The sequence below is a fragment of the Ursidibacter maritimus genome, from assembly GCF_009761395.1.
Lineage (GTDB): Bacteria > Pseudomonadota > Gammaproteobacteria > Enterobacterales > Pasteurellaceae > Ursidibacter > Ursidibacter maritimus.
Genome location: NZ_LEKN01000013.1, coordinates 1 through 115,343, shown reverse-complemented (window position 1 = coordinate 115,343; position 115,343 = coordinate 1). Strand labels below are relative to the sequence as shown.

108 protein-coding genes, 1 tRNA gene and 1 pseudogene (1 of these 110 running past the window's edge) are annotated in these 115,343 nt (G+C 36.6%); 74 read left to right on the top strand and 36 right to left on the bottom strand.

The features are described from left to right. Positions 1 to 1,062 carry the 3' portion of a 2',3'-cyclic-nucleotide 2'-phosphodiesterase gene (gene cpdB / locus A1D26_RS03615; RefSeq protein ID WP_157402724.1) on the top strand. The gene continues 915 nt to the left of window position 1, outside the view, so 1,062 of the gene's 1,977 nt are visible here — the last part of the coding sequence; its start codon lies beyond the left edge, outside the window; it ends in the stop codon at positions 1,060 to 1,062. 45 nt (positions 1,063 to 1,107) lie between these two features. On the opposite strand, the gene A1D26_RS03610 is transcribed toward cpdB, so the two are convergent. Beyond that, positions 1,108 to 1,617, bottom strand: a complete 510-nt coding sequence (locus A1D26_RS03610) for a peptidylprolyl isomerase (protein ID WP_157402723.1) — start codon at positions 1,615 to 1,617, stop codon at positions 1,108 to 1,110. Positions 1,618 to 1,769: 152 nt separating this feature from the next. Between A1D26_RS03610 and cysS the strand changes: the two genes are divergently transcribed. From cysS to wbaP, 16 genes are all read left to right on the top strand, one after another. Beyond that, entirely contained in the window at positions 1,770 to 3,149 is a 1,380-nt protein-coding gene (gene cysS, locus A1D26_RS03605; protein WP_157402722.1) for a cysteine--tRNA ligase, read from the top strand. A 133-nt stretch (positions 3,150 to 3,282) separates the two neighbouring features. Then, on the top strand, positions 3,283 to 4,836 hold the full coding sequence (gene sbcB / locus A1D26_RS03600; protein WP_157402721.1) for an exodeoxyribonuclease I: 1,554 nt from the start codon (positions 3,283 to 3,285) through the stop codon (positions 4,834 to 4,836). 69 nt (positions 4,837 to 4,905) lie between these two features. Next, positions 4,906 to 5,871: an SAM hydrolase/SAM-dependent halogenase family protein gene (locus tag A1D26_RS03595; RefSeq protein WP_157402720.1), complete on the top strand. Its 966-nt coding sequence runs from the start codon at positions 4,906 to 4,908 to the stop codon at positions 5,869 to 5,871. A 46-nt stretch (positions 5,872 to 5,917) separates the two neighbouring features. Beyond that, complete coding sequence (rnm, locus tag A1D26_RS03590; protein WP_157402719.1) at positions 5,918 to 6,736, top strand: RNase RNM; 819 nt, start codon at positions 5,918 to 5,920, stop codon at positions 6,734 to 6,736. A gap of 65 nt (positions 6,737 to 6,801) precedes the next feature. Next, on the top strand, positions 6,802 to 8,256 hold the full coding sequence (locus A1D26_RS03585; protein WP_157402718.1) for a replicative DNA helicase: 1,455 nt from the start codon (positions 6,802 to 6,804) through the stop codon (positions 8,254 to 8,256). 2 nt (positions 8,257 to 8,258) lie between these two features. Continuing rightward, on the top strand, positions 8,259 to 8,534 hold the full coding sequence (locus tag A1D26_RS03580; RefSeq protein WP_157402717.1) for a YcgL domain-containing protein: 276 nt from the start codon (positions 8,259 to 8,261) through the stop codon (positions 8,532 to 8,534). Beyond that, entirely contained in the window at positions 8,534 to 8,989 is a 456-nt protein-coding gene (gene nrdR / locus A1D26_RS03575; RefSeq protein WP_157402716.1) for a transcriptional regulator NrdR, read from the top strand. Before A1D26_RS03580 ends, nrdR begins: the two co-directional genes overlap by 1 nt. A 108-nt stretch (positions 8,990 to 9,097) precedes the next feature. Next, entirely contained in the window at positions 9,098 to 10,210 is a 1,113-nt protein-coding gene (locus tag A1D26_RS03570) for an LPS O-antigen chain length determinant protein WzzB (RefSeq protein ID WP_157402715.1), read from the top strand. Position 10,211: 1 nt separating this feature from the next. Further along, positions 10,212 to 10,886 carry an acylneuraminate cytidylyltransferase family protein gene (locus tag A1D26_RS03565; protein ID WP_157402714.1) on the top strand — a complete coding sequence of 225 codons (675 nt, stop codon included), beginning with the start codon at positions 10,212 to 10,214 and terminating at the stop codon, positions 10,884 to 10,886. A gap of 3 nt (positions 10,887 to 10,889) precedes the next feature. Further along, positions 10,890 to 12,083 carry an oligosaccharide flippase family protein gene (locus tag A1D26_RS03560; RefSeq protein ID WP_157402713.1) on the top strand — a complete coding sequence of 398 codons (1,194 nt, stop codon included), beginning with the start codon at positions 10,890 to 10,892 and terminating at the stop codon, positions 12,081 to 12,083. Between the two features lie 3 nt (positions 12,084 to 12,086). Beyond that, positions 12,087 to 13,037: a glycosyltransferase family 52 gene (locus A1D26_RS03555; RefSeq protein ID WP_157402712.1), complete on the top strand. Its 951-nt coding sequence runs from the start codon at positions 12,087 to 12,089 to the stop codon at positions 13,035 to 13,037. A gap of 38 nt (positions 13,038 to 13,075) precedes the next feature. Then, on the top strand, positions 13,076 to 14,206 hold the full coding sequence (locus A1D26_RS03550; RefSeq protein WP_198303077.1) for a hypothetical protein: 1,131 nt from the start codon (positions 13,076 to 13,078) through the stop codon (positions 14,204 to 14,206). Next, positions 14,199 to 15,146, top strand: coding sequence for a glycosyltransferase family 2 protein (locus A1D26_RS03545; RefSeq protein ID WP_157402710.1), 948 nt, complete (start codon positions 14,199 to 14,201; stop codon positions 15,144 to 15,146). Before A1D26_RS03550 ends, A1D26_RS03545 begins: the two co-directional genes overlap by 8 nt. 14 nt (positions 15,147 to 15,160) lie before the next feature. Next, positions 15,161 to 16,195, top strand: a complete 1,035-nt coding sequence (locus A1D26_RS03540) for a glycosyltransferase family 4 protein (RefSeq protein ID WP_157402709.1) — start codon at positions 15,161 to 15,163, stop codon at positions 16,193 to 16,195. A gap of 182 nt (positions 16,196 to 16,377) precedes the next feature. Further along, positions 16,378 to 17,139, top strand: a complete 762-nt coding sequence (locus A1D26_RS03535; protein ID WP_157402708.1) for a glycosyltransferase family 2 protein — start codon at positions 16,378 to 16,380, stop codon at positions 17,137 to 17,139. Between the two features lie 17 nt (positions 17,140 to 17,156). After that, positions 17,157 to 18,563 (top strand): undecaprenyl-phosphate galactose phosphotransferase WbaP, encoded by a 1,407-nt coding sequence (gene wbaP / locus A1D26_RS03530; protein WP_157402707.1) that lies wholly within the window; start codon positions 17,157 to 17,159, stop codon positions 18,561 to 18,563. 49 nt (positions 18,564 to 18,612) lie between these two features. Here the strand turns inward: wbaP and A1D26_RS03525 are convergent, their stop codons facing one another. Further along, positions 18,613 to 19,866, bottom strand: a complete 1,254-nt coding sequence (locus A1D26_RS03525; protein ID WP_157402706.1) for an O-antigen ligase family protein — start codon at positions 19,864 to 19,866, stop codon at positions 18,613 to 18,615. A 78-nt stretch (positions 19,867 to 19,944) separates the two neighbouring features. Beyond that, positions 19,945 to 20,421, bottom strand: coding sequence for a transcription elongation factor GreA (gene greA / locus A1D26_RS03520; RefSeq protein WP_157402705.1), 477 nt, complete (start codon positions 20,419 to 20,421; stop codon positions 19,945 to 19,947). Between the two features lie 192 nt (positions 20,422 to 20,613). Here greA and dacB point away from each other — a divergent pair, with 192 nt between their 5' ends. Beyond that, positions 20,614 to 22,059, top strand: a complete 1,446-nt coding sequence (gene dacB / locus A1D26_RS03515) for a serine-type D-Ala-D-Ala carboxypeptidase (protein ID WP_157402704.1) — start codon at positions 20,614 to 20,616, stop codon at positions 22,057 to 22,059. Here the strand turns inward: dacB and A1D26_RS03510 are convergent. The 3 genes from A1D26_RS03510 to zipA all read right to left on the bottom strand — a co-directional run bounded on the left by A1D26_RS03510 (position 22,056) and on the right by zipA (position 25,473). Beyond that, positions 22,056 to 22,562: a DUF2301 domain-containing membrane protein gene (locus tag A1D26_RS03510; RefSeq protein ID WP_157402703.1), complete on the bottom strand. Its 507-nt coding sequence runs from the start codon at positions 22,560 to 22,562 to the stop codon at positions 22,056 to 22,058. The two genes, dacB and A1D26_RS03510, sit on opposite strands and share 4 nt — an antisense overlap. A 1-nt stretch (position 22,563) precedes the next feature. After that, positions 22,564 to 24,582, bottom strand: coding sequence for an NAD-dependent DNA ligase LigA (ligA, locus tag A1D26_RS03505; protein ID WP_157402702.1), 2,019 nt, complete (start codon positions 24,580 to 24,582; stop codon positions 22,564 to 22,566). Between the two features lie 63 nt (positions 24,583 to 24,645). Then, positions 24,646 to 25,473: a cell division protein ZipA gene (gene zipA / locus A1D26_RS03500; RefSeq protein ID WP_157402701.1), complete on the bottom strand. Its 828-nt coding sequence runs from the start codon at positions 25,471 to 25,473 to the stop codon at positions 24,646 to 24,648. Positions 25,474 to 25,585: 112 nt separating this feature from the next. Between zipA and cysZ the strand changes: the two genes are divergently transcribed. Then, positions 25,586 to 26,437, top strand: a complete 852-nt coding sequence (gene cysZ, locus A1D26_RS03495) for a sulfate transporter CysZ (protein WP_157402700.1) — start codon at positions 25,586 to 25,588, stop codon at positions 26,435 to 26,437. A gap of 43 nt (positions 26,438 to 26,480) precedes the next feature. Then, entirely contained in the window at positions 26,481 to 26,969 is a 489-nt protein-coding gene (locus tag A1D26_RS03490; RefSeq protein WP_157402699.1) for a CreA family protein, read from the top strand. Positions 26,970 to 26,989: 20 nt separating this feature from the next. Here A1D26_RS03490 and A1D26_RS03485 read toward each other — a convergent pair whose 3' ends face one another. From A1D26_RS03485 to msrB, 7 genes are all read right to left on the bottom strand, one after another. Further along, positions 26,990 to 28,723 carry a DUF3413 domain-containing protein gene (locus tag A1D26_RS03485; protein WP_157402698.1) on the bottom strand — a complete coding sequence of 578 codons (1,734 nt, stop codon included), beginning with the start codon at positions 28,721 to 28,723 and terminating at the stop codon, positions 26,990 to 26,992. 12 nt (positions 28,724 to 28,735) lie between these two features. Next, positions 28,736 to 28,957, bottom strand: coding sequence for a YejL family protein (locus A1D26_RS03480; protein WP_157395025.1), 222 nt, complete (start codon positions 28,955 to 28,957; stop codon positions 28,736 to 28,738). A 205-nt stretch (positions 28,958 to 29,162) separates the two neighbouring features. Beyond that, positions 29,163 to 29,999, bottom strand: coding sequence for a cysteine ABC transporter substrate-binding protein (locus tag A1D26_RS03475; protein WP_157402697.1), 837 nt, complete (start codon positions 29,997 to 29,999; stop codon positions 29,163 to 29,165). Between the two features lie 84 nt (positions 30,000 to 30,083). After that, a complete protein-coding gene (locus A1D26_RS03470) occupies positions 30,084 to 30,815 on the bottom strand; it encodes an amino acid ABC transporter ATP-binding protein (protein ID WP_157402696.1) in 732 nt (243 codons plus the stop codon). A gap of 132 nt (positions 30,816 to 30,947) precedes the next feature. Further along, positions 30,948 to 31,622 carry an amino acid ABC transporter permease gene (locus tag A1D26_RS03465; protein ID WP_157403031.1) on the bottom strand — a complete coding sequence of 225 codons (675 nt, stop codon included), beginning with the start codon at positions 31,620 to 31,622 and terminating at the stop codon, positions 30,948 to 30,950. Next, positions 31,612 to 32,271 carry an amino acid ABC transporter permease gene (locus tag A1D26_RS03460; RefSeq protein WP_157402695.1) on the bottom strand — a complete coding sequence of 220 codons (660 nt, stop codon included), beginning with the start codon at positions 32,269 to 32,271 and terminating at the stop codon, positions 31,612 to 31,614. The genes A1D26_RS03465 and A1D26_RS03460 overlap by 11 nt, the downstream gene beginning before the upstream one ends. 169 nt (positions 32,272 to 32,440) lie before the next feature. Further along, positions 32,441 to 32,836, bottom strand: a complete 396-nt coding sequence (gene msrB / locus A1D26_RS03455; protein ID WP_157402694.1) for a peptide-methionine (R)-S-oxide reductase MsrB — start codon at positions 32,834 to 32,836, stop codon at positions 32,441 to 32,443. 192 nt (positions 32,837 to 33,028) lie between these two features. Here msrB and gyrA point away from each other — a divergent pair, with 192 nt between their 5' ends. After that, complete coding sequence (gene gyrA, locus A1D26_RS03450; protein WP_157402693.1) at positions 33,029 to 35,698, top strand: DNA topoisomerase (ATP-hydrolyzing) subunit A; 2,670 nt, start codon at positions 33,029 to 33,031, stop codon at positions 35,696 to 35,698. 76 nt (positions 35,699 to 35,774) lie between these two features. Here gyrA and A1D26_RS03445 read toward each other — a convergent pair whose 3' ends face one another. Both A1D26_RS03445 and rdgC read right to left on the bottom strand, forming a co-directional pair. Beyond that, complete coding sequence (locus tag A1D26_RS03445) at positions 35,775 to 37,013, bottom strand: multifunctional CCA addition/repair protein (protein ID WP_157402692.1); 1,239 nt, start codon at positions 37,011 to 37,013, stop codon at positions 35,775 to 35,777. 93 nt (positions 37,014 to 37,106) lie between these two features. Further along, on the bottom strand, positions 37,107 to 38,015 hold the full coding sequence (rdgC, locus tag A1D26_RS03440; protein WP_157402691.1) for a recombination-associated protein RdgC: 909 nt from the start codon (positions 38,013 to 38,015) through the stop codon (positions 37,107 to 37,109). A 75-nt stretch (positions 38,016 to 38,090) separates the two neighbouring features. Here rdgC and proC point away from each other — a divergent pair, with 75 nt between their 5' ends. The 6 genes from proC (at position 38,091) to A1D26_RS03410 (ending at position 44,530) form a co-directional block, all read left to right on the top strand. Continuing rightward, positions 38,091 to 38,909 (top strand): pyrroline-5-carboxylate reductase, encoded by an 819-nt coding sequence (gene proC / locus A1D26_RS03435; protein ID WP_157402690.1) that lies wholly within the window; start codon positions 38,091 to 38,093, stop codon positions 38,907 to 38,909. Continuing rightward, positions 38,906 to 40,057 (top strand): 3-phenylpropionate MFS transporter, encoded by a 1,152-nt coding sequence (locus tag A1D26_RS03430; protein WP_157402689.1) that lies wholly within the window; start codon positions 38,906 to 38,908, stop codon positions 40,055 to 40,057. Before proC ends, A1D26_RS03430 begins: the two co-directional genes overlap by 4 nt. A 150-nt stretch (positions 40,058 to 40,207) precedes the next feature. Next, a complete protein-coding gene (apt, locus tag A1D26_RS03425) occupies positions 40,208 to 40,750 on the top strand; it encodes an adenine phosphoribosyltransferase (RefSeq protein WP_157402688.1) in 543 nt (180 codons plus the stop codon). 24 nt (positions 40,751 to 40,774) lie between these two features. Then, on the top strand, positions 40,775 to 42,868 hold the full coding sequence (gene dnaX / locus A1D26_RS03420; RefSeq protein ID WP_157402687.1) for a DNA polymerase III subunit gamma/tau: 2,094 nt from the start codon (positions 40,775 to 40,777) through the stop codon (positions 42,866 to 42,868). Further along, positions 42,868 to 43,764: an ABC transporter ATP-binding protein gene (locus tag A1D26_RS03415; protein ID WP_157402686.1), complete on the top strand. Its 897-nt coding sequence runs from the start codon at positions 42,868 to 42,870 to the stop codon at positions 43,762 to 43,764. Before dnaX ends, A1D26_RS03415 begins: the two co-directional genes overlap by 1 nt. A 10-nt stretch (positions 43,765 to 43,774) precedes the next feature. Then, positions 43,775 to 44,530 carry an ABC transporter permease gene (locus A1D26_RS03410; protein ID WP_157402685.1) on the top strand — a complete coding sequence of 252 codons (756 nt, stop codon included), beginning with the start codon at positions 43,775 to 43,777 and terminating at the stop codon, positions 44,528 to 44,530. Positions 44,531 to 44,567: 37 nt separating this feature from the next. On the opposite strand, the gene hrpA is transcribed toward A1D26_RS03410, so the two are convergent. From hrpA to grpE, 3 genes are all read right to left on the bottom strand, one after another. Continuing rightward, positions 44,568 to 48,491 carry an ATP-dependent RNA helicase HrpA gene (hrpA, locus tag A1D26_RS03405; RefSeq protein WP_157402684.1) on the bottom strand — a complete coding sequence of 1,308 codons (3,924 nt, stop codon included), beginning with the start codon at positions 48,489 to 48,491 and terminating at the stop codon, positions 44,568 to 44,570. 21 nt (positions 48,492 to 48,512) lie between these two features. After that, on the bottom strand, positions 48,513 to 48,965 hold the full coding sequence (locus tag A1D26_RS03400) for a DUF441 domain-containing protein (RefSeq protein ID WP_157402683.1): 453 nt from the start codon (positions 48,963 to 48,965) through the stop codon (positions 48,513 to 48,515). 99 nt (positions 48,966 to 49,064) lie between these two features. Next, complete coding sequence (grpE, locus tag A1D26_RS03395) at positions 49,065 to 49,643, bottom strand: nucleotide exchange factor GrpE (RefSeq protein ID WP_157395460.1); 579 nt, start codon at positions 49,641 to 49,643, stop codon at positions 49,065 to 49,067. Positions 49,644 to 49,865: 222 nt separating this feature from the next. Here grpE and A1D26_RS03390 point away from each other — a divergent pair, with 222 nt between their 5' ends. From A1D26_RS03390 to ruvC, 7 genes are all read left to right on the top strand, one after another. Then, the gene (locus A1D26_RS03390; protein ID WP_157402682.1) at positions 49,866 to 50,204 is read left to right on the top strand and encodes a hypothetical protein; all 339 of its coding nucleotides are present in this window, start codon (positions 49,866 to 49,868) and stop codon (positions 50,202 to 50,204) included. A 357-nt stretch (positions 50,205 to 50,561) separates the two neighbouring features. Continuing rightward, a complete protein-coding gene (gene aspS / locus A1D26_RS03385; protein ID WP_157402681.1) occupies positions 50,562 to 52,328 on the top strand; it encodes an aspartate--tRNA ligase in 1,767 nt (588 codons plus the stop codon). Between the two features lie 67 nt (positions 52,329 to 52,395). Next, positions 52,396 to 52,815: a hypothetical protein gene (locus A1D26_RS03380; RefSeq protein WP_157402680.1), complete on the top strand. Its 420-nt coding sequence runs from the start codon at positions 52,396 to 52,398 to the stop codon at positions 52,813 to 52,815. A gap of 15 nt (positions 52,816 to 52,830) precedes the next feature. Then, complete coding sequence (nudB, locus tag A1D26_RS03375; RefSeq protein WP_157402679.1) at positions 52,831 to 53,283, top strand: dihydroneopterin triphosphate diphosphatase; 453 nt, start codon at positions 52,831 to 52,833, stop codon at positions 53,281 to 53,283. A gap of 67 nt (positions 53,284 to 53,350) precedes the next feature. Beyond that, the gene (locus A1D26_RS03370; RefSeq protein ID WP_157395466.1) at positions 53,351 to 54,094 is read left to right on the top strand and encodes a YebC/PmpR family DNA-binding transcriptional regulator; all 744 of its coding nucleotides are present in this window, start codon (positions 53,351 to 53,353) and stop codon (positions 54,092 to 54,094) included. Between the two features lie 34 nt (positions 54,095 to 54,128). Continuing rightward, the gene (locus tag A1D26_RS03365) at positions 54,129 to 54,623 is read left to right on the top strand and encodes a hypothetical protein (RefSeq protein WP_157402678.1); all 495 of its coding nucleotides are present in this window, start codon (positions 54,129 to 54,131) and stop codon (positions 54,621 to 54,623) included. A gap of 83 nt (positions 54,624 to 54,706) precedes the next feature. Continuing rightward, positions 54,707 to 55,282, top strand: coding sequence for a crossover junction endodeoxyribonuclease RuvC (ruvC, locus tag A1D26_RS03360; protein ID WP_157402677.1), 576 nt, complete (start codon positions 54,707 to 54,709; stop codon positions 55,280 to 55,282). Positions 55,283 to 55,311: 29 nt separating this feature from the next. Here ruvC and A1D26_RS03355 read toward each other — a convergent pair whose 3' ends face one another. Both A1D26_RS03355 and A1D26_RS03350 read right to left on the bottom strand, forming a co-directional pair. Further along, complete coding sequence (locus A1D26_RS03355) at positions 55,312 to 55,656, bottom strand: RidA family protein (protein ID WP_157402676.1); 345 nt, start codon at positions 55,654 to 55,656, stop codon at positions 55,312 to 55,314. Positions 55,657 to 55,737: 81 nt separating this feature from the next. After that, entirely contained in the window at positions 55,738 to 56,757 is a 1,020-nt protein-coding gene (locus A1D26_RS03350) for a branched-chain amino acid aminotransferase (RefSeq protein WP_157402675.1), read from the bottom strand. Between the two features lie 472 nt (positions 56,758 to 57,229). On the opposite strand from A1D26_RS03350, the gene A1D26_RS03345 reads away from it, so the two are divergent. After that, positions 57,230 to 58,117, top strand: a complete 888-nt coding sequence (locus A1D26_RS03345; RefSeq protein ID WP_157402674.1) for a transcriptional regulator GcvA — start codon at positions 57,230 to 57,232, stop codon at positions 58,115 to 58,117. A gap of 61 nt (positions 58,118 to 58,178) precedes the next feature. On the opposite strand, the gene A1D26_RS03340 is transcribed toward A1D26_RS03345, so the two are convergent. Next, the gene (locus A1D26_RS03340) at positions 58,179 to 59,633 is read right to left on the bottom strand and encodes an aminoacyl-histidine dipeptidase (protein WP_157402673.1); all 1,455 of its coding nucleotides are present in this window, start codon (positions 59,631 to 59,633) and stop codon (positions 58,179 to 58,181) included. A 180-nt stretch (positions 59,634 to 59,813) separates the two neighbouring features. Here A1D26_RS03340 and gpt point away from each other — a divergent pair, with 180 nt between their 5' ends. From gpt to thiI, 4 genes are all read left to right on the top strand, one after another. Next, positions 59,814 to 60,293 carry a xanthine phosphoribosyltransferase gene (gpt, locus tag A1D26_RS03335; RefSeq protein WP_157402672.1) on the top strand — a complete coding sequence of 160 codons (480 nt, stop codon included), beginning with the start codon at positions 59,814 to 59,816 and terminating at the stop codon, positions 60,291 to 60,293. A gap of 65 nt (positions 60,294 to 60,358) precedes the next feature. After that, positions 60,359 to 60,982 (top strand): guanylate kinase, encoded by a 624-nt coding sequence (gmk, locus tag A1D26_RS03330; RefSeq protein WP_157402671.1) that lies wholly within the window; start codon positions 60,359 to 60,361, stop codon positions 60,980 to 60,982. 116 nt (positions 60,983 to 61,098) lie between these two features. Then, on the top strand, positions 61,099 to 62,490 hold the full coding sequence (gene tdeA / locus A1D26_RS03325) for a toxin/drug exporter TdeA (protein WP_157402670.1): 1,392 nt from the start codon (positions 61,099 to 61,101) through the stop codon (positions 62,488 to 62,490). An 89-nt stretch (positions 62,491 to 62,579) separates the two neighbouring features. Next, positions 62,580 to 64,028, top strand: a complete 1,449-nt coding sequence (gene thiI, locus A1D26_RS03320; protein ID WP_157402669.1) for a tRNA uracil 4-sulfurtransferase ThiI — start codon at positions 62,580 to 62,582, stop codon at positions 64,026 to 64,028. Positions 64,029 to 64,077: 49 nt separating this feature from the next. Here thiI and A1D26_RS03315 read toward each other — a convergent pair whose 3' ends face one another. Next, positions 64,078 to 64,779 carry a 3-deoxy-D-manno-octulosonic acid kinase gene (locus A1D26_RS03315; RefSeq protein ID WP_157402668.1) on the bottom strand — a complete coding sequence of 234 codons (702 nt, stop codon included), beginning with the start codon at positions 64,777 to 64,779 and terminating at the stop codon, positions 64,078 to 64,080. 116 nt (positions 64,780 to 64,895) lie between these two features. Here A1D26_RS03315 and folE point away from each other — a divergent pair, with 116 nt between their 5' ends. The 3 genes from folE (at position 64,896) to alr (ending at position 67,621) form a co-directional block, all read left to right on the top strand. Next, positions 64,896 to 65,552, top strand: coding sequence for a GTP cyclohydrolase I FolE (folE, locus tag A1D26_RS03310; protein WP_157402667.1), 657 nt, complete (start codon positions 64,896 to 64,898; stop codon positions 65,550 to 65,552). Positions 65,553 to 65,604: 52 nt separating this feature from the next. Further along, entirely contained in the window at positions 65,605 to 66,399 is a 795-nt protein-coding gene (gene truA, locus A1D26_RS03305; RefSeq protein ID WP_157402666.1) for a tRNA pseudouridine(38-40) synthase TruA, read from the top strand. A 94-nt stretch (positions 66,400 to 66,493) separates the two neighbouring features. Beyond that, positions 66,494 to 67,621 carry an alanine racemase gene (gene alr / locus A1D26_RS03300; RefSeq protein WP_157402665.1) on the top strand — a complete coding sequence of 376 codons (1,128 nt, stop codon included), beginning with the start codon at positions 66,494 to 66,496 and terminating at the stop codon, positions 67,619 to 67,621. A 96-nt stretch (positions 67,622 to 67,717) separates the two neighbouring features. Here the strand turns inward: alr and A1D26_RS03295 are convergent, their stop codons facing one another. Next, positions 67,718 to 68,260 (bottom strand): single-stranded DNA-binding protein, encoded by a 543-nt coding sequence (locus tag A1D26_RS03295; protein WP_157402664.1) that lies wholly within the window; start codon positions 68,258 to 68,260, stop codon positions 67,718 to 67,720. 156 nt (positions 68,261 to 68,416) lie between these two features. Here A1D26_RS03295 and uvrA point away from each other — a divergent pair, with 156 nt between their 5' ends. From uvrA to A1D26_RS03270, 5 genes are all read left to right on the top strand, one after another. Next, positions 68,417 to 71,245 (top strand): excinuclease ABC subunit UvrA, encoded by a 2,829-nt coding sequence (gene uvrA, locus A1D26_RS03290; RefSeq protein ID WP_157402663.1) that lies wholly within the window; start codon positions 68,417 to 68,419, stop codon positions 71,243 to 71,245. Between the two features lie 114 nt (positions 71,246 to 71,359). Then, a complete protein-coding gene (locus A1D26_RS03285; RefSeq protein WP_157402662.1) occupies positions 71,360 to 71,734 on the top strand; it encodes a YacL family protein in 375 nt (124 codons plus the stop codon). Positions 71,735 to 71,880: 146 nt separating this feature from the next. Next, the gene (gene galT / locus A1D26_RS03280; RefSeq protein ID WP_157402661.1) at positions 71,881 to 72,933 is read left to right on the top strand and encodes a galactose-1-phosphate uridylyltransferase; all 1,053 of its coding nucleotides are present in this window, start codon (positions 71,881 to 71,883) and stop codon (positions 72,931 to 72,933) included. A 12-nt stretch (positions 72,934 to 72,945) separates the two neighbouring features. Then, a complete protein-coding gene (gene galK, locus A1D26_RS03275; protein WP_157402660.1) occupies positions 72,946 to 74,103 on the top strand; it encodes a galactokinase in 1,158 nt (385 codons plus the stop codon). Positions 74,104 to 74,223: 120 nt separating this feature from the next. Further along, entirely contained in the window at positions 74,224 to 75,210 is a 987-nt protein-coding gene (locus tag A1D26_RS03270; protein ID WP_157402659.1) for a galactose-1-epimerase, read from the top strand. A gap of 59 nt (positions 75,211 to 75,269) precedes the next feature. Here the strand turns inward: A1D26_RS03270 and aspA are convergent, their stop codons facing one another. From aspA to purM, 5 genes are all read right to left on the bottom strand, one after another. Next, positions 75,270 to 76,694 carry an aspartate ammonia-lyase gene (gene aspA / locus A1D26_RS03265; protein ID WP_157402658.1) on the bottom strand — a complete coding sequence of 475 codons (1,425 nt, stop codon included), beginning with the start codon at positions 76,692 to 76,694 and terminating at the stop codon, positions 75,270 to 75,272. 191 nt (positions 76,695 to 76,885) lie between these two features. After that, positions 76,886 to 77,251 (bottom strand): YgiW/YdeI family stress tolerance OB fold protein, encoded by a 366-nt coding sequence (locus tag A1D26_RS03260; RefSeq protein ID WP_157402657.1) that lies wholly within the window; start codon positions 77,249 to 77,251, stop codon positions 76,886 to 76,888. A gap of 14 nt (positions 77,252 to 77,265) precedes the next feature. Further along, complete coding sequence (locus tag A1D26_RS03255) at positions 77,266 to 77,634, bottom strand: NirD/YgiW/YdeI family stress tolerance protein (protein WP_157402656.1); 369 nt, start codon at positions 77,632 to 77,634, stop codon at positions 77,266 to 77,268. A 118-nt stretch (positions 77,635 to 77,752) separates the two neighbouring features. Beyond that, positions 77,753 to 78,391 carry a phosphoribosylglycinamide formyltransferase gene (purN, locus tag A1D26_RS03250; RefSeq protein ID WP_157402655.1) on the bottom strand — a complete coding sequence of 213 codons (639 nt, stop codon included), beginning with the start codon at positions 78,389 to 78,391 and terminating at the stop codon, positions 77,753 to 77,755. Positions 78,392 to 78,458: 67 nt separating this feature from the next. Beyond that, on the bottom strand, positions 78,459 to 79,490 hold the full coding sequence (purM, locus tag A1D26_RS03245) for a phosphoribosylformylglycinamidine cyclo-ligase (protein WP_157402654.1): 1,032 nt from the start codon (positions 79,488 to 79,490) through the stop codon (positions 78,459 to 78,461). Positions 79,491 to 79,719: 229 nt separating this feature from the next. Between purM and dksA the strand changes: the two genes are divergently transcribed. The 16 genes from dksA (at position 79,720) to lpxA (ending at position 95,474) form a co-directional block, all read left to right on the top strand. Next, positions 79,720 to 80,169, top strand: coding sequence for an RNA polymerase-binding protein DksA (gene dksA / locus A1D26_RS03240; protein ID WP_157402653.1), 450 nt, complete (start codon positions 79,720 to 79,722; stop codon positions 80,167 to 80,169). Between the two features lie 73 nt (positions 80,170 to 80,242). Then, positions 80,243 to 81,796, top strand: coding sequence for a polynucleotide adenylyltransferase PcnB (pcnB, locus tag A1D26_RS03235; RefSeq protein ID WP_232516800.1), 1,554 nt, complete (start codon positions 80,243 to 80,245; stop codon positions 81,794 to 81,796). Positions 81,797 to 81,802: 6 nt separating this feature from the next. Further along, positions 81,803 to 82,291: a 2-amino-4-hydroxy-6-hydroxymethyldihydropteridine diphosphokinase gene (gene folK / locus A1D26_RS03230; protein ID WP_232516794.1), complete on the top strand. Its 489-nt coding sequence runs from the start codon at positions 81,803 to 81,805 to the stop codon at positions 82,289 to 82,291. 90 nt (positions 82,292 to 82,381) lie between these two features. Further along, positions 82,382 to 82,696: a ribosome assembly RNA-binding protein YhbY gene (yhbY, locus tag A1D26_RS03225; protein WP_157395438.1), complete on the top strand. Its 315-nt coding sequence runs from the start codon at positions 82,382 to 82,384 to the stop codon at positions 82,694 to 82,696. A gap of 114 nt (positions 82,697 to 82,810) precedes the next feature. Continuing rightward, positions 82,811 to 83,500 carry a phosphatase PAP2 family protein gene (locus tag A1D26_RS03220; protein ID WP_198303088.1) on the top strand — a complete coding sequence of 230 codons (690 nt, stop codon included), beginning with the start codon at positions 82,811 to 82,813 and terminating at the stop codon, positions 83,498 to 83,500. A gap of 2 nt (positions 83,501 to 83,502) precedes the next feature. Further along, positions 83,503 to 84,420 (top strand): N-acetylglucosamine kinase, encoded by a 918-nt coding sequence (nagK, locus tag A1D26_RS03215; RefSeq protein WP_157402651.1) that lies wholly within the window; start codon positions 83,503 to 83,505, stop codon positions 84,418 to 84,420. Positions 84,421 to 84,437: 17 nt separating this feature from the next. Then, the gene (locus tag A1D26_RS03210) at positions 84,438 to 85,997 is read left to right on the top strand and encodes a glycosyltransferase family 2 protein (protein ID WP_157402650.1); all 1,560 of its coding nucleotides are present in this window, start codon (positions 84,438 to 84,440) and stop codon (positions 85,995 to 85,997) included. A gap of 60 nt (positions 85,998 to 86,057) precedes the next feature. Beyond that, positions 86,058 to 86,765 carry a hydroxyacylglutathione hydrolase gene (gene gloB / locus A1D26_RS03205; protein ID WP_157402649.1) on the top strand — a complete coding sequence of 236 codons (708 nt, stop codon included), beginning with the start codon at positions 86,058 to 86,060 and terminating at the stop codon, positions 86,763 to 86,765. A 125-nt stretch (positions 86,766 to 86,890) separates the two neighbouring features. Then, positions 86,891 to 87,583, top strand: a complete 693-nt coding sequence (gene uppS / locus A1D26_RS03200; RefSeq protein WP_157403028.1) for a polyprenyl diphosphate synthase — start codon at positions 86,891 to 86,893, stop codon at positions 87,581 to 87,583. A gap of 26 nt (positions 87,584 to 87,609) precedes the next feature. Further along, on the top strand, positions 87,610 to 88,479 hold the full coding sequence (locus A1D26_RS03195) for a phosphatidate cytidylyltransferase (RefSeq protein WP_157402648.1): 870 nt from the start codon (positions 87,610 to 87,612) through the stop codon (positions 88,477 to 88,479). 11 nt (positions 88,480 to 88,490) lie between these two features. Continuing rightward, positions 88,491 to 89,810: an RIP metalloprotease RseP gene (gene rseP / locus A1D26_RS03190; RefSeq protein ID WP_157402647.1), complete on the top strand. Its 1,320-nt coding sequence runs from the start codon at positions 88,491 to 88,493 to the stop codon at positions 89,808 to 89,810. 53 nt (positions 89,811 to 89,863) lie between these two features. Next, on the top strand, positions 89,864 to 92,284 hold the full coding sequence (bamA, locus tag A1D26_RS03185) for an outer membrane protein assembly factor BamA (protein ID WP_157402646.1): 2,421 nt from the start codon (positions 89,864 to 89,866) through the stop codon (positions 92,282 to 92,284). A gap of 91 nt (positions 92,285 to 92,375) precedes the next feature. After that, on the top strand, positions 92,376 to 93,149 hold the full coding sequence (locus A1D26_RS03180; protein WP_157402645.1) for an OmpH family outer membrane protein: 774 nt from the start codon (positions 92,376 to 92,378) through the stop codon (positions 93,147 to 93,149). Positions 93,150 to 93,151: 2 nt separating this feature from the next. Next, positions 93,152 to 94,177 carry a UDP-3-O-(3-hydroxymyristoyl)glucosamine N-acyltransferase gene (lpxD, locus tag A1D26_RS03175; RefSeq protein ID WP_157403027.1) on the top strand — a complete coding sequence of 342 codons (1,026 nt, stop codon included), beginning with the start codon at positions 93,152 to 93,154 and terminating at the stop codon, positions 94,175 to 94,177. 30 nt (positions 94,178 to 94,207) lie between these two features. Further along, the gene (gene fabZ / locus A1D26_RS03170; RefSeq protein ID WP_269777906.1) at positions 94,208 to 94,657 is read left to right on the top strand and encodes a 3-hydroxyacyl-ACP dehydratase FabZ; all 450 of its coding nucleotides are present in this window, start codon (positions 94,208 to 94,210) and stop codon (positions 94,655 to 94,657) included. A gap of 22 nt (positions 94,658 to 94,679) precedes the next feature. Beyond that, positions 94,680 to 95,474, top strand: coding sequence for an acyl-ACP--UDP-N-acetylglucosamine O-acyltransferase (gene lpxA, locus A1D26_RS03165; protein ID WP_157402644.1), 795 nt, complete (start codon positions 94,680 to 94,682; stop codon positions 95,472 to 95,474). A 624-nt stretch (positions 95,475 to 96,098) separates the two neighbouring features. Here lpxA and A1D26_RS03160 read toward each other — a convergent pair. From A1D26_RS03160 to A1D26_RS03150, 3 genes are read right to left on the bottom strand one after another with little or no spacing between them, the layout of a single operon-like run. Further along, positions 96,099 to 97,337: an HlyD family type I secretion periplasmic adaptor subunit gene (locus A1D26_RS03160; protein ID WP_157402643.1), complete on the bottom strand. Its 1,239-nt coding sequence runs from the start codon at positions 97,335 to 97,337 to the stop codon at positions 96,099 to 96,101. A 17-nt stretch (positions 97,338 to 97,354) separates the two neighbouring features. Beyond that, complete coding sequence (locus A1D26_RS03155) at positions 97,355 to 99,544, bottom strand: type I secretion system permease/ATPase (protein WP_157402642.1); 2,190 nt, start codon at positions 99,542 to 99,544, stop codon at positions 97,355 to 97,357. A 15-nt stretch (positions 99,545 to 99,559) separates the two neighbouring features. Next, on the bottom strand, positions 99,560 to 100,810 hold the full coding sequence (locus A1D26_RS03150) for a TolC family protein (protein WP_157402641.1): 1,251 nt from the start codon (positions 100,808 to 100,810) through the stop codon (positions 99,560 to 99,562). A gap of 210 nt (positions 100,811 to 101,020) precedes the next feature. Between A1D26_RS03150 and modA the strand changes: the two genes are divergently transcribed. From modA to A1D26_RS03125, 5 genes are all read left to right on the top strand, one after another. After that, complete coding sequence (gene modA, locus A1D26_RS03145; protein ID WP_157402640.1) at positions 101,021 to 101,779, top strand: molybdate ABC transporter substrate-binding protein; 759 nt, start codon at positions 101,021 to 101,023, stop codon at positions 101,777 to 101,779. Between the two features lie 88 nt (positions 101,780 to 101,867). Beyond that, positions 101,868 to 102,554 carry a molybdate ABC transporter permease subunit gene (gene modB / locus A1D26_RS03140; RefSeq protein WP_157402639.1) on the top strand — a complete coding sequence of 229 codons (687 nt, stop codon included), beginning with the start codon at positions 101,868 to 101,870 and terminating at the stop codon, positions 102,552 to 102,554. An 8-nt stretch (positions 102,555 to 102,562) separates the two neighbouring features. Then, positions 102,563 to 103,618, top strand: a complete 1,056-nt coding sequence (modC, locus tag A1D26_RS03135; RefSeq protein WP_157402638.1) for a molybdenum ABC transporter ATP-binding protein ModC — start codon at positions 102,563 to 102,565, stop codon at positions 103,616 to 103,618. Between the two features lie 130 nt (positions 103,619 to 103,748). Beyond that, a tRNA-Ile gene (locus A1D26_RS03130) sits at positions 103,749 to 103,825 on the top strand. Positions 103,826 to 104,155: 330 nt separating this feature from the next. Beyond that, a complete protein-coding gene (locus A1D26_RS03125; RefSeq protein ID WP_157402637.1) occupies positions 104,156 to 105,376 on the top strand; it encodes an integrase arm-type DNA-binding domain-containing protein in 1,221 nt (406 codons plus the stop codon). A gap of 348 nt (positions 105,377 to 105,724) precedes the next feature. Here the strand turns inward: A1D26_RS03125 and A1D26_RS03120 are convergent, their stop codons facing one another. Both A1D26_RS03120 and A1D26_RS03115 read right to left on the bottom strand, forming a co-directional pair. Then, positions 105,725 to 106,288: an ArsR family transcriptional regulator gene (locus A1D26_RS03120; protein ID WP_232516793.1), complete on the bottom strand. Its 564-nt coding sequence runs from the start codon at positions 106,286 to 106,288 to the stop codon at positions 105,725 to 105,727. A gap of 11 nt (positions 106,289 to 106,299) precedes the next feature. After that, positions 106,300 to 106,467, bottom strand: coding sequence for a helix-turn-helix transcriptional regulator (locus A1D26_RS03115; RefSeq protein ID WP_157402636.1), 168 nt, complete (start codon positions 106,465 to 106,467; stop codon positions 106,300 to 106,302). Positions 106,468 to 106,732: 265 nt separating this feature from the next. Here A1D26_RS03115 and A1D26_RS03110 point away from each other — a divergent pair, with 265 nt between their 5' ends. Together A1D26_RS03110 and A1D26_RS03105 are read left to right on the top strand one after the other, a co-directional pair. Then, on the top strand, positions 106,733 to 106,993 hold the full coding sequence (locus A1D26_RS03110; protein ID WP_157402635.1) for a hypothetical protein: 261 nt from the start codon (positions 106,733 to 106,735) through the stop codon (positions 106,991 to 106,993). Positions 106,994 to 107,180: 187 nt separating this feature from the next. Continuing rightward, positions 107,181 to 107,592, top strand: a pseudogene (locus A1D26_RS03105) (transposase). Between the two features lie 25 nt (positions 107,593 to 107,617). Here A1D26_RS03105 and A1D26_RS03100 read toward each other — a convergent pair. Then, positions 107,618 to 108,556 carry a hypothetical protein gene (locus A1D26_RS03100; protein ID WP_157402634.1) on the bottom strand — a complete coding sequence of 313 codons (939 nt, stop codon included), beginning with the start codon at positions 108,554 to 108,556 and terminating at the stop codon, positions 107,618 to 107,620. Positions 108,557 to 108,676: 120 nt separating this feature from the next. Here A1D26_RS03100 and A1D26_RS03095 point away from each other — a divergent pair, with 120 nt between their 5' ends. The 4 genes from A1D26_RS03095 to A1D26_RS03080 all read left to right on the top strand — a co-directional run bounded on the left by A1D26_RS03095 (position 108,677) and on the right by A1D26_RS03080 (position 112,719). Continuing rightward, the gene (locus tag A1D26_RS03095) at positions 108,677 to 109,252 is read left to right on the top strand and encodes a hypothetical protein (protein ID WP_157402633.1); all 576 of its coding nucleotides are present in this window, start codon (positions 108,677 to 108,679) and stop codon (positions 109,250 to 109,252) included. Between the two features lie 62 nt (positions 109,253 to 109,314). Continuing rightward, positions 109,315 to 109,641 carry a hypothetical protein gene (locus A1D26_RS03090; RefSeq protein WP_157402632.1) on the top strand — a complete coding sequence of 109 codons (327 nt, stop codon included), beginning with the start codon at positions 109,315 to 109,317 and terminating at the stop codon, positions 109,639 to 109,641. Positions 109,642 to 109,712: 71 nt separating this feature from the next. Next, complete coding sequence (locus A1D26_RS03085) at positions 109,713 to 110,570, top strand: metallophosphoesterase (RefSeq protein WP_157402631.1); 858 nt, start codon at positions 109,713 to 109,715, stop codon at positions 110,568 to 110,570. 226 nt (positions 110,571 to 110,796) lie between these two features. After that, positions 110,797 to 112,719, top strand: coding sequence for a hypothetical protein (locus tag A1D26_RS03080; RefSeq protein ID WP_157402630.1), 1,923 nt, complete (start codon positions 110,797 to 110,799; stop codon positions 112,717 to 112,719). A 311-nt stretch (positions 112,720 to 113,030) separates the two neighbouring features. Here the strand turns inward: A1D26_RS03080 and A1D26_RS03075 are convergent, their stop codons facing one another. Both A1D26_RS03075 and tenpIN read right to left on the bottom strand, forming a co-directional pair. Continuing rightward, positions 113,031 to 113,894: a hypothetical protein gene (locus A1D26_RS03075; protein ID WP_157402629.1), complete on the bottom strand. Its 864-nt coding sequence runs from the start codon at positions 113,892 to 113,894 to the stop codon at positions 113,031 to 113,033. A gap of 270 nt (positions 113,895 to 114,164) precedes the next feature. Continuing rightward, on the bottom strand, positions 114,165 to 114,641 hold the full coding sequence (gene tenpIN / locus A1D26_RS03070) for a type III toxin-antitoxin system TenpIN family toxin (RefSeq protein ID WP_157402628.1): 477 nt from the start codon (positions 114,639 to 114,641) through the stop codon (positions 114,165 to 114,167). Positions 114,642 to 115,343 lie beyond the last annotated feature (702 nt).

Genomic DNA, 115,343 nt, shown 5'->3' with positions numbered 1-115,343 from the left:
ATTAGCGTGGTTGATTTAACGTTAGCAAATGCAAACGATAAATGGGTTGTGATTGACGGCTCTGCCGTACTTCGTCCTATTTACGACAATGAGAAAAAAGCATCAACGGTAGAAAATCATCCAGAACTTACCGCTTTATTGAAGCCAGTACACGAGGCAACTCGTGAGTTTGTTTCACAACCGATTGGTAAAGCAAGCGATAATATGTATAGCTACTTGGCATTAGTGCAAGATGATCCAACTGTTCAAATTGTCAATCAAGCACAAAGAGCCTATGTTGAAAATGTTGTGAAAGGGCTGCCAGAATTGGCAGGTTTGCCAATTTTAAGTGCAGGTGCGCCATTTAAAGCGGGTGGGCGTAAGAATGATCCGTCTGGTTATACTGAAGTTGATAAAGGTGAATTAACTTTCCGTAATGCAGCGGATTTGTACCTATATCCAAATACACTTGTTGTCGTAAAAGTAACAGGTGCGGAACTCAAAGAGTGGCTAGAATGTAGTGCAGGAATGTTCAAGCAGATCGACCCAAGTAATAATCAACCGCAAAGCTTATTAGATTGGACAGGCTTCCGCACTTATAACTTTGACGTTATTGATGGTGTGCAATATCAATTCGATATTACTCAGCCTGCTCGTTATGACGGTGAATGTAAGTTAATCAATGACAAAGCAAATCGAGTAGTGAATTTGACTTACAACGGAAAAGCGGTTGATCCAAAAGCTGAATTCTTAATTGCAACAAATAACTATCGTGCTTATGGCAATAAATTCCCAGGCACTGGCGAGAGCCATATTGTTTTTGCAGCACCAGATGAAAATCGTCAGATTTTGGCAAATTACATCACTGCAGAGAGCAAAGCTAACGGTCAAGTTAGCCCAAGTGCCGATAAAAACTGGAGAATTGCTCCAATTACAAGCAAGACTAAATTAGATATTCGTTTTGAAACATCACCAAGTGATAAAGCGAAAGCCTTTATTGCGGAAAAAGCACAATATCCGATGATATTCTTAAATACCGATGAAACTGGTTTTGCAGTGTATCAGGTGGATTTGAGTAAGTAAGGTAAGATTGAAAGGTGGGCGTAATGCCCACCTTATGTAAGGTTTTTATTCAACTGTTACAGAAGTAATGATTACATCTTCTTTTGGCACATCTTGGTGGAAACCTTTATTGCCTGTGGCAACGGCTTTAATTTTATCGACCACATCCATTCCTTCCACCACTTCACCGAATACAGCATAGCCCCATTCTTGTACAACTTCACGTCCGTGCATCTCTTTTGAACGATAGTCTAAGAACGTATTATCCGCAACATTGATAAAAAATTGTGCTGAGGCAGAGTGTGGATCTGATGTACGAGCCATTGCGATAGTGCCACGTTTATTGCTTAAACGGTTATTGGCTTCATTTTGGATTGGTGCTTTGGTGTTTTTTTCACGCATACCAGCTTCCATTCCACCGCCTTGGATCATAAATCCATCAATCACGCGATGGAAAATCGTGTTATCGTAAAAACCTTCTTTACAGTAGTCTTCAAAGTTTTTTGCAGTGATTGGAGCTTTTTCAAAGTTTAATGCGATTTTAATATCGCCAAAATTGGTATGTAATGTAACCATTTTAAATTCCTTATAAGATTAGGGGAAAAGTTCGGGCGGTATTATTAAAAAGTTTCGCAAAAATTGCAAAAAATTCTCAAAAAAAGACCGCTTATTCGTTATACTCAACGCATTTTTATCATCAATGTGATTGTGAATTAAATGAGGACACTATGCTCAAAATATATAACACTTTAAAACGTGAAAAAGAAGAATTTAAACCGATTAAGCCAAACCAAGTGGGAATGTATGTTTGTGGGGTTACGGTTTATGATCTCTGTCACTTTGGGCACGGTCGTACTTTCGTTTCCTTCGATGTTATTGTACGTTATTTACGTTATCTAGGTTATAACGTGCGTTATGTGCGTAACATCACTGATGTGGACGATAAAATTATCAAACGTGCGTTAGAAAATAACGAAACCTGCGATCAGTTAGTGGATAAAATGGTGGCGGAAATGTATCGTGATTTTGATGCTTTAAATATTCTCCGTCCTGATGTTGAACCGCGTGCAACACAGCATATTCCTGAAATTATTCAAATGGTTCAAACTTTAATTGAGAAGGGCTACGCTTATGTCGCACAAGATGGCGATGTAATGTTCCAAGTTGATCAATTCAAAAATTATGGGGTACTTTCACGTCAAAATTTAGAACAGCTCCAAGCTGGAGCAAGGGTTGAGATTAAATCGGTCAAACGTAACCCGATGGATTTTGTGTTGTGGAAAATGTCGAAAGAAAATGAGCCAAGTTGGGATTCGCCTTGGGGTAAAGGTCGCCCTGGTTGGCATATTGAATGCTCGGCGATGAACAGTAAAGAGCTAGGTAATCATTTTGATATTCATGGTGGTGGCTCGGATTTGATGTTCCCTCATCACGAAAATGAAATTGCACAATCTTGCTGTGCAAATGGAGATGATTACGTTAATTATTGGTTACATACAGGAATGTTGATGATCAATAAAGAGAAAATGTCGAAATCACTCAATAACTTTTTTACTATTCGAGATATTTTAAACAAGTATGATAGTGAAAGCGTGCGTTATTTCTTCTTAACCGCACAATATCGCAGCTTATTAGATTATAGCGAAGAGAATATTAACTTAGCTCGTTCAGCACTTGAACGCCTATATACCGCATTGCGTGGTTGTGATACATCAATTTTACTTAGCGATGAAGATCAATATGTGAAAGCCTTTAAAGACGCAATGAATGATGATTTCAACACGCCGGGGGCATTAGCTGTATTGTTTGAGTTAGCGAGAGAAATCAATAAAGCTAAAGCCGAGGGCTCTTCCGATGCGGATTATTTGGCTTCTCGTTTGAAACAATTAGCAGGCGTATTGGGGCTATTGCAACAAGAACCAGAAACCTTTTTACAAGGTGATGCGAATAATGATGAAGTTGCTGAAATTGAATCTCTTATTCAACAGCGTAATCAAGCGAAAGCAACTAAAAATTGGACGTTAGCCGATGAAGTGCGTGATAAACTAAAAGCAATGAATATTGTGCTTGAAGATACCCCAAATGGCACAACTTGGCGTAAGGCATAAGCTATAAATTAAATCCACAAGCGGTCTGATTTTGCAGATTTTTTGCATCAGACCGTTTTAAAATCTCATCACCAGATCATCTCTTCCAAGCAATATGCTACAATCGTCAAAATTTTTTCAAGTAGCCTAAACAATGAACCAACAAACATTTTTTATTTACGATTATGAAAGTTTTGGGGTAAATCCAGCAAGCGATCGCCCAGCACAATTTGCAGGTATTCGTACAGACAGTGATTTTAATATCATTGGTGAGCCAGTGATGTTTTATTGTAAACAGACATCGGACTATTTACCTGCACCAGAAGCGGTAATGGTAACGGGGATCACGCCACAACTTTGTAATCAGCAAGGCTTGCCAGAACCTGAGTTTTCAGCCCGTATTCACGCGGCATTTTCAGAGCCGAATACTTGTATTATGGGCTATAACAATATTCGTTATGATGATGAAATGACCCGTTATACCTTTTTTCGCAACTTTTTCGACCCTTATGAATATAGTTGGAAAAATGGCAATTCTCGTTGGGATCTATTAGATGTTGTTCGAGCTTGCTATGCGTTACGCCCTGAAGGTATTCAGTGGGCGTATGATGACGATGGAATGCCAAGTTTTAAATTAGAAAATTTAACCAAAGTGAATGGTATTGCTCACGAAAACGCACACGATGCAATGTCTGATGTGTATGCAACTATAGCTATGGCGAAATTGATTAAACAAAAACAACCTAAGCTCTTTCAATTTTTCTTTGAACATCGTGGTAAAAAAGCGTTAGAAGAGATGATTGATACTGGGGAAATGACCCCGCTCGTTCACGTTTCGGGAATGTTGGGTAACTATCGTGGTAATACTGCTTGGGTTGTGCCGTTAGCGTGGCACCCCACCAATCAAAATGCGGTAATTGTTTGTGATCTCTCGGCAGATCTTTCAGGTTTATTAACCGAAACGAGCGAGCAACTACGCACCAATCTCTACACGAAGAAAAGTGAGTTAGCGGAACAAGGTATCGCACCAGTACCATTAAAATTAGTGCATATCAATAAATGTCCTATTCTTGCCCCTGCGAAAACCTTGTTACCTGAGAATGCGGAACGTTTAGGCATTGATCGAGCATATTGTTTAGAAAATCTTAAACAATTAAAAGCACATAAAGGGTTAGTGCGTGAAAAAGTGATTGAGATTTTTAGCGAAGAGCGAGTATTTGAGAAGTCTGCAAATGTTGAAACAACTTTATATGATGGCTTTTTCTCCCCAGCAGATAAAAACAATATGGCGATCTTACGCAGTTTATCCCCTAATGAATTGGCAAATCACAGTCTAAAATTTGCAGATCCACGCATTGAAAAGTTGCTATTTCACTACCGAGCAAGACACTATCCTGACAGCCTAAATCGAGCAGAGCAGATCCGCTGGCAAAAATATTGTGAACAGCAGATTGAGCAGCAAGCCGAGCAGTTTAGTCATTCATTAAATGAGATGTTCCAACGGTATCACGATGATCCAGACAAAGTAAAATTATTGGAAGATCTTAGCGCTTATGCCACTCAATTATCAGAACAACCACGCTTTAGCTATCAAGAAAGTGAAGGAACAGTGGCATTGGTCAATGCGTTAAATCAAGTTGCTGAGCAAGCGAGTGATAAACAAACCAAGTTTGCAGCCTTAAATGCAATTTTGGGCAAAAACAATTAGACAAATTTTAGCCTAACGATTACTATCCCTACACGATTTTTAACACTTACACAACATAAAGGAAACAGAATGAATAAAACACTTTTGGCCGTAGTACTCGCATTTTTTTCACTTTCATCAGTAGCAAATACAGGTACTCAACAAGCGGTAGCTTCAGAACAAACTTTTCCAAAAAATGCACTGGTTTTACAAACGGATTTCAGCTTAAAAGATGGTGCGGTGTCCGCAATGCAAGGTGTCGCATTTGGCGTTGATCGTGATTTAAAAATGTTCAATCTCACTCACGAAATTCCGGCCTATAATATTTGGGAAGCCGCATATCGTTTATATCAAACGGCAACGTATTGGCCACAAGGTACTGTTTTTGTCAGTGTTGTTGATCCTGGTGTTGGGACTGATCGTAAATCCGTGGTGTTAAAAACGAAGACAGGACATTATTTTGTTACCCCAGATAATGGCACATTAACATTAGTGGCAGAGCATTTAGGTATTGAATCGGTTCGCCAAATTGATGAGCAAACTAACCGCTTAGAAGGTTCAGAAAAATCTTACACTTTCCACGGGCGTGATGTTTATGCCTATACAGGTGCTCGTTTAGCTTCTGGCAAGATTCGCTTTGAAGAAGTAGGACAAGAGCTAGAGCCTAAAGTGGTTGAAATTGCTTATCAACGCCCAACCCTTGAAGATGGCGTGTTAAAAGGTAATATTCCTGTTTTAGATATTCAGTACGGCAATATTTGGACAAACATTAGTGATACGTTGTTAGAACAATCAGGTATTAAAAAAGATGGGCGTGTCTGTGTTGAAATTAGTGAGAAAATTGGCGAAGAAGTAAAAGTTCGTTATAGTGGTGCAATGCCATATAAAAGCAGTTTTGGTGATGTAGAAACAGGCAGACCGTTAATGTATCTCAACAGCTTATTAAATATTTCATTTGCATTGAATATGGATAGCTTCGCAGATAAATATAAAATCAAATCAGGCGCTGAATGGTCTGTATCATTAAAATCTTGTGAAAAGAAAACGGCTGAGTAAGGGCAAGAATAAGGTGGGCTCAAGCCTACCTTACACATAAAATATAATGATTAGAGATTTACACAGTCACAGTACCGCATCTGATGGGGTACTTACGCCTACACAACTTGTTCAGCGAGCGATTGAAATGAATGTTGATATGCTTGCTTTGACCGACCATGATACAGTTGCAGGTATTGCGGAAGCAAAGCAAGCATCGGGAAATCAGCCGATTACCTTGATTTCAGGGGTTGAAATTTCAATTCTTTGGGAAGGAAAAAACATTCATTTAGCCTCACTAAATGTAGATGAAAATCATCCGACATTAGTAAAACTCTTGGCCAATCAAGCCGCTTTACGTCAAGAACGAGCAATTCAAATTGGTGAAAAATTAGCAAAAGCTGGTATTGCTAATGCGTATGAAGGGGCAAGAAAATTAGCCAGTGGTGAAGTGACACGAGCACATTATGCCCGCTTTTTAGTCGCTGAAGGTTATGTGCGAAACGATGAACATGCTTTTAAACGCTATTTAGGAATGGGTAAAAGTGCATACGTTAAGCCAATATGGTGTTCAATGGCAGAGGCTATTGATGCTACGCATCAAGCTGGTGGTGTAATTTGTATTGCTCACCCACTGCGTTATAAATTAACCGCTCGTTGGATCCGCCGTTTAATTGCTGAATTTAAACAACTAGGCGGAGATGGGATTGAAGTTGCAGGTTGTGCACAAACACCCGATCAGCGTCAATTATTAGCACGTTGGGCCACTGAATTTGACCTCTATGCCTCTCAAGGCTCAGACTTTCACTACCCATCGGGTTGGATCGAGTTAGGAAAAGGATTAGCATTGCCGTCAGAATGTAAACCGATTTGGGATAAATTTTAACAATTTAAATTTACAAGTTTTTGGATTAAACTTACCGCTTATTTTCATCATTTTGAGAGTAGATAATGGCTAAAACTCGCATAAATCCATCAAAAAATTCTCCTGATCCACAAGTTGAGCAGATTAACATATCCCCCCATTCCCTTGAAGCAGAGCAAGCAGTATTAGGGGCAATTATGTTGAATAACGAGCAATGGGACAACGTTGCAGAGCGAATTCAACCGACAGATTTTTATAATTATGCCCATAAATTGATCTATGAACAGATGATTGAATTAGTGCGTAATCGTCAGCCGATTGATCTCATTACGTTAGATCAAGCTCTCAAAAATAAAGGCATTCTTGAAGATATTGGTGGTTTCGCTTATTTAGCTGAATTGTCTAAAAATACGCCAAGTGTTGCGAACGTGCTGACTTATGCGGAGATTATTAGTGAAAGAGCCATCCGCCGAGAACTGATTGCAGCAAGTAATAAAATTGCCTCACTAAGCTATCATCCGAAAGGAATGTTAGTGAAAGATATGCTTGATGAGGCGGAACGTGAAATTTTCCACATTGCAGAAAAACGCACTTCGGGGGAAGATGGCCCGAAAAATATTGATTCTATCTTAATCAATACCCTTGCTCGCATTGAAATGTTATCTCAGTCTAAAGACAATAATGGTATAACAGGAGTGACAACAGGATTTTATGATTTAGATCGTAAAACCGCAGGATTACAGCCTTCCGATCTCATTATTGTTGCTGCTCGCCCTTCAATGGGCAAAACCACTTTTGCAATGAATTTATGTGAAAATGCAGCATTTGTAGATATAACCGAAACAGACGAAAACGGCAATACGGTGAAAAAGCCAAATAAACCAGTACTGATTTTTAGCCTTGAGATGCCTGCAGATCAAATTATGATGCGTATGTTGGCATCACTTTCTCGTGTTGATCAAACAAAAATCAGAACAGGGCAAATTGATGATGACGGAGATTGGTCAAAAATATCCAGTACAATGTCGCTACTTCAAAAAAGACGCAACATTTATATTGATGATAGTTCAGGACTAACGCCAACCGAACTACGTTCTCGAGCAAGACGAGTATATCGTGAAAATGGTGGGCTAAGCTTAATTATGGTCGATTACCTACAACTTATGCGAGCACCAGGTTTTACGGAGAACCGGACATTAGAAATTGCGGAAATTTCCCGTTCTTTAAAAGCGCTGGCTAAAGAGTTGGAAGTACCTGTTGTGGCACTTTCTCAGCTTAACCGTAGCCTTGAACAACGAGCGGATAAACGCCCTGTAAACTCTGATTTGCGTGAATCTGGCTCTATTGAACAAGATGCGGATTTAATTATGTTTATTTATCGTGATGATGTTTATCATGAAAATTCTGATCTGAAAGGCATCGCTGAAATTATTATTGGTAAACAACGTAATGGCCCGATTGGGCGAGTGCGTTTAACTTTCCAAGGACAATTTTCTCGCTTTGATAATTATCAAGGTGCAGCTTATGATGATGAGTATTAAAAATGTTATGTGCAATTTATAAAAGTAGCAAAAAAGAAGGAATGTATCTTTTTGTTGAAAAACGTGACCAATTTGAGCAAGTGCCTGATGAGCTACGCCAATTATTTGGTAAGCCACAATTTGTTATGCTGTTTAATCTGAATGGTGATAAACCATTAAAGCGGGCAGATAAAGAAGACGTTTTGCAAAAAATTCAAACGCAAGGTTTCTACTTACAAATGCCACCGCCAACGGAAAATTTACATAAACTCTTTTTAGAACAACAAGGAAAAAGATAATGCGTTGCCCTTTTTGTACTGCAGAAGAGACAAAAGTTGTTGATTCACGTCTAACTGCAGACGGCTATCAAATTCGTCGTCGTAGAGAATGCCTACAATGTAAGGAACGTTTTACCACATTTGAAACGGCAGAATTGCTTGTTCCCCATATTATTAAGAATAACGGTAATCGGGAACCTTTTAACATTCAAAAATTGCGATTGGGTCTAACTCATGCATTAGAAAAACGCCCAGTGAGTGCCGATGATCTTGAAAAAGCCATCAATGACATTGTTTTACAACTTCAAGCAACGGGAGAACGAGAAGTGTCAAGTAAGTATGTTGGCAACCTTGTGCTTGATGCCTTGAAATCTCTTGATAAAGTCGCTTATATCCGCTTTGCTTCAATCTATTTAAGTTTTGATGATATTGCCGAATTTACAAATGAGATTGAGAAGTTGAGATTGGAGAAATAAAAATAATTGTTATTTTTATTGATTAGTGTGTAAATGTGTGTTAGCAAATTTGTGTATTCAAGAGCGTTGACTTATAATGGAGCGAACTAGTTATTTGGGGATACTAATATGGAAAAAACTCAATCAACACCTCGTCAAATAGATAATGATGAGATTGATCTTATTGAATTAATTAAAGTTTTGTGGGATCAAAAACTTTGGATTATTTTATCAGCTTTTTTAAGCACTGCGATAGCAGCTATTTATGCTTTTACGGCGAAAGAACAATGGACGTCAAAAGCTGAAATTATTGCACCTAAAATGACAGATATAGGTGATTATTTAAGCATTCGACAGGAATATGTGCGTATTACTGGTGGGGAATTTAATGCAGATTCTCTCTCAAATGGGCTATTTGCAAGATTTAATTTACTTTCTGAGTCCTTAGATGAACGTAGAAATTTTTTCATGCAATCTGATTACTATAGTTCTCTTGTAGAGGGTAAAACAGAGCAAGAAAAGCGTCTAATTCTATCGGATTTAGTTAAAGATATTAGTATCACGAAACCAGATCCTAAAAAAGAACCTGATTTAATTGGCAGACGCATTAATTTTTCGGCAGAAACCCCATCTCAAGCACAGAATGTTTTGGAGAAATTTATTGGTTTTATAGATCTCGCTGCATATAAGCTAGAGTTACAGGATTTTTTAATCTTTTTTAACAAATTGATTAATGATTTAAAGTATGAAAAAAGTAAATTTGAAAGAGACCTAAATATTCAAAAAAGGGTGCAAATCGATAATTTAAATAATGCTTTAAATATTGCTAAAGAAGCAGGCATTAAGGAATATTCTAGACTTACTAATTTGAATGATTCAACAGTAGCGCAGCTTGCTCTATCAGAGAATAAAATTCCACTTTCGGATTCTAAATTGAGCGATGGAACATATCTCTTTATGTTAGGAGAAAAGTACTTACAAGCACAAATTGATGTAATTGCGCAAAATGAAGTTATTTACCCACCAAGATACTATCAAGTAACAGAATTACTCAAGGAGCTAGAGCCTTTGTTTGATAGAGCTAAAGAATCTAGTGCTAAAGCATTCAGCTACCAGGCTTCTCCTGATTTTCCTCTGCTTAAAGATAAGCCTAAGAAAGCAATTATTTTAGCACTTGGCCTAGTTATTGGATTGGTAATATCTAGTCTAGTTGTGTTAATGATAAATATATTTAGAAAATAAAATGACTAGAATTGCTATTATTCCTGCTAGAGCAGGATCAAAGGGTATTAAAGATAAGAATTTACAGCTTGTTGGTGGTATTTCTCTTGTGGGGAGGGCTATTTTAGCTGCGAAAGAATCTGCTATGTTTGACCAAATTGTTGTAACTTCTGATGGACAAGAAATTTTACTTGAGGCTGAAAAATATGGAGCAACACCTTTTTTGAGACCAAGTGAATTAGCTCAGAGTGATACAAAAACAATTGATACGATTCTACAATGCTTAGAAGAGCTTGATATAAAAGTGGGTACGGTTGCTTTGTTACAACCAACAAGTCCGCTTAGAACAAGTATAGATATTCGAAACGCAATGGAGATATTTTTAGGTGGACATTGCAAATCTGTTGTCGCTGCATGTGAATGTGAGCATCATCCTTACAAATCATTTGTGATGGAGGGAGATAATATTGTGCCAGGTAGAGAATTAGAGGATTTTGAATCTCCTCGTCAGAAATTGCCAAAAGCCTATAGAGCTAATGGTGCTATCTATATCAATGACATTGTGTCTTTATTAAATGAAAAATGTTTTTTTATCTATCCAACAAGATTTTATTTAATGCCCACGTATCGTTCTATAGATATAGATACAACATTAGATTTACAAATAGCTGAGAATTTAATTAAAAACGAGCATTAATAAATGGCAGCAATAAAAGATAGTTTTATTTACTTAAGTGGAGAAATAATTTCCAAATCAGTTCCATTCCTACTATTACCTTATTTATCAAGAAAATTGGGGGTAGAGGGCTATGGTGAGCTATCTTACTACCAAACATTCTTATCATTATTTGTGATCTTTATCGGTTTAAGTCAAGATGGTGCTGTTGCTCGTTATTTTTATGTTTATGGAAAGCGTTCACTTAATTTGGTTGTAAATACGGGATATGCTTATGCCCTTTGTATGGGAAGTTTAATACTTATTATTTGCTGGGTGGTAAAGTCAGAAATAATAGCTTATATCGTATTAACCGCAATATTTCAAGTTTTCTTATCGGTACAATTAAGTATTAGACAGTGTCAGAAACAGGCTATTTCCTATACAATTATACAATTATCTTCTAGCTTTATTGCTGCAGTAATGACAGTAGCAATGCTAGAAATATATCAAACACAATTAGTTGAAAAAAGATTTCTTGCTCTACTATTTGCTAACAGTATAGTTGTTACATCAGCATATATTTTATATAACAGAAAAAATAAAGGGCGAATTTATAGTATAAGAAGCTACAAAACAGCTTTTTTGTATTTTATGGCTTTTGGATTACCAATGCTACTGCATCATGGCAGTATGTTTATAAAAGGGCAGTTGGACCGAATTTTTATTTATCACCAATTTAGTCAAGTTGAGCTTGGCTTATATGCAATGGGCGTGCAAATTTCGGCTATTTTATCTGTTGCTATTTTGGCAATAAATAAAGCACTAGTTCCCTATTTATTTGAAAAGTTAAAAGAGGGTGTAATAAAATTAAAAGATTTGCACACATATACCTTATATTCATTAATAGCTGTACCTATTCCTTCTTTGGTCGCACTAGTTATTCCAGAAACAGTGTTTACTTGGATATTAGGTGGTGAGTTTATTGGTGTAAAATACTATGTGATTTTATTTTTGTTTTCTACTAGTTTAACAATCCCATATTTATTCTTAGTTAATTATTTATTTTACCACGGGAAAACAAAGCAAATTTCATTTTGTTCTGTATTATCGACAGGTATTTATTTGGCTGTCTTAAGTGGATTGATATTTACAGAAATTAGTTATATACCTTGGGCAAGTATTATTGGTGCTTTAGGGATATTGCTTGTGTTAATTTTTATTACTAGAAGAGTTTGATGAATGAATTTAATTATAGTAACTACACCATTTCAGATGATGATAGCAGAGAAAATCATCAAGATTTATTCATCAGAAAATTTTCATTTGATAGTCTTAACATCGTATGACAATTGTAAATATAGATATTACTATGAGAGAATTAGAAAAAAATGTAAGAAATCAAACTATATTAAAACTTTCCCTTTAAGAAAGAGTAAAATTTTTACATTATTTGATTTGTTGTATATAAAAGTATTATCTTTGTTTTTACCTCAATATAAAAGGATATTTTTAGCTAATATTGAGAGTTTTAGAGTAAGAACTCTTATATCTAGATTTTTTGATGCAAATATATACACTTTTGATGATGGTACTGCAAATATAACATATGATAGTTATTTGTATAATGAACCTAAAATCAATAAAGTTTTGAGATCTATTCTTTTTGTTTTAAGAAGTAATTTATCTATGGAAAAGTTAAAAGGTAGAATATTAATTCATTTTAGTATATATAAGGGTAAGAAGAATATAATCGATAATACTAGTTATATAAGTCTTATGAGTGATTATAATGTAAAAGAATTAGATAAAGTAGAGCTTAATAATAACATGATGCCTATAAAAATTTTTATAGGCCAACCTGTATATGAAATTAATCCTGAGTTATATGATGATATTGATATTATTTTAGATAAGTTTGATATAGACTACTATTACCCTCATCCAAGAGAATTATATAAGAAAAATATTGAGTATATTGATTCGAAACTTATATTTGAGGATTATATTATATCATATGTTTCTAAAGGTTATCATTTTGAAATTTATACTTTGTTTAGTGGGACTATATTAAATATAGCTCATCTAGATAATGTTAAATTGTTTTCAGTTAGAACAAAATTTTTAAATGATGAATTTAGCAATATATATGAAGTTTTCACAGTAAATAATATTACGGTTATAGATGTATGAATGTTTATAAAGATAGCTTAACTTATGTGCTTTTTTTAATGTCATTTATTCCTGTTTTTTTATTGATGTTTTGGGGAGAATCTAGAATAGATGATGAAATCATAGCCGTTTTTTATACTTTTTATAAGTATATTTTGGGTCCTCTTTTTTTATTGATTGTAATAATTTTGAATGTTGATTTTAAGAAGGCGAAGGTTAAAAATAGATTGGTTTTGATTTTTATTGGAGGGTTATTGTTTATAATAAGTTTTTTCTCAAAGAATATATCAATATTGAATATTTTTTTATTTTTACTCGCAATTAAAAATGTAAAGATATCTAATGTTATGAGGATGAAACTATTCTTAGGTGGGCTTTTATCTCTAATTATAATCGGAAATTTTATTTTAGATATATCTTATGGAGATTACAGTTTATATATTTTAGATTCCAAGGGAGATATTAGATATACATTTGGATATGAACATCCAAATAACTTTCCAATGAGAATTTTTTCTTTATTATGCATTTATTGTATCCTAAGAAAGAAATTTAACATTTTGGATGTTATTTTTTGTTTTGGTATATTATACCTTATCTATGAATATACAATATCAAGAACGACTTTTATTGTTGGTTCATTGCTCTTGATGAGTATATATTTTTATCATAAATGTAATTACCTCAACCTATATAGGATATCTTTTTTATATAACCATACTTTCCTTATCTTTCTTTTATTATCAATTTTTTTAGTTTATTTTTATTCTGGTGAATATTCTCTTATATATGAGATAAATACTTTGCTTTCAGGAAGGGTTTCAATGGGAGATATTGTATTAAATAGTATGGGTATAACTCTTTGGGGAAATGATATAGAAAAGTTTTTAATTGAGAATCAGATTGTGCTTGATAATTTGTATTTATATATTATTCTGGGTACTGGTATAGTATTTACATCACTCTCGGTAATGGTAAGTTATAAGCTTTTTAGTTTGTTGGGTAAACATAAATTATATAAAGAAATAATTGTTCTTGTGTTTGTGCTAATATACAGTTTGTCTGAGAAAACGTTTTTGGATATTTATTTTAATCTAACTTTATTTTTGTTTTCATTTCTTTTATATGAAAATAAGATATCTGAATATAAAAATGAAAATTATTTAATACATAGGGCGGAGTATGAGTGATTTGATTAGTGTTATTGTTCCAATATTTAATACTGCCAATTTTCTTCCGAGATGCCTTAATAGTTTAATATCTCAGACTTATTCTAATCTTGAAATTATCTTGATTGATGATGGTTCCAGTGATTCAAGTGTAGATATTTGTAATCAATATGCTCGGAAGGACAATAGAATCAAACTATTCAAAAAAGTTAATTCTGGTGTTAGTGATACTAGAAACTTGGGGCTTGAAAATATGAATGGAAAGTATTTTCTTTTCGTTGATAGCGATGATTACATTCATAAAGATCATATAAAAATACTGCATTCTGATATTATTCGATACAATGCAGATATGTGTATTTCTAGCTATAAGAAGGTCTCTGATAATGAAATGCTTGATGAAATATTGAAATTTGAAAGTCGTTTATACAATAAAATAGATGTAATGGTTAATATGATTACAAATAAAGGATATGGATGGGAATGTGTTGCAAAATTATTTTCTCGAGATGTGTTGGGAACACTAAGATTTGATTCTTCAGAAAGAATAGGAGAAGATTTTGTATTTTCTTATAAGGCAGTACATAATTGTAAAAATATAGTCATAAATTCTATGAAAAGTTATTACTATATTATTCGAGAAAGTTCTGCGACTAAGAGTGGTTATACCCCTAGTTATGATAATCTTTTAGATACGGCAAATAAGTTTAAAATTTTTATTATTGATAATTATCCTAATCTTATATGGTTATCATCATTTTTTTATATTCACTCGTGTATAGAGATATTAATTAGATTATACAATTTAAATGTTAGAGACTTTATAAAAGAAAAAAAAATTAAGAATATACTTAAAGAGCATGCTATTATTGTTCTGAAAACAGGTCTTGTTCCAATAAAATTCAAAATTAAACTTTTGTTGATTTTAATTAGTAAAAAAAATTATCTAAAATTTACATAATAGAGATATTATATATGACTAAGAAGGTATTATTTGTTATTAACTCATTGAAGAATAAGGCAGGTTCAGAAAGAGTGGCTTGTCTGTTGGCCAACTTATTTTTTTATGAAATGAATATGGATATTACTATTATTACTAGAAATTCTTCTGAGATTGCTTATGAACTTGATTCGAAAATAAATATTAAAATTATTAATGGTAATTTCTTAAGTTTTCTATATAAGTTGCAATTAAACATACTTCATGAGCCACCAGATGTTGTGATTGTGCATAATATGGGTAAATTAAGTCTATTATGTTCTCTTCTGAGAACAACTGCAAAATTAATTTCATTAGAACATGTATCTTTTTCTATTAGGCCTAGATATATAAGATTTCTAAGTAAAATTTTATATAGGCGTTTTAATACTATTATATCCTTAAGTGCTCAAGATGCTAATGAATATGCATTATGGCATAATAATGTTGCTCATATAAATAATGTATCACCCTTCAAAATAAATGATAAAGCATATGATATTACGAACAGAAATATTATTGCTATTGGGCGATTAACTGAACAAAAGAATTTCCAACATCTCTTATATGCTTGGGAGAAATGTTATTCTCAATTAAATGAATGGACTTTAAATATTTATGGAACTGGTGAAGATAGGGATAATTTATCTAACTTGATATTAGAAAGAAAAATTAGATCTGTAAATTTGAAAGGAGAAGTAAAAAATTTAGAAGATATATATAAAAATAGTGCCTTTATTGTAATGTCTTCTAAGTATGAGGGACTTCCTATGGTATTAATTGAAGCTCAATCTATAGGATTGCCAATAGTTTCGTATGATTGCCCAACTGGACCATCAGAAATTATTAAACATGATAAGGATGGTTTATTAGTTGAAAACCAAAACATAGATGAGCTTGCTAAAGCAATTTTATATTTGGCTACAAATCATACTAAGAGACTTAACATGTCTAATAATGCATTGAGTGCTGCAGAAAGATTTTCTAGTAAAACTATTCTAATGCATTGGGAAAAAATATTACTTTATTAATTAATACAATATATTTCTATCGGTTATCTTACTAGATAAACTTAGATGGTTCTAATTTTAGCTGTTAGTATGATTACTTGTTGTAAATCGAACAATGTTTATAACTTCTAATTGAACATGATTATTAGGATTATTACATTATTAGTTTTTTAAGAATTAATGTATCTTTAAAAGAGGAAACTATGAATGACTTGATTTCAGTCATTATGCCTGCATATAATGCCGAGAGTTATATATCTAAAGCTATTGAATCAGTCTTGCAGCAAACCTATAAAAACTGGGAGTTATTAATTATTAATGATAATTCTAGTGATAATACTTTAAATATTATAGGTTCTTATTTATATGAGAATAGAATTAAAGTATTTAATAATCATATTAATTTAGGGCCAGCTAGATCAAGAAACATAGGTTTAGATCATGCAAATGGAAAATATATCACATTCTTGGATGCAGATGATTTTATTGATAAAGAAAAATTTCAAGTTCAACTCTCTTTTATGAAAGAGAATAAAATATCTATGAGTCATGGTAACTACATTTTTTGTAATAACGATGGATATAAGATAAAAAAGGTATCCACAGATATTCAAGTAGACTATTTCAGTCTATTAAAAGGAAACCAATTTAAAATAATGACCGTTCTTATTGAAAAAGATAGTATAGATGGGATTCGTTTCCCTGATATAAAGCATGAAGATTATGCTTTTTATTTAGAGTGCTTGAAGAAGATTCCTTATTCCTTATCTCAAAGTCAACGTTTTGATTCTTATGTTAGAATTGGAAATATTAGTGTTTCTTCTAATAAAATAAAGAGTGCTTTATGGACATGGGATATTTATTATAAATATGAGAAATTGGGAGTGATAAAATCTTTATATTATTTTATATATTATGCATATAATGGTTTTATTAAACATAAGTTAGGTAAAGGGAATTTTTGATTTAATTGGGCTATAAAATGAGTAAAGAATTTATCAGCAAGTGTATACAAATTATAATTGACTTTTTGTTTTTTAATTTATCTTTTTTAATAGCAATATTGTTACTTGGAGTGCTGCCATTAGAGTCAACTAGATATATCCCAAGTCAACAAGTAAATGAATGGATTATTGTTCATTTTTCATTGTCACTTATTTGTGTTTTGTGGTTTTTAGTAAGATTAAGACATTATACATATAGAAAGCCCTTTTGGCTTGAACTAAAAGAAGTCATTAGAACATTGATTATTTTAGCAACTATAGAATTGGCTGTAATAGCCTTTTCCAAACTATACTTTTCTCGATATTTCTGGGGGTTTATTTGGGTAATTGTATTAATTATTGTTCCGATAGGAAGAATTTTAACAAAGAAGTTATTAATCAATTCTAGGTTATACTTAAAAAATACAGTAATTATTGGGAGTGGGAAGAATGCTGTTGATGCTTATAACGCTCTTACCACTGAGGAATATCTAGGCTTAAAAGTTATATTTTTTGTCAGATCTAATATTTCTATGGTTGAAAACTTAGATATTCCAGTGATAAGTAAGGAAAATCTATGGGATGTAGTAGATAGAAATGTTTCTTTTATTATTGCATTGGAAAATGGAGAAAGTGAACAGCGAGATTTTTGGTTAAGAGAGTTAGCAATACATAAATGTCGTTCGGTTTCAGTGATTCCGACCTTAAGGGGGCTTCCTTTATATAGTACAGATATGTCGTTTCTATTTAGCTATGAGGTTATGCTCTTGCGCATAAATAATAACCTTGCGAAAAGGTCTTCTCGTATCTTAAAACGAGCTATGGATATTATCGGATCACTTGCAGTTATTACTGTACTATCTCCAATATTATTAATTCTTTATTTTTTAATTAAAAAAGACGGTGGTAATGCAATTTATGGACATCCACGGATTGGGCGTAATGGTAAAGAATTTAACTGCTTAAAATTTCGTTCAATGGTAGTTAATTCTAAAGAAGTTTTAGAACATTTGTTAGCTACTGATCCTGAAGCAAGAGCAGAGTGGGATAAAGATTTTAAACTTAGAAATGATCCGCGTATTACAAAAGTAGGTGCTTTTATTCGTAGAACAAGTTTAGATGAGTTACCTCAATTATGGAATGTTTTAAAAGGGGAAATGAGTCTAGTTGGACCGAGACCAATCGTAAAAGAAGAGCTAGAACGTTATGAAGAAGATATCGATTACTACTTAATGGCAAAACCAGGAATGACCGGACTTTGGCAAGTTAGTGGCCGTAATGATGTGGATTATAAAACTCGTGTTTATTTTGACTCTTGGTATGTAAAAAATTGGTCTTTGTGGAATGATATTGCAATTTTATTTAAAACGGTAAATATTGTTTTGAAAAGGGATGGAGCATACTAAGTTTAAAAAGCAGAAAAGCACAATTATCTTTTCTGCTTTTTTATTCGGATTATATTTTAGCTGATCTTAACAGGCCATAGAATAAAACTATAGAAAAGAAATAAAATATAGATCCAGAGTTATGGGCTAAGAATGTTTGGCTTAGGAAATAAAACATTGTTGCTATAATATGGATGGTTCCTAAAATGGATATCGATTTTACTTCTATGTTTTCACATTTTATGTTTTTTATAAAATATTTTAAAGGTACTAGTAAAACTAATAATAATCCAACGAATCCTAACAGCCCTCTTTTAACCCAAGAGTCTAGATATTGGTTATGTGCATCATTATATTGTAAAGTTGGTTTAACCATTGTTTTTTGCTTTACCTGTTGTTTCTTTAATTCTATATAACCTTTACTTCCCCAACCAAGTACTGGTTTTTCTTTAATGCCTAGTAATGCGTTTTCCCACATATCAAATCGTGCACCGAGGGATGAGTTTTTATTACCCTTCTCAATATATTGAACAATATCTTTTTCTGCTTGGTAATAGCGTTGAATAACACCAAATTTAGGAATGCTAGCAATAGCAGAAACAATTGCTATAAATATGATACTAGCTGTTAAAACTATTTTTTTATTTAAAAAATGGCGATAGAAAAATAAAATAGTAATGAGTATAAATGGTAAGCAAATCCATCCACCTCTAGCCCCAGAAATTGCACTAGATACAATTCCTAATAAACTACATATCATGCATATTGCCATAACTTTGTGTTCTTTTTGGATTAACCAGTATATGCTAATAGCTAGGCTTAACATTGATAATGTTACAGAAATGTTTCCTGACTGTATGTGATGAGTAACTTCAGTAAATGCTTTATCCTCACCTAAAAAAACTTTTTGGTAGATTGCTAATAACCCTGTTACGGCTGAACCAATCGGTATTGCGTAGAAAACAGTTTTTGGATGTATCTTAAATTGTGAGAAAAGTAGGATTAAGGGGATTAATAATAATACCCTGCTTGGGTTGTCTATTTCTCGAAATCCATCTTTATGTAAAATTACAGACATTAAAAATCCAGAAAAATAGAATAAAAACGAAAATATCATCCATTTATCGTTTTTATCCAGTATCCATTTTTTTTTTAATTTAAAAGAATATATTGATAAATATCCCATACTCAGAGCAGCCAATGTCATTGGTACATAGCTATATCCTTTTTTAAATGCGAGTACTGTTACGAAAAATAATGCAACTAAGATATTGATCGCAAAAGCAATATGCTTATGTGTAATTTTATTTACTAGTGTAAGCATGTTATGTCCTTGTAAAATAGGTCTTATTAGTTATATTTAAAGAAAAAGGGGCTAAGCCCCTTTAGTTTTAGAATGGAATTAAAGATACTGCACTTCAATAATATCAAATTCAACATTACCACCTGGGGTTTTAATATTAACGGTATCATCGACTTCTTTACCAACTAGTCCTCGAGCGATAGGCGAATTTACGGAAATTAAACCTTCTTTGATATTTGCTTCATCATCGCCAACGATGCGGTAGGTCACTTCTTCATCACTGTCAGTGTTTACCAGCGTGACTGTTGCACCAAAAATCACTTTGCCATTGTTAGGGATTTTTGTGACATCAATAATTTGAGCATTCCCTAATTTTCCTTCAATTTCTTGAATACGACCTTCGCAGAAACCTTGTTGTTCTCGTGCTGCGTGATATTCTGCATTTTCTTTTAAATCGCCGTGTTCACGAGCTTCTGCAATCGCATTGATAATTTCAGGACGGCGTACATTCTTGAGAAATTCAAGTTCTTCACGTAATAACTCAGCACCACGCACTGTCATTGGAATTTGTTGCATTTTATTTCCTTATGTATGATGTATGTCGTTACACAATAGTATTGTAAAAAACAGCGTGAAACTTACCGCTTGTTTACAATCAGCTGTTTGAAACTCTCAAACTAACGCCCATAAATATCTGCCATTGTGTATTTACGAAGTTTAACTAAACCCGTATTATTCATTTTCTTTTAAAAAATAGCAACCTTGATTATGATTTCATCTTTAAACAAATTTCGCCAACTGGGTTGGCTATCACTTTTTTCGTTGTCAACTTTTACCGCTCAAGCACAGGTTGATCTGATACCAATAATGTCGCATTTACCCGAAGGGGCTTCGGCGAGTATCATTGCTAAGAATTTAACCACAAATCAAATTATTGCAGAATATCAAAGTAAAACCTTTATGTTACCAGCAAGTACGCAAAAAGTATTTACTGCATTAGAGGCAAAATTAGCTTTACCGGAAGATTTTAAATTCCAAACCGCTCTTTTAACCAATGGTAAGATAGAAAACGGTAGTTTGAATGGTGATTTAATCACTCGTTTTACTGGAGATCCTGATTTAACCAGTCAGCAATTATTTCAACTTGTGTCTAAATTAAAACAGCAAGGTATTCAAAAAATTAAAGGCAACCTTATTTTAGATACCACCGTATTTACTAGCCACGATAAAGCAGCTGGTTGGGTTTGGAATGATCTGAATATCTGTTTTAGTGCCCCGCCTGCAGCTGTAAATATTGATAACAACTGTTTTTATGTGAATTTAGATGCGAATAAATCTGCTGGGAGCTTAATTACCGTTGATGTGCCTTCTGCCTATCCTGTACAAGTATTTAGTTCTGCTTATGTGGCAGAGAAACCTGAATCAGATTACTGTTTATTAGATGCTGTAGTGAGCGATAACAATCGTTACCAAATAAAAGGTTGTTTGGCTAAACAAAATAAGCCTTTTGGTTTAAGTTTTGCGGTACAAGATCCAACAACCTATGGTGCAAATTTAATCAAAAATTATTTGGCTAGATTGGGTATTCAGTTTACTGGGCAAATTCAAGTGCCTGCAAAGGCTCCGTCAGGTGTGTTGTTGGCAGAGCATTATTCCCAACCGCTCTCTGTATTGCTCAAAAAAATGATGAAAAAATCAGATAACCAAATTGCAGATGCGATATTCAGAACAGTGGCTAATCAGCAGTCAAAACGTCCGGCGTCATTCCCACTGGCAAGCCATACTATTCGTTCATTATTTAAAAGTAATGCCAACATTCAATTTGGCAATAGCATAGTGGTTGATGGTTCAGGATTATCTCGCCACAATCAAGTGAATGCGGAAACAATGTTACAAACTCTAGAATTTATTGTTAAAAATGAAGAACAGTTAAAATTGCTTGAAACATTTCCTATCGCTGGAGTTGATGGAACATTATCTGGTCGAGGATCGATTTCAGCAGAGCCATTGGCAAATAATCTGATTGCAAAAACAGGGGCACTAAAAGGCGTGTATAATCTGGCTGGGTTTATGACGAATAAACGAGGTGAAAAAATTGCATTTGTGCAGTTTATCAATGGTTATTCAACATCTACTGATCCTGAGCGTAAAACGAAAAGAGCACCACTCAACCAATTTGAAAATAGTTTATATATGGCACTCTACAATGATTAAATCTGATATTTCCGTTTATCACCAATATCAAAATGTAGTGGCATTCGCCATTTTTGAATAGAAAGTAGCAGTAGGAGCAAGCTACAAATTAACGCAAGTATTAGGACAAATTCTTGCCAGTTAAATAATAAGCTCAACCAAAGCAGTGGGAGTAAGATAGGCTGAAAATTAAGCCCAATAATCCGAAAACAGAAATACTCTTTGTAGCATAGCCCTGCGATAACGGTAAATACCGCACCAAGTGCGAATTCCGTAAAACTGAAAATCTGACAGAGTAGTCCTAGCCATACCACAAATTGAAACATTAAGCGGATAGATTTGAGGTATAAATGGAGCGATGAGGTGAGCATTGTTCCTGCGACCAGTAATCCGTATTGTGCTATTTCAGGATAAAACGGTATTAAGCCAATCATTATTGTGGCAAGACAAAAGCCTAAACGGTAAAGGATTACCGTTAGGTAATCCCAAAAATCCATTGGCGATTGAATATGTGGATCTGCCATATTATAACCCTGCTAAATGAACTAAATCTTGCTCAGTTAGAATTTTCACACCCAGCTCCTGTGCTTTCGCTAATTTTGAGCCTGCTTTTTCACCAGCAATGAGGTAGTCCGTTTTACTTGAAACACTACCCGATACTTTACAACCTAAATTTTGTAAAATTTCTTTCGCTTGATCGCGGGTTAATTGCGTCAATGTGCCTGTTAATACAACGGTTTTGTCTTTTAACGGATTATCTGCCACTTCTTGTTGAACAACATCTTGCCAGTTCACACCTTGTGCAATCAAATCATCTACGACACTGACATTATGTGGTTCTTGCCAGAATTGATAAAGGCGATTAGCCACGACTTCACCGACATCTTGAACTTCTCTTAGTTGTTCTAAATTTGCGTTGCGAATAGCGGTAAGATTACCAAAATGTTTTGCAATATTCTGTGCTGTTGATTCACCAACATCACGAATACCCAAGGCAAATAGAAAACGGGCAAGGGTGGTATTTTTCGCTTTTTCAATACTGGTTAAAGCATTGGAAGCGGATTTTTCGCCCATTCGCTCTAAACGCATTAAGGTAAGTTGATCCAGCTTGAAAAGATCAGCAGGGGTATGAATAAGCTCACGTTCCATGAGTTGCTCGATCAGTTTTTCGCCTACGCCGTCAATATCCATCGCTTTACGAGACACAAAGTGTTTTAAGGCTTCTTTGCGTTGAGCACCACAGAATAACCCACCAGTACAACGGGCAACAGCTTCGCCATCAACACGTACAACGGCAGATTGGCAGACAGGACAAGCGGTCGGAAACTCAATTTTTTTTGCAGATTCGGGACGGCGATCAGCGACAATACCAATAATTTGCGGAATGACATCACCAGCTCGGCGAATGATAACAGTATCGCCAATCGCAATGCCAAGTCGCTCAATTTCATCGCCGTTATGTAAAGTTGCATTACTGACTGTGACGCCAGCCACAAAAACAGGTTCTAATTTTGCCACAGGGGTAATTGCTCCTGTTCTGCCCACTTGAAATTCCACATCTTTTAAAATGGTCATTTCTTCTTGAGCAGGGAATTTATACGCAATCGCCCAGCGTGGTGCTTTTGAGATAAAACCAAGTTGTTCTTGTAGGGCAATATCGTTCACTTTTAAGACCGTTCCATCAATATCGTAGCCAAGCGAGCTACGTTTTTGTTGAATATGTTGATAAAACGCCAGCAACTGTTCACGTCCTTGAGCTAATTTAATTTCGCTATTAACGGGAATACCAAGACTTTTCAACCATTGCAAGCGTTCAAAGTGGCCCGTTGGTAGTTGGTCATCACTTTCATAAACACCGATGCTATACGCATTAAGCACAAGCGGGCGTTGGCTAGTAATTTTGGGGTCAAGCTGACGTAGCGAGCCTGCTGCTGCATTGCGTGGGTTAGCAAAGGTTTTCTCCCCCTTCGCCAATGCACGTTCATTCAATTGCTCAAAGCCTTGCTGTGGCATAAAAACTTCCCCCCGTACTTCTAAACGTGCTGGCGGGTTTGGTGTATTGAGCTTCAAAGGCACGTTGCGGATAGTGCGAATATTGGCAGTAATATCTTCGCCAGTATTCCCATCCCCCCTTGTCGCAGCTTGGATTAAAATGCCATCTACATAGAGAATACTAACTGCCAAGCCATCTAGTTTAGGTTCACAACAGAATTCAAGCTGTTGGCTTTTGACCGGAATACGATCTTCGATTCGGCGTAAGAAACCATCAAGATCGTCATCGCTAAAAGCATTATCTAAAGAGAGCATCGGGATCTCGTGGGTGATCTGTGCGAAGCCATCAAGCGGTTTTGCTCCTACCCGTTGCGTTGGCGAGTCTGTGGTAATTAAATCAGGATGTTGCCATTCTAAATTTTTTAGCTCATTCATTAAGCGGTCATATTCTGCATCGGGAACAAGCGGATTATCTAAAACGTGGTAGTGATATTCGTATTGGCGTAATGTTTCTTTAAGTCGATCTAATTGTTGCTTGATTTGTGTTGTCATAGGTAAATTTCTTGATAAAAAAGACCGCTTACAAGCGGTCAGATTTTTGGAATAAATTGCAAATTATTTTGCTACTCTTAATAAATACTGTTCACGAGAGTGGTCGTCAAAAAGTTCTCGTTCTTCATTTAATACAAAGCCATTCACAGATTGAGCAAAACTTTCAACAGTTCGGATCATCAAACGTACATTAACTAAGTCATTTCCTGCTGATGGTAGGTGCATAAAGAAAACTAGCCCTACGGTACTAAATTGATCCATCTTCGCTAAATCAAAGACGCCTGGTTGCATCATATTCGCCACACTAAATAGCACAGGGCTTGCACTGTTATCTAAATGGCGGTGGAAAATCTGATACTCGCCATATTGGAAACCTAACGCATCAAGTTGTTGAGCAATCACATCACCGCGGAATTGCTGACCTTCAGCGGCAACCACATAGAGTGTAATGATTTGTGGTTGTGTTGTAGCAGGAACAGATTCTTCTAATTGCACTGATGGTGTATTTTCAGTGCCATTAATTTGAATGCTAATAGGGCGTTCTTCTTGTTGCAAGGTTTGTGAAAAAGTAGGTTGTTCTAATGCAACCTGGTCACTAGGTTGATTTGGCAAACTGATTTTTATCTCTTTTACTTCTTGCTGAATTTGCTCAAAATCATTCGGATTCGGTGAAAGTGAGTTTCCTTGTAAGAGAGGATCAATACTTGTTGACTGTAATGTCGGTGGAATTTCACTTTGAATCGTATTGTTTATCGGGTTTGATGGCGGACGAGTAGAAAACGTATTCGAGAAAATACGCGATTTCTCACGACGTGCAGACCATAAGCTGTATCCAACTAAGATTGCAATTAACAACCCAGCTAAAATAAAGAAAAGAATAGACGTTTCCATAGAGTCCTCTTAGTAAAAAAATAAGTGAAATTAGCGTTTCACTCTTTACGAAAACAGATTGCATAGCTTACCATATTTCTTTTAAAAAATTGAGAAATTAAGTGAGGTAATAATGTCTTCTTCCTTTACATCGCCCGAAAGCCAAGTAGGTACAGGGTTTCACTATTTTATTTATGGTTGGCGACTATTGCTACAACGTCAGTTAATGCCTTTTGTTGTATTACCTGTCATTATTAACGCTATTTTAATGATAGGCTTAATCTGGTTATTTTTTGCAAACATTGGCGGATTACTTGATGCAATGCTACCTTCTTGGCTAGAGTGGTTGAGTTTTATTCTTATTCCATTGATTTTCTTGATGATCCTTGTGTTGTTCTATTTTGCTTTTACCACATTAGCAAACTTTATTGCCGCCCCTTTTAATGCATTGTTGGCGGAAAAAGTCGAACAGCAATTGACTGGGGAAAACTTAACCGAAATGAGTATGGCAGAATTGTTGAAAGATGTACCAAGAATGCTAAAACGAGAATGGCAAAAAATGTGGTACAGTATTCCACGTTTACTTGCCCTATTTTTATTGGGTTTTGTCCCTGTACTTGGACAAACGATTGTGCCTGTACTCACGTTTATGTTTGGTGCTTGGCTGTTGGCTATTCAATATTGTGATTACCCGTTTGATAATCATAAAATTAGCTTTGCTCGTATGCGAAATGCGTTAGGGCAACGTCGCATAATGAATTTTACTTTTGGCTCATTAGTCAGTTTATTTATGATGGTGCCGTTTTTAAATTTAGTCGCAATGCCTGTGGCGGTTTGTGGGGCATCGGCAATGTGGGTTAAAGAGTATCGTAATTTCTTATTAGGCAAAACATCAGGTGAGTTTGATAACGCTGATTTTTTAGCTAAATCACAAAGCAATGCAGTGAGTACAGAAACTCGTAATGGTAATATCACAAAGCCGTAATAAGCGGTAAGATAACTAGATTTTTTTACAAGAGGAAATAAAAATGAAAGTCAAAGGCGTAATGCTCGCTTTAGGGTTGGGTTTATTAGCGAATACAACGGTTCAAGCTAGTGATGATTTAATTCGCTTGGGGTCAGTTTCAACTAAGTGGAATGCATTGGGAAAAAATGACCGAATTGAAGTTGTTGGTTTCCAAGATAAAGAGTTAAATGTGACTTGCTATCTTTCTTATGCAGAAAAAGGTGGATTAAAGGAGGTTGTTGGTTTAGAAGAAGATACTTCCGATGGCTCTATTCACTGTGTGCAAACAGGTAAGATTTCAGATGACGATTTGAATAAAGCCGCGAAGAAAGGGCAGAAAGAGCAAGTATTTAAACGCAAAACATCTTTATTGTTTAAATCTATGCAAGTTGTTCGCTTTATTGATTTTGAAAATAAAGCGGTGGTGTATCTTAACTATTCTGATCGTGTTATTGAAGGATCACCAAAAAATTCCATTTCGGTTGTGAAAATCAACAATAATTCACAATAGCAAAACAGGGGATCTCACCGCTAGTTTTCTATGAATTGATTACTTTGCTGAATCAGTTGTAAAAAGAGAGCAAGCGGTGGGCGACTATCGGGTTCTTTTTTGCCATCACCATTGTAGTGAATAAAATCGCCTTGTTTATCAATATGATATTGCTCTCCATTTGGCATAATCGCGACATTCCAATGATAGTTAGATGCAATTAACCATTTACGTTCATTCGTCTTAGTGAGGTCAACGCCCTGAGCATACTGTGGAATCGGGCTGCTGATACCAAAAAATTGATTTAATAATGTTGGTACGATATCAAGATGACTCGATGCTCCGATATAGTTTCCTCTATCTTCTTGCCAGTACATCATCATCGGCACTTTAATTTTTTGTTGATCAAAGTTATTTTCATGATCTACGCTATCTGCTATATCCGATGTGATGATAATCAAGGTACTTTTCGTTAGCCCTTGGGTTTCTAACGTTTGCCAAATATCTGCAAATTGCCAATCTAATAATTTAGTTTGCTGTTCTTTATCTTTTGCTGGCGGCAAATGTAAATCTAAATAGCTAAAGAATGGCGATGAGATTCGTTGTTCTAGCCAGGTTTTCCAGTGTTTGATTGCATCCAAATTACTTGTCGTTTTCGGTAGATTAAAGTTAGCAAATAAGGCTCGATGATAAATCGGATCTGCAAAACTATTGTGTGAGAAGAGGCCAAATTGATAATCTAAATTCTGTAAACGGGATATTAACACGGATGGCTTTTTCTCACTTAAAATCGCATCTAAATAACGTCCACTCAATCCATAGAAAAGGCTTGCTGTGCTTTCAGCAGCTGTACTACCTGCGGTGTAATGTTGGCTAAAGCGTCTTGCTTGCTGGCTGATTTGGGTTAAATAAGGCATTTTGGTTGCCGTAATATCATTATTACTTAAACCTGATAGGTTAATAAATAAAAGGTTGATTTTATTAACTTTATTAGCAAATTGTAATGGACTTTTTGGATAATTGAGAAAAAAAGTATCTAACCGACCGCTTTCCTCAATTTCTTGTTCCAAACTCGCTCGATTAACCAAACCGTGTTTTTCTAAAAAACTACGAGCTGTCATTGGGTAAGATAGCGGGTAGTTCGCTTTCTGTGCAGTAACAGGGCGGTACAATGCCATATCCGACCAAGCATATAATAAGTGAGTAGCGATAAAATTACCTAGGAAAAATAAGGCAACATATTTCCCCCATTTCTGCCGATTAAAACTGCGTAATTTATTCCAACACCAACGAGAATAGAGTAATTCCAACAATAAAATAATTGGCATGGGTACAAAGAGTAATTGCCATTGACGGCTAAGTTCCCCTTCGTCTGGATTGACTAATAGATCCCAAACTAGTGGCGATAAATGTAAATAAAATTGTTTAAAGACTTCGGAATCAACTAATAGTACCGTCATTCCAATTGTTGCTACACAGACGGATATTCCCCGAAATGTTCGGCTATTTGTAATGAGGAAACTTAGTGGGAAGATTAGAAGTAAATAAAGCGCAAAAACAATAAAACTGAAATGTCCAAATAGGCTGATAAAGAAGTAAATTTTACCAAACAAGGTATTTGGCCAGTCAGCATTAAATGCATAGCGAGATGAAATGGTTAATGCAATGACTATATTAAAGAGTGCAAACCAATGCCCCCACGCAATTCGTTGCGATGTTTCTTCTCGGTATTGGCGAGAATTTTTCGGAAGGATACGTCGGAGCAAGTCTAACATAGGCGGCAACTGTTATTTTGTTTTGAGTGATTGTTTTAATGCAGAACAAAAAGCATCGGCTAATGCTTGCTGTTGTTGCGGATTTTGAATATTACTGACAAGAATGTTAGTTACCATATTACCCAATGCCATGAGTGAGAGATCAACTGGGGCTTTGTGTTTTTCTAACGTAACAATCAGATCGTTAAGTAATTCATCAAGTTGTTTGTCTTGGTATTTAGATTGAGTTGCCATATGAAATTTATATAAAGAAAAATTTTCGGTATGGTAGCATAAAATCCAGAGTAAATAGAAATAAAAAGAGTAGATAGAATTTAAGTGTAATGTAGAAGATCAGAACTGATCTTCTACATCTTCTACGAATAAAGATTTACCTCTATTTTATCCAAGAAAACTCATTGGAGACTCTTGAATAAGTTGAACACAATACAAGGCGTAGTTACTTTGCTAACAAATCTTCACGCTCGCCATATATCGGTACTAAGGTTTTTTGGTATGCGACTTTGATTTTACCGTTTGCTTTTAACTCTGCGATCTCTTTATTGATAAAGCCTAATAATGCTTTATCCCCTTTTTGTACCGCTGGGGCGATGTTTTCTTGTGGTCCTAAGCTACCGATCGCAACGTCAAAATTCGGGTTTTCTTTTGCCCACGCCCAGAGTAGTGCATTATCGTGTGCGAGAGCAACACCACGCCCGTCTTTTAATGCATCAAAGGTTTCAGTATTTTGATCGAATTTCAGCAAAGTAATTTCAGGGTGATTTTTTGTGAAGTAAGTATCTGCAGTTGTACCTTTATTCACTAATAACGTTTTCCCTTTTAACTGTGCAATATCTGTAATTGGTGCGCCTTTTGGTGAAACGATACCAAGAGCGACCACCATATAAGGAGATGCAAAGTCAACCACTTCTTCTCGAGCTGGGGTTTGGGTAAAGTTCGCTAAAATTAGATCGACTTTATTTGATTTTAAATACTCTACACGGTTTGCCGCTTCGGTGAGAACAAATTCCACCTTGTCAGGGCTACCTAATAAATCATTCGCAATTTCTTTAGCGATTTCAATATCAAAGCCTTGATTTTTGCCGTTAGCATCAACGTAGCCAAAAGGCGGTTTGTCACCAAATACGCCAATGCGAATTACCCCTTTTTCTTTGATTTGAGCAACGCTATCTTTGGCTGGTGCATTTGAGCTAGTGTTTGCATTATCACAGGCGCTCAATGCAAAGACTGCAACTGCTGTTGCCAATAATGTTTTGAATGTTGTGCTAAATGTCATATTAAACTCCTTAGATGATTATTTTTATAAGTAGGCGGTATGATTTTGCAAATTTTTTACAAAAACTGACCGCTTGGGTGTTTGTTAGTAATCCATTCCACGTAGAAATTGTTTGGCTCTTTCTGTTTGTGGATTATGAAAAAATTGATTCGGCTCGCTTTCTTCAATGATGCTCCCTCTATCCATAAAAATAATGCGATCGGCGACTTTCTCTGCAAAGCCCATCTCGTGAGTTACGATAAGCATTGACATACCTTCGTTTGCTAGTTCCAGTACTACATCTAATACTTCTCGCACCATTTCAGGATCTAGTGCTGCAGTAATCTCATCCAATAGAATCACATCAGGATTCATGCAAAGTGTGCGTACAATCGCAATACGTTGTTTTTGTCCACCTGAAAGTTCTCGTGGAAAAGCTGTTTTACGATCAAGTAATCCAACTCGAGCCAATAATGTTTCTGCTTGTTTTTCTGCTTCTGCACGATCTCGTTTTTGTGCTTTTATAGGCCCAAGCAAAATGTTGTCAATCACATTCAAATGAGCAAATAGTTCATAACTTTGAAATACCATTCCGACTTTTTGTCTTGCTTGTTCCCAGCTAATATCTTTGCCTAATTCACCGATATTTTTGACTGTGATTACACCGCTTTGTTTTTCTTCCAATCCATTGATACAGCGAAGTAGTGTACTTTTTCCACAACCAGAAGGCCCTAAGATGACTACCACTTCACCTTTATGCAGTGATAAATTGAGATCGGGTATGGCGACCGTTTCACCATAAGTTTTGCGTAAATTTTGGATTGAAAGTAATGGCATAGGGAAACATCTCTGTAAAATAATGATGCTATTTTTCAAAAATTGATGAAAAAATCAAAGATTAAGGAGCTATTTTTTATAACCTATAGTTATAAAATTGGTGGGTTTTATCCCACCATAGAAAAGAATCGTTTAAAAATCAGCTTGCCAACGTTTTTCTAAACGGGAGGCGAAAAGCGAGAGAGGATAGCAGATTAAAAAGTATAGAACAAAAATTAGCCCATAAACAAAGAAAGAAGCACTTGGGTTAGTTAATAAGGCGTTTTCAATAATTTGCTGCCCGATTTTAACTACTTCTATCACTCCGATTAAAGCAGCAAGTGAGCTAGTTTTTATCATTCGAGTGAATAGATTGATAACACCTGGTAAAACACGTTTAGTCCCTTGTGGTAATTCTATATACCAAAATATTTGTAGTGGCGTTAGCCCTAAGGATTTGGCTGACTCTATTTGATGCTTTTCAATGGAAGTTAATGCTCCACGAACAAGATCTCCCATTTCTGCGGTTCCCCATAGCACAAATACCCAAACACAGACCCAAAAACCACTAATATGAATGTTAAACCAAATGGAAAGCCCAAAGTAGAGCATAAATAACCAAACGAGAATAGGCACTATTCGAATTGTTTCAAGATAAATACGGCAGAAAAACTGCAAAATCGTATTTTTTATCCGCATCAATAAACCAAAAGCGGTACCTAGCACAAGTGAAATAGCGACGGAAATAAAAGATATTTGAGCCGTTATCCATAACCCTTGTACTAATCGGCTTGCATTCTCACCTTCAAATAACCAATCAAACCCCATATTTTGCTCTCCGTACTCGATTTTCTGCATAACGTGCTAATAGTGAAATCGGTAATAAAATAACTAAGTAGCTGATAAATAAGAGGAATAATGCCTCATTTGTTTTATAATCCATTCCAATAATATCTTTAGTAACAAACATTAGCTCTGCTACCGCCACTGCACTAATTACCGATGATTCTTTGATTAAAAAGAGAATATTTGCACCCAATGCAGGAATTGCCACTGCCCAAGCTTGTGGAAAAATTACATAAGTAAAAATTTGGTAGCGACTGAGTCCTATAGATTTTGCCGCTTCAATTTGCCCTTTAGGAATGGCCAATAAACCGGCTCGTAATGCCTCAGCCATATAGCTTCCACCTAAAAAAGTTAAAGCGATAATGCCGCAGGTAAAACCGTCCCAATGAACGCCGATTTTAGGTAAGCCATAGTAAAGAAAGAATAATTGGATAAGTAATGGCGTATTACGTGAAAGTTCAATATAACTACGAGCGATAAGGTAAAATGGTTTAATGTGGTAGGCGGTTATAACTGCTATGACAAGCCCAAGGAACAAAGATAATAAAATTCCCCAAAATGAGAGTTGTAAAGTGATAAATGCAGCATCAATAAAACGTGGAATAGCATCAACAACGTAGGACCAATTCATATCGCAATTAAATGAAAAAATAATAGAAAGGAATTTTGGGTGGTTACTATCAAAAATGAAAGTCTAATATGATATTTTTTATAACAATAAAGAATAAGAGGCAACATTATCTGTAGAAGATCAGATCTGACCTTCTACAATTTAGGGCAGTTGTATTCTGCCCTAAACATTAGCCATCAATTTCTTCGCCTGTTTCGTCCCATTTAAAATTCAATGCGATAGAGTTTAAACAGAAACGTAATCCTGTCGGCTGTGGGCCATCAGGGAAAACGTGTCCCATATGAGCATCACAGTTTCCGCAACGGATTTCAGTACGATGGCGGCCTAAACTGTAATCATCCAAATAACGTAGTGATGTTTCTGAGATCGCTTCATAAAAGCTTGGCCAGCCACAGCCTGCATCAAATTTCGTGTCAGAGCGGAAAAGTGCATTATGACAACGCACACAACGATAAGTCCCCACTCTATCTTCATTTAAAAATTTGCCAGTAAATGGTCTTTCTGTACCGCTGTTTAAACAAATTTCAATCTGTTCTTCTGTTAGTTCATCAATATCTTTAATCATTGTTCACTCCTTTTTTGTTGTTGCTATTGTTTTAAGAATAAGCGGTAACATTTTAGCGTTTTTTTGCAAAAAGGTTGAATGATTTTTCGTATTAGGAAAATCCCCCGTTTATGTCGCTTTTGTGTTATACTCTCGTCCAATTTTTGCCCCGGAGACAATGGGGATTTTTTGTAACGTGATTAGGAAATTTCAATGAGCGAATTAGCCAAAGATATTACCCCCATCAGTATTGAAGAAGAGCTGAAAACATCTTACCTTGACTATGCAATGTCAGTCATTGTCGGACGTGCTTTGCCCGATGTGCGTGATGGCTTAAAACCTGTACACCGCCGAGTGTTGTTTTCAATGGATCAGAGTGGCAACACCGCTAGCAAGCCTTATGTAAAATCTGCCCGCGTAGTGGGGGATGTTATCGGTAAATATCACCCTCATGGTGATTCAGCAGTATATGACACAATTGTGCGTATGGCTCAACCGTTCTCATTACGCTATATGTTAGTGGATGGGCAAGGGAACTTTGGTTCAATTGACGGCGATGCGCCAGCGGCGATGCGTTATACCGAAGTTCGTATGCAAAAAATTACCCAAGAGCTGCTCACTGATCTGGATAAAGAAACCGTTGATTTCTCGCCAAACTATGATGGCAAAGAGATGATTCCAGATGTATTGCCAACAAAAATTCCAGCTTTGTTAGTGAACGGTTCATCGGGTATTGCGGTGGGTATGGCAACAAATATTCCACCTCATAATTTAACTGAAGTATTAAACGGTTGCTTGGCTTATATTGAAAACGATCAAATTAGTATTGAAGAACTAATGCAGCATATTCCAGGCCCTGATTTCCCAACGGCAGCCATTATCAATGGTCGTAAAGGGATTGAAGATGCTTATCGTACAGGTCGTGGAAAAATTTATGTGCGTGCAAAAGCGAGTGTTGAAACCACCGCTAAAGGTCGTGAGCAAATCATCGTTACTGAAATTCCTTACCAAGTGAACAAAGCAAAATTGATCGAAAAGATTGCAGAGTTGGTCAAAGATAAAAAAGTGGAAGGGATCAGCGAGTTGCGTGATGAGTCGGATAAAGATGGTTTACGCATTGTGATTGAGATTAAGCGTGATGCAGTTGGCGAAGTAGTCTTAAACAACCTTTACGCCCTAACTCAGATGCAAGTGACCTTTGGTATCAATATGGTGGCACTGGATCACGGTCAGCCAAAAGTGCTTAATCTAAAACAGATTATCGAAGCCTTTGTGCTACACCGTAGAGAAGTGGTTACTCGCCGTACTATTTTTGAATTACGCAAAGCACGTGAACGGGCACACATTTTAGAAGGTTTGGCGATTGCGCTTGCAAATATCGATCCTGTCATTGAGTTAATCCGTAATTCTAAAACCGCAGATGAAGCACGTGAAGCGCTACTTTCTCGCGCTTGGGCATTAGGCAATGTTGCGCCAATGCTTGAAGCAGCGGGTGTTGATATTGCTCGTCCTGATGATGCTCCAGAAAATTGCGGTGTACGCAATGGCGAATATTTCCTTTCTGAAGCGCAAGCAAGAGCAATTCTTGAATTACGTTTACATCGTTTAACAGGGTTAGAACACGAAAAAATTCTAGATGAATATAAAGAAATTTTAGTGATTATCGGTGAGTTATTACACATCTTAAATAGCCCAGTACGTTTAATGGAAGTGATTCGTGAAGAGCTAGAAAAAGTGAAAGCGGAATTTGGTGATGAACGCCGTACCGAAATTACCGCATCATCAGGTGATATTAATTTAGAAGATCTGATTGCTCAGGAAGATGTTGTTGTGACACTCTCTCACGCAGGTTATGTGAAATATCAACCACTTTCAGACTACGAAGCTCAACGTCGTGGTGGTAAAGGCAAGTCTGCAACGAAAATGAAAGAAGATGATTTCATTGAGCGTTTATTAGTGGCGAATACTCACGATACCATTCTTTGTTTCTCTAGCCGTGGACGTTTATATCAACTGAAAGTTTTCCAACTTCCACAAGCAAGTCGTGGTGCAAGAGGGACACCAATTGTTAATATCTTGCCATTGGTAAAAGAAGAAAACGAACGCATTACGGCTATTTTACCTGTTCCAAATGGTGAATTTAGTGCAGACAAATTTATCTTTATGGCAACGGCGAGTGGAACTGTGAAGAAAGTGTCGTTAGATGCTTTTAGCAATGTGAGATCAAGCGGTCTGATTGCGTTAAAACTTCGCGAAGGCGATGAGTTGATCGGAGTTGATATTACTAATGGTGAAAGCGAAATCATGCTCTTCTCCGCACAAGGGCGAGTTGTGCGATTTGCGGAAACCCAAGTGCGTGGAATGGGACGTGTGGCAACAGGTGTGCGTGGCATTAAATTAGCTACCACAGAAATCTCTGCTGATGAGATAGAAGAGGTGGAAATTGAAACTGTTGAAAATGAAGATGCTGAAGAAACATCAAGTGTTAATTTAACCACTGATAAAGTTGTATCGTTAGTGATCCCGCATACACAAGGCGAAATTTTAACCGTAACGCAAAATGGTTATGGTAAACGTACCGCTTTAAGTGAATATCCGATTAAATCTCGTGCAACAAAAGGGGTTGTATCAATTAAAGTGAACGAACGTAACGGTAAAGTGGTTGCTGCTGTTCAAGTTGAAGAAAATGACCAAATTATGTTGATTACTGATGCAGGCACATTAGTTCGTACTCGTGTTAATGAAGTGAGCTTAGTGGGTCGAAATACTCAAGGAGTTCGCATTATTCGTACTGCTCAAGATGAACAAGTTGTGAGCTTAGAGCGAATTTGTGAAATTGACAGCGAAGAGAGTGATGAAGCTTCAGTAGAAGTGGAAGAATAACATTCGCTCTTAAGTAAATCTTAATAGATAAAAGAGCAAGTTTTAGACTTGCTCTTTTATTATATCGGTCTTTTGGCTATTTCTGCGTCTGTTTAAATTGTTTGATTGCAAATTGGCGGCGTTTATCTAGCTCAGTTTTTATATTCGCTTTTTCAAAACCATCAGCGATAACTTTTTGGACATCAATCTGATTGGCGATGGAATAAAGTTGTTTTGCATAGTCAGCTTGTGGATATTCTCGCTGTTCAAATCCTAAGCGTCCTTTACTGTCCGCTTCACACACCAATAGAAAATCGAAAAAACGTTGTGGTTTACGCCATACATCTAATTTGTTAAATAACTTAATTACGGTTTCGGGGCGGAGTTCCATTATTTTATGGCTATGAGTATGAAATTCTGTGACCAATTTGGCAAATTCTTTAGTATGAGTAGGTACTTTTAAACGACTTGCCAGTTTTTCGGTAGGAACAATACCTTTATATTCGTGTCCATAATGGTGAGGAAGTATCTCTTTTGGCGTAAGAGCCTTGCCTAAATCGTGGCAGAGTGCCGCAAAAAGTACGCTTTCAGGATCGTTGGCTTTATCAGCTAATTTTTTAGCCTGTGCTAGCACTAAGAGTGTGTGAATACCAGAATCAATTTCAGGGTGATGTTTTTCAGGTTGTGGCACACCGAATAGGGCATTTACTTCAGGAAATAGCGTTGCTAATGCACCAATATGATGTAGAGTCTGAAAATAAATATGTGGTGATGGCGTATTAAACGCTTTTTGTGTTTCTAGCCAAACTCGTTCGCTAGTTAAGTAGTCTAACTCACCGCTTTGACTAATTTCTTTCATTAGCTGAAGGGTTTCTGGAGCGATTTTAAATCCTAAATGGTGAAAACGAGCAGCAAAACGAGCGACACGCAATACTCGCAATGGATCTTCACTAAACGCAGGGGAAACGTGGCGTAACACTCGTTGTTCAAGATCGTCTATTCCCCCGTAGAAATCGTGAAGATTACCGTTTAAGTCTTGAGCAATTGCGTTGATTGTGAGATCTCGCCGTAATAAATCTTCAGCTAAGGTAATATCAGGCGAGAAATCACATAGAAAGCCATTATAACCCTGTCCATTTTTTCGTTCTGTACGAGCCAGTGCATACTCCTCTTTAGTTTTGGGGTGAAGAAAGACTGGGAAATCATTCCCAACTTGATGATAGCCTTCCGCCAATAATTGAGCAGGTTTTGCACCAACCACTAGCCAATCTCTATCTGTCACTGTTAAGCCAAGTAGCTGATCTCGTACTGCACCACCGACTAAATAAATATCCATTTTTTCCTATTTTTAATTGAGTATATTGATTTTAATAGGGGCTAAAACCCACACTACAAATTGATAAAAAATTGATGTGGTTATCCGCTTAGATTAAATTCTCTCTTTGATGCCGCCTAATTCTTCGGTCAGTTTTTCGGTGAATAAACGCAGTTCTTCACTCATCAATAAAAAGTCTGCATCAAAACGCTGGGCAACATCTTCTTTTAAAATATCATCATTTTTCTCACGAATATCATCGGCAAATTTGATCCGAGAAAGTGTCGCATCATCATTTAATACAAAAGAAAAGTGATTTTCCCAATCTAATGCTAATTTTGTGACGAATTTACCCGCTTCTAAGTGAACATTGATCTCATCACTTTCTAAATCTTGGTGTTTACAACGGATCACACTATCGGTATCAAAGGATTTTAATTCTGCTTCTTCTAATAAAGTGAGCCAATGTGGTGTATGCCCTTTAGCTAACCAATTTGTCATTGCATCGCTAGGCTGTTGTGCAAATGAAATAGGTACAACAGGTAGAGAGCCTAAAGTTTTACGCAATAATGCAAGGGTATCTTCCGCTCGTTTACTGGATGCAGCATCGACATAAACAAGTTGGCGTTCTAGATCCAACCAAATCGCTGTAAACTGATGTTTGCTAAATGCCCGTGGCAGTAACATTGCCACTACATCATCTTTAATTGCTTGTTTTTCGGTTTTCTTTAATTTACGTTGCTCTTTATGTTCAAGACTTTCAATTCGGTTTTCTGTTTCTTTTTTAATCACTTGTGCTGGAAGTAATTTTTCCTCTTTATGGGAAACCAATAGAAATTGTTGCCCGAGAGAAAAATGGAGTAATTCACAGCTAGAAAGTGGATTAGACCAACCAAATTTGCTCATATCACTTTGTTGGCAAGGCGTAAATTTTGTGTGCTGTAACTGCGTTTCTAACTCGCCACTGGTAAGTGTTAAGGGGCTAGTTAAACGGTAAATCATCACATTTTTGAACCAAAACATTTAGGAATCCTTATTGATAGCGTAGAATAGTGCTATTTTACGCTAACTCGTCTAATTTACAAAAAAGGAGAATATATGCAACATAAGAAAATTGCTTTTATCGGCGCAGGCAATATGGCATTTGCGATTATTTCAGGCTTAGTGAAAAGCGGTTATCCTGCTTCAGAGATCATTGCTTGTAATAAAAGTAATCAAGTTCGCCGTCAAGAATTAGCAACGATGGGAATTAATGTGGAATTATCTAATCGTCAAGCGGTTGAACAAGCAGATGTGGTAATTTTAGCGGTAAAACCACAGATGATGGCAGAGGTGTGTGCGGAGTTTGCAGATGTTGATTTTAGCTCAAAATGGGTCTTATCGGTTGCAGCTGGGATTTCGGTGGGGCGTTTAGAACAATTACTGCCTTCAGCTAACAACATTGTACGTTCAATGCCGAATACGCCATCGTTAATTGGGGAAGGGCTGTCTGGTTTATTTGCAAAAAAATCGGTCGATCCTACCGCTTGTCAGTTTGCTGAAACCTTGCTTTCAGCAGTCGGGCAGTGTTATTGGGTAGAAACCGAAGCACAATTAAACCAAATTATTGCAATCACTGGCTCAAGTCCTGCTTATTTCTTCCGATTTATGGAAGCGATGCAGCAATCTGCAGTGCAAATGGGCTTTAGCGAAAATGATGCCCGTTTCTTAGTGCAATCAGTGGCGGTAGGTGCGGCTAAAATGGTGGTGGCAAATCCGAATCTATCCTTAGCTACTTTGCGTGAAAATGTGACTTCAAAAGGTGGGACAACTGCACAAGCTCTCGCAGTGTTTGAACAGCATCAGTTGGCGGATACGGTTAATCAAGCAATGAATGCTGCGATTAAACGAGCAGAAGAAATGGAAAAATCCTTATGATCAAACTTACTCCTTTTCAATGGTCATCTTTCAACTTTTTTGGCTACTACGCAGCTTTTGGTGTGTTACTGCCGTTTTTACCTGTATGGTTGCAACATAACAACTACGACACAGAAATGATCGGTGTGCTGATTTCTTTGGGATATTTATTTCGCTTTATTGGGGCGATGTATTTCTCAAGGGTAAGCAACCCAAATAAGTTGATTCCACTTAACCGTTTTTTAACTTGGGCAACGGTGGTGATGTTAGGCGTAATGGCGTGGGTAGTGGGTTCAATCTGGCTCTTTCTACCTGCTATTGCGTTATTCCATATTTTTAACGGTGGATCGATGCCGATCGCAGATACTATAGCATCTAGTTGGCAACAACAAATCGGTTTGGATTATGGGAAAAGTCGTCTATTCGGATCGATTGCCTTTGTGATTGGGCTAACCAGTACAGGCTATCTTATCGGTTTATTAGGCGAAAGTGCCATTATTGGTATTTTAGCGGGTTGGTTGGTTTTTCTGGGTATCGGAATTAGTGCCAATCCTACACAAGTATTTAATGTAGTTGAAAGTACCGAAAGCAAAGATGATCAATTGAGCTATTGGCAACTGTTTAAAGTACCAAATACAATGAGAATGTTAATTGCAATTTCATTAATTCAAGGCTCTCACGCTGTTTATTACGCATATAGCACAATTTATTGGTCGAGTAATGGCATTTCCACTCAAGGCGTCAGTTTATTGTGGAGCTCTGCGGTGGTAGCGGAAATTATCATTTTTTTCTTTTCTCACAAGTTATTTAAAACGTGGAAAACCTACAATTTAATGTTATTTTCGGCGTTAGGTGCAGTCGTTCGCTGGATTACACTGGCATCAACTAATGAAGTGATCATTGTTGCAATGGCTCAAACATTACACGCCGTTTCTTATGTAGTGGGGCACTATGCAATGATTAGGTATATTTCAATGCAGACAGTAAGCCATATTGCTAAGTTACAAGCACTCTATTTTAGTTTGGCAAGCTGTATGGTTCTTGCCTTATTTACCTTTATTGCGGGGCTTATCTATCAATCGTCTCCTACCTTCAGTTTTTGGTTGATGGCAATTTTTGCTTTCCCGGCAATTTTTATTTCGCCAAGGAAATTTGAAACGAGAGTTTGATTTATATAATCCATAATATTTTACAAGCGGTGAGATTTTGCAAATTTTTTGCAAGAACCCACCGCTTATTGTATTTTTTCCTTGTAATTTTAAGGATTTTTGCTACATTCGACAGGTTATTTTTCCATTCAAAATTGAAAAGGTTAAGCAATGAACCAACAACTCGATTTAATTAAATCTTCGATCAAATCTATTCCTGATTATCCAAAAGCAGGCATTATCTTTCGTGATATTACATCATTATTAGAAGTACCAGCAGCATTCCAAGCTTGTATTGATGCGATTGTGGCAGAATACAAAGATAAAGGTATTACGAAAATTGTCGGTACAGAATCTCGCGGTTTTATTTTTGGCGCTCCAGTCGCATTAGCATTGGGCGTGCCTTTTGTATTAGTGCGTAAGCCTAAAAAACTTCCAAGAGAAACGATTGCACAGTCTTATAGTTTAGAATATGGCGAAGACACGTTGGAAATCCATACGGATTCTATCCAGGCTGGCGATAATGTTTTAGTTATTGATGATTTATTGGCGACAGGCGGCACAGTAGAAGCAACGGTAAAACTCATTCGCCGTTTAAATGGTAACGTGGAAAATGCCGCTTTTGTTATTTGGTTACCTGAATTAGGCGGAGCGGAACGCTTAGCGAAAGAAGGCATCAAATCGTTCACATTAGTGAGTTTTGAAGGACACTAATTAACATAAAATAAGGTTGGCATAATGTCCTATCAAGTTTTAGCACGCAAATGGCGCCCACAACGTTTTAGTCAAGTTGTGGGGCAACAACACGTTTTATCCGCATTAGAAAATGGGTTGCGTGAAGATAGATTACATCACGCTTATCTCTTTTCGGGAACGCGTGGTGTGGGGAAAACCTCTATTGCACGCTTATTTGCGAAAGGCTTAAATTGTGAAACGGGTATTACGGCTGATCCTTGTGGGCAATGTGCTAACTGTAAAGCGATTGAAGAAGGGCGCTTTATTGATTTGATTGAGATTGATGCGGCATCTCGCACTAAGGTGGAAGACACCCGAGATGTATTGGATAACGTACAGTACAAACCAACGGTTGGGCGTTTTAAAGTTTATTTGATTGACGAAGTCCATATGCTTTCTCGTCATAGCTTTAATGCGTTACTCAAAACCTTAGAAGAGCCACCGGAGTATGTTAAATTCTTATTAGCAACGACAGATCCACAAAAATTACCGATCACTATTTTATCTCGTTGTATGCAATTTCATCTGCGAGCATTAGATCCAAGTCAAATTCGCAACCATTTAGAATTTATCTTACAAGAAGAGCAAATTCCGTATGAACTGCCTGCACTTGAAAAACTTGCAAAGGCAGCACAAGGGAGTATTCGAGATTCATTAAGTTTGACCGACCAAGCGATCGCAGTCAGTAATGTGAACATTACTTTGCCTATTGTTAGTCAAATGCTTGGGCTAATTGACGATCATCAGCCGATTGAACTGGTTCAAGCGTTAGCTTTGGCAGATGGTGAAAAGGCAATGAATGTTATACAAACAGTGGCAGAGAAAGGGATCGACTGGCAACAACTATTAAGTGATGTAGCAGAGACACTTCATCAAATCGCAATGTTACAACTATTGCCACATCCTGCGAACGAAGAAACGCCATTACACTTCTTAGCACGCCAACTGTCGCCAGAAGATGTGCAGTTTTTCTATCAGCTAATGCTAACAGGCAAAAAAGAGTTGCCTTTTGCACCTGAACAGCGTTCAGGGGTAGAAATGACTATATTAAGAGCCTTGGCTTTCCACCCGAAAAATGTGGAGCAGTTAGCTTTTTCAACAGCTCAAACCAACCAACCGAATACGACTTCGCAAAACAATGCTCAACAAAACATCGCTCAGTTACGCCAACGCTTGTCGCAAAATCAGCAAGTTACGACAGAACCGAAAGCCGATAAGGCTCAAAATGCACCAGTAACGCCAACATCTGATGCACAAGCGGTAAGATCAGAGACAACATTTGCAACGACCACAAGCAGTTCATCTCAATCATCACAGGCAGAAATGGCGACTAGTACACAATCTGCACTAATGGCACTTAATGCGCTAAAGCAATTAGATGCCAGCAGTGATGAGCAAAAAAAAAAATCTGAGCCCTTAATTTCACCAACATTACATACACAAACAGTCGCTAAACCAAGTATTAATAAAGCAAATTTGCAAGAGCGTTTTTCAGAGATCGCAATGGCGATGAGTGAAAAAAAACAAATAGAAACGAATAAAAATGCGAATGTAGGTGGAGGGACGGAAAATGTAACTTCAGATGAAGATTATCGTTGGACGTGGCTAAATCCTGAGCTAGAACATCAAGAAGAACAGGCTAAACCTTCAGATATTAAACAAGCGATTTTACAAGAACGTACTCCTGAGTTAGTGCGTAAAATGATCGAACTCTCTTGTCAACAAGATGAATGGTGTGAATTGGTTAATCGCCTTAATTTAACAGGATTAACGCGTCAAATTGCATTAAATAGTTATGTTGCTCACAAAGAACATAATCAATTGGAATTAGTGCTAAAACCCTCAATGGCACATTTGAATACTGATGATACTCGCCAACGCCTGACACAAGCATTTGAACAATTAGGATTAACTTATGAGCTCAGTATCGGTGAAAGTGAGCAACATCAAACCCCTTTAGAACTTCGCCGAACCATTTTTGAAAAGATGACCTATGATGCAAAACAAGCGTTATTAGCAGACAGTAAATTGCAACTTTTACGCAACGCATTTGGGGCAACCATTGATGAATCTACAATTAGGGCAGTAGCAGAATAATGAAGGCATTAGAGATAAAAAATTTAGTGAAACAGTATGCAACAGGTGTTCAAGCTGTGAAAGGTATTGATCTGACTGTTGAACAAGGGGATTTTTATGCACTACTTGGACATAACGGTGCAGGAAAATCCACCACTATTGGAATTATCAGTTCTTTGGTGAATAAAACGAGCGGTACAGTCAACGTTTTTGGGTATGATTTAGATACACAGAAAATTCAGCTAAAACAGCAAATTGGCTTAGTGCCACAAGAATTTAATTTCAACCAATTTGAAAAAGTGATTGATGTATTGCTTAATCAAGCCGGATTTTATGGCGTTCCGAAAGCGGAGGCGTTGAAACGAGCAGAGTATTGGTTAGGTAAATTGGATTTATGGGAAAAACGTGAGAGCTTAACCCGAGAGCTTTCAGGCGGAATGAAACGCAGAGTAATGATTGCTCGTGCGTTAATGCATAATCCAAAATTGTTAATTCTTGATGAACCTACAGCAGGGGTAGATATTGAACTTCGCCGTAGCCTTTGGGATTTTTTGCGTGAGCTAAACCAACAAGGCACAACGATCATTCTGACGACCCATTATCTTGAAGAAGCGGAAACATTATGTCGCAATATCGGGATTATTCAGCAAGGTCAGCTCATTGAAAATACATCAATGAAAACCCTATTAGCCAAGCTAGAAACAGAAACATTTTTGCTTGATGTTGCAGAAAAACGACCGCTTGTTATTGAAGGCTACCCAGTGAAATGGATTGATGAAAGCACCCTAGAAGTTGAAGTTAAACGAGAGCAAGGGTTAAATAACTTATTCCAACAGTTTAGCCAACAACAGATTGAAATTTTAAGTTTACGCAATAAATCTAACCGCTTGGAAGAGCTGTTTATGCGTTTAAAGTAAAGGAAACAATATGATTGGTTTTTATACCTTAGTTGCAAAAGAATCAAAGCGTATTTTACGCATTTGGCGACAAACATTAGTGCCACCGATTATTACCACTACACTCTATTTTTTGATTTTTGGCACATTGATTGGTAAACGCATTGGTGATATGAATGGTGTAAGCTATATGCAATTTATTGCACCTGGGTTAATCATGATGTCGGCGATTACCGCATCTTATACCAACAGTGCATCATCATTTTTTTTAAGTAAATTTGTGCGAAATATCGAAGAACTGCTCGTATCGCCACTTTCAACTCACACGATTATTTGGGGATATGTAGCAGGGAGTATTGTGCGTGGTGTGTTAGTTGGCATTTTAGTGACAGCTGTGGCACTCTGTTTTGTTTCTTATGAAATACACTCTTGGTTTGTCATTATCTTAACAATGTTGATGACCACCATCGCTTTTGGACTGGGTGGGCTAATCAATGCGGTGTTTGCGAATAACTTTGATGACATCGGTACCATTCCAACCTTTGTTTTAACGCCTTTAACCTATTTAGGTGGAGTGTTTTATTCCATCACGCTGCTACCTGAATTTTGGCAAACTGTCTCACAATTTAACCCGATTGTTTATATGATTAGTGGTTTCCGCTATGGTTTTTTAGGCATTAGTGACGTGTCTATTTACTATACCTTTGGCGTACTTTTGCTCTTCATCATTGTGTTATACAGCTGGGCATATTCGCTAATCAATCGTGGTGTTGGGTTGAGATCGTAAATAAGCATTTGGGGACACGGAGTGTCCCCAATAATCTTTATTTCACTTCTGCAATACTATTTAGTATCCGTTTATCTGAAATCGGGTATTTCGTACCGAGCTGTTGGGCAAATAGACTTACTCGCAATTCTTCGATCATATAGCGGATTTCCAAAATCTCATCACTCATTGGTTTCGATTTTGGCAGTTTGGCTGAAAGCTGCTGATAAGCATTCTGCACTTGTTCCACTCGCAACATTTTGGCTCTGTCGGCGTTGCTATCCACCACTAATTTGTCTAAGCGTTTATCAATAGCGGTGAGATAACGATAAAGATCTGCAAGTCGTTGATAACCTGTTTTGGTCACAAAATCAGGGTAAATCAACTGTTTTAACTGTGCTTGAATATCGGATAAGGCAAACGCCATTGTAAAATCTAACTTACCTTTTAATCGTTTACTGATTTCATAAGCAAGGGTTAGAATTTTTTCAACTTGTTTGGCTATTTCAACGGTCGTATCATTTAGATTTGCTCGTACATAATGATGTAGCTCATTGAATTTTTCTTCCGTCCATACAAAACCACCAAAATCATCAATCAACTTATCAACCGCACAAGCAATACAATCATCAATCAACTCAAGCACTTTACCAAAGGGGGCAAAATAAAGCCCTAATTTCGCTTTATTCGGCAATTTTTCGTGAAGATATTTAATTGGCGAAGGGACATTCAGTAATAATAAACGGCGAAGTCCTGCTTGCATTGCTTTTGCTTGTTCAAATTCTGTCTCAAAGAGTTTAATGCCAACTGCCTCTTTTTCATCCACAATCGCAGGGTAGGCTTTCACGCTAAAATGGGCTTTTTTCTGCTCATAAAATTGTGGTAAATCGGCAAAATTCCATAAATGTACGCCTGTTTGCTCAATGCCATCATCGGCAATGTTAGATAAGGTATGTTGCACCTGATCTTTTAATGCAAATTTCAATTCATCTAAATTTTCACTCTGCATCAATGGTTTGTTCTTTTCATCAAGCACACAGAAACATAGACGTAAGTGAGCAGGAATTTGGCTTAGATCCCACAATTCTGGTTCAACATACACACCAGTCATTCGGCGGAGTTCATCGCTTAAACTTTGTAAAAGCGGTTTCTTAAATGGCTCTACACGAGCAAGAAACGCATCGGCATAGTTCGGTGCAGGCACAAAATTACGGCGAGTGGCTTTCGGTAACGATTTAATCAACGCTACAATCAACTCGTGGCGAAGCCCTGGGATTTGCCAATCAAAGCCTTCAGGCTCAACTTGATTTAATAATGGTAAAGGAATATGCACCGTTACCCCATCTTCTTGCGAACCAATTTCAAATTGATAACGGAGTTTCAGTTTAAGCGTGCCTTGATGCCAAAAATTTGGGAAATCCAGTTCACTGACTTTACTCGCATTGTCATTGATTAAGAAAGACTTTTCAAAATTCAGTAATTCTGGCTCTTTTTTACTTGCCACTTTCCACCAACTGTCGAAATGTTTAGTGGAGACCACATCGGTGCCGATACGTTGATCATAAAAATCGAATAGCACTTGTTCATCAACTAAAATATCTCGGCGGCGAGATTTATGTTCTAAATTCTCGACTTCTTTAACCAAGCGGTTATTTTCTTTAAAAAATTTGTAATTAGCGTGCCATTCGCCTTCCACCAAGGCAGAGCGAATAAAAATTTCTCGGCTAACAAGCGGGTCGATTTTGCCATAATTTTGCAAGCGATTAACCACAATCGGAATGCCATAAAGAGAGACTTTCTCATACGCCATTACCGCACCTTTTGATTTAGACCAATGTGGCTCGCTATAACTGCTTTTTAATAAATGCGTTGCCAGTGGCTCAATCCATTCAGGCTCAATACGAGCCACCATTCTGCCCCATAATTTTGTGGTTTCGACTAACTCTGCTGCCATTACCCATTTTGGCTGTTTTTTGAAAAGCACAGAATTTGGGAAAATAGCAAAGTGTGCGTTTCTTGCCCCTAAATAAGACATTTTTTCGTTATCTTTCAAACCGATATGCGATAACAAACCTGTTAGCAAAGCGGTATGAATTTGCTGATAATTTGCCTCTTCACTGTTAATTCGCAAGCCCATTTCACGCACTGCAAGGCGTAGCTGATGATAAATATCTTGCCACTCACGCACTCGCAGATAATTGAGATAATCCTTCTGACACAAACGGCGGAATTGATTTTTGCTGAGTTCTTTTTGCTGGCTTTGAATAAATTGCCACAAATTCACAAAAGCGAGAAAATCCGACTCTTTATCGGCAAAACGGCGATGTTTGTCATCGGCAGATTGCTGTTTTTCTTGCGGACGTTCACGCGGATCTTGAATAGATAATGCCGAAACAATCATCATCACTTCGTGCAAGCTACCGTTTTCACTGGCGGCAATTACCATACGAGCTAAGCGTGGATCGACAGGAAGTTGAGCGAGTTGGCGACCGATTGCCGTTAGTTGATGTGTTTTTGTTTGATGCTTGGCATTTGATGTGGTTTTTCCAAGAATTGCACCTAATTCTTCCAATAAACGAATACCGTCTTGAACCTGTTTAGTATCAGGGCGATCGACAAATGGAAAGGCTTCAATATCAGGCAAACCAAGGGAAATCATCTGTAAAATAACCGATGCCAAATTGGTGCGTAAAATTTCAGGATCGGTAAATTCAGGGCGGCTATTAAAATCGTCTTCAGAATAAAGGCGAATACAGATCCCTTCTGATGTACGTCCACAGCGCCCTTTACGTTGATTTGCTGACGCTTGCGAGATTGGCTCAATTGGTAAACGTTGAACTTTAGTACGGTAGCTATAACGAGAAATGCGAGCTGTTCCCGTATCAATCACATATTTGATATTCGGAATGGTCAAAGACGTTTCTGCCACATTTGTGGCAAGCACAATGCGATTTAGATTACTTGGGTTAAAAATACGCTGTTGTTCCGCTGCGGACAGGCGAGCATACAAAGGTAAAATTTCCGTATGGCGAAGTTCCTGTTTTTGCAACGCATCGGCAGTATCACGAATTTCCCGCTCACCGTTCATAAAAATTAAAATATCGCCACGACCTTCCGCCTGCAATTCATCGACCGCATTTAAAATACCTTGCAGTTGGTCTTGATCCTCTTCTTCAATAATTGGGCGATAACGCACTTCCACAGGGAAGGTTCTACCCGAAACTTCAATAATCGGTGCATTGTTGAAATGTTTTGAAAAGCGTTCTACATCAATGGTTGCAGAGGTAATAATGACTTTAAGATCAGGGCGTTTAGGCAGAATTTGCTTTACATAGCCGAGAATAAAATCGTTATTTAAACTTCGCTCGTGAGCCTCATCAATAATTAACGTATCATATTGATTAAGATAGCGATCATTTTGAATTTCAGCGAGCAAAATCCCGTCTGTCATCAATTTAATTAAGGTATTATCACTCACTTGATCATTAAAACGAACCTTATAACCTACCGTAGCACCTAATTCTGAGCCTAACTCTTCAGCAATACGGCTTGCGACCGAGCGTGCTGCAATACGGCGTGGTTGAGTATGCCCGATTAAACCTTTCACTCCACGCCCAAGCTCTAAACACATTTTCGGTAACTGAGTGGTTTTACCCGAACCTGTTTCCCCAGCAATCACCACAACTTGATGTTCTTCAATCAGTTTTAAAATTTCATTACGGCGAGCCGAAACAGGCAGATCAGGGTAATCAATGGCACATTCAGCTTGTTGTTTACGGGCGGTATAACGAGCTTGACAAGCGGTAAGATCGGTCTCAATTTCTGCAATCACCGCTTGTTTAGCATTCTCATTTTTAATTTGATTTAACCCACGAATACGGTTGGCTAAACGGCGAGAATCAACCAAAGTCGTTTGTTGTAATTGTGATAATAAGGTTTTTTGCTCCGCCGTAAGCGGTGGGGTATGAGATTTTTTTTGCATTTTTATTATTTCTCAATAACGTTAAAACTTTCCGACAACTAAAGATAAAATCCCTGCTGCAATTAACGGGCCGACAGGTACGCCACCTAAAAAAGCCACACCGATAATTGTTCCAATCAGTAATCCTGTTACTAATACGGGTTGGCTTCCCATTAAACTAACGCCACGTCCACCAAGCCAGGCGACTAATATGCCTGCAACAATAGAAAACAGCATTTTCCAATTAAGGAGTTGAGAAATTTCTGGCAAGTTAATTCTGCCTGAAACTAAAGGGCTTAGCACACCGATGGTTAAAATAATGATACCAACTTTAATACCGTATTTATCTAGTAAGGGTAAATATTGTGAAAGTAACGTCTGTTGCATTATCAATAAAACAGCGGCAGAAATTGTTACCGCACTGTTTTGGCTGAAAATGCCAAGTAAAATTAAGGCTACAAGTAGCAAAGCGATTGCGTTAAATTGTAAAGACATTGTATTGAATTTGGTAGATAGATATAGAAAGTTCGATAGTATCAAAATATTGAGACGAATAGAAAATAAAATGGTATGGGCTAACCATACCATTTCTCATTAACTTGCAACCATTACCATTGCAGGGCGAATAACTCGTCCGTGAAGTGTGTAGCCTTTTTGTAATACCACGCTGATATGGTTTGGCTCAATGCCTTCTGCAGGTTGCATTGAAATGGCTTGATGTAATTCTGGGTCAAAAACTTCACCCACATTACCAACCGCTTCTACACCAAAGTTTGCAAGGGTAGAAACTAATCCTTTATGCGTTAATTCAACCCCTTCAGCAAGGGCTTTCACACTTTCATCTGCTCCATTAAGTGTTTGTAAACCACGCTCTAGGTTATCGACAACGGTAAGTAACTCTTTAGAAAATTTTTCAAGTGCGAATTTATGTGCTTTTTCGACATCTTGTTCAGTACGGCGGCGAATATTTTCAATTTCAGCTCTTGCACGTAATTGAATTTCTTGCTCACGTTTATCTGCATTCGCAATGTATTCTTCAAGCTCTTGTACACGAGCAATGGCATCTGCAAGCGGGTCGTTTTCTTGATTATTTTGCAACTCGACTTCTTCGCTAGCAATCTCTTGCTCTGGTGTGATTACTTCTTCAACTGGTTGTTCTACTTGAACTGTCATTTTTTCTTCCTTATTTAATTTCGTTTGTGAAATGTGTATTGAGAACTTGGCTAATATAGTGGCAAATCTATATATTTCAACTCATCCTATTCAAAACTTTTAATGTAAAGATTTTGATAAAAAGCCAAAGTTACTTTGATTATAAAACGATATCATATTGATTAAAAAAAAAACAATATATAATAACAAGCGGATTTTTATAGTTAATTTAAGGGGAATTCTATGTTAGATACTAAAAATTGTCCATATTGCCTTTCTCAAGTACCTAGATTAGCTTCAGTTTGTTCGAATTGCGGTGCGGAACATGCTAATGTTGACGTTGATGGTGTAAAAAGAAAGTGGGAGATACTTAAGGATAGATATCAAAAATATAACTATGCATGGTTAGTATTGCTTTTAGTAGGTACACCTCTCTGTCTTACTTTAATTTGGATACCTTTTCAAATTTCAATCATACTGTATCTTAGTCCAAAGTATAAAGCTTTGAAAGAAGAAGTTTCCAAATATGAAGAATATGCCACGCATCCAGGAGAGTTATGGATTAGAAAAACGAGAACGTAAGTTCTATAACGTTTTTGTAAAACCACTTTTTTCTAACAAAAGTAAAAGTGGTTTCTTATTATATGACGCCTTCTATATGCAGGGCAACTGCATATGTTTTGCATTCTATTTTAGATAGTTAATCACTCAAATTTATAAAAATACAATTTTCGATTTTATAAAATTTAAAAAAAGAGAGAAAAAACCTAAAATAGAAAAGAAAAATAGATAATTTATATAAATTTTAGTGTGTTTTTTAACTGAAATTGTATAAAAAGATACGATCTTGTCCTGCTTCTATATATTCCCGAGTGTGAACTTTTCTTACTTTCTGTTACAATATTCAGAGTTTTCAGGTTTTTAAAAGGATTGATTTATATGATGCGTTCTCATTATTGTGGTAGTTTAAACCGTACTCACGTCGGTGAACAAGTAACCTTAAGTGGTTGGGTTCATCGTGTTCGTAACCTTGGTCGCTTTATTTTTATGCAAATTCGTGATCGTGAAGGTATTGTGCAAGTTTTCTTTGATGAAAAAGATGAACAGATTTTTAAACTAGCATCAGGCTTGCGTGCAGAAGCCTGCGTACAAATTAAAGGTGAAGTGATTGCTCGTGATGAAAGTCAAATTAACAAAGAAATGACAACGGGCGAAATTGAAGTACTCGTGAAAGATCTTATCATCTATAACAATGCAGATGTTTTACCTTTAGACTTTAACCAAAATAATACGGAAGAACAGCGTTTAAAATATCGTTATTTAGATTTACGCCGTCCTGAAATGGCAGAGCGTTTAAAAACGCGTGCAAAAATTACGAGCTTTGTTCGCCGTTATATGGACGACAATGGTTTCTTAGATATTGAAACCCCAATGCTGACCAAAGCAACCCCTGAAGGTGCGCGTGACTATTTAGTGCCAAGTCGTGTGCATAAAGGTAAATTCTATGCGTTACCGCAGTCACCACAATTATTCAAACAGTTGTTGATGATGTCTGGTTTTGACCGTTACTACCAAATCGTAAAATGTTTCCGTGATGAAGATTTACGTGCAGATCGTCAGCCTGAATTCACTCAAATTGATGTAGAAACAACCTTTATGACGGCACCTGAAGTGCGTGCAATGATGGAAAAAATGATTCGTGGCTTATGGTTAGATCGTCTAAATGTCGATTTAGGTGAATTTCCACAAATGACCTTTGCAGAAGCTATGCGTCGTTTTGGTTCAGATAAACCTGATTTGCGTAACCCATTAGAATTGGTTGATGTTGCTGATATTCTAAAAGACGTTGAGTTTAAAGTATTTAACGAGCCAGCAAATAATCCTGAAGGACGTGTTGCGGTTATTCGTGTACCAAATGGTGCGGAAATTACTCGTAAACAGATTGATGAATACACGCAATTTGTGGGTATTTATGGTGCGAAAGGGTTAGCGTGGGCAAAAGTGAATGATGTAAATGCTGGTTTAGAAGGATTACAAAGCCCGATTGCTAAATTCTTAAATGATGACGTGGTAAGAGCGTTGCTTGCTCGTGTGAATGCACAAAATGGCGATATTATCTTCTTTGGTGCAGATAATGAGAAAGTGGTAACAGATGCAATGGGTGCGTTACGTTTAAAAGTAGGGCGTGATTTAGGCTTAACGGATCTTACCGCTTGGAAGCCGCTTTGGGTGGTCGATTTCCCAATGTTTGAAAAAGACGATGAAGGTAACTGGTCAGCAATGCACCATCCATTTACCGCTCCAAAAGATCTTAGTCCTGAAGAATTAAAAGCTGATCCAAAAGGAGCGGTGGCGAATGCTTATGATATGGTCATCAATGGCTATGAAGTTGGTGGCGGTTCTGTGCGTATTTTCGATCCGAAAATGCAACAAACCGTATTTGGCATTTTAGGCATTAACGAAGAAGAACAAAGAGAGAAATTTGGTTTCTTATTAGATGCTTTAAAATTTGGTACACCACCACACGCAGGCTTAGCATTTGGTTTAGACCGTTTAACAATGCTCATTACAGGTACTGAAAATATTCGTGATGTTATTGCCTTCCCGAAAACTACTGCAGCCGCTTGTTTAATGACAGATGCCCCTAGCTTTGGTAATCCAAAAGCTTTGGCAGAGTTGGCGATTAAGACGACGGTTGAAGATTAATAGACACAAAATACCCCTTCTAATAGGGGTATTTTTCATCAAGAACTAATTTTATTAGGAGAGATATATGAGTAATGTTTGGTGGGTAAATCAAAGTACTAGAAAAGGTAGTCCTCAAAATAAAATTATTTGGGCCCCTCATAAAAATAAGGGGAACAAGAATGTTCCTCATTGGGATTCTCTTTTGGAAGCAAATGTCGGAGATACTGTTTTTCATTACACCAATGGGTATATAGTAGGTATGAGTAAAGTAATTGAAAAAGCAGAAGACTCCATAAATCCTTATTCAGGTAATGAACAATGGGATAAATATGGTAAAAAGTTACCAATAGAATTTGTAAAACCTATCCACAAAGCACAAATACCTTTAAATATTAGAATACAGGATAAATCTGTATTTGATAAAAATGGAAATGTAAAGCAAGGGTATTTTTTCTTAATAGGTACTGAATTAGATAGGAAATTAAAGTCATTAATGTCAATATAATCATATTCTTCAAAAATGAGCTACAAAAATCCAAACTCCGTTCTCGTTGTGATCTACGCCCAAAACACTGGGCGTATTTTAATGCTACAACGTCAAGACGATCCTGAATTTTGGCAATCGGTAACAGGGACGATTGAAACAGGGGAGACGCCTTATCAAACCGCTATTCGAGAAGTTCGCGAAGAAATCGGTTTGCAAATTTTGGCGGAAAAGTTACCGCTTGTGGATTGCCAATATAGCGTAAAATTTGAAATTTTTCCGCAATTCCGCTATAAATACGCCTCTGAAATTACGCATTGTACCGAGCATTGGTTTTTGCTAGGTTTACCATCGGAAATTGAGCCGATTTTAACCGAACATTTGGCTTATAAATGGCTTGATGTTGAACAGGCGATAGTATTAACGAAATCCCCGAATAATGCTCAAGCAATTCAGCAATATTTAACAAATTTGGTGAGAAAATCGTAAAAAAGCTTACGATTTTACTTATTTTAAACGATAAAATTGAACTTTTAACAAATATAGGAAACTAACAATGGCAGGTCATAGTAAGTGGGCTAACATTAAACACCGTAAAGCAGCACAAGATGCCCAACGTGGTAAAATTTTTACTAAATTAATTCGTGAATTGGTAACTGCGGCTAAATTAGGTGGCGGTGATGTAAACTCAAACCCACGTTTACGTACAGCAGTAGATAAAGCGTTATCAAGTAATATGACGCGTGATACGATCAATCGTGCAATCGACCGTGGTGTCGGTGGTGGCGATGATACGAATATGGAAACCAAAATCTATGAAGGTTATGGCCCAGGTGGAACAGCGGTAATGGTTGAATGTTTAAGTGATAACGCAAACCGTACTATTTCACAAGTTCGCCCTAGTTTTACTAAATGTGGCGGTAACTTAGGAACGGAAGGTTCTGTTGGTTATCTGTTTAGTAAAAAAGGTCTTATCCTAATTGCTACTGGCGTTGATGAAGATAGTTTAATGGAAGCCGCTATTGAAGCGGGAGCTGATGATGTTCAGCCACAAGATGATGGCAGTTTTGAAATTTACACTGCTTGGGAAGACTTAGGTAGTGTTCGTGATGGTATTGAGCAAGCTGGGTTCAAGATTGAATCTGCGGATGTGACAATGATTCCATCAACCACCGTTGATTTAGATGCTGAAACAGCACCTAAATTGTTAAAGCTAATCGATATGTTGGAAGACTGTGATGATGTACAAAACGTTTATCACAACGGCGAGATTAGTGATGAAGTTGCAGCTTTATTATAAGCTGACTTTTAACCCTTAAAATGAGGAAATCTAAATGAAATTAGTTAAATTTGTTCCAGCGATTGCAGCAACATTAGTTTTAGCAGCGTGTTCTACTCAGAAAGAAGCTAAACCTGAAACAATGCCAAAAGCACAAGAAACAGTGATGAATACTCCAGCAGGTGAAGTAACGAAAGTTGAAGAAACTTTAATGACTAAAAATAAATCTGTTGTTTATTCTTGCCAAAAAGGTGGAACGGTAACAGCAACTTATGCATTCCACAATGGTGAAGTAAAAGGTGCTAACATTCGTGTTGGCAAGAAAAATGAAGTAACTGGTTTTGTTGTAGATGCTGAAGATAGCAAAAAAACAGAAGAAACTGTTTTTGCTTCAGGTGACTACGTTTGGGCTGTAGAAAATGGTTTAACATTTGATTCAGCAGAAAAAACAAATGCAATTATGCTTTACAAAAAAGGCAAAATGGCAGACGAAATCTTAGTTAAAACCTGTAAAATCAATAAAAGTGCAACAGCACGTTTAAATAAATAATTTTAGCTAAATCCACAAGCGGGTAGATTGGTAAAATATTTTGCAAATCTATCCGCTTTTTTATGCGATTTGTATAGGAATATATGTCAATTATTTTAGGTATTGATCCAGGTTCTCGTGTAACAGGCTATGGGGTCATTCGTCAAGTTGGGCGACATTTAGAATATTTAGGAAGTGGTGCAATTCGTACTTCAGCTGATGATATGCCGACTCGTTTAAAACGTATTTATGCGAGTATTACTGAAATTATTACGCAATTTCAGCCAGATATGTTTGCCATTGAGCAGGTGTTTATGGCAAAAAACCCTGATTCTGCGTTAAAACTTGGTCAAGCAAGGGGAACGGCTATCGTTGCGGCAGTGAATCACGACCTACCTGTTTTTGAGTATGCCGCACGCTTAGTGAAACAAACAGTTGTCGGTATTGGTTCGGCAGACAAAGTGCAAGTACAAGAGATGGTTACGCGTATTTTACAACTTTCAGCGAAACCACAAGCTGATGCAGCAGATGCCTTAGCGATTGCGATTACTCACGCTCATTCTATTCAACACTCCTTAACTGTAGCAAAACAGAGCCAACAAGCCGTATCAAGCGAGAAAGAGAAAGTCTTGGCATTGATAAAAACCCGTTATAGCAGAGGGCGATTTCGCTTAAAATAAATGAGAGCATTGCTCTCATTTAGTAAAAGTTAAATTGCAGCAGTAACCACGATTTCAACTTTCCAGTTTGGATTGGCCAGTTTAGCCTCAACTGCCGCTCTTGGCGGAGCATCACCTTCCGCAACCCATTCATCCCAAGCTCGATTCATCTCATCAAACTCTAGCATATTTGCTACAAAAACTTGAGCCATTAAAATCTTGCTTTTATCGCTACCTGCTTGTGCGAGCCATTTATCAATTTCAGCAAGCACCTGTTTTGTTTGACCATACATATCTTGAGTATCATCTTCAGGAATTTGCCCAGCAAGATAAGCCACGCCATTGTAAATTGCCATTTCAGACAGACGTTTACCAACTTGAAAGCGTTTAATCATTGCAATTTTCTCCTTAATAAGCAAGCGGTTAGATTATGCTATTTTTTGCAAAGAATAGTGCTAATCTAACCGCTTAATATGTTAATCAACTTTAACAATCCAACCTTCAGGGGCTTCAAGATCCCCAAATTGAATACCGACTAATTCATCATAAAGACGTTTGGTAACAGGGCCAACTTCTGTTTCAGAATAGAAAACGTGGAAGTCATCACCATATTGAATACCACCAATTGGGGTAATTACAGCAGCGGTTCCGCAAGCACCTGCTTCAGTAAATTGATCCAATTTATCAATATACACATCGCCTTCAATCGCTTCTAAACCAAGGCGCTCTTTTGCTAGATAGAGTAGCGAGTATTTGGTGATACTCGGTAAAATAGATGGTGAATAAGGCGTAATAAATTTGTTATCTGCAGTAATTCCGAAGAAGTTTGCTGAACCCACTTCTTCAATTTTGGTATGTGTTTTTGGATCGAGATAGATACAATCTGCAAAATTATTTGATTTTGCTAATTTACCTGGATATAAGCTTGCCGCATAGTTTCCACCGACTTTTGCCGCACCAGTACCCGCTGGAGCTGCACGATCATATTCAGAAACAAGGAAGTTAGACGGTGCTAAGCCACCTTTAAAATAACTGCCAACAGGGATACAAAAGATACTGAAAATAAATTCAGGTGCTGTTTTAATACCAATATTCTCGCCGACACCGATAATAAATGGACGTAAATACAATGTTGCTCCAGTACCGTAAGGTGCAAGCCATTCTTCATTGGCTTTCACGACTTCTTTACAGGCACGAATGAAAAAATCAGTTGGAACTTGTGGCATCAGTAAGCGATCACAACTTTTTTGCATACGTTTCGCATTTTCATCTGGTCGGAATAGATTGATAGAACCATCTTTGCAGCGATATGCTTTTAAGCCTTCAAAACATTGCTGACCATAGTGTAATGCGGTTGAGCCTTCGTTAATGTGTAGCGTGTTATCGGTGGTTAATTCGCCATTATCCCAAGCTCCATCTTTCCAGCGAGCAATAAAACGGTAATCTGTTTTAACATACGCAAACCCGAGATTTTGCCAATCAATATCTTTAGCCATTGTTCAATTCCTTCAATAAAAAATTACGCCTTTAGATGTGAGAATTTACACTGTGTAGCAAGAATTGAAAAGGGAAAGCGTAATAAATTATAAAAATTTTCGTGAATAATCGGCTTTTAGTAGCGTGATTTTTAGTTTCTGTTAAAATGGGGAAAATTTAGGTATAAAAAAACCGCCCAAATGGGCGGTATTAAACCAAAATGGTAAAAATATACAGGAAGTGAAACGAGTAACTTTTTGTTACTCAAGTCTAGTTGCCTAGACCAATATGCAAACACAACATCATACTTAAAATTCAAAATGGCTAGTTTGAAACGGAATTTACAAATAACCATCACTATCCATCTAAGTATGTTTTGGATTTTAAAGATGTTGGACCAGTTAAACAAACGAGATTTTTTAATTTTATTTATTAAAAAAAATAATGCGGGCTTTATGCAACGTGTTGAGTATTGAGATCAAGCCAATAAATATGAATAATAAAAAACTTCCCCCATTGAATGCATTAAAGGCTTTTGAGTCTGCTGCCAGATATTTGAACTTTACCAAAGCTGCGGAGGAACTTTTTGTTACTCAGGCGGCCGTGAGTCATCAAATTAAACTTTTAGAAGATTTCTTAGGGATTCAACTATTTCATAGGCGAAACCGCTTGTTAGAACTGACTGAACTTGGCTTGCAATATTTTGATGAAATCCGTCCGCTTTTAGAAAGTATTGCGGTTGCCACAGAAAAAATCAAGTTAAAAAATAGTCGTCAAATTTTAACAATTAGTGTGCCACAAACTTTTGGTATGCACTGGTTAGTTCCAAGGTTAAACGATTTTCACCAGAAATTCCCTGATATTGAAGTCCGAATTAAGGGCGTTGATCAGGATGAAGGTTTATTGGGTAAAGAGATTGATGTTGCGATCTATTATGGATCAGGAAAATGGGAGAATGTTGAATCAGTGCGTTTAGCTGAATCGCCATTAGTGATTTTGGCCTCGCCTGATTTTTTAGCAAAGAATCCCCTTAATACGCCACAAGATCTTGTCGGTAAAACTTTACTGCACGTTTTTAGTCGTAATAAATGGAAAAGAGTGGTTGATAATTTCAACTTGAACGAGCAAATTGATGTAGAAGAAACAGGGACGATGTTTAGCCATACCTTTATGGCATTACAAGCCGCAATGCACCAACAAGGTATAGCAGTTGCTAATAAAGTGGTCGCTCAACACGAATTAGAGCAAGGTAATTTAGTTGAGCCATTCTCAACTGGATTAAAGGATGAAAAATCTTTCTATGTTGTTTATCCACCACAAATGGCAGAAGTGAGTAAAGTGAAACATTTTGTTGAGTGGATCTTACAAGAAATTCATTAGCCATCTATTACCTATACAATTAAGGCATATCAAATGATATGCCTTAATTATTTTTCAATTCTTATTTACTTGGTGCTTGCGCTAAAATTTTAGTGAGAAGCTCCCAATAAATTTCAACTGCTGGAACATGCACTTTTTCATCTGGCGAGTGTGCATTACGAATAGTTGGCCCAATTGAAACTAAATCCATTGTTGGATACACTTTCTTAATTAAACCACACTCAAGACCAGCGTGAATAACTTGAATAGTCGTTTCATATCCTAAAATTTCGTCATAAATTTGTTTAGTTAATGGCGTAATTTTAGAGAAACGGTCAGGTTCCCAACCTGGATAGCTACCAGAGAAAATAGCTGTTGCTCCAGTTAATTCAGCCAAAGAAGTTAATTTTCCTCTTACCTCAGCTTTTCCATTTTCGACCAAAGAACGAAGTAAGATGTTGGTGATGACTTCATTGCCTTCTATTTTCAAAATACCCGCACTCAGAGATGTTTCTACCACGTTTTTTACTACATCACTATTACGGATAACCCCGTTTGGTAATAAGTTTAAAAATTGAATAACTTTATGGCTTGATGCTTGATCAAAGATATTCTCAGGGCGACTAACATCATTGTAAATAAAGGTCAGATTTGGCTCTGCAAGCGCTAATTCTGTTTTTAGTACCTGTTCCATCTCAGCCAAGCAAGCGGTTATTTTCTCTTGATTTTTTGCATCGAATACCAGTGTTACTGCAGCTTCACGTGGAATTGCATTACGAACTGAACCACCACGAATGTCTGCAATTTGGAAAGCTACTTCGGCTTTTAATTCGGTTAAGATTCTGGCTAATAGCTTGATAGCATTGGCTCTGGTTGTGTGAATGTCACAGCCTGAGTGTCCACCGTTTAAGCCTTTTAGTTGGAAGTGTAATGCCGTATCAAATGGATTATTTTCATATAGGACGGGCAGTCTCAATTTAGCATCTTCGCCACCAGCACAACCAATATAAATTTCACCATTTTCTTCGGTATCGGTATTGATCATTATATTACTGGTTAGCCAATTTGGACGTAATCCAATTGCTCCGACCATTCCAGTCTCTTCGGTCATTGTCAATAATACTTCAATATCAGGGTGTGCTAAATCATCAGAATCTAACACAGCTAAACAAGATGCTAAACCAATACCGTTGTCAGCCCCAAGAGTTGTACCTTTTGCTTTTACCCATTCGCCATCAATATAAGGTTGAATCGGATCTTTGGTAAAGTCGTGTTGTGTGCCTTCGTTTGCCTGTGGCACCATATCTAAGTGAGCTTGAATGGCGATACTTTGACGATTTTCCATTCCTGCTGTTGCAGGCTTACGGATTAGCACATTGCCAACTTCATCACGCTCAACAAAGAATTGTTTTTGTTTAGCCCAATCAACAATAAATTGCGCAATTTGCTCTTCGTGATAAGAAGGGTGTGGAATTGCACAGATTTGATCGAACCATTTCCATAATAGACTAGGTTTAAGTGTTTGAATTTCAGACATATTCATCTCTCTTTAGTTAGTTTAAGCGGTATGTTCTTGACAAAAATTTGCAAAAATCACACCTGAACGGGATTTTATTGTAAAATTCGTTTGAAATGATAGCACGAAACCGTTTTTTAAGTTATGGTTACGCAATTTTTTTATTCAGTGCGTTAGCACTGCTTTTATTAGGTAAATATTATGAGTGAAAAATATACTAATGAAAAATATGTTGTGACGTGGGATATGTTCCATATGCACGCACGCAAATTAGCAAAGCGTTTATTACCTGCATCACAATGGAAAGGGATTATTGCGGTAAGTCGTGGTGGTTTATTCCCTGCGGCAGTATTGGCGCGTGAATTAAGTATTCGCCACGTTGAAACTGTTTGTATTGCAAGTTATGACCACGATAGCCAAGGCGAGTTAAAAGTATTACACGTAGCGGAAGTTGCTAATGGCGGCGAAGGTTTCATCGTGGTTGATGATTTAGTGGATACAGGGAACACCGCGCGTGAAATTCGCCAAATGTACCCAAATGCTAAATTTGTAACCGTATTTGCAAAACCGTTAGGGGCAGCATTGGTTGATGATTATATTGTGGATATTCCACAAGAAACGTGGATTGAGCAACCTTGGGATCTAGGTATCACATTTGTTCCACCACTTTCTAAAAGCTAATTATTAAGACTATATTTGAGGACGCATTATGCGTCCTTGTTGTTTATTTTTATTGAGTATCTACTATGAGTTTAGGCAATCTCTATATTATTTCTGCCCCAAGTGGAGCAGGAAAATCGTCTCTAATCAATGCATTATTAGCCGATTTACCAAGAAGTGAAGTACAGCTTTCAATTTCTCACACTACTCGTAAGCCTCGCCCAGCAGAAGAAGAGGGTGTTCATTATTATTTTACCAATCACGATGAATTTAAATCTCTCATTGCGAAAGATCATTTCTTAGAATGGGCGGAAGTATTTGGCAATTACTATGGTACATCATTGCCAATGATTGAACGTAGTTTAGAAAATGGGATTGATGTGTTTTTAGATATTGACTGGCAAGGTGCAAGACAAATTCGTGAAAAAGTATCAGCGGTCAAAACCATCTTTATTCTTCCCCCCTCTAAGGCTGAATTAGAGAAACGTTTAATCGGTCGAGGACAGGATTCAGCAGAAACCATTGCCAAACGAATGGCAGAAGCCGTTTCTGAAATGAGCCACTATAATGAATTTGACTATGTGATTGTCAATGATGATTTCCAACAAGCACTGGCTGAATTAAAGAGTATTCTTATTGCCGAACGCTTGAAAAAAGGGGCACAAGCAGAGCGTTATCAACATCTTATTTCTCAATTATTATCAGAATAAGCGGTCAGTTGTTTGTAAACTTTTGCAAAAAATGAATGATCGTTCATTTTTGTACTGGTCGAAGTAAGGCTATTTCTTTAAAATAGCCTTATTATTTTTTGAGAAAGGAAAAAACAATGAAAATTACAAAATGGGCGATTTCCCTTAGCGCAATGATCGTACTTAGTGCTTGTAGTCATAATATGAGTAATGATGGTTCACTAGAAAAGGTACAAGTTACCCATCAAACCTACCAAGATATTACGAAACAATACCAAATTGATGAAAAATGGTGGTTAGGCTACCAAGATAAAGAGCTAAATCGTTTAGTTGAAATGGCACTAGCAAATAATATCAATTTAGCGAAAGCTGCGATTGCGGTGAATTCTGCCTTATATAAAGCGAATTTAGTTGGGGCAAATTTAGTTCCGACTTTCAGTGGTGAAAGTCGCTCTTCAGCGACCAAAGGTGTGGGATCAACTGATAATGTTGTTTCCACTGGTGTTTCAACCATCAATCACCAACTCGGTTTTAATTTGAGCTATACCCTTGATTTATGGGGACGCTTGAAAGATGCTGCCAGTGCAGCTGAATGGGAAAAAAATGCCACCGAAGAAGATTTAAAAGCAGCACGTCTTTCTTTGATTAACGGTGTCGTGAGTAGTTATTACAACCTTGCTTACTTCAACGATGCTATTCGTGTTACTCAACAGAGCATTAAAGCCTACGAGCAAATTAACCATATCTTAACGAACAAACAAAAGGTGGGATTGATTGATGGGCTGACGGTTGCACAATCGACCCAGGCTATTCTCGTTGCAAAAAATACCTTAATCAATTTACAAACAGCACAGAAAAGCACTGAGCAGACTTTGCGTAATTTGCTAAATTTAAAACCGAACGAACCGCTTGCAGTGAATTATGCCAAATTAACTAGCGTGAAGTTACAAGGTGTAGATATGAATGTGCCTGTTTCTGTCATTGCAAATCGTCCTGATCTCAATGCAAGTTTAAACCGCTTTCAAGGGGCATTTAAAAATTTGACAGCAATGGAAAAAAGTTGGTATCCAACATTAACTCTTGGAGGAAGTTTATCTGCATCGGCGGGTAAAGTGGGGAATTTACTCGATAACCCAACATCAACTGGGCTCTTATCGCTTAATTTACCATTCTTAGATTGGAATCGTGTTCAAAATAACGTGAAATTATCGGAAGAGGCTTATAAATTAGCTCGTTTAAATTATGAACAAACGATAACCTCAGCATTAAATGAAATCGACACTTATTATTACGCCTATAATCAAGCACGCAATGGTTATGCTAATTTGCAGAAAAAATATGCCTCTGACAAAAAAATCAGTGGATATTATAAAAACCGCTATGATCAAGGCGTTTCAGAATTTCGTGAATGGCTAAATGCGTTGAATACGGAACGTACATCAGAACTGAGCTTATTAGAAATGAAATATACCCTGATTAAAAATGAAAATGCGGTATATCAAGCAATGGCGGGTAAATACCGTAAATAATCTCTTCATTATCAAGCGGTAAGATCTTCGGTATTTTTTGTAAAATATGATAGGATCTTACCGTTTTTTATTTTTGTTAATCTTTACTTATGAAATTTATTATTAAACTTTTCCCTGAAATTATGATTAAAAGCGATTCAGTGCGTAAACGCTTTATCAAAATTTTAACCTCAAATATTCGCAATGTATTGACTCGTGAAACAGAAAATGTCGCTGTTGTTCGTAACTGGGATTTTATTGAAGTACGAGCTAAAGTGGCTGAAGAAGCTCCATTGGTATTGGATCTATTACAACGCACTCCGGGTATTCATCATATCTTAGAAGTGGAAGAAAAACCTTTTGAAACCTTGCATGATATTTTTGAACATACTTATGAAGCAGTGAAAGATGAGTTGGTAGGCAAAACGTTCTGTGTTCGCGCTCGCCGTAAAGGAAAACACGAGTTTAGCTCATTAGATGTGGAACGTTATGTTGGCGGTGGTTTAAATCAACGTATTGAATCTGCAACGGTAAGATTAACGAACCCTGATGTAACGGTACGAGTTAATATTGAAAATGATAAAATGCTACTTATCAGAGCTCGTTATCCAGGCATTGGTGGCTATCCGATTGGCACGCAAGAAGATGTGCTTTCCTTAATTTCAGGTGGGTTTGACTCTGGCGTATCAAGCTATATGCTGATTCGACGTGGTTCTCGTGTGCATTACTGTTTCTTTAATTTAGGCGGCGCAGCTCACGAAATTGGCGTAAAACAGATGGCATACCATATTTGGAGTCGTTATAGTACTTCACACAAAGTTCGTTTTGTGGCAATTAATTTTGAAAATGTCGTTGGTGAAATTTTAGAAAAAGTCGATAACGGGCAAATGGGCGTCATCTTAAAACGAATGATGGTGCGAGCAGCAAGTAAAATTGCGCAACGCTTTGACATTCAAGGGATCGTGACAGGTGAAGCGCTAGGGCAAGTTTCTAGCCAAACATTAACCAATTTACGTTTAATTGATAAAGCATCAGATACTCTCGTGCTTCGCCCATTGATTAGCCACGATAAAGAACAGATCATCGCAATGGCAAAAATGATCGGCACTGATGATATTGCCAAATCAATGCCTGAGTTTTGTGGGGTAATTTCCAAAAATCCAACGGTTAAAGCAATTGAAAGTAAAATTTTGGAAGAAGAAGGACATTTCAATTTTGAAATTTTAGAACAAGCGGTTGCTAACGCAAATTTCTTAGATATTCGAGAAATTGCCCAACAAACTGAAAAAGAAGTGGTTTCAGCAGAAACAACATCAGATCTAAGCCCTAATGATATTATCCTGGATATTCGTAGCCCTGAAGAAGTGGATGAGAACCCGTTCAGCTTGGCTGGTGTAGAAGTTAAAACCTTGCCGTTCTATAAATTGTCCAATCAATTTGGCCAGTTAGATCAAAGCAAAAATTATCTGCTTTATTGCCAACGTGGTGTGATGAGTAAATTACAAGCCTTGTATTTAAAAGAAAATGGCTTTAAAAATGTGAAAGTATTTCGTTTGTAATTTCTAGATAGGGTGAATGTAATTAGTCCGAAATTACATTCGCCCTAGATTATTTTGCATATCCCTCAAGTAACATTTGCCAATCTTGTTCATTAAATAAAATCCCTAAACGAGTTTTCTCTTTTAGAAAAGAGCGATGTAGGCGTTCTAAATTCTGCTGCTTCCAACGGCAACCAGGCTGAATTTTGCACTTGTCAAAATCAATGAGCCAAAATTTCCCTTGATCGTCCAACAGAATATTATGAATGTTAAGATCGGAATGATGTACTTGATGATCGTGTAATTGGCGAATTAGCCCACCAATTTTTTGATATTGCTGGGGTGTTAAGCGGTTATTTTGTAAGTATTGACTGAGATCCTGTGTATTCGCAATTTTTTCTAGCAAAATATCCGCTTGATAACAGAAAAATTGGCGAGTGATTTGGCAAGCAATCGGACGTGGTACAGGTAATTCCCATTGAACAAGTTGTTCAAGTAAATTAAATTCTTGTACCGCTCTTGTATTTTGATTAGTGGTAAAAAAGTAGCGATCTTTTACTAATTTACCAAATAATCCCCCCCGATAATAATGACGAAGCACACTATTCACGCCAAGTTCTTCCATTGTATTGATGAACCAAGTTGTGCCACGTCCTTTTGATGAGCCTAACAAGCGGTCAGATTTTGTAAAATCTTTGCAATTTAATAGCAACTCGACAAAAGTTTGTTGGGAAAGTGGAACAATATCGGGGTTGAATTGACAATATCTCATCTTATTTCATCAAGTTTACAAAAATGGTTCTCAATTCTACACGATTTTTAGCTCTTTCGTTGTATTTTTAGGGTAATTTGGTAGAATCCAACGCTTAAATTTTTAGAGGTAAATCAATGAGCAATATTTCTCCCGAAGCTGAAAGTGTTAGAGCCGCATTAGCTGCAAAAGGTATTGAAACACCGACAGTAGCACATCAAAAAGATAAAGATTCACGTCGAGCTGAAATTCAACAACATATGCGTTCGGTTTTAGAATTACTTGGTTTGGATTTACGAGATGACAGCTTAGAAGAAACGCCACATCGTTTAGCAAAAATGTATGTTGATGAGATCTTCAGCGGCTTAGATTATCAAACCTTCCCGAAAATTACTAAAATCAAGAATCAGATGAAAGTAAGTGAGATGGTATTAGTTGATGATATTACCTTAACCAGCACTTGCGAGCATCATTTTGTCACTATTGATGGCAAAGTGGCGGTGGCTTACTATCCGAAAGATTGGGTTATTGGCTTATCAAAAATCAATCGTGTCGTACAATTTTTTGCTCAACGTCCACAAGTACAAGAGCGTTTTACAGAACAAATTCTAACCGCATTTCAGACCATTTTAGAGACTGAAGATGTAGCGGTTTATGTCAAAGCGACACACTTTTGTGTGAAGTGTCGTGGTGTGAAAGATACGAACAGTCAAACCATTACATCAGCATTTGGCGGAGTATTTTTGCAAGATCGTGATACACGCAAAGAATTTTTGTCGTTAATTACGAAATAGTGTTTGGTCGAACATATCACATAAGCGGTAAGATAAGCGGAATAATTTGCAAATGAAGATTGCATTAGGAATTGAGTATGATGGTAGTCGCTACTATGGTTGGCAGCGTCAGCAAAATGTGGATTCGGTACAACAAAAATTAGAAGAAGCCTTATCAATTATCGCCAATTCACCTTGTGAAGTATTTTGTGCGGGACGAACAGACGCTGGGGTTCATGGCACTGGGCAGGTTGTCCATTTTGAAACATCGGCCAACAGAGCGTTACAGAGTTGGTGTTTTGGTACGAATACCCATCTTCCGCCAGATATTGCAGTCAAATGGGCTGTGGCTGTACCTGATGATTTTCACGCACGCTTTAGTGCCACAGCTCGCCGTTATCGTTACATTATTTACAATCATAAACTACGTTCGGCTATTTTACCTTTTGGCGTTTCGCACTATTATCACGAGCTAGATGCAGACAAAATGCACCAAGCAGGGCAATATCTGCTCGGTGAAAATGATTTTTCCTCTTTTCGTGCAGCACAATGTCAATCACATACCCCTTGGCGTAATATTCATCATCTAAAGGTTAGTCGGCAAAGCGATTATATTATTGTCGATATTCAAGCCAATGCCTTTGTACATCATATGGTACGCAATATTGTCGGCAGCTTAATTGAAGTCGGGCAAGGCAAACAATCGATTGAATGGATCAAGTGGCTATTAGCGCAGCGAGATCGCACCTTGGCTGCTCCTACCGCAAAAGCCGAAGGGTTATATTTAGTTGATGTGACTTATCCTGAACACTTTGCAATTCCTAAAACAAAATTAGGGCCATTGTTTTTAGATGATGATAATGGATAGTGCTGAATAAGTGATTTATTGCACATCTATTCGCATTTTGCGACTTACAAGTTTATAATCAAATTTTTCTTTTCAACCTACATCATAAACTCCCATGAAACCAGCAACAGCAACCATCAATGGCAGTGCTTTACGCCATAACCTAAAACTCATTAAATCACTTGCACCAAATAGTAAAATTTGTGCTGTCGTTAAGGCAAATGCTTATGGGCAAGGGATTCGATGCGTCACTAAAAATATTGAAAATATGGTCGATGCTTTTGGGGTTGCCAGAATTAAAGAAGCCTTGACTATTCAAGAGAGTGGTTATGCGGGCAAAATTGTGTTGCTTGAAGGTTTTTTTGACCGAGAAGAACTGCTTAAAACGCTATCTCGCCGTTTTGATACGGTCATTCACTGCATTGAACAATTAGAAATGCTAGAGAAAGTGGCACAAGAGTGGCAGAAAGAGCAAGAGAAAGGTTTTTGGAAACGTAAAACAAAAATTTATTTTCCAGTCAGTGTTTGGTTGAAAATTGACACAGGAATGCACCGCTTAGGTATTCATCCCGAAGATGTGTCTGAATTTTACCAACGATTAAGCCAATGTCCTTTAGTTTCAAGCATTAGCTTTATTAGCCATTTTAGTCGAGCAGATGAATTAGATTGTGGTTATAGCGAAAAACAGATTGCTGTATTTGAAGAAGTGAGTAAAGGTTATTCCGTAGAACGCAGTTTATCTGCATCAAGTGGTATTCTGTATTGGCAACAAGCACATTATGAATGGGTTCGTCCCGGGATTATAATGCACGGTATTTCCCCCCATAATCGCCCAATTACTGAACTCGGTTTTAAACCTGTAATGACCCTTTCTTCATCACTAATTACCGTTCGCACTCATAAAGCAGGTGAACCTGTCGGCTATGGTGCTGCTTGGATTAGCCCGAAAGATACCAAAATTGGTGTTGTAGCGATTGGTTATGGTGATGGTTATCCAAGAAATGCTCCTGAAGGCACACCTGTCTTTATCAATGGACGAAAAGTTCCTATTGTTGGGCGAGTATCAATGGATATGATGACCGTTGATTTAGGCATTGATAGCCAAGATAAAGTCGGCGATGAAGTGATTTTATGGGGCAAAGATCTCCTGATTGAAGAAGTTGCAGAAACTATAGGGGTAATCAACTATGAGCTCATCACTAAACTTACCCCAAGAGTGTTGATTGAGTATAAGGAAGAATAATAAGAGCTAGTGTAAGCAACACAATGGTTGTGATTTCACAATTACATTTTATTGTTCTGGGGGGAAATCCCCCCAATGCGTTAAATTATATGTAACTCAAAACGGAATATCATCATCAAAGTTCTCTGCAGGGGGTTCTGCTTGTGGAGCTGGTTTTGCTTGTTGCGGTTTGGCTTTTGGTGCATTGTAGCTTTGATTTTGAGCATAGCCATCATTCATTCCACCTTGGTTGTAGTTATTTGATGGTGCTGATTGTTGTCCCCAATCTTGATTTTGACCGTTGCCATAGCCACCACCTTGAGCATTACGACTACCCAACATTTGTAGTACATCGCCTTGAATTTCAGTGGTATAGCGATCTTGTCCGTTTTGATCTTGCCATTTGCGAGTTCTTAAACGCCCTTCAACATATACTTGTGAGCCTTTACGCAGATATTGCCCAACAACTTCAGCTTGGCGACGATAAAATACAATTCTGTGCCATTCTGTAATTTCACGACGCTCGCCTGACATTTTATCTGTCCAGCTTTCTGTGGTGGCAACGCTGATATTTGCTACTGCTTCACCATTTGGCATTGTACGCATTTCAGGATCGTTACCTAAATTACCCACAATGATCACTTTATTTACACTTGCCATAGTATCCTCTAAATTATTCAAATATAAAATCTCAGCTATTTTGCCTGATTTCAAAAAAAAAATCATCAAATAAAACTGATATTTTGTACAGTTATTTAAATTATGCGATAATGATCAACAAATAGAACTATCCTGCTTTACAGCTTTGAAGGCATTATGCAACATATCGATATTCGTGGGGCGAGAACTCATAATCTAAAAAATATCAATTTAATTCTACCTAGAGATAAATTTATCGTTATTACTGGTTTGTCAGGTTCAGGAAAATCTTCCTTAGCCTTTGATACCCTTTATGCTGAAGGGCAACGCCGTTATGTCGAATCACTTTCGGCTTATGCTCGTCAGTTTTTATCGTTAATGGAAAAACCTGATGTTGATCATATTGAAGGGCTTTCTCCTGCGATTTCGATTGAGCAAAAATCAACTTCTCATAACCCGCGTTCAACAGTTGGTACGGTCACTGAAATTCACGACTATTTACGTTTACTTTTTGCTCGAGTAGGTGAGCCTCGTTGTCCTGATCACGATACACCACTTGCGGCACAGACAATTTCACAAATGGTTGATCGAGTGTTGGAAGAACCTGAAGGAAAACGCTTGATGTTACTTGCTCCTGTGGTTAAAGGGCGTAAAGGGGAGCATGTAAAACTTTTAGAGAATCTGACCGCTAATGGTTATATCAGAGCCAGAATTGATGGGGAAATTTGTGATCTTTCTGATCCGCCTAAACTTGAGTTACAGAAAAAACATACGATTGAAGTGGTGGTTGATCGTTTTAAAGTGCGATCGGATATAGCGACTCGCTTGGCAGAATCTTTTGAAACGGCACTTGATCTATCAGGTTCAACAGCCATTATTGCCGATATGGACGATCCCTCTGCGGAAGAATTACTGTTTTCATCGAGTTTTGCATGTACAGAGTGTGGCTACTCTTTAAATGAACTTGAACCGCGTTTATTTTCATTCAATAACCCTGCTGGAGCTTGTCCAACCTGTGATGGTTTAGGAGTGCAACAATATTTTGATGAACGAAAAGTTGTGCAAAATCCTGAAATTTCGTTAGCAAATGGGGCAATTAAAGGGTGGGATCGCCGTAGTTTCTACTATTTTGGTTTACTTAAAGCGGTCGCTAAACATTACGATTTTGATATTGAAACGCCATTTAATGAGTTACCGAAGAAAATTCAACAAATTGTCTTAAACGGCTCAAAAGATGAAATTGAATTCTTGTATGTGAATGATAGGGGCGATAGTGTTAAACGTGTTCACGCATTTGAAGGTGTGCTTAACAATATGGCTCGCCGTTATAAAGAAACTGAATCCAATTCAGTGCGTGAAGAATTAGCTAAATATATCAATAATCGAGCTTGTACAGATTGTGAAGGCTCTCGTTTACGCAAAGAGGCCCGTTATGTTTTTATTGAAAAAACGAATCTGCCGATGGTATCAGAAAAAAGTATCGGTGAAGCTCTCGACTTTTTCGATAAGTTGAATTTGGTGGGGCAAAAAGCCAAAATTGCCGAAAAAATTCTGAAAGAAATTCGAGAGAGATTACAATTTTTAGTCAATGTCGGTTTGAATTATCTCTCATTATCTCGTTCTGCTGAAACCCTATCAGGAGGAGAAGCGCAACGGATCCGTTTGGCGAGCCAAATTGGTGCTGGGTTGGTTGGGGTAATGTATGTGTTAGATGAACCTTCTATCGGTTTACATCAACGAGATAACGAACGTCTTCTAAATACCCTAATTCATTTACGCAATTTGGGGAATACCGTTATTGTGGTTGAACACGATGAAGATGCGATAATGGCGGCAGATCATATTGTGGATATTGGTCCTGGTGCTGGTGTTCACGGTGGAAACGTGATCGCTCAGGGAACAGCTCAAGAAATTATGCAAAGTGAAGTGTCATTGACGGGTAAATTCTTATCGGGGCGTGAGAAAATTGAAATCCCTGCACAAAGAACGCCAAGAGATGCTGCTAAACTGCTGATATTAAAAGGGGCGAAAGGCAATAATTTAAAAGAAGTAGATTTAGAAATTCCAGTCGGTTTATTTACTTGTATTACTGGCGTTTCTGGCTCAGGTAAATCGACCTTAATCAACGATACCTTATTTCCTATTGCACAAAATGCGTTAAATCGTGCTGAAAATAGCAATGTTGCTCCTTATAAAAGTATTGATGGGCTTGCACATTTTGATAAAGTGATCGATATTAACCAAAGTCCGATTGGGCGTACACCACGCTCAAATCCTGCGACTTACACAGGGTTATTTACACCTATTCGTGAACTCTTCGCAGGCACACAAGAGGCAAGAGCAAGGGGATATAACGTAGGACGCTTTAGCTTTAACGTGCGTGGTGGACGTTGTGAGGCTTGTCAAGGTGATGGGGTAATTAAAGTGGAGATGCACTTCTTACCTGATGTTTATGTTCCTTGTGATCACTGTAAAGGCAAACGTTATAATCGTGAAACCCTTGAAATTCGCTACAAGGGCAAAACGATTCATCAAGTATTAGATATGACGGTGGAAGAGGCTCGTGAATTTTTTGATGCTGTTCCTATGATCGCCCGCAAATTACAAACACTGATTGATGTCGGATTATCGTATATCCGTTTAGGGCAATCTTCTACCACACTTTCAGGCGGTGAAGCTCAACGCGTTAAGTTGGCAACGGAGCTCTCAAAACGAGATACAGGTAAAACGCTCTATATTTTAGATGAGCCCACCACAGGTCTACATTTTGCCGATATTAAACAGCTACTTAGTGTATTACACCGCTTACGAGACCAAGGTAACACTATTGTTGTGATCGAGCATAATTTAGATGTGATCAAAACTGCCGATTGGATTGTTGATCTCGGTCCTGAAGGTGGTGCAGGCGGTGGACAAATTATTGCAACAGGGACCCCAGAGCAAGTTGCTGAAGATAAACATTCTCACACAGCAAGATTTTTAAAAGCTATCCTTGCTAAAGGTTAATACTGATTACTCAAAAGCTAATCAAGCGGTGAGATTGATGCAAAAATTTGCAAAAAAATAAGCGAATCTTACCGCTATAAATAAGCTGAAAACTGCAGAATAAAAGGATAAAAAATGGAATATCAATTTACTCATACCATGCATGGTGTTGTGGCTAAGTGTTCAATGGATCACGAAGCTTTTGCTCGTTGGCTGAATACCGAGCTCTCAAATAATCCAAAAGAGTTACAAGATATTTTTACCGAAATTGCTAAATGCCGTATTGCACCTAATTACGAAACAATTTTTGAAGGCAAAGAATATACGCTCTATTTAAGTGCTGATGAAGTAATGGCAAAGGCGAATAATCTAGATATGGCATTTGATGATTTAGATGAAATGGAAGAAGGTTTTAATTTCTATAACGAAGAAAGTATTGCTTTTTGTGGACTAGAAGATTTTGAAGCCTTTTTGCAAGCTTATCAACGTTTCGTGAATACATTTCACTAGGTCATAATTTTAGTCGAGTTTGTAGATATGCTCCAAGCTCTACATATTTTATGGAGTGATATTTTATTTTGTGATCAAAGTCATTTTTTCTTGATATAAATTTCGCTATAATTTTAGCCAAATTAGTATCTGAAAAGGATGTGAATATGACTAAAAAATTTGTACTGAATGATCACCCCCATCGTAGATTTAATCCGCTTAAAAATCAATGGGTATTAGTTTCTCCACATCGTGCAAAACGCCCTTGGCAAGGGCAACAAGAAGCCTTGGTGCAAGATGAGAAACCAAGTTATGATCCAACTTGTTATCTTTGCCCTGGCAATAAACGGATTACAGGTGAAGTTAATCCAAACTATACGGAACCTTTTGTATTTAAAAATGATTTTTCCGCACTTTTGCCTGATACACCTGCTCCAGACTCTAATCGCGATCCATTATTTAAAATTTCACATACTCAAGGCGAAAGCCGAGTTATCTGTTTTTCTCCCGATCACAGCAAAACACTCCCTCTTTTAACGCCAGCCGAAATAGAAAAAGTGATTCAAACTTGGCAAGCTCAAGCGATGGAACTAAGTCAGCGTTATGAATGGGTGCAGATTTTTGAGAATAAGGGCGAGATGATGGGCTGTTCTAATCCACATCCACACGGGCAGATTTGGGCAAGTAATTTCTTACCTAATGAAATTGCCACAGCAGATCAATGTCAGGCGGATTATTTTAAGCAATACGGTTCGCCACTGTTAATTGATTATGCACAACGTGAATTAGAAAAAAGAGAAAGAATTGTCGCAGAAACAGAAGATTGGATTGCAGTTGTGCCATATTGGGCAAGTTGGCCGTTTGAAACCTTACTGTTGCCAAAATCAAAACATTTCACGCAAATTACCCAGTTAAATCAAGCAGAACGAGAAGATCTTGCACTAGCATTGAAAAAACTGACTACTCGCTACGATAATTTGTTTAACATCAGCTTCCCATACTCAATGGGATTCCATTTTGCCCCTTTTAATCAACAAGATAACTCCCATTGGCAATTACATGCTCATTTCTATCCACCGCTTTTACGTTCAGCAACGGTGCGTAAATTTATGGTTGGCTATGAAATGATGGCAGAAACTCAGCGTGATTTAACCCCAGAGCAAGCGGCAGAGCGTTTATTAGCCGTTAGTGATGAAATTCATTATAAAAATAACAAATAGAAGGAAGAGAAAATGAATCCAATTGAACTTTCACAACAGCAATTTGAACAGCATTTTGGTTATGAGTCGCAACATACAGTGTTTGCTCCAGGACGAGTTAATATCATCGGTGAGCATACTGATTATAACGATGGTTTTGTAATGCCTTGTGCAATCAACTATGGAATGGCAGCGAGTTTTAGTCCTCGAGATGATTCTATTTGGCGAGTGTATGCGATTGATATTAATGAAACCGATGCATTTGATATTAAAAAGCCGATTCCACAAAGTGAAGATAAATGGAAAAATTATGTGCGTGGTGTGGTGAAATATATTCAAGAGCGTTGCCCTGAATTTATTCAAGGGGCAGATATTGCGATGACCAGTAATGTGCCGATGTCATCGGGGCTGAGTTCATCTGCAGCATTAGAAATCTCCATCGGGAAAACGTGCCAAGTGTTAGGGAATTTGCCATTAACACTGGCAGAAATCGCACTAATCGGTCAAAAAGCAGAAAATAAATTTGTGGGCGCCAACTGTGGCAATATGGATCAACTGACTTCTGCTTTGGGTCAGAAAGATCATCTTATAATGATTGATTGCCGTAGCCTTGATATTACGCCAACGCCGGTACCACAAGGGTATTCCATTGCAATTATCAATTCTAACGTTAAGCACGATCTTGTTACGGGGGAATATAATAGCCGCCGTCAAGAGTGTGAAACAGCCGCACAATTCTTTGGTGTTAAAGCATTGCGTGACGTGACACCAGAGCAATTTATTGAGAGAGCTGCCGAATTACAGCAACTTAACGAGTTAGCCTATAAACGAGCAAAACACGTTGTTAGCGAAAATCATCGTGTTTTAGAAGCTGTAGAAGCATTAAAAGCAAACGATATGCAGAAATTAGGTGTGTTAATGGCAGATTCTCACGATTCAATGCGTGATGATTTTGAAATTACTACGCCTGAAATTGATTATCTTGTTGAATTAGCACAAGTAGCCATTGGTAAAGATGGTGGAGCAAGAATGACGGGTGGTGGTTTTGGCGGTTGTATTGTTTGTCTTGTACCAAATCAAAAAGTTGATGCATTACGTCAGTTAATTGCAGAAAACTATCAGAAGCAAACAGGGATTCAAGAAACTTTCTATGTTTGTACTGCTTGTGATGGGGTTCATCAAGTTAAATAGAACGCTCATCTAGGGGCAAATGTAATTTGCCCTTACATATGAACCCAATGTCCGAAATGTAGGGGCTAATGATATTAGCCCCATAAGTCATTAGCCTCCCATCAATAAAGAGAACAAAATATGAACCTTTATTTTCTTGAAAATGAATATCTCAAAATTACTTTATCCGATTTTGGTGCAAGTTGGCTCTCTTGTTTAGTCAAATTACCCAATGAAGAACGAGAAGTTCTTGTGACTACATCAGCAGAAAATTGGCAAAAACAGACCGCTTATTTTGGGGCAACAGTTGGGCGTTATGCGAATCGTATTGCCAATGGGCATTATGAGCTTAACGGAAAAAGCTACCAACTTGCCAAAAATAACGGTGAAAATAGCTTACATGGCGGTGTTTTAGGAGCGGATAAGCAAATTTGGCAAGTCGAATTTGCCACTGAAGAAGCGGTTAGATTTCAGAAAGTTTTTGCAGATGGTGAAGAAGGCTTTGGGGGAGAAGTAACAAGCTCTGTAGAATATCGTTTGAAAGGTAATCAACTTGAAGTTGCTTTTGATGCGATAAGTGATCAAGACACCCCATTTTGTTTAACGAATCACGCTTATTTTAACTTATCTAATGAAGAAACTATTCATCAACATAAGTTACAGCTCAATGCGGATTATTATTTGCCTGTGGCAGAAAATGGCATTCCAAATCAAGCAGTCAAAGCAGTTGAAAATACGAGCTTTGATTTCCGAGAGGGAAAACTTATCGGTCAAGGGTTATTGGCTGATGAGGATCAGCGAAAAGTTAAAGGGTATGATCACGCTTTCTTACTTGCAAAAAAATCAGTAGATCTTACCGCTTGTCAGCCCGATGCAGTGCTTTCTGTGGCGGATATAACACTTGAGCTTCGTACAACTAAGCCTGCATTACAGATTTATACAGGGAATTGGTTAGGTGGACAACCCAATAAAATAGGCGGAGTTTACGCAGATTATGCGGGTGTTGCTCTTGAGCCTGAATTTTTTCCGGATACACCAAACCACCCAGAGTGGTGGCATTTCGGTGGGATTTTGAAAGCCAACGAAACCTATCAACATCGTATTCAGTATCGATTTAGCCTGATTTAATACCAAAGAATAGGGCAACCCGTATATGAGTTGCCCTAATTATTTTCACTGTGACTTAATTATTCATCTTCAAAGCGTTTTGCTTTGTATTGTGGGTTCATTAGGTTTTCCACAGAAAGAATATCATCCAGTTGTTCTTCTGTGAGTAATCCTCTTTCTAATACCACTTCACGTACGCTTCTTCCTGTTTTTGCACAGATTTTACCGACAATATCGCCCTCGTGGTGACCGATAAATGGATTTAGGTAAGTGACGATACCGATAGAGTTAAATACATAGCTTTCGCAGATTTCTTTATTTACAGTAATGCCATCGATACATTTATCGCGTAAGTTCACACAAGCGTTTGCAAGAATATCAATTGATTCAAACATTGCTTGGCCGATAACTGGTTCCATTACATTGAGTTGTAATTGACCTGCTTCTGCGGCAAAGGTAACCGCAGTATCATTACCAATCACTTTAAAGCAAACTTGGTTTACCACTTCTGGTACGACTGGGTTTACTTTTGCTGGCATAATGGATGAACCAGCTTGCAACTCTGGTAAGTTAATTTCATTTAAGCCTGCACGTGGGCCTGATGAAAGTAAGCGTAAGTCATTACATACTTTAGAAAGTTTTACTGCTGTGCGTTTTAATGCACCGTGAACCATTACATAAGCACCACAGTCTGATGTCGCTTCGATTAAGTTTTCTGAAAGAACGCAAGGTAATTGTGTAACTTCTGAAAGGTATTTCACTGCTAATTCAGCATAACCAGTAGGGGTGTTTAATCCAGTACCGATTGCTGTTGCTCCTAAATTCACTTCTAATAATAATTCAGCAGTACGTTTTAGATTTTTAACTTCTTCATCAAGTAATACAGAGAACGCTTTAAATTCTTGACCAACAGTCATTGGGACCGCATCTTGTAATTGAGTACGTCCCATTTTTAATACGTTTGCGAATTCATTAGCTTTGTTTTCGAATCCATGTTGTAGGTAAAGCACTTTCGTAATTAAATGCATAATACTGTTATAAACAGCGATACGGAAACCAGTAGGATAAGCGTCATTTGTAGATTGGCTCGCATTAACGTGATCCATTGGGTTTACATATTGGTATTCACCTTTTTTGTGACCTAAAATTTCAAGGGCTAAATTGGCAACGACTTCATTAGTATTCATATTGACTGAAGTACCAGCACCACCTTGATAAACATCAGATGGGAATTGATCCATACAGCGACCGTTCACTAAAATTTCATCACAAGCTTGTACGATGGCTTTCGCTACTTTTTTCGGGATTGCCCCTAATTCACCGTTAGCAAGAGCAGTGGCTTTCTTCACCATTACCATACCACGAACGAATTCTGGAACGTCAGAAATAACATTTTTAGAAATCTTAAAGTTTTCAACGGCTCTTAAGGTATGAATTCCCCAATAAACATCATTTGAAACTTCGCGTTCACCTAATAAATCAACTTCAACACGAGTATTACTCATAATATATTCCTTTTAGTGATGTAACAATTTGTGGCGCGATCATAGCGATTTTAATAGTAAAAAAATGTGATCTAAATCATATTTTTAAAAAGGGTAGGACGATATAAATTACCGGTTCGGATTAGTTTTTCTTATGTGGGAATATGGATAAAGAAAAAGCACCTACTAAGAGGTGCTTTGAAATCAATAAGTTATTTAATAATAGTTAATTCACGTACTTTTAACTCAGTTTTATTCCATTCACTGTCGATTTCGCCATAAAGACGAACTTTGTCTTGTGAAGAAACATTTTGACCACGCCAAATATGGTTGTCAATTTCTACGCGAATTTGACCGCTTGCATCTGCAATGATGTATTCATCATTATCAACCTGACTTAAAATTTTACCTTCGATAGTCACATAGCTGTCATCACGCGCAGATAATGCTTGCTTAATACTAATGGTTTGTGATGGCGTATTTGCACCAAAAGTCTGTTGATTAGACATTGGCTGATTATTACAGGCTGTTAAGCCTACAATACCTGCAAAGATTGAGATAGCTGCTAATTTTTTCATTATCTTACTCCAAATTAACGAGAGATACGTTTGACATCAATTTCGGTTCTACCGTATTCTTTATCAACTTGACCATAGATTCTTACCTTAGTTTTTGGAGTTGCTTGTAAGCCGCCCCATAAATCGTCATCAATTTCTACATTAATTTGGCCTGTTGAATCTTTGAAAGTATATTTTTCATCACCGACTTTACTTACAATATAACCGCTTAATGAAACATAGGTATCATCGTGAGCTTTTTTCGCTTGTGCAATAGTTGAAACATTTTGTGTTGAGCCACCATTGCCACTGTTAAAACCGCCATTGTTTGAATTACCTTGGAAACCAGCAAATGCTGATGTAGAAAGTGCTAAAGCTGCAGTTAAAGCGATTAATTTTTTCATTAAAAATCTCCAAAAGATTAAAGTTAAAAAATGAAGAAGTTGTTCTACTTCTTGTTTACAGGGCTATTAGACCAACAAAATCTTAAAAAAATCTTAAGAAATAAAAATTTTTCATTTTTTATTCAAAAGCATAGCCTTGACATGCAAGTTGTTGTTCATCTAAATAAGCCTTGCCATTTTTTAAATACAGCCTATTACTACAAAACCATTCAACAACAAGGGGATAACAACGATGTTCTTGTTCATAGACTCGTTGAATAACATCATCTAACTCATCATCAGGGTAAATTGGTACCTTGGATTGAAGAATGATTGCTCCGCCATCTACTTCTTCATTCACAAAATGGATTGTCATTCCATGTTCGGTATCACCTGCGTCCATTGCACGTTGGTGAGTATTTAAACCTGCATACTTAGGTAGCAAAGACGGGTGAATGTTGATAATTTTCCCCGTAAAGCGTTGAGTAAATTCGGGTGTTAGAATTTTCATATAGCCAGCAAGCACAATCAAATCAGCATTTAGCTGTTCAATTTTTTCAGCAATAGCGCTATCCATTGCAAGATTGTCAGAAAATTGTTTGCGAGCGAAGACAAAAGTAGGGATATTCGCTTTTTTTGCTCGCTCTAAACCATAAGCGCTGGCTTTATTGGAGATAACGGCGACAATTTTCCCGTTAATATAGCCAGAAGTAGTTGCATCAATAATGGCTTGTAAATTTGAACCATTACCCGAAATCATGACGACAATATTTTTCATATTTTGTAAATTGTAAGAAAAAAAGAACCGCTTGCACTTTTGCAAGCGGTTAGTTTAAGGAAATATTTTACAGAATTTCAACTTGCTCTGCATTTGGTTCACGATTTTCAATTTTACCGATCACCCAAGCATCTTCACCCGCTTGTTTAAGTAACGCTAATGCGGTTTCGACATCTGCATTTGGTAATGCAATCACCATACCAACACCACAGTTAAATGTGCGATACATTTCGTAGTGGCTAATGTTACCTTTCTCTTGTAACCATTTAAACGCAGGTTGCCATTCCCAACTTGATTCATTGATAACCGCTTTTACATTTTGTGGTAATACACGAGGAATATTTTCCCAGAAACCGCCACCTGTTAAGTGAGCAATAGCGTGTACATCTGTTTGTTTAATTAATTGTAGGATTGATTTTACATAGATTTTTGTCGGAGCTAAGAAATGCTCGCTTAATGGTTTGCCTTCAAGTAGATCTTCCGATTTAGCACCACTGATTTCTAATACTTTACGGATAAGAGAGTAACCATTTGAGTGAGGACCACTTGAACCTAATGCGATGAGAGTATCGCCAACTTTAACGTTTGAGCCGTCAATAATTTCAGATTTCTCAACAACACCAACACAGAAACCTGCTAAATCGTAGTCGCCAGCGTGATACATTCCTGGCATTTCTGCAGTTTCGCCACCTACTAATGCACAACCAGATTGTTCACAACCATTGGCAATGCCTTTAATGACAGAACTTGCGACATCAACATCTAGTTTACCTGTTGCGTAATAGTCCAAAAAGAAGAGTGGTTCTGCACCTTGAACAACAAGATCGTTCACACACATCGCAACCAAATCAATTCCGATAGTGTCGTGTTTGTTTAAATCAATAGCAAGACGTAATTTTGTGCCTACGCCATCTGTACCAGATACTAAAATAGGCTCTTTATATTTGGTTGGTAACGCACATAACGCACCAAATCCCCCTAATCCCCCCATTACTTCAGGGCGGCGAGTACGTTTAACATCTGCTTTAATTCGTTCGACTAATTCATTACCTGCGTGAATATCAACGCCAGCATCTTTATAACTTAGTTGTGTTGTCACAGAAAAAACCTCATAAAATAAAAAGACGGAGAATTATATCATTAAAGCAAACGTTTGCGGTAGTAAAATAAACATTAAAGGTAATAATTGTCTCGTAAAAAGAGATAGAGTTAGAAAAATTCATTTGCTAAATGTGGTGAGTTCTGTTATTTATACGCGCCTTAAAAAAGCCCCTAAAAAAGCTGTAGTTGATCATTAGGGAAAATATCACAAAAAACAGGAGTGACTTATGACTCAAGTGGCAAATACCACTTCGCTTAGTTTATTAGCCTTAGCTGGTGTAAATCCTTATCAACTGGGCAAGGATCAAGAATATATGGATGATGCTCAAATTGAGCATTTCCGCAAAATTTTGAAAGTGTGGCACGGTCAAATAATGGAAGAAGCAGAGCGTACAAAAAGTCAAATGCAAGACGATGTAACCAACTTTGCCGATCCTGCTGATCGTGCGACACAAGAAGAAGAGTTTAGCTTAGAGTTGCGTAATCGTGATCGTGAGCGTAAATTACTTAAGAAAATTGAACAAACGTTAATTAAACTCGATTCAGGTGATTATGGATACTGTGATGCTTGTGGCGTAGAAATCGGTTTAAAACGTTTAGAGGCTCGTCCAACAGCGGATTTATGTATTGATTGTAAAACACTTGCTGAAATCCGTGAAAAACAAATGGGCGGCTAATTAAAGTTGTGAGATAGAAAAGCGGATAGCGATGGCTATCCTCTTTTTTATTGATAAATTTTTGTCTCCAAATTTGAGGTGTCTTATTTTAAATTATATTAAGTCGCTTTTTTCTCGCCCAAAAAAGAGTAAAAAGCAATCTCTTCTCGAAACAAGCGAATTACAGTCTTCCACGAATGTAGATCATTTAAGCTCCAATAAAGCGGATATCCGTTCTGGGGAGAGGAAAAAACGTCATAATAAATCGCATCAACAAGCAGTTCCTCCACATATTTTGCATAAAAAGTTCACAGTGAGTGCAAGCCAGTTTGGTATTGGATTAAAAAACTTCCCGAATAATGCGATTTCGATTGTAACTAAATTACAGAAAAATGGTTATGAGGCCTATATTGTTGGCGGTTGTATCCGCGATTTGCTCTTAGGCTATAAAGCGAAAGATTTTGATATCGCAACCAACGCTCGTCCAGAAGAAATTCAGAAAATTTTTGGCCGTCAATGTCGTTTAATTGGTCGCCGTTTTCGTTTAGCACACATTGTATATGGTCGAGAAGTTTATGAAGTTGCTACTTTCCGAGCTGAACACCACAGTAATGCTAGCGAAAAGATGTCAAAAACCAGCGATTCAGGAATGCTATTGCGTGATAATGTTTATGGTACTTTGCGTGAAGATGCAGAACGCCGAGATTTTAGCGTCAATGCACTTTATTACGATGTTACACACAATTTAATTTTTGATTTCTTTAATGGTATTGCAGATCTTAAAGCGAGTCGTTTATCGCTGATTGGCGATCCTATTACTCGTTATCAGGAAGATCCAGTCAGAATGCTGCGTGCTGTACGTTTTATGGCAAAACTAGATATGTTTTTAGTGCGTGAGAGTGATGAACCTATCCGTAAAATGACACATCTGCTTAGCCACATTCCGCCAGCTCGTTTATTTGATGAATCACTCAAATTATTACAATCAGGTTATGGGTTGAAAACCTATGAATTGATGCGTAAATATGGCTTATTTGAACAATTATTCCCGGTTTTAGCTCCATTTTTTACCGAAAAGAGTGATTCCAATACAGAGAGAATGATTGTAAAAGCACTAAATTCAACCGATGAACGTATTCGTGATAATTTAAGAGTCAATCCTGCATTTTTATTTGCCGCATTATTGTGGTATCCACTGCGTGAAAAAATTGATGAATTGAAAAATGAAGGCGGCTTAAACAGCCACGATGCAATGATGTTGGCGGCTAACGAGATTTTGGCTCAAAGTGCCAAATCAGTTGCACTACATCGCCGCTATACTTGCGTTATTCGAGATATTTGGGCTTTGCAATTTCAATTTCCAAAACGTACGGGTAAACGTCCGCATCAAACATTAGAGCACATTAAATTTAGAGCTGGATTTGACTTGTTAGTGATGCGAGCAGAAATTGAAGGTGGCGATTTAGTCGAATTAAGTGCATGGTGGCACGAATTTCAGTTTAGTAATGAAAACCAACGTGGTGATATGCTGAAAAATGTGAAGAATATCCCAACTTTTCGTGACGAAGAACCGAAGAAAAAACGTAAACCACGCCGTAAATTCTACCGTAAGAAAAAATCAGTGAATAGCGGTGAAAATCAAGGATAACGTAAAATGGAAACAACATTGCATACTGTTTATATCGCACTAGGTTCTAATTTGGAAAATCCACTTGAACAGCTGCAACAAGCGGTAAGATCATTGCAAACATTTGCAATAAATTTATCTGTGAGTCCTTTTTACGGCAGTAAACCTCTCGGACCACAAGATCAACCCGATTATGTAAATGCAGTGGTAAAATTTGATACGGATCTAACCGCTATTGAATTACTAGATAAATTGCAGAGTATCGAAAATGAGCAGGGAAGAGTACGTTTACGCCGTTGGGGTGAGCGTACTTTAGATTTGGATATTTTGCTTTATGATGCTCAACAAATTCAAACGGAAAGATTAACTGTTCCCCATTATGATATGCACAACCGAGAGTTTGTCATTGTGCCTTTGTATGATCTTACTCCCGATCTACAACTACCAAATGGGCAAAAATTATCAGAACTTTATCAACAGTTTAAAAATCATCAGATGGTTGTGTTAAGCAAATAACCTTAGAAAACAGCGAAAACTAAATCTGCTTTAAAAAAGTAGGGATTTATGCTATTTTCACCAAAATTTTTATCAATTAAGGCAATATAAATGTCAATTACATTAACAACCAAACAAAAACAATACTTAAAAAGTTTAGCTCACCATTTAAACCCCGTTGTAATGCTAGGCGGTAATGGATTAACCGAAGGGGTGCTTGCTGAAATTGAAAATGCACTTAATCATCACGAGTTGATTAAAGTGAAAATTGCAGGGGCAGATCGTGAAGTAAAACAGCTTATTATTGATGCGATTGTGCGAGAAACTAAAGCGGTATCTGTGCAAACAATCGGACATGTTTTAGTGTTATATCGTCAAAGTGAAGAGAAGAAAATTCACTTACCGAAAGCAACAAAAGCGATTTAATTTGCAAATTTTAATGAAGAACAGACCGCTTGTTAGCCAAGCGGTTTTTTTATAAAACGTAGTTTTTATAAGGGTAATGACGTGATCAAAAAACTCACATTCTTTACATTTTTGATGTTAATTATTCCACTTGCGACTTGGGCAATAGAGTGGCAATGGGCATTAGATACTAATTTACAGGCGGCAGATCTAGATTTTGGACTGTTTATTCTGACTGAAACAGGCTCTACGCCTTATGCTTTGATTACTTGTGTGCTGTTTATGTTATGGCTAATGTGGCTTACTCGTAAACGTTATTCGTGGTTCTTAGTTGGTTTTATTTGTGCTAGTTCGGTGGTCGGCACACAAATTATCAAAGAAGGAGCAAAAGCGGTATTTAAAGAACCACGTCCTTTTGTGACGCAAATGTTTCAAGCAGAGACAGAACGTTTTTATTCCTTACCAAAACTAGATCAAGAAAAACAGGTACTAACTTTTAGTCAGCCAAATATCCAGTTCGTAACGGAACATCAAGCCGATGAATTAGGCTATTCTTTCCCGTCAGGGCATACCATTTTTGCGGTATCTTGGTTATTAGTTTTTGCGGGCTTTTTATTTGGATTAAGTGGACAAGCGGTTATTTTTGCTCAAATTTTTGCAATTTTGTGGGCTGGTTTGATGTTGATCAGCCGTTTGCGTTTGGGAATGCATTATCCTATTGATCTCTTTGTTAGTACGTTGATCTCGTGGTTATTCCACTTGATCGTTTTCGTTTGGGTAATTCCTTATCTATCACAATGGCAATGGTTTAGAAAGAGAGGGTAACAATGAACTATTATTATGGCTTAGACATTGGCGGAACAAAAATTGAACTTGCAGTATTTAATGATAAATTAGAGAAATTATATAGCGAACGTGTACCTACCCCACAGACTAGTTATGAAGATTGGTTATATACCATTGAAACTTTAGTACGTAATGCCGATGCAAAATTTGATACTAAAGGTTCAGTTGGGTTGGGATTACCGGGTTTTGTAAATCGTGAGACGGGCGTTGCTGAGATTACTAATATCAAAGTGGCTGACGGTAAAACCATTATTAAAGATTTGACCGAACGTTTAGGACGAGAAGTCCGAGCTGAGAATGATGCTAACTGTTTTGCCCTTTCAGAAGCTTGGGATGAAAATAATCAGCAATACTCAACAGTTTTAGGCTTAATTTTAGGTACGGGCTTTGGTGGTGGATTTGTTTTTGACGGTAAAATCCATTCGGGACGTATCGGAATGGCGGGAGAAGTAGGGCATATTCAACTTAACTATCACGCACTCCAATTATTGGGGTGGGATAATGCACCAATCTATCCTTGTGGCTGTGGTAATCGTGCTTGCTTAGATACTTATCTCTCTGGGCGTGGTTTTGAAATGCTTTATCGTGACTTGGTTGGTGAAGCGATTGATGCCAAAACAATTATTACCCGTTTCCATCAAGGCGATGAAAAAACGGTTAAGTTTGTCGGCATGTTTATTGAGCTAATGGCAATTAGTATCGGTAATCTGATTACTGCGTTAGATCCTGATATGATTGTTTTTGGTGGTGGCTTATCTAATTTTGATTACATTTATGATGCTTTACCAAAAGCATTACCGCCACATTTAATGCGTAGTGCAAAAGTACCCGTATTTAAGAAAGCCATTCACGGTGATTCAGGCGGTGTTCGTGGTGCGGCTGCGTTATTCTTAAAATAAATAGATAAGGCGATAGAATGAATAAGCTCCCTATCAGTGTTACGATGCTGGTTAAAAATGCAGAAAAATATTTAGCACAAAGTCTGCAAAGTCTATCTGATTTTGCAGAAATTGTTGTGTTAGATAATGGTTCAACAGACAATTCCTTAGCGATTGCCAGTCAGTTTGATAATGTGAAAATTCATCACCATTCTTTTATTGGTTTTGGACCAATGAAAAACTTCGCAGCAAGTTTTGCAAGCTATGATTGGATTATCAATGTAGATAGCGATGAGATTTTTTCTGCTGAATTGGTTGAAGAAATTCGCCAGATAGATTTGAGTCAAATAAATAAGGTTTATGCGATTTTGCGGATCAACCATTATCGAGGTAAGCCAATTAGAACTTGTGGTTGGTATCCTGATTATGTGAAAAGAATGTATCATCGAACTGTCGTGAAATTTAATGATAAACAAGTTCACGAATCGTTAGTCATTGATAAACATATCGAAACAATCAGATTAAAACAGCATTTTCTACATTATTCTTTCGATGGAGCGGAAGGGCTAATCAATAAAATGCAACAATATACGAGTTTGTTTGCTAATCAGCAACAATTTCGTAAACGTAGTTCGATATTCAGTGCAGTTTCACATGGTATTTCTGCTTTCTTCAAAAATTATATTTTGAAAAAAGGGATTTTGTCAGGAGCGGACGGTTTTGTGATCTCTTTTGCAAATGCCAGTGGATCTTATTACAAATATGTCAAATTAAATGAGGCTAATCAAAAGCTTACGACTTCCTTAATTATTACAACTTATAATCGTCCTGATGCCCTAGAGGCAGTGCTATATTCTGTATTGCATCAGCGAGTAATGCCAAATGAAGTGATTGTGGCAGATGATGGGTCAAGAGAAGATACGCGTGCGGTCATTAGCCGCTTACAGCGAGCTTTCCCTATTCCATTAAAACACGCTTGGCAAGAAGACGATGGTTTTCGCTTGGCACAATCGCGTAATAGAGCTTTAGCAATGGCGAATAGCGATTATATTGTGATTATTGATGGTGATATGGTTTTACACCCTGAATTTATTGCAGATCATAAAAAGGCAGCTAAAAAAGGCTTATTTGTACAAGGTGGACGAGTGGTTTTAACTGAAGAAAAAACCGCAAAACTTTTACAAAATCCGACCGCTTACAGGCCATTAAAATGGTATGAGAAAGGCTTGGAAAAACGCCTAGAAAAACGCCTGTCTGCATTACATTTACCATTTTTATCATCATTATTTTTACGCAGAGAGAAACAAAATCTTCACGCAGTGCGTGGTTGCAATATGGCATTTTTCAAGGAAGATGCAATGGCGATTAACGGTTTTAATAATGATTTTGTCGGTTGGGGACGTGAAGATAGCGAATTTGTTGTACGTTTCTTTAATAATGGTGGGAAACGAGCTAATCTTAAATTTGCTGCCATTGCCTATCATCTATGGCATCACGAAGCTACTCGCGCCTCATTACCAGAAAATGATAAATTGCTTAATCATGCGATTAGTGAAAAACTGAAATGGTGTGAGAATGGTTTAGCACAAATTAAATGAGATATGGTGAATGGGCATTGAGTTGCCCATTTCTTTTTTGTAAGAAATATCGGAGATAAAATGTTAAAAATCACTCCTATTCCTGCATTATCAGATAATTATATTTGGCTGATACAACATCAGAATGAAGTCGTTATTGTTGATCCTAGTGAAGCGAAAAAGGTGTTAGATTGCCTTGCAAAAAATCAGCTTAATCCTACCGCTATTTTATTGACTCACCATCATCGTGATCATACTGAAGGTGTACCTGAATTACTATCGTATCATCCGAGTTTGGCGGTTTATGGTTCATCAGAAGTTAGCGAATTGGCGACTCGCCTTGTAGAACCCGAGGAGCATTTTTCTTTGTGGGAGTATGATGTTCGAGTGATCGAAAGTGCAGGGCATACCGAAAAACATATCAGTTATTTAGTTGATAATCGTTGGCTATTTTGTGGTGATGCGTTATTTTCTGGCGGTTGTGGCAGGGTATTTACAGGGAATTACCAAGCTCAGTTTGATACTTTACAACGTTTTAATGCTTTACCTGATTGGGTCGAGGTCTATGCAGGCCACGAATATACTCAAAGTAACTTAAAATTTGCACAAGCAGTAATGCCAAATAGTTGTGTCTTATTTGAGTATCAAGAACGAGTTGATATATTGCGCTCTCATCATAAACCGACTTTGCCAAGCACTATTGGTATTGAAAAACAGATCAATCCATTTTTGAGAGCAGAAAATTTAGAGAAATTCATTCAATTACGTCAGCAAAAAGACAATTTTTAATAACAACGCAAAAGTTAAAACCATTTTTAGAAGTCTATTGCTTATGATATATTAATGAAATTTTGCATTAGGCAAATAAATTGATTTTATAGAGAGTATTTTCAGTGAATTTCGACCCACTTAATATGCCACAACATGTTGCAATCATTATGGATGGCAACGGTCGTTGGGCAAAACAGCAAGGTAAACTGCGTATTTTTGGCCATCAAAATGGGGTCAAAGCGGTCAGAACCGCTGTAAATTTTGCAGCAAAGCATCAAATTAAGGTCCTGACGCTTTATGCTTTCAGTAGTGAAAACTGGAACAGACCTGAAGCTGAAGTATCTGCGTTAATGACGCTTTTTATGAAAGCCTTAGACTCAGAAGTGAAAAAATTGCACCAAAATAATATTCGCTTAAAAATTATTGGGGATAAATCTCGCTTTAGCGAAAGTTTGCAAAAAAGGATTGAACAATCAGAACAACTTACTTCTCAAAATTCGGGACTTATTTTAAATATTGCGGCAAATTATGGTGGTTACTGGGATATTGTGAATGCGACTAAACAGCTTGCAACGCAAGTTAAACAAGGTATTCTCGGAATTGAACACATTACCCCAGAACGTTTTCAGCAAGCATTAGTCACAGAAGACCAGCCACAAGTAGATTTACTTATTCGAACCAGTGGCGAACAGCGTATTAGTAATTTTTTATTATGGCAGATTGCGTATGCCGAGCTATTTTTTAGCTCAGTACTATGGCCTGATTTTAATGAAGAACATTTCGCTGAGGCGATTAGAGCTTATCAACAACGTGATCGCCGATTTGGTGGTTGCTAAAATTTATAACTTAAAAGGAATGAAAAATGCTTAAACAGCGTGTTTTATCTGCAATTGTAATGATTGCTGTTGCATTGATGGCATTATTTTGGCTTTCTCCGTTATTTTTTACTTTAGTATTATCTGCCATTATTGTGTTAGGTATGTGGGAGTGGGCGCAGTTTGTTGGCTTTAAAAGACCGATTGCTCGTGCCTTAGTCGCATTTATGACTGCAGGTTTGCTCTTTTTCCCGATTATTGCAGCGACTGATTATATTCAAGCAGCAAAATTTCTAACCGATAGCACAACGCCTTTTCTTTTCTTAGGGTGTATTTGGTGGGTTATAGCCACTCTCTTAGTTGTTTCTTATCCTAAATCATCAAATTTTTGGTCTAAATCAGTCAGTGCAAAATTTATTTTTGGTTTCTGTACACTTATTCCATTTATGTTGGGTACTTTAGCATTGCGTTTCTACCAATATAATAGCAATGAATATCAAGGTACGTTTTTATTGCTTTATGTTTTCTTATTGGTTTGGGGGGCAGATTCAGGTGCGTATTTTGTTGGGCGAGCTTTTGGCAAGCATAAACTAGCACCAAAAGTTTCACCTGGTAAATCTTGGGAAGGGGCTATTGGTGGTGTTTTTACTTCTGCTTTAATCGCAATTATTTTCTTACAGTCTGCCCCAGTAGATGTTTTTGGGAGAGAGTTAAGTACGATTTCATTCGTGATTCTCTCAACGATTACCGTGGCAATTTCGGTATTAGGTGATTTAAGTGAAAGTATGTTTAAACGTCAGGCAGGAATAAAAGACAGTAGTAACCTAATTCCAGGACATGGTGGTATTTTAGATCGCATTGATAGTTTAACAGCGGCAGTGCCTATATTCGCCACAGGTTTTTTCTTCTTTCTATAATAGGATAGTATGTGACCTCAATTCTAGCTTTCTTTGTTCTCATCTGCGTATTAGTGTTTGTACACGAATACGGGCACTTCTGGGCCGCTCGAAAATGTGGTGTAAAAGTACTTCGCTTTTCTATTGGTTTTGGTAAGGTTCTATGGCGAAAAAAAGATAAACAAGGTACTGAGTTTGTTTTTTCACTCATTCCACTGGGTGGATATGTTCAGATGTACAATGGTGAGCCAGAGTATCAACTAGCTGAAAATCAATCCCTACACAGTAAAACGGTAAAACAGCGTGCATTTATTATGGCAGCTGGACCAGTGGCTAATTTTTTATTTGCGATATTGGCATATTGGAGTGTTTTTGTTATTGGTATGCCAACAGTAAAACCAGTGGTCGGAAGTGTTATTCCTGACTCTATCGCAGCTAAAGCAGGCGTATTACCTGAGTTTGAGGTTACCCAAGTGAATGGGCGTAATGTCTTAGATTGGGAAGATACAACCTTGGCTTTAATCGGTAAAGTTGGTTCTAAAGATATTGAGATCTCAGGGCAGTTAATAGGTGAAACAAGTCCAAAACGTTTTTATTTGGATTTAACGCAGTGGCAAGTGGAAGGAAATAAACAAAGCCCATTAACCACCTTAGGTATTCGTCCAAAAAGTGCAGTCATTGAACCAATTATTAAGCAAGTAGTCGAACAATCGCCTGCAGATAAAGCAGATTTGCGAGCTGGGGATAAGATAATATCGGTTAATCAACGGGAATTTGATTGGCTAAATTTGGTTGAGCAGATTCAATTAGGTAAAGAAGTTGAATTTATTATTGAGCGAGCAGGGGAAAGAAAACAATTATCAGTAACACCTGTTAAATCTGATAAAGATGAACGTTATGTAATAGGTATTACACCAACTTATGAACCGCTAGCGGATAAGTATCGAACTGAGCTAAAGTATGATATGCTTGTAGGGTTGCAAAAAAGCCTTGAAAAAGTATGGTCACTCATTAAAAGCATTCTGCAATTTATTGGCAATTTAATTACAGGTGAACTCTCTATTAAAAATATGGGGGGGCCTATTTCAATGGCAAAAGGTGCTGGCACTACGGCTGAAATTGGGTTTGTTTATTATCTAAGTTTTATGGCATTAATCAGTGTTAATCTTGGTGTAATGAATCTTTTCCCTATTTTACCACTAGATGGTGGGCGATTGTTATTACTGGCTGGAGAGGCTATTCGAGGCAAACCATTGTCAGAGAAAGTTGAAATTAATTTCCAAAAATTAGGAATGGCTTTTGTATTAAGCTTGATGATTTTTGCATTATTTAATGATTTAATACACTTTTAACCATATAAGCGGTTAGATTTTTTAAAAATTTTACAAATGAATAGGAATTTTCAATGAAAAAACTATTACTTTCGACATTATTGATGGCAAATGGCGTTGCTTTTGCAGCGCCATTTGTGGTGAAAGATATTCGTATTGAAGGCGTACAGGCTGAAACGGGTGCAACTATTATTCCAACTTTACCTGTAAGAGTTGGGCAAACGGCAACAGATAATGATGTGGCTAATGTTGTCAGACAGTTATTTTCTCAAAACCGTTTCCAAGATGTACGAGCAACTCGAGATGGTAATGTGCTTGTTATCAAAGTAGTTCCACATGCGGTTATCAACAGCGTAGACATCAAAGGTAACTCAGCAATCCCTAAAGAGCCACTTGAGCAAAACTTAAAAGCGAATTTAATTAATCGTGGAGAAATATTTGATGCGGCAAAATTGGAAAGTTTCAAAGCTGCTCTAATTGAACACTACCATTCTATTGGTCGCTATAATGCGAAAATTGATACAAACATTACTCATAGTGAAAATGGTGGTGTAAATATTCAATTAGATATCAAAGAAGATGATGTATCCTACGTTAAAACAATAAACTTTGAAGGTAATAAGGCATTCACTTCGAAAGAATTGCTTAAACAGCTAGAAATTCAACCTGATGTTTCTTGGTGGAATATTTTTTCAAGTAGTAAATTCCAACAGCCAGTATATCAGCAAGATATTGAAGCATTACAAAATTTCTATATGAATCAAGGTTATGCGAAGTTTGCGTTAGAAAATACAGATGTAAAATTTAGCGATAATAAAGAAGAAGTGTATTTAACCTACAAAATTAATGAGGGGGATAAATATAACATCAGTGAGATTCGTATTATCGGTAATACTGGCAATATGGATAAAGAGCTAAATGCGCTATTGAAGGATTTTAAACCAAATCAACAGTTCCGCCGTGATGATCTTGCTAAAATTGAAGAAGCAATTAAAGAAGTGTTAGGCGATAGTGGTTTTGCTTCTGCTAAGGTTGAAGTCTATCCGCATTTTGATGATGAAAATAAAACAGTCAAAATTAGTTACGTCGTTGATGCGGGTAGCCGAATTTATGTGCGTAACATTCGCTTTGAAGGAAATAATGTTACCGCTGATTCAACATTGCGTCGAGAAATGCGTCAACAAGAAGGTGCATGGTTATCAACAAGTTTAGCTAATTTGGGTAAATCTCGTTTAGAACGTACAGGTTTCTATGAAACTGTCGATATGACTTTCCCAACCGTTCAAGATAAACCAGACCAAGTTGACTTATTGTATAAAATTAAGGAGCGTAATACAGGAAGTATCAATTTTGGTATTGGATATGGTACGGAAAGTGGTTTGAGCTACCAAGCTGGTATTAAACAAGATAACTTTTTAGGTATGGGTTCAACCCTTAGCTTAAATGGTTCTCGTAATGATTATGGTACAAGTATCAATCTAGGTTATACTGAGCCTTACTTTACCAAAGATGGCGTAAGTTTAGGCGGCAATGCTTTCTATGAAGATTATGATAACTCAAAAAATGATAGTGCCTCAAGCTATAAACGTCGTACTTATGGTCTAAATGGAACGCTAGGTTTCCCTGTAGATGAAAATAACTCTTACTATCTGGGATTAGGCTATACTCACGATGTGATTAAAAATGCTTCGAGAGAATTTGGTCGTGAGTTATATGTAAAATCAATGAAGATCCCATTTGATAACAACAGTAATGTGTACAAGAAAATCAAAGCGGATGATTTTGATTTCTCATTTGGTTGGAATTATAACAGTCTAGATCGTGGTTTCTTACCTCGTAGTGGCTCTGTTGCAAATATTGGTGGTAAAGTCACAATTCCTGGTTCAGATAATAAGTATTATAAGTTAAGTGCTGATTTTAAAAATTATTTACCACTTAATCGCGAGCAAAAATGGATTATTTCTACCAGAGTCGGATTAGCTTATGCAAGTGGTTTTGGTGGTAAGAAATTACCGTTCTATCAAAATTATACCGCCGGTGGTATTGGCTCATTAAGGGGCTTTGGCTACGGTGCCATTGGACCTAAAGCGATCTACTTAGGTAGAGAACAAAATGGCAGTTTTAGAAAAGATGCAAATGGAAATCCAATATTTGACTCTGCAAACGGTGATATTATTGGTGGTAATGCGATGGCAACAGCAAGTCTAGAATTGATTGTACCAACGCCATTTGTCAGTGAAAAATATCAGCACAATGTAAGAACATCATTATTTGCAGATGCTGCAACAGTTTGGGATACAAAGTGGAAAACTCACAAAAAGACTTACCCAACTTTAGATAATGGCAATTATAAACGTGTTAGAGCATCTGCTGGTGTTGCATTCCAATGGAATTCACCAATTGGTCCTTTAGTATTCTCTTATGCTAAACCAATTAAGAAATATACGGGTGATGAGATTGAGCAATTCCAATTCAGTATTGGTGGCTCATTCTAATTTAGTCAATTAAGCGGTAAGATTAGATTTATTTTTTGTAAATACTGGCCTTATCGCCTTGTTTCAAATAAATGTTAAATTAAGGAAATTTATGAAAAATTTATTCAAAATCACGACAATTGCTACTATTTTAGCGTTATCACACACTGCGAATGCAAATGAAAAAATCGGATTTGCTGATCCTGGTTATTTATTACAAAATCACCCAGCAATGGTAGAGGCAAGTGCTAAATTTGAACAGTTTATGAAAGAAACTGAGAAAAAATTTGCAGACGAAGGTAAGAAATTAGAAACTGAAGAGAAGGCATTACTTGCAGAGCGTAATAAGATTGAAGAAGATGCAAAAAAACTTCAAAAAGAGCAAGGTACGTTAGAAGCATCATTGAAGAAAAAAGTAGCTGCATTAGAGAAAGATGCACCGAGATTGCGAGCTAAAGAAATTCAAGCACGTCAAGATGCAATTAATGCTGAACAAAAAGTGTTCCAAAATAAAGTTGCTGCAATTCAAAAACGTGAAGGTGAATTTGCTAAAAAAGCTGAAGCATTCCAGAAAAAAGCGGCTGAATTCCAAGAGAAAGTTGCAAAAGAGCAACAAGTAAATGGGCTTGATCCAAACGAAGTGCAAAAGAAAGCTGTAGATGAAATCAATACAGCAATTAAAAAACTTGCAGAAACAAAAGGTTATACTTTAGTTTTATCGCCAACAGTTGCTCTGTATGCAAAAGATGAAAAAGCAGATATCACAGAAGAAGTGTTAAGTGCTTTAAAAGCGAATGTAGCAACAAAAGCGACTGAAACGAAAGAAGAACCGAAGAAAGAAGAAGCCCCAGTAGAAGAGAAAAAAGCTGAAACACAGGCTAAATAATGATGAAAACATTCCGTTTAATTGAATTAGCGGAGCAAATCGGCGGAACCTTGAGAGGCAACGCCGATTTAGTCATTTCTAGTATTGCACCGCTAGATAAAGCTCAGCAGAACCAAATTACCTTTATTTCTAATGCAAAATATCGTGACCAGTTAGTAAGTAGCAATGCAGGTGCGATTATTGTCAATGAATCTGATGTTGAATTCTGCACAGAGCAACAGAACATTATTGTTGTGAAAAATCCCTATGTTGCTTATGCAATACTTGCACAATATATGGATTCCACACCGAAACCAGCAGAGAATATTTCTCCTTCTGCAGTCATAGCTGAAAATGCTAAATTAGGTCAGAATGTTTCAATCGGTGCAAATGCGGTAATTGAAAGTGGTGCAGAATTAGGTGATGATGTCATCATCGGTGCAGGTTGCTTTGTAGGTAAAAATAGTAAAATTGGTGCTAGAACAAAATTATGGGCAAATGTAGCTATTTACCATAATGTACAAATTGGTAGTGATTGCTTGATCCAATCATCTGCGGTTATCGGTAGTGATGGTTTCGGCTACGCTAATGAAAAAGGGCAGTGGATCAAAATTCCGCAAACAGGTGGAGTCATTATTGGCAATTGTGTCGAAATTGGTGCTTGTACTTGTATTGATAGAGGTGCGTTAGATCCGACTGTTATCGAAGATAATGTGATCATTGATAATCTTTGCCAAATTGCTCACAATGTTCATATCGGTTTTGGTACTGCTGTCGCTGGTGGTGTTATTATGGCTGGCAGTCTTAAAGTTGGCAAATTTTGTCAAATTGGTGGGGCTAGTGTGATAAATGGCCATATGGAAATTTGTGATGGTGCTATTATCACTGGAATGGGAATGGTCATGCGTCCTATCACAGAAAAAGGAATTTATTCATCGGGTATCCCATTACAACCTAACAAAGAGTGGCGTAAAACAGCAACACTTACGATGAATATTGATAAAATCAATGAGCGATTAAAAGCCGTTGAAAAACAATTAAAAGAGTAGTTTTTATAGATTTACTTAGAGGAACTTTCCGTGTCAGAAATTCGTGAACCTAAAATCGTTGAAATTGATGAAATTATGCAATTATTACCGCATCGCTACCCATTTCTAATGGTCGATAGAGTAATTGATTTTGAAGAAGGAAAATGGCTTACAGCAATTAAAAATGTAAGTGTAAATGAGCCTTGTTTTACGGGACATTTTCCTGAAAAACCGATTTTTCCTGGTGTATTGATTATGGAAGCATTAGCACAATCTATGGGACTTTTGGCATTTAAAACACGTGAGTTAGAGAAAGGTTCACTATTTTATTTTGCTGGTATTGATAATGCACGTTTCAAAAAACCTGTTGTGCCTGGAGATCAAATGACATTACACGTTGAAGTTCTTAAAGAAGTCAGAGGTATTACTCGTTTCACAGGTACTGCCTCTGTCGATGGTGTGGTTGTTTGTGAAGCAGAATTGATGTGTGCTCGTAAATAATAAAGTCCTTAAGGAGACTATTATGCAATGTATTGATTCCTCAGCAAAAATAAGCCCTCTTGCAATTATTGAAGAAGGTGCAACAATAGGAGCTAATGTCGAAATTGGACCTTTCTGCGTCATTGGTAAAGATGTCAAAATTGGAGCAAGAACAAAAATTCATTCCCATGTTGTGATTCAAGGGCATACCGAAATTGGTGAAGATAACCAAATCTTTCAATTTGCAAGTATCGGTGAAATTAACCAAGATTTAAAATATCTAGGTGAACCAACAAAAACCATTATTGGAAACCGAAATCGAATTCGAGAAAGTGTGACAATTCATCGAGGAACAGTACAAGGTGGAGGAGTGACTACGGTGGGTGATGATAACTTATTTATGATCAACTGCCATATTGCTCACGATTGTAATGTTGGTAATCGCTGTATTGTTGCAAATAATGGTACCCTTGCAGGGCATGTTACTCTTGATGACTTTGTTATTGTCGGTGGAATGTCAGCCATTCATCAATTCGTTGTGGTTGGCTCTCACGTTATGCTTGGGGGGGGCTCAATGGTAAGTCAAGACGTACCACCTTATGTAATGGCGCAAGGAAATCATGCACATCCTTTTGGGGTAAACCTAGAGGGGTTAAAACGTAGAGGGTTTGAAAAAGCGACGATGCATGCTATTCGTAATGTGTATAAACTGATTTATCGCAGTGGTAAAACTCTTGAAGAAGTGATTCCAGAAATTGAGCAATATGCAAAGACAGAAGCGGCAGTTAGCTTATTTTTAGACTTCTTTAAACGCTCTACTCGAGGGATTATTCGATAATTCTACATTTGTTAGGCATTGTAATCTATTACTTGTGATAGCGTGGATTGCTAAAAGATTTACTCGGCACACCTACTCAGATATGTTCGTTTCATGTAGGGTGATGAGAGCATTAAGAACAAACATCAAGCACACGCAGGAAGAGAATTAAAAACAAGCATAAAGACGTTAAAAAGTAGCTCAAAAAAAGAATTTTATTTACGTATGTATTCTTGGAAAATAAAACATAAAGCATTTTTAAATAAACGGTCGGATAAACCAAATGAAAAAGGGAAATATCCTTATACACATCGAAATGTGAGGAGTGCTTTAGCAAGTATTTAACGTTATTTTGATTATTTATTTACCTATGAAAAACACGCAGGCTTAAATATTGAAAAGACGACAAATAGATTGGAGGGGTTATTTAAATAACTGAAAGATAAATTACGACCTGATAGTGGTTTAACGAGAAAACATAAGATATTATTGATACAGGATTTTTTTAAATAAAAAGAGTTGATAAAGATTACAGGAAACAATAATTACCAACTTTTTTGTCCTATAGGCATATAAAACACAAAAAACCAACTATTTTGTTCTATATGCCAAAAATTTTTTTATTCATTATCTTCATTCAATTTATTAGCGTTCTTGTAACGCTTGTTTCATCCGTGTAATCGGTTTGATCAGATATTGGAATACAGTTTTCTGGCCGGTTTTAATATCTACCGTTGCGGTCATTCCTGGTGTAATTTCTAATATATTTCCTGCTTTATCTGTAATATTATTGTGAGTAGTTTCGACCAATACTCGATAATAGGCTTGATCTGGATTTAGTTTTAGCTCACTTGGTCGTCGTTCATCTTGTAAGGTATCTGGACTGATTAGTACCACTTTACCTTCAATTCCCCCATAGATCGCATAATCATAGGCACTGATTTTTACAATCGCTTCTTGACCAGTGCGAATAAAAGCTACATCCTTAGGACTAATATAAGCCTGGACGACCAATTTATCGTCAATAGGCACGATTTCTAAAATATCTTGGGCGGCTTGGATAACGCCTCCAATGGTATTTACTCGAATATTTTTGACAATACCTTTCAGTGGTGCTCTAAGTTGTGAGCGTTCTACTGGATCTGCTCTTACTGCCATATTTTCTAGAGCTTGTGCTAATTCAGATTCTGTACGGACTAATTCTTGGCTAGCATCAGAGCGATATTTATTTTTACGCTCAGTCATTTGTTGGCTAAGTTCTAATGATTGACGTTTGAGTTTTAGGAACTCAACCTCAGACATTACTCCTTTATTAACCATTGGTTGAATAATTGAAATTTCACGATCTAATACTTGTTTACTTGCAGCTAGCCCTGTAATAGCTTGATTTAGTGTTTTTTGATTAGCTTTATATACTGCGATTTCTCGATTTTTTAATTCAGCCGAAATGGATTCCGGAAAGCTTAAAGGTACATCTAGTGCTTCAGCTTGTAAGCGGGCAGAAATTGCTTGTAGATTACTGACTTTGGCTTGACTTTCTCGTAGAATTGCCGAGCTTCTCGTATCATCTAGCACTAATAGCACTTGTCCTTTTTCAACAATCTCTCCTTCTTTTACTTTGATCTCTTGAATAATACCAGGATCAATACTTTGTACAATTTGATCTCTACTACTTGGTATAACGCTACCTTGCCCACGAGTAACTTCTTCAAGTGGACTATTATATGCCCATATGATAAAAACAATGGTAAACGAACATAATAGCGTGATCACAGAAAAAATCCTAGTATGTTTTTCAACTTGTAATGCCGCATTTAAGTCATTCAGTAGAGCAAGATCACTGTTTGAGATTTTTTCTTTAGCAGAATAATTTTGTTTTTCCATTCGTCTCTTTTCCTAAACTAGGGCTTATTATTACTAGATGTAGATACTTTGATACCTCTGGTACTAGCACTGATTTCAGAATTTTTATGGTTTTCTTGCTGTTTTAAGTAAGCTAATACCCGATCTTTAGGGCCATCAATAACGATTTTGCCTTCATCTACCACAATAATTCTATCTACAATTTGTAACAGTTGTGGGCGGTGTGTTACAACGATAAGCGTACGATTCACAGACCAACGAGCTAATGAATTAAGTACTAAGTTTTCAGAATTCTGATCTAGGCTATGAGTTGGTTCATCAAGCAATACCACCTTAGGATTGCGCAATGTCATACGAGCTAAAGCAACTAGTTGTTTTTGTCCGCCTGAGAGCCCCATTCCATTTTCCCCTAATGGCATATCTAAGCCTCGTGGGTGATTTTGAACCATACTATCAAGCCCAAAATGACGGAGTGCTACCAATAATTCTTGATCTGTTGAGAAATTATCTTGCCGAGCCAAATTTAAGTTATCTCTTAACGTCCCTAAGAATAGTCTTGGAGATTGTGGTAATTGGGCAATATGACTTCTTAAAAAGTTAGGGTCGAGCTGACGAATATCGACTTTATCTAAAGTGATATTTCCTTCAATAGGTTCATATAAACCAGATGCCAAGTTAAGTAATGTCGTTTTACCACTGCCAACCTTTCCTAAAATGGCGACTCGTTCCCCTTGTTTAATCTCAATGTTTATGCCTTCTAAAACAAAATGCTCATCTTTACCATACTTAAATGCAATATTATTAAAATTGATATTGCCTTCCACTCGATCTAAACAAATATATTGCCGTTCTGGAATACGCTCAATTGGACGTTCAACAATATTATTGATACCAGATAAGGCAACTTTAGCTTGCTGGAAGCGTATTGCTAATCCAGCAATTTGTGATAATGGTGCAAGTACTCGACCAGAGAGAATCACTGAAGCAATTAATGCTCCCATAGTAATACGCTCACCTTCGATATTGCTATGAATTAAATAGGTACCGAATAATACTAAAAAGACAGTATTTAGCTGCTGCATTCCCACCGCAAAGTTAATTACAAAGTTATTGAGATCTTTAATTTTAGTCTGAATACTTGCTGTTTTAGCGGTATACCGATCCCAACGTTGCTGTGCCCAACTTGTTGCATTGTTCACTTTTAAGGTTTCAATCCCTTCTATTGCTTCTACCACTAGCCCTTGTCTCTGCGATGATTCTTTCATTGATGCTGTCATATAGTAAGCAATTTTCGGTTGCACTAATAAACCGACAATAATTACCAGTGGAATCAAAATCATTGGTACTATAGCCAATTTCCCTGCAATTAACCAAATCACAAAAACAAAGAGTAATAAGAATGGTAAATCAACAAGCATTAATAAACTAGCACTCGTCATAAATTCACGTACTGATTCAAAATCTCTCAAATTATTGGCATAAGACCCTGACGAAGCGGGTTTATCTGCTAATTTAATCGACATTACTCGCCTAAAAAGAGCGGAGCTAATAATCAAATCGGCTTTTTTACCTGCAATATCGGTTAAATGCCCACGAATAAGTTTCGCAATAAATTCAAAGGTAATTGCTAAAATAACACCAATACTTAATACCCATAAGGTTTCATAGGTTTTATTGGGAATAACTCTATCGTAAACGTTCATTACATATAGTGAACTTACTAAGGCTAAAAAGTTAATTAGGAATGTAGCGAGAATAACTTGGAAATAATAGGGTTTAAATCGCCAAATGACTTTCCAAAACCATGCTTTAGGCAGGTGATATTCAGGTAATTCTGAACGCACATCAGCTATAATTTTAGGTTTAATGAACCAGCAAAATCCTAGATATTTCTCATCTAATTCTGAGTGAGATACTTTCTTTAGCATACCGTCTGTTTGACGAATATAGTATTCCCTTTCTATGCCACTACCTTCAATTTTCGTAATCACAGCCCCTTCTTCACCACCTAAAAAAACAACGACAGGCACAGCTAAAGAAGGGATGTTTGTTAATGGACGTTTAGAAATATTATTTTCAAAACCATTGGCTCTTAATAATTCCACCAAGGATGAATAATTGATTCTCTGATGCTTATCTCTGACTATTTGTGCCGATAATGCTTCTTTTGCAACAGGCGAGCCTAGTAACTGGGTTGCTAATGCAATATGTTCAATAATTGATTCCATAAAAACTTAGTTATTTTATAAATTTAGGTTAATTTTCTGAATTCCAGCCCATTTAGCGACTTGAGCTTGAGAGATTAAATAATTAAGTGCAGCAACGCGGTAATCATTCTTAATATTTACTTCTTCGACTTGAATTTCAGTTAATTCTTTATAGGAATTAAGCACATCTAATAAGGAACGTTGTGCGATTTCAAATTGTAATTCTACAGAAGATAATACCCGTTTCTGAGAGCTTATCTGTTTTTTGACTACGGCTAAACGACGATTATTCTGTTTCATATCAATTTCAGATGTTCTTGCCTTTTCTTGTAGCTCCAATAAAATTTCTTGCAATTTTGCTTTTGCGGAAGCTTCAGAATAAATACTGTGATCAACAGAATGATAAGCCGCAGAATCAAAAATATTCCAAGATACGCCTAAAAAGATTTCATAGCCTTTATTATAGACTTCGCCTTGTAAGTTGATAGCGGGTAGTTGTTTAGCTTTTGCTGCTTTGACACTAGCTTGTGTACTGGCTAATTCAGATTGCTGAGCCAAGTAAGTCGGATTATTAAGTGTCTGATTTTTGTAGCCAGTAATAAATTTTTCTGTTTCTCCATTTGGAAAGGGATCGATCAAATCTTTCTCTGAGATAGGATATTGCGTATAGCGGTTAATTTGACTAATTGAAATATTGAGTAAACGGGTTTGTTGCTCAATAATTGATTCTACTTGCAATAATCTGGCTTTTGCCTCTTCCACTTCAAATGCTCGTCCTTCATCATAAGTTGCAATAACTTTAACATTTTGTAGAATATGCTGATGTCTTTTTAAGCTTTCTTTATAGATGGCAATATTTTCTTTCGCTCTAAGAGCGGTTAAATATAGCTCAGTGATAGCTTTGCCAACTTGTTCTAGGGTTTCTTCTTTTTTATGCTTGAAGAAGCCTTCTTTGTGGCGATCTCGTTCTACTTCATTTTCAATGGCTCCCCAAGAATATAAATTCACTTGCCCTTTTAATGCTGGACGAGATTCTTTCTTATTTGATGCATCTCTATGCTTTTGTGATAAGACTTGTGTATTCGTTGCCGAAATTATAGGGTAATGACCAGCCTGAGAAATTTTGGTTTGACTTTGAGCGATTGCTATATTTGCTTTTGCTTCTAGCACTCTAGGATCTTCGTTAAGAGCATAACGTAAAATATCTTGAAGTTTTTGGGGATTGGCATTGGCTGATAATGTATAGAACATTGCCAATAAACCTAAGGATAGTGCTGTGTATCGCATTTTGTATACCATTAAGTTGATAAGTATTTGAAAACGGGATTATATCTGAAAGCCATGATAAGTAAATGTGAAAGTAGAGCATAAATGCTTGGGAAAATATGGACTAAAGAATTACATTAACTCGTTGATTTTTTCATAAATGAGTGATTTTTTTAAATTCATTATATAATCGTTTATACAATCTTTTTTATTAAAATAAAAGGAGATAATATGAAAAAGACATTACTAAAATGTGCTTTAGTCAGTTCTTTTAGTATCAGCTCTGTTTCAGTATTAGCACAAAGTATTACTGTCTTTGCTGCCTCTTCAATGACAAACGTGTTACAGCAGATTGGTGAAGAGTACAAAAAACAATATCCTGAAGATAGTATTACATTTTCTTTTGCAGGTTCTTCAACTTTGGCAAAACAGATTGAACAAGATGCTCCTGCGGATATTTTTGTTTCTGCTGATAAAAAATGGATGGACTATGTTGCAGAAAAACAGCCAAATAAAACAAAAAATATAAAAACCTTAGCCGAAAATGAATTGGTTTTAATTGCACCTAAAGACAGCGAGCTTACAGAAACAACTGTTAAAGAGATCGAATTTAAAAAGGTAATTGGTGAGAGCTATTTGGCTGTGGGAGATGATAATGTTCCTGTTGGGCGTTACGCTAAAAAAGCTCTTGAACATTTTAATCTATGGATTGATGTAGAAAATCGCTTATCTAAAGCAAAAGATGTGCGTGCGGTACTGGCTTATATCGAACGTGGCGAATTACCACTTGGGATTGTTTATTCAACCGATGCGAAAGTAAGTGATAAAGTAAAAGTTGTTGCCGTCTTTCCACAAGAGAGCTACGGTAAAGTCGTTTACCCAGCAGCAACACTCAGTGGAAAAGCAGAAGCTAAACGCTTCTTAGATTTCCTTTCTAGCTCAAATGCAAAATCAGCATTTGAAAAAGCAGGCTTTAAAGCGGTACAATAAAGCCCATTTTCCCCTTTCTTACACTATAAGGAAAGGGGATTTGCCAAAAATTTCAGCAATCCAACCGCTTGTTTATTGAGAATTTCCTGTGTTTGACTTTTCCCCACAAGAACTAAATGCGATTGTCCTTAGTTTAAAAATAGCCTCAATCGCTATCTTATTCGCATTACCTTTTGCTATTGCATTTGCGTGGTTACTTGCTCGTAAAGATTTTTGGGGAAAGCACTTATTGAATGGCATTATTCATTTACCTTTGGTGCTACCCCCTGTTGTAATAGGCTATCTGCTGCTAGTGCTAATGGCAAAAAAAGGGGCAATTGGGCAGTATTTATGGGAATGGTTTAACTTTTCGTTCAGCTTTTCTTGGCGTGGTGCTGTACTTGCCTCAATGATAATGGCATTTCCGCTGATGGTTCGTTCTATTCGATTAGCATTTGAAGCTATTGACCCTAAGTTAGAGCAAGCCGCTCGAACCTTAGGTGCAAGCCCGATAAAAGTCTTTTTTACCTTAAATTTACCGCTTTCATTGTCGGGGATTATTGCAGGGGCAGTATTAGGTTTTGCTCGTTCTCTTGGCGAATTTGGTGCAACCATTACCTTTGTTTCCAATATCCCGAGTGAAACTCAAACCATACCAGCCGCACTTTATACGTTTATTGAAACCCCTGACGGCGAATTTGCCGCCGCGCGTTTATGTTTAGTGGCAATAGTTATCTCATTAGTTGCACTATTTTGTTCAGAATGGTTAGCACAGCGACAACAACGATATAAATAGGTGGAAAAATGTTAAAGATCGACATTACACAGCAACTCGGTGAATTAGCTTTAAGCGTTAATGTAACTATCGCAGCAAAGGGCGTAACAGCTATATTTGGGCGTTCAGGAGCTGGAAAATCAAGCATAATTAACTTAGTTGCAGGTCTATCTAAAGCGGATAACGGAAGTATCATATTAAACGACCGTATTTTGTTTGATCGCCAGAAACGAATAAATCTGCCTCCCGAACAACGTAAAGTCGGTTATGTTTTCCAAGAGCCTAGATTATTTCCGCATTATCGTGTGGAAGGCAATTTAAAATATGGTAGCAAGCGGGTGGATCCTCAAAAATTTTTACAAATTGTAAAATTATTAGGTATTGAACATTTGCTACAACGTTTCCCTAATAGCTTATCTGGCGGAGAAAAGCAGAGAGTAGCGATTGGGCGTGCTTTATTATCAGAACCAGATATTTTATTGATGGATGAACCACTTTCAGCATTAGATTTGCCACGCAAAAAAGAACTGCTGGATTATCTTGGCCAGTTAGCCAAGCAGCTTGAAATTCCTATTCTATATGTCAGCCATAGCCTAGATGAAGTCGTACGTTTAGCCGATCATCTCCTCCTGTTAGATCAAGGAAAAGTAATGGCTTATGCAGATACTGCAACGGTTTGGCATAGTGATGCTTTTTCCGCTTGGCAGCCTGAAACACAAAAAATGAGCTTGCTTGAATTACCGATTGCTGAATTACAACCTGCTTATCAGATGCAAGGATTGGCTATTGGGGAGCAAAGAATATGGATCAATCAACAACCTCGTTATCAAATTGGTGAAAAGTTAAGAATAACGATCGCTAGTCGTGATGTTTCTTTAGCCTTGCAAAAGCCACAAAAAACGTCAATCCGAAACGTACTACAAGGCACAATTTGCAAAATTGAGCCACAATCTGACCGCTTAGATGTTGCAATTCAGATCGAACAACAACAGATTTGGGCAAGCATCAGCCTATGGGCATTTGAAGAAATGCAATTAACAGAAGGGCAACAACTTTATGTGCAGATTAAATCTGTTTCTATCTAATTGAAATATTCGCCAACTATTTATCCCTATTTTGTAACACTTTCGGCTCTTTTTTATGCAAGTAAATTCACAAAACTAGATTTATCACAACTTTATCTTTATAATCTCGTCCGCTTTGCATTTCATCTATCCCCCCTTAGCTCAGTCGGTTAGAGCAGGCGACTCATAATCGCTTGGTCACTGGTTCAAGTCCGGTAGGGGGGACCATTTTAAATTCCCTACTCTTCTTTTTTCTTCCGTATTCTTATTAAAAACCCTTGTGCTACAAGGAGTTTATTAGTTATTACATTGTGTTATCTTCCGTAGTCTTACATATTCTTATGTTCCAAACCACATTTTTTAGGAGTATAATTAGTAGTACATTCACAAACATTCCCAAAATCGGTACTTCTAAAAATCTTAAAAGCCTTATAGTAAAAGGCTTCGATAAAACTTTAGCTGTTATGTTTTTGCTTGAAATATTCGGACTCAAACTAGTAACAAAATACCTTAGAAGTGATTTTGTAAAAGTTTTCTATTAAAAAATGAGGTTATTTTATGCCACGTATAACTAAACCACTTACAAACACCGAAGTAGAAAAAGCTAAAAGAAAAGAAAAGGATTATAAGCTAATGGACGGGCAAGGACTTTTTTTGCTAATAAAATCTAATGGGCCAAAATTATGGCGGTTCAATTACTACAAACCTTTCACTAATCCGCCTAAACGCACTGAAATCAGTCTAGGTAAATATCCAGATGTATCTTTAGCTCAAGCCCGAAAAACTCGTGATGAATATCTTGCGTTGCTTGCTCAAGATGTTGATCCACAAATTCACAGAAAAACCTTAATCGATGAAGAAATCTTTAAGCGTGAAAATACCTTGCGACTCGTGGCGGAAAAATGGCGAGAAAAGAAAGCCCTTGAAGTGCAACCTAAAACAATGGATAAAAACTGGGCGAGATTGGAAAACCATCTTTTCAAAAAATTGGGGAATACGGCTATTTCCGCTATTACCCCCCAAATGGTTATTAAAGCGGTTGAACCGTTAAAAGAACGTGGTGTGGGCGATACATTACACCGTGTAATCAGGTTGCTGAATGAAGTGCTAAATTTTGCGGTAAATATGGGGCTGATTGAATTTAACAAGTGTGTAAATGTTTCAGCGAGCTTTGCGATTTATACATCAGAAAACACGCCCACAATCCGCCCTGAACGCTTGCCCGAATTTTTGTCAGATTTGAACAATGGTAATAATTCAGCACAAGTCAAAATGCTAGTGAAATGGCAATTGCTGACAATCGTTCGAGCAAAAGAAGCCGTTTCTGCTGAATGGCACGAAATTGATTTTGACAAGAAAACGTGGACCATTCCAGCAGAGAAGATGAAAGGTGGTAAACGTTCGCATATAGTACCACTTTCACGTCAAGCGATAAGCTTACTTGAACGAATGAAACGGATCACAGGGCAAAGCCGTTTTGTATTTCAGAGCGAAACAAAACCACAGCAAGCAATGAACCCACAAACTGTCAATAGTGCGATAAAAAAACTTGCTGGCGGTAAATATAAAGGCGTTCTGAAAGGGCACGGCTTACGATCAATTGCTAGCACTTATCTTAATGAACAGCTAATTAATTATGATGTGGTTGAAGCGTGCTTATCACATATCATTGCAGACCAAACTCGAAAAGCCTATAACCGCTCTGATTATTTAGAACAACGTATAGGAGTAATGCAGTTATGGGCTGACTATGTTGAGAAATGCTCAAATACCTTATAAATAGAATGTGGTAGATGTTGTAATGATTAGTGAAATCCACCTCATTATGCTCTAAATTTGTTATGAAAGACTAGAAGTTGAATTTTTATATTTTCTGATAATTACATAGTGATGAGAGGTACATTACAAAGTATATTAAATAGATCATTTATTATGCAAACCTCTTGAATGTAAATTACTCAGTTATGCTGTCAACTTATTTTTTATGTGTTTTAAACAATACTGAGTAATTAGCTTTATATATTATGCCATAGGTATAGCATCTATTTTAATTCTTACAGAAAGATATAAATTTCAGATATTTTAGATGCTCTTATTTGTGATATCTTAATCAATATAAATATTAGATCATTCTTTAACAGCATCTATTTTTATTTCAGGAGAATCATTTAAATTTTTATCATCATGATATTTAATTTGAGTAATTTCACATGAATTTTCACAAAAGACATTTGAATTGATATTAATATTTTCTTTATTCTTAGTTATATCTTTGGACGATAAATTAGATTTCCACCTGTCACTAGGTTTGTGTGTTTCTTTGAGATAAATATCGTGTTTATTAATATTATTCATCGGAAAACAAGTTAAAGCATATAGAGAGCATCGGTTTTTTGAACCTTGTCGGGTAATTTCTATAAAATTCTTATCTATTAATGTATCTAGAGCGAGTTTTAATCCTCTAGGAGATAAGTTAAATAGTGATTTTGCTTTGTTTTGGGGGGCTGATATATCTCCATTGTTTTTCCCATTATATTTTCCCAACATATGAATAAATACAACTTTAGCTGCATTACTTAATGTTATAAAACTGGGGCTATTTACTAAGTCCGTTCGTAGAGGAACAAATGTGTTGCCATTTAATTTATTTTTTAATTCTTTTTTATTTGATTTTTTGTGTTTAATTCTCATTTTCACCACCGCTATGAATTAATAAAATCTTGTATGTCAGACAAACGCCAGCGAACAGTTCGAGAACCTATACGCTTAGGCTCTGGAAATTTTTTTAATTTAATATACTTATATATTGTACTTGTTGATAGACCTGTGATTTCAGTGACTTCATGTATAGTCAACAATTCTTTTCCCATTTGGTTTTCCCTCTTTTCTACAAGAATATAAATATTAAATCACAAATAAAATCTATTGCCACACTTGTAAGTAATATAATATACAGTCTGCATATGCAAACTGTATATTATTTTTATTGTTTGATTTTATTTTTATAAAGATAGAAATTCATATCTAACCAGTATAAATAGACAGCACTCAGTTATTTTTATTAAAACTAAACTTGCTAAATGAGGCAAACAGAGTAATCCTGTTGTTACTTAATAAAAACAAGGAAACTTAAAAATGAAAAATTTTAAAATGAGAACTGAACAAGAAATTATGTTAGAGCTAGCTTTAATCGCAGTTAAAGAAGAAAAAAATTTTATTATTGATGGTTCACAATATGCCTTACCAAATGGTAGAGGGCAAAATTTTGTTTACAATCTCTCTTTTCTTGACATTCGTTTTATTGAAAATGGTCGAAGAGATAGTGTTGTAAAATTTACTTCAACACTTAGCCCATCAATACCAGAATTTTATTGTTTATTATCTGAATTAGATTAGAGACTGAAATAGATAGCTACTAATCTACTTAAGATCCTAACTATTATTAGCTAACTTACTTATATACCTGTTAATCTCTATTTATATTGGGGCTGACGTAGATTAGCAGTTATGTTTGTCTATAAAAATGAAGATAACCCATTGTAAACTAAAGAAATCTATATAGAAAAGACTTCTTGAATTTTTTGTGCTAGAAGTAACAGCTCGTTCAGCCACTAATATACTCGGGATTCAGCCTAATTCTGCGATCCTGTTTTACCACAAAATTCGTCAAGTCATTGACTACCATTTATCCCTTGAAGCTGATGAAATTTTTGAGGAAAAAATTGAGTTATATGAGAGCGGTGGTCACCGCAAAGGAAAAAGAGGGAGAGGTGCTGCAGGAATAGTCGCTGTTTTTTGGTCTCTTAAAACGGCAGAGAAAGGCCTTTACAGGAGTTGTTGAAAATACTAAGACAGAAATGTTACTCCCTGTTATTAAAATGAAAATTAAGCCTATCTGGGTTTATACCGATACTTATCGTAGCTATGATGCTCTTGATGTGAGTGAATTTCGCTTTAACTTTGGAACACCAAAAGAACAGTTAAGAATCCTGTGAAAATGGTGTGAAATTTAGGGCTAATCTATTTCATCTCCTTTATCTTTTTTCCTATATACACTTCTATTGTTCTTTTTTTAGGGTATTCTCCCCCTTGACTAATTATTCGTTTATAGAAATTAGCTGCAAAGCTAGATATAGACATTTTACAACCATTTTTATATTCTTGTAGTGCTTCTTCAAGTATTTTGTGATATTTTTCTTTCTTAGCACCACAAGCGTTATTACAAATTTTTCTACGTTCTTCTTTTTTGGCGTTATTTAAACGATTAAGATCATCGTTCATATGCTGTATGGCTGATGATATTAATGAATAAATTATATTAAATTGGTTAGAGCATTCCTCTAGGGAATTATATCTTTGTGTTTGTGTAAAAATGTCATTAATTAGATCCATTGCTATTGCTCCTATAGCTTCTGCTATAGAAATATCTTTTAGTATTGGATGTGGCGGGAATGTTTTACTATCATCAAATAAACATTGATCTTGGTACACTATAGGAAAATGAGTTTTATTTTTATGTAAATTTTGTAAGGATAGCCATTCAACTCCTCCTTTTTCTTTTAAGTAATTTTTTAAATTGTAAATATAGTCGTTTTTATCATATCTTTTACCTTGATTTATTCTATTTTTTCCCCATTCATCTAGATCTTTTCTTAAAGTTTTTCCTAATATCTTAAATGCTAATATATCGCATTCGCTAGAATGTTTTTGAAAAATATGTTCTAAGTTATCAACTAAGTTCTTAATTTGGAATCCGTATCCATTATCATCAGTTTGAACTAAACTATATCGTACTCCATCTATCACTTCAGAATTATCGTTATAAAAAAATAGATCATCAAGATAATGATATAAATCAATGAAGAAGGGGGCTGATTGACTGTGATTTTTTATGTTATCTTTTGGGAGCTTCTTCTTTTTTTTTGTTTTTGGGGATATTTCAGAAGAAATTTTAAACATAATATCTCCTTAGATATTAGCAATTACACAATAAAAAAGATTTATTATTTTATACGTTTTTTTTGACAAAGCAATAACAAACACTTAAGTTATAAATAGTAATAGTACAAAAGCATATTTATGTGTAATACATTGTTTATAAACATTAAATCTAATGCTGTAGGGAGTGATGCTGAGATCTCAGAAATTACAATTATTGATAAAAATTCAAAAATAGTATTTGAATTTTTTATAAATCCATATGTGACTTGTGATAGCTCAAATTGGATTTTTAATTCTTTAAATGCTGCAGATAATTTTATTCTTTCGTTAGAAGTAGGAAATATCTTAAGAAACAGCGTTATTATAGGCTACGACATGAGTTCCCAAGTTAAATTATTAGTTAAATTTCTCTCAAAGGGACAAACATATCTAAATAAAATAAAGTTTATTGATTTAATGGATGTATTCTCAAAAATGATAAATGAGTCTGACTCATTAGGGGGATATTGTTTAAAAGATCTGAGTTCTGCGTGTAAATATTATGATTTAAACTACGAATTAGATAATAAATCCAAAAGTGATGCAATAGCTACACTCGCAGTTTATCAGGCATTAGTTGAAGATGAGGTTGCTCTCTCTTGTTGTGAAGTATTCTTATACCACTCCCCCAACACCACCTCCGAGACAGTATCCGAGAAAGAAGACAATTCTTAGCACGTTACCAGCAATACAAAGAGCGAGTGAAGTTTAAGAGACGAAAAAACAAATTTGTTAAAATGAAACAAGCTGAATTTAGGCAAGATTATGAAAAAGGTCTTGTGGATACGGATTATATCCACAAGCATTTTGGGTTATCTTTTAAAGAGCAGATGAATTTGTTGAAGTTGTCTTCTGAAGGAATCGAGCATTTTGTAGAGGCAAACCCGAAAAAAGTTGCCTTAATTGAGTTTTTTGCTGAGTTTCAGGAAAAAGAGCAACAAAAGGCAGTTGATTTGTTGCGAGATTACGACCGAAATTCTGCTTTAAGACATAGTTTTGAGTCATACGATAGTTATCAAAAAACTTTAGGGGCTGAAAACGCAATTGGTCTTAAAAAGCTTTAAGCTTTTTAATTTTGATTTTGCTTTATCAACGCTTAAATTAAAATATCCCTTATAAAAATTAAATCAATTTCGTGAAAGAGAAAGAAGGCGTTTTATCAAAAGAAGATAAGCTTTTTAAAAGCTTAAAAGACAGGTCGCTTTTACAACAGCTTGATTGTACGCAGTATCGTCAAGTGTATATTGTAGGCGATATACATGGCTGTTATAGTGATTTGCGTAAGCTTTTAGACGAGATTAATTTTGATTACAAGAATGACTTGCTTGTTAGTGTAGGGGATATTATAGATAGAGGCACTGAAAACATAGCTTGTTTAAAGTTGCTTAATAAATCTTGGTTTAAGATGGTTCTCGGCAATCATGACGAAGCGGCTTATGCTGGGGTTACACTGGGTGGGTCTAAATACTTATTTTGGCAACAAAGAATAGGTGGAAGCTGGTTTGAGAGATTAAGTAAAAATAAACAAAAACAAGCGGTCAAATTAATCGAAAGATTTGCAGATATACCTTTAGTTCTCGAATTAAATTTTGCTCATCATAAAATTGTAGTCTGTCATGCTGATTATCCGCTTAATTATTACAACTCAAAAGATGTAAAACATTTTGGTATGAGGAGTATAAATAAAATACTCTTTAATCGAAGTAGAGTCTTTTCAGAAGATTATACGGTTATCAAAGGAGCGAATTATTTTGTGCATGGGCACACGCCTTTACAGAGTCCTGTGTTGAAAGGCAATCGCTTTTATCTTGATACAGGCGTTTTTAATACTCATAACTTAACTTTATTAAAAGTAGATAATACAAAAAACAAGCCTTATACTTATCCTATGCCTTATATTATTGACAAATCTCGTTTTCCATCGATGTTTGTTTGGGGGATGTTATTTGTTTTGATTTTGGTTGTTGGAGTGTTTTTGTTTGATGTTTTATAATATTGATGTAGGTCGGATGGAGACTGAAAACCCATTCCATAGGTCTGATGGTGACTGAAAATCCATTTTAACAATATTGTAAAAAATTAAGGAAACTAAGCCCGCTTTATTTGTTGGCTTAGTTTTTTGTTTTATTTACTTCCCACTTCCCACCTCCTCAATTTTTATAAACCCCAACATTTTTCTTATAATATAAATATCCCTATTCTTTTAAAGCGTTAAAAATATGGCATTAAATAAAGAAAAAGCGAGTTATATCACCAAAAATATTGCTGAGTTAATCAATACACAGGATATATCCTTGTTACATGATGCGTCCGAATTGTTGCGTGTTTTGAAAAACAAAGGCGACCAGCGTTTTGTTGATATTGTGAACAATATTGAGTCTAAGTTGAATAATAATCAAACTTGGACGTTAGCGAAACAATTTCCGACTGTGGCGGAGCAAGGCTTGCAGGCGTTGCGGGATTGGTCGGCTAAAGCGGATATGCAGCGTGAGCGTATGGCGATATTACAATATTATGCGGAAGAAAGAGAAAATCGTGATGCTCGTGAGGCTCGAAATGCGAATTTAGCCCGAAATGTTGTAGGGGGTATGGGAGTCAGTCTGGGTAGTGCTAACAGCTTTAACAGCTTTGGTGGTGGGTTGTACTTCGATAATAATATCAATACATTGATGGTGAGATTGTCTTTCTTGGATAGGGAGATGAGGTTGGATGATTTAACGCCCGAGTTTATTGATAAGCGGTTGTATAATGATAAGGGGGAGTTGACGAATGATATTACAAGAAATGATGCTATTACTTTGTTAACTGCTATGGAGACCAAAGGCGGTTTTGAGGAACAAGATAAAAGTACAGTTGTAGCAAATGCCGCTAACAATATACTTTCCCAAACGAGGCAAGGCAGTAATCCTGCTTACGAGGTAGGAGATAATAAGAAAGTTGTGGAGGTAAGTGGAGTTTCTTCTCAAGATGAAAAACAAGTTATTCAACAAGCTTTGGGAGTTGATAAACCTGCTTCGCAACAAGCAACCTATTTTGCTGTAGCAGTGTTAGATGCAGCTTATCATCAAAATGATGCTGTGGTGAGATCGGCTAATAATTTGGAAAAAAAATATTTAGAACAAGGAATTAAAAAAAATCGAGACGAAATAATGGAAGAAGCTAAGGGGGCTTATCAAAAGACGATAGATGAAGTTAAACGGGTTCATCCTAATATTTCGGATGAGAATGCTCAAGCAGTAGCCAGTAAACAAACTCATGATACTATAACAAAAGAACAACTTCGTGATAAATCTAAAATCGCAAGTTCTATTTTTGGTTCCAATGGTGATAAGCCTGTAGTTTCGAAGCATTTAGTTCAATCTTTAGTTGATTCTATGAATAAGGATGGAACTATCCCATTTGACTGTAAAGATCAAATCGATTCTTTATTAAAAACAAAAGACTTAAACGAGTTTAATAAATTAACTGAAAATTTATCTTCTGGGGAAAAACAAAACGTGCTTCATGCGATGTTTCTTCAAAATGATGATAAGACAAAAAAAATATTAATGAACTCTGGATATACTGAACAGCAAGCGGTTGATTTTCTTAAAGCAAACAATAAAGATTTTAATCAACAGCAAGAAATGAATACTGAATCTGTTGATTATGGTGAGGGTAAGGTTATTTTGAATGCTGTTATGCAAAATTCATCATTACAAAATCAAGCTCATCAAACTAATAATGATGTGAGTTCATTTATTGCTAACACCAAAGCTTCCAAAGCTTCTAAAGCTTCTAATGCCGAACCTATTCAAGAACTCGCCCCAGAAAATAAAGGCAAGCCTGATTCGCAAGCATCGTTAGTTTCATCAATAGCTTCAGTGAAAAAGACTCCAACTTTTCAAATGAAGAAAACAAAAGAAGAACAAGATGAAAATATAAAAAAAGAAACTGAAAGTTATTTTGCTGATAAAGTTGAGCCTAATCGTACTACAGACCACTCTCCACGAGCATTGAATGAAAAGAATACAACAGCGAGTATTGAAGAGCAGAAACTTATTTTAAGACGCGAAGAACTAAACATGACTCAGGAAGAGAAAATGCGTATGGAGCAGGAGAAAGCAAATAATGTGAATGCTAGTAAAGGAATAGAAGTTTAGTTGACTGTGTATAAAGTGAAGATTTGAAAAATATATAATCTAAAAGACGAATAACATTTTTTGTTATTTGTCTTTTTTTAAACTGAAACTTGACTTTATCTCAAATATTTTTTACTCTTTTAATAAAGGTAGAGATAATTATTGATACCTTAAATAGAGTTTTAAAAACTGGGGTCTCGCTCCCATAAAGGTGGAACTAAAAAACTGGAGTCTCACTTCCATAAAGGTGAAACTAAAAAACAAAAAAAGCCCTGTTTTGTAACTATATAGCTATACAACTATACAGGGCTTTAAATTTATGAGAGCTATACTTAATTTACCACTTTAACATCTAGTAGGTAAATATGTTGCTCTAAAGCTGTATTTAATCTCTTGTAATCTTCTTCAATAATATCAAACTTCTTCACATCATCACGCTCACCTAATTCTTTCACTGCTTCCTTGTGTTCAGGCATTCTGTGAATCGCTTTCCCCTCTTTTTCTGCTTGAATAAATACTTGGTATGAATCGTGCACTGCTGCTTTTAGAACACCCCAGTACCCATTTTTTGCTTTTTTATTTTCTTCTAAAAATTCTTCTTCAAGAGCTTTACGATACTCTAGTGTCATCTCTAATAGTTCTTTGTCTTTTACTTTGTTGCCAATTATTAAAATAATTAAATCTTTTGAGCGGTTGTATAGAAAACGGAATTTATCTTGATAAAGTTTTTTTGGTTCAAAACCATTGCTGTGGTAATTGAGGTAATTGGCGAATTGTTGGCGGAGAACTTGAGTTTCGGTTTTGAGAGCTTGGATTTCGTCTTGAGAGAGAGTTTTGCTAGTGTTTTTATTGAGAGGAGATGTTAGTTTGAGAGCTTGTTTGAGTTTTTCTTGAGAGATTTTTTGAGAGAGCCATTCTTTTATTTTTGGTTTGTATTTCTCGTCAGATTTTACAAATTCTAACCACAGTTCCTGTCGTTCTTTGTCTGGAGTTCCGTAACGATGTTCGAAATACCAATCAGTGCCAGCATGTTGGATATGTTTATTTTTTGGATACTCTGAAACATATTTTTTCTCTGCTTCTTGAATTTGTTGTTCAGTAATTTCATACTTCCCCGCCACAGCATTCCCACCAAAGCCAAGCACACCCACTCCTAACAATGTCAATACCACAATTTTGTTTAATTTCATTTTCATATTCTGTACTCCTTACTTGTACAATGTTTAACTAAAATATGTAAAGCTTTTAAAGCTTTTTAAATTCTTTAAAGCTTTAAGTCTTTAAGTCTTTAAGTCTTTAAGTTTTTAAGTCTTTAAAAAGCTTTAAGCCTTAAATCGAGTGAATTTTAACCGATATTAAATGTGAAGTCAAGGGGAATTTTAGAGGTATTCTTGGAAGTAAAACAGTAAAAATGTTATCTTGTTATAAAGATAACAAAATAACAGGGATAAGTTGTTTAATTGATCTTATTGTTTTGTATTAAGAGGAATTAGCAAGTCGTGAAAATAGATCAATGTAGTATTTCTATATCTTTGTCTAATTATATTTTGATCGTTTTTTTCAATTGCTTCTATATATTCGGTAATATATTTCTTAAACTTTTTATTGATTTGGTTTTTATTTTTATTTACAGTCGAATAATCCTTGCTAGGTTTGACTTCATAATCAGAACCAATATATTCATCTTTTCTAAGAATAACAGCCTTTTCAAAGTCTAAACCCGATATTTGTCCAGTATCTTTATCTTCTCTTAGTTTATATCCTTTTTTTACATTTATGTTTGAATGTAAAGGAATTGCGAATTTTAGATTATAAAGTTCTATGATCGTTACACCATAATATCCACGACCGTTCTTTTTAGGGTCTAAAATTTGATTAAATTCATTGGCTGGGTAATCTGAATAAAACAAATCTGATAGTTGAAAGAAACGAGCTGTGTTCATTATGTGATTTACCTAAAACGAAGCCCATTCTAACGGAATTAGAATGGGCATAATTCAAACGGTCTTTCTGTTTTTAAAGTGGGGCGAACCTACCACCACAGGACTTCAAACGGGCTTTCTTTTTTTAAAGTGGGGCAACCCTACCACCACGACTATATTATATGAGTTAGGTTGTAATTTTTCAAGCGTTTTTACATTTTTTATGACGTAAAGCTTTTACTTTTTTAATCGTTTAAAACCTTTTTCTGAAAGTCTTTTAACTACTCCGAAATCAACTGCCTACAGGTCTAAGCGGTGTTTAAACATCTTTTTTTTACATAACGCTATTTCTGCGTTGATCTTATCATAAAAGTATGAAGCTTAAAAACTAAAAGAAACATTTTTCTTAGATAATCCAAACCGAGAGCAAGCTCTTTACTAAAACAATACGTTAAATTATATAAAGAGAAAAATTTCATCAGTTAAAACGTGAATACCAATACTCAACTTTAATTAATTATCATAGCGACTTATATATATAAAAGCTTATACTGTGCTATGTTGAGTGCCTTGTTCCTGATTATAGTTTGGTATTGTATCAATTCTCCCCTTTTCCTACCCAATCAACAATATTGAGTCTAAGTTGAATAATAACCAGACATGGACGTTAGCGAAACAATTTCCGAATGTAGCGGAGCAAGGTTTGCAGGCGTTGCGGGATTG

Bases quoted from the DNA above. Each gene is read 5' to 3' on its own strand.
- A1D26_RS03410 (WP_157402685.1), top strand. From the start codon at position 43,775: ATGATTGGTTTTTATACCTTAGTTGCAAAAGAATCAAAGCGTATTTTA.
- A1D26_RS03490 (WP_157402699.1), top strand. From the start codon at position 26,481: ATGAAAGTCAAAGGCGTAATGCTCGCTTTAGGGTTGGGTTTATTAGCG.
- A1D26_RS03380 (WP_157402680.1), top strand. From the start codon at position 52,396: ATGAGTAATGTTTGGTGGGTAAATCAAAGTACTAGAAAAGGTAGTCCT.
- apt (WP_157402688.1), top strand. From the start codon at position 40,208: ATGAACCAACAACTCGATTTAATTAAATCTTCGATCAAATCTATTCCT.
- uppS (WP_157403028.1), top strand. From the start codon at position 86,891: ATGCCACAACATGTTGCAATCATTATGGATGGCAACGGTCGTTGGGCA.
- A1D26_RS03260 (WP_157402657.1), bottom strand. From the start codon at position 77,251: ATGAAAAAATTAGCAGCTATCTCAATCTTTGCAGGTATTGTAGGCTTA.
- A1D26_RS03160 (WP_157402643.1), bottom strand. From the start codon at position 97,337: ATGGAAAAACAAAATTATTCTGCTAAAGAAAAAATCTCAAACAGTGAT.
- lpxD (WP_157403027.1), top strand. From the start codon at position 93,152: ATGAAAACATTCCGTTTAATTGAATTAGCGGAGCAAATCGGCGGAACC.
- A1D26_RS03220 (WP_198303088.1), top strand. From the start codon at position 82,811: ATGTTAATTATTCCACTTGCGACTTGGGCAATAGAGTGGCAATGGGCA.
- rdgC (WP_157402691.1), bottom strand. From the start codon at position 38,015: ATGTTTTGGTTCAAAAATGTGATGATTTACCGTTTAACTAGCCCCTTA.
- aspA (WP_157402658.1), bottom strand. From the start codon at position 76,694: ATGAGTAATACTCGTGTTGAAGTTGATTTATTAGGTGAACGCGAAGTT.
- modC (WP_157402638.1), top strand. From the start codon at position 102,563: ATGTTAAAGATCGACATTACACAGCAACTCGGTGAATTAGCTTTAAGC.
- A1D26_RS03445 (WP_157402692.1), bottom strand. From the start codon at position 37,013: ATGGATATTTATTTAGTCGGTGGTGCAGTACGAGATCAGCTACTTGGC.
- thiI (WP_157402669.1), top strand. From the start codon at position 62,580: ATGAAATTTATTATTAAACTTTTCCCTGAAATTATGATTAAAAGCGAT.
- A1D26_RS03210 (WP_157402650.1), top strand. From the start codon at position 84,438: ATGAATAAGCTCCCTATCAGTGTTACGATGCTGGTTAAAAATGCAGAA.
- A1D26_RS03610 (WP_157402723.1), bottom strand. From the start codon at position 1,617: ATGGTTACATTACATACCAATTTTGGCGATATTAAAATCGCATTAAAC.
- dksA (WP_157402653.1), top strand. From the start codon at position 79,720: ATGACTCAAGTGGCAAATACCACTTCGCTTAGTTTATTAGCCTTAGCT.
- proC (WP_157402690.1), top strand. From the start codon at position 38,091: ATGCAACATAAGAAAATTGCTTTTATCGGCGCAGGCAATATGGCATTT.
- tdeA (WP_157402670.1), top strand. From the start codon at position 61,099: ATGAAAATTACAAAATGGGCGATTTCCCTTAGCGCAATGATCGTACTT.
- A1D26_RS03125 (WP_157402637.1), top strand. From the start codon at position 104,156: ATGCCACGTATAACTAAACCACTTACAAACACCGAAGTAGAAAAAGCT.
- A1D26_RS03580 (WP_157402717.1), top strand. From the start codon at position 8,259: ATGTTATGTGCAATTTATAAAAGTAGCAAAAAAGAAGGAATGTATCTT.
- A1D26_RS03155 (WP_157402642.1), bottom strand. From the start codon at position 99,544: ATGGAATCAATTATTGAACATATTGCATTAGCAACCCAGTTACTAGGC.
- msrB (WP_157402694.1), bottom strand. From the start codon at position 32,836: ATGATTAAAGATATTGATGAACTAACAGAAGAACAGATTGAAATTTGT.
- A1D26_RS03080 (WP_157402630.1), top strand. From the start codon at position 110,797: ATGGCATTAAATAAAGAAAAAGCGAGTTATATCACCAAAAATATTGCT.
- A1D26_RS03485 (WP_157402698.1), bottom strand. From the start codon at position 28,723: ATGTTAGACTTGCTCCGACGTATCCTTCCGAAAAATTCTCGCCAATAC.
- rnm (WP_157402719.1), top strand. From the start codon at position 5,918: ATGATTAGAGATTTACACAGTCACAGTACCGCATCTGATGGGGTACTT.
- dnaX (WP_157402687.1), top strand. From the start codon at position 40,775: ATGTCCTATCAAGTTTTAGCACGCAAATGGCGCCCACAACGTTTTAGT.
- alr (WP_157402665.1), top strand. From the start codon at position 66,494: ATGAAACCAGCAACAGCAACCATCAATGGCAGTGCTTTACGCCATAAC.
- ligA (WP_157402702.1), bottom strand. From the start codon at position 24,582: ATGACAACACAAATCAAGCAACAATTAGATCGACTTAAAGAAACATTA.
- lpxA (WP_157402644.1), top strand. From the start codon at position 94,680: ATGCAATGTATTGATTCCTCAGCAAAAATAAGCCCTCTTGCAATTATT.
- A1D26_RS03110 (WP_157402635.1), top strand. From the start codon at position 106,733: ATGAAAAATTTTAAAATGAGAACTGAACAAGAAATTATGTTAGAGCTA.
- A1D26_RS03465 (WP_157403031.1), bottom strand. From the start codon at position 31,622: ATGGGGTTTGATTGGTTATTTGAAGGTGAGAATGCAAGCCGATTAGTA.
- A1D26_RS03595 (WP_157402720.1), top strand. From the start codon at position 4,906: ATGAATAAAACACTTTTGGCCGTAGTACTCGCATTTTTTTCACTTTCA.
- A1D26_RS03195 (WP_157402648.1), top strand. From the start codon at position 87,610: ATGCTTAAACAGCGTGTTTTATCTGCAATTGTAATGATTGCTGTTGCA.
- A1D26_RS03480 (WP_157395025.1), bottom strand. From the start codon at position 28,957: ATGGCAACTCAATCTAAATACCAAGACAAACAACTTGATGAATTACTT.
- folK (WP_232516794.1), top strand. From the start codon at position 81,803: ATGGAAACAACATTGCATACTGTTTATATCGCACTAGGTTCTAATTTG.
- A1D26_RS03355 (WP_157402676.1), bottom strand. From the start codon at position 55,656: ATGATTAAACGCTTTCAAGTTGGTAAACGTCTGTCTGAAATGGCAATT.
- A1D26_RS03350 (WP_157402675.1), bottom strand. From the start codon at position 56,757: ATGGCTAAAGATATTGATTGGCAAAATCTCGGGTTTGCGTATGTTAAA.
- gloB (WP_157402649.1), top strand. From the start codon at position 86,058: ATGTTAAAAATCACTCCTATTCCTGCATTATCAGATAATTATATTTGG.
- nudB (WP_157402679.1), top strand. From the start codon at position 52,831: ATGAGCTACAAAAATCCAAACTCCGTTCTCGTTGTGATCTACGCCCAA.
- A1D26_RS03075 (WP_157402629.1), bottom strand. From the start codon at position 113,894: ATGAAAATGAAATTAAACAAAATTGTGGTATTGACATTGTTAGGAGTG.
- modA (WP_157402640.1), top strand. From the start codon at position 101,021: ATGAAAAAGACATTACTAAAATGTGCTTTAGTCAGTTCTTTTAGTATC.
- greA (WP_157402705.1), bottom strand. From the start codon at position 20,421: ATGCAACAAATTCCAATGACAGTGCGTGGTGCTGAGTTATTACGTGAA.
- A1D26_RS03560 (WP_157402713.1), top strand. From the start codon at position 10,890: ATGGCAGCAATAAAAGATAGTTTTATTTACTTAAGTGGAGAAATAATT.
- A1D26_RS03400 (WP_157402683.1), bottom strand. From the start codon at position 48,965: ATGTCTTTACAATTTAACGCAATCGCTTTGCTACTTGTAGCCTTAATT.
- A1D26_RS03545 (WP_157402710.1), top strand. From the start codon at position 14,199: ATGAGTGATTTGATTAGTGTTATTGTTCCAATATTTAATACTGCCAAT.
- cysZ (WP_157402700.1), top strand. From the start codon at position 25,586: ATGTCTTCTTCCTTTACATCGCCCGAAAGCCAAGTAGGTACAGGGTTT.
- A1D26_RS03390 (WP_157402682.1), top strand. From the start codon at position 49,866: ATGTTAGATACTAAAAATTGTCCATATTGCCTTTCTCAAGTACCTAGA.
- folE (WP_157402667.1), top strand. From the start codon at position 64,896: ATGAGCAATATTTCTCCCGAAGCTGAAAGTGTTAGAGCCGCATTAGCT.
- A1D26_RS03415 (WP_157402686.1), top strand. From the start codon at position 42,868: ATGAAGGCATTAGAGATAAAAAATTTAGTGAAACAGTATGCAACAGGT.
- A1D26_RS03525 (WP_157402706.1), bottom strand. From the start codon at position 19,866: ATGCTTACACTAGTAAATAAAATTACACATAAGCATATTGCTTTTGCG.
- zipA (WP_157402701.1), bottom strand. From the start codon at position 25,473: ATGGAAACGTCTATTCTTTTCTTTATTTTAGCTGGGTTGTTAATTGCA.
- uvrA (WP_157402663.1), top strand. From the start codon at position 68,417: ATGCAACATATCGATATTCGTGGGGCGAGAACTCATAATCTAAAAAAT.
- A1D26_RS03270 (WP_157402659.1), top strand. From the start codon at position 74,224: ATGAACCTTTATTTTCTTGAAAATGAATATCTCAAAATTACTTTATCC.
- cysS (WP_157402722.1), top strand. From the start codon at position 1,770: ATGCTCAAAATATATAACACTTTAAAACGTGAAAAAGAAGAATTTAAA.
- A1D26_RS03095 (WP_157402633.1), top strand. From the start codon at position 108,677: ATGTGTAATACATTGTTTATAAACATTAAATCTAATGCTGTAGGGAGT.
- A1D26_RS03510 (WP_157402703.1), bottom strand. From the start codon at position 22,562: ATGGCAGATCCACATATTCAATCGCCAATGGATTTTTGGGATTACCTA.
- gpt (WP_157402672.1), top strand. From the start codon at position 59,814: ATGAGTGAAAAATATACTAATGAAAAATATGTTGTGACGTGGGATATG.
- A1D26_RS03565 (WP_157402714.1), top strand. From the start codon at position 10,212: ATGACTAGAATTGCTATTATTCCTGCTAGAGCAGGATCAAAGGGTATT.
- A1D26_RS03180 (WP_157402645.1), top strand. From the start codon at position 92,376: ATGAAAAATTTATTCAAAATCACGACAATTGCTACTATTTTAGCGTTA.
- A1D26_RS03430 (WP_157402689.1), top strand. From the start codon at position 38,906: ATGATCAAACTTACTCCTTTTCAATGGTCATCTTTCAACTTTTTTGGC.
- truA (WP_157402666.1), top strand. From the start codon at position 65,605: ATGAAGATTGCATTAGGAATTGAGTATGATGGTAGTCGCTACTATGGT.
- A1D26_RS03120 (WP_232516793.1), bottom strand. From the start codon at position 106,288: ATGAGAATTAAACACAAAAAATCAAATAAAAAAGAATTAAAAAATAAA.
- dacB (WP_157402704.1), top strand. From the start codon at position 20,614: ATGATTTCATCTTTAAACAAATTTCGCCAACTGGGTTGGCTATCACTT.
- A1D26_RS03470 (WP_157402696.1), bottom strand. From the start codon at position 30,815: ATGCCATTACTTTCAATCCAAAATTTACGCAAAACTTATGGTGAAACG.
- bamA (WP_157402646.1), top strand. From the start codon at position 89,864: ATGAAAAAACTATTACTTTCGACATTATTGATGGCAAATGGCGTTGCT.
- tenpIN (WP_157402628.1), bottom strand. From the start codon at position 114,641: ATGAACACAGCTCGTTTCTTTCAACTATCAGATTTGTTTTATTCAGAT.
- sbcB (WP_157402721.1), top strand. From the start codon at position 3,283: ATGAACCAACAAACATTTTTTATTTACGATTATGAAAGTTTTGGGGTA.
- aspS (WP_157402681.1), top strand. From the start codon at position 50,562: ATGATGCGTTCTCATTATTGTGGTAGTTTAAACCGTACTCACGTCGGT.
- A1D26_RS03115 (WP_157402636.1), bottom strand. From the start codon at position 106,467: ATGGGAAAAGAATTGTTGACTATACATGAAGTCACTGAAATCACAGGT.
- A1D26_RS03540 (WP_157402709.1), top strand. From the start codon at position 15,161: ATGACTAAGAAGGTATTATTTGTTATTAACTCATTGAAGAATAAGGCA.
- gyrA (WP_157402693.1), top strand. From the start codon at position 33,029: ATGAGCGAATTAGCCAAAGATATTACCCCCATCAGTATTGAAGAAGAG.
- A1D26_RS03315 (WP_157402668.1), bottom strand. From the start codon at position 64,779: ATGAGATATTGTCAATTCAACCCCGATATTGTTCCACTTTCCCAACAA.
- yhbY (WP_157395438.1), top strand. From the start codon at position 82,382: ATGTCAATTACATTAACAACCAAACAAAAACAATACTTAAAAAGTTTA.
- A1D26_RS03550 (WP_198303077.1), top strand. From the start codon at position 13,076: ATGTCATTTATTCCTGTTTTTTTATTGATGTTTTGGGGAGAATCTAGA.
- A1D26_RS03150 (WP_157402641.1), bottom strand. From the start codon at position 100,810: ATGCGATACACAGCACTATCCTTAGGTTTATTGGCAATGTTCTATACA.
- A1D26_RS03555 (WP_157402712.1), top strand. From the start codon at position 12,087: ATGAATTTAATTATAGTAACTACACCATTTCAGATGATGATAGCAGAG.
- galT (WP_157402661.1), top strand. From the start codon at position 71,881: ATGACTAAAAAATTTGTACTGAATGATCACCCCCATCGTAGATTTAAT.
- hrpA (WP_157402684.1), bottom strand. From the start codon at position 48,491: ATGCAAAAAAAATCTCATACCCCACCGCTTACGGCGGAGCAAAAAACC.
- gmk (WP_157402671.1), top strand. From the start codon at position 60,359: ATGAGTTTAGGCAATCTCTATATTATTTCTGCCCCAAGTGGAGCAGGA.
- grpE (WP_157395460.1), bottom strand. From the start codon at position 49,643: ATGACAGTTCAAGTAGAACAACCAGTTGAAGAAGTAATCACACCAGAG.
- A1D26_RS03295 (WP_157402664.1), bottom strand. From the start codon at position 68,260: ATGGCAAGTGTAAATAAAGTGATCATTGTGGGTAATTTAGGTAACGAT.
- A1D26_RS03345 (WP_157402674.1), top strand. From the start codon at position 57,230: ATGAATAATAAAAAACTTCCCCCATTGAATGCATTAAAGGCTTTTGAG.
- A1D26_RS03535 (WP_157402708.1), top strand. From the start codon at position 16,378: ATGAATGACTTGATTTCAGTCATTATGCCTGCATATAATGCCGAGAGT.
- A1D26_RS03370 (WP_157395466.1), top strand. From the start codon at position 53,351: ATGGCAGGTCATAGTAAGTGGGCTAACATTAAACACCGTAAAGCAGCA.
- A1D26_RS03100 (WP_157402634.1), bottom strand. From the start codon at position 108,556: ATGTTTAAAATTTCTTCTGAAATATCCCCAAAAACAAAAAAAAAGAAG.
- galK (WP_157402660.1), top strand. From the start codon at position 72,946: ATGAATCCAATTGAACTTTCACAACAGCAATTTGAACAGCATTTTGGT.
- A1D26_RS03340 (WP_157402673.1), bottom strand. From the start codon at position 59,633: ATGTCTGAAATTCAAACACTTAAACCTAGTCTATTATGGAAATGGTTC.
- A1D26_RS03285 (WP_157402662.1), top strand. From the start codon at position 71,360: ATGGAATATCAATTTACTCATACCATGCATGGTGTTGTGGCTAAGTGT.
- ruvC (WP_157402677.1), top strand. From the start codon at position 54,707: ATGTCAATTATTTTAGGTATTGATCCAGGTTCTCGTGTAACAGGCTAT.
- A1D26_RS03460 (WP_157402695.1), bottom strand. From the start codon at position 32,271: ATGAATTGGTCCTACGTTGTTGATGCTATTCCACGTTTTATTGATGCT.
- wbaP (WP_157402707.1), top strand. From the start codon at position 17,157: ATGAGTAAAGAATTTATCAGCAAGTGTATACAAATTATAATTGACTTT.
- A1D26_RS03585 (WP_157402718.1), top strand. From the start codon at position 6,802: ATGGCTAAAACTCGCATAAATCCATCAAAAAATTCTCCTGATCCACAA.
- A1D26_RS03475 (WP_157402697.1), bottom strand. From the start codon at position 29,999: ATGACATTTAGCACAACATTCAAAACATTATTGGCAACAGCAGTTGCA.
- A1D26_RS03255 (WP_157402656.1), bottom strand. From the start codon at position 77,634: ATGAAAAAATTAATCGCTTTAACTGCAGCTTTAGCACTTTCTACATCA.
- A1D26_RS03090 (WP_157402632.1), top strand. From the start codon at position 109,315: ATGAAACAAGCTGAATTTAGGCAAGATTATGAAAAAGGTCTTGTGGAT.
- A1D26_RS03570 (WP_157402715.1), top strand. From the start codon at position 9,098: ATGGAAAAAACTCAATCAACACCTCGTCAAATAGATAATGATGAGATT.
- nagK (WP_157402651.1), top strand. From the start codon at position 83,503: ATGAACTATTATTATGGCTTAGACATTGGCGGAACAAAAATTGAACTT.
- purN (WP_157402655.1), bottom strand. From the start codon at position 78,391: ATGAAAAATATTGTCGTCATGATTTCGGGTAATGGTTCAAATTTACAA.
- nrdR (WP_157402716.1), top strand. From the start codon at position 8,534: ATGCGTTGCCCTTTTTGTACTGCAGAAGAGACAAAAGTTGTTGATTCA.
- A1D26_RS03365 (WP_157402678.1), top strand. From the start codon at position 54,129: ATGAAATTAGTTAAATTTGTTCCAGCGATTGCAGCAACATTAGTTTTA.